This is a genomic window from Massilia niabensis, from assembly GCF_042655085.1.
Lineage (GTDB): Bacteria > Pseudomonadota > Gammaproteobacteria > Burkholderiales > Burkholderiaceae_D > Telluria > Telluria niabensis.
Map to the genome: position 1 here is coordinate 1 of NZ_JBHSMU010000018.1, position 115,343 is coordinate 115,343.

Sequence of the window (115,343 nt, forward strand, 5' to 3'; positions counted from 1 at the left end):
ATAGTGCTGCAACCAGTGTGAAAGTAGGTTATCGTCAGGCTAGTTATAAAGGAAAAACCCGTTCAGTGATCTGAGCGGGTTTTTTTTCGTCTGATGGTTTGTCTCCACGCGTTGTTGCCGTAGCGGACGGTGAGACCGCGTGCGCACGAGTGCGCTCCCTGCAGAACGAACACTGGGCCTGCGTGCGCGCTGCCTTGCTGCCTGCTAGCTTGTTCCAATCATCACCATGAGTGCACCAGCGCGTCTCCTGAAACTATACTGCACAGCATACTAATATATTAGCTGCCTGCAGAGCCTAGCCGGGCAGCCTCTCTTGAGGAGCGCCCGGCAATGACGTTTCATTCTCGACGACGGTTTCTTGGAGCCGCTGCCGCGGCCTCGGCCTTGCCCGCTTTCGTCGGCGAGGCGAGAGCCGAGACGGCCAACACCGGCCAACCGGCAGTAAGGTTGTCGCCCACGGTCTTGCGCTGGCTCGACGGCCAGCCGCCGGCACGGTTCGAAGGCGCCACGCTGGGCGTTCCATGGCCACGCGGCGCGATGAAGCCAGGTGCGAAGCCCGGCCAGGCGCTCCGCTTCGCCATTGCAGGGGAGGGCGGCCACCTCGCCGTCCAGTCCTGGCCGCTGGCTTACTGGCCGGATGGTTCGCTCAAGTGGACGGCGCATGCGGTCGCCGGCGGGCGCCCGGCCGGCTACATGACGCTACAGCCGGGTGCAACGCCTGCGGCCGGCACTGTCTCCGTCAAACAGGGCACGAGCCAGGTCACGGTCACCTCGCGCGACCTGGTGTGGACCATCCCGACCTCGGGCGCGCATCTCGTCACGACCGCCAGCCGCGGCGGCCGCGTCACCCTGCGCGACCTGCGCCTGGTCGCGTTGCGCCAGGATGGGCCCGAACCGGAGGGCGCCGGCACGGTTACGCGCCAGCCCTTTACCAGCCGCACCAGCCGCGTCACGGTCGAGCAGACCGGCCCGGTGCGCGCGGTGGTCAAGATCGACGGCACCCACACTGGCCACGGCCGGGACTGGCTGCCGTTTTCGGTGCGCCTGTACTTCTATGCCGGTTCCGACAGCGTGCGCATCGTCCACTCCTTCATCTACGACGGCGACCCCGCCAGGGACTTCATCGCCGGACTGGGCGTCACTGCCACCGTGCCGCTGAGCGACGCCAGCCATGACCGGCATGTACGCTTCTCCGGCGAGGGCATCGGCGTATGGGGCGAGGCAGTGCGCCCGGTAACGGGGTTGCGCCGCGATCCCGGCCAGGCCTGGCGCGAGGCGCAAATAGCCGGCCAGGCACTGCCGCCCCTCGCCGGCATGGCGAAAGCGGTGCAGGATGGCCTGCAATGGGTACCCGAATGGGGCGATTTTTCGCTGTCCCAGCCGACGCCCGATGGCTTCACCGTCCGCAAGCGCACTGGGTCGGGGCGTGCCTGGATCGACAGCAATGCCGGCACCCGCACCAACGGCCTGGCCTATGTCGGCGGCGCGTCAGGCGGCGTGGCCCTCGGCCTGAAGGATTTCTGGCAACGCGCCCCGACCCAGCTCGACGTGCGCCGGGCGGCGAGCGAGGCCGCCGAACTGACGGCCTGGTTGTACTCGCCCAACGCGCCGGCAATGGACATGCGTTCCTATCGCGGTCTCGACGGCATGGACACGCACGAAAAACAGATCGCGGGCCTGAACATCACCTATGAGGACTACGAGGCCGGTTGGGATTCCTCGGTCGGCGTCGCACGCACCTCGGAACTGCAGCTGTGGGTACTCGGCGGCACGCCCTCGCACGAGGCTTTTTCCGGCATGGCCGAGCAGGTTGCCAATCCAGCGCGCCTGGTCGTGGCGCCGCAACGCATCCACGAATGCGGCGTCTTCGGCGACTGGGACGTGGCGCGCGCCGACACTCCGGCCCGCAAGATGGTCGAGGACTGGCTGACCTTCCAGCTCGACCAGTATCTGGTCGAGCGTGAACAGCACCGCTGGTACGGCTTCTGGTCGTATGGCGACGTGATGCACGCCTACGACGGCGACCGCCACATGTGGCGCTACGATATCGGCGGCTACGCGTGGGACAACTCGGAACTGTCGACCGACCTCTGGCTCTGGTACAGCTTCCTGCGAACCGGCCGCGCCGACATCTTCAAGTTCGCCGAGGCGATGACGCGCCACACCGGCGAGGTCGACGTCTACCACCTGGGCCGCTTCAAGGGCTTCGGCACCCGCCACGGCGTGCAGCACTGGTCGGATTCCTCGAAGCAGCCGCGCGTCTCGAATGCCGCTTACCGCCGCATCTACTACTTCCTCACTGCCGACGAGCGCACCGGGGACCTGATGCGCGAACTGCTCGAGTCGGATGCCGATCTGCACAAGGTCGATATCTCGCGCAAGCTGCCGCCATCCGCAGCAAGGGAAACCCCGTCCGGCCTGGTGAATGCGGCCTTCGGCACGATGTGGGGTTCGCTGGTGGCGGCCTGGCTGGCCGAATGGGAGCGGACCAACGACCCACGCTGGCGCGACAAGATCGTGAATGGCATGGAGAGCATCGGCCGGCTCAAGCGCCGCTGGTTCGCGGCCTCCGCGCCGTACGACCCACGCACCGGCAAATTCAGCGGCCCCGGCGAGCATGTCGCGATCTCGCAGCTCAACGGCGTGTTCGGGGTGGTGGAGATGAGTTCCGAATTGCTGACCCTGGTCGATGTTCCCGCCTACCGGACGGCCTGGCTGGAGTACTGCCGCTACTACAACGCGCCGGTCAAGGAACTTGTCGGCCTGCTGGGCAAGGACCCGGGTGGACGCGCCCAGGAAGACTCGCACTCGCGCCTGACCGCCTACGCCGCCTGGCACGAGCGCGACCGCGCGCTGGCCCTGCGCGCCTGGCGCGAACTGCTTGGCAACGGCGGCTTCCTGACCCGCGAACGCACCCGCCGCGTCGATGGCCCGGCGGTACTGCGGCCCCTGGTCGAGCAGCCTGGCATCGGCACCAACGGCGCCGCCCAGCGCAGCCTGGCTGCCATCCAGAACCTGGCCCTGGTAGGCGGCAGCCTCGACGAAGCCATGCGCGCCGCAGGTATCCTGCGCTGAGCGCCTACATACTCTACTTGACCTGAGAAACCATGAATAAACTCGCCACCGTATTCTGGATCGTCGTCGGCGCGCTCGCCAGCCTCCCCACATGGGCCCAGGACCTGCGGCCCGCTTTCCTGCTGACCGGCGCCCACGCCCGCGACAGCCAGGACTTGTCCGGCCAGTGGACCTATTCGAAAGACCTGTACCGCACCGGCCTCACCGACATTAACGGCTGGGTCGCCAAGTCGCGCATGCAGCGCTACCGCGACATCGACGTGGCGGCCGTCGAGGCGAAGGGCGGGGCCGACTTCTTCGAGTTCGACCTCGACCGCGGGCCGCTAATGGCCATCCCCGGCGCCTGGAACGCCGCTACACCCGAGCTGCGCTATTACGATGGCCTGGTCTGGTTCCAGCGCAAGTTCGCGGCCAGCCCGCAGCCCGGCAAGCGCGCCTTCCTGCGCTTCGAGGCCGTCAACTACCGCGCCTACGTTTACCTGAACGGCAAGGAGATCGGTCGCCACGAGGGCGGTTTCACGCCCTTCGTGCTGGAAGTGACGCAGGCCCTGCGCGCGGGCGAGAACCGCCTCGTGGTGGGCGTCGACTCAACCCACGACGCGCAGTCGATCCCGACCACGATCACGGACTGGGACCTGTACGGCGGCATCACGCGCCCGGTGCGCCTGATCACCACGCCCGCTACCTTCATCGATGACGCGACGCTGGCCTTGCGCCCGAACGGCCGCATCAGTGGCGAAGTGCGGCTGCAGGGTCCGGATGCCGCGAATCAGCAGGTGAGCCTGGCGATCGGCACGGTGGCGTCGGTACGCGCCGTCACCGACGCCAGCGGGCGCGTCGTGTTCGACCTGCCTGCCCCGAAAGCGCTTGCGCGCTGGACGCCCGAGCAGCCGACCTTGTACGACGTGCGTTTCTCCGTCGCCGGTGACGTGCTGCGCGAGCGTATCGGTTTTCGCACGATCGAAGTGAAGGGCAGCCAGATCCTCCTGAACGGCAAGCCGCTCTACCTGCGCGGGATGTCGCTGCACGAGGAGGAGTTCGGCCCAAACCCGGCGCGCAACATCACGGAACAGGCCTCGCGCGCGCTGCTGCACGAGATCAAGCATGGTCTGAAGGGGAACTACGTGCGCCTGTCGCACTACCCGCATTCCGAAACCACGGTGCGCCTGGCCGACGAGATGGGCCTGCTGGTGTGGAGCGAAATCCCGGTCTACTGGACGGTGGACTGGGACAACCCGGCCGTGCTGCGCAAGGCGCTCGCGATGCAGGCCGAAACCATCTACCGCGACCGCAACCGCGCCTCCGTCATCCTCTGGAGCGTCGGTAACGAGACGCCCGTGTCCCCCTCGCGCACGCGCTTCCACGGCGCCATGGCCGACAACGTGCGCCAGCTGGACCCGACCCGCCTGGTCAGCGCCGCGCTGCTGGTCGAGCGCCAGGGCGATGTGCTGGCGATCCAGGATCCGCTGATCGACAAGCTCGACGTACTGGCCGTGAACACCTATGCCGGCTGGTACGGCGCCGACACGCTGGACGCGATCGCCAACCTGACATGGAAAGTGCCGTCGGACCGTCCGCTGATCCTGTCCGAGTTCGGTGCCGACGCTTTGGCCGGCTACCGCAATGACGGCAACAGGAAATTCACGGAGGAGTACCAAGCCGAGTACTACCGCAAGACGCTGGCGATGGCAGACCGGATCCCGACGCTGCGCGGCATGTCGCCCTGGATCCTGAAGGACTTCCGCTCGCCGCGCCGCGAGCACCCGGTATTCCAGAACGGCTGGAACCGCAAGGGCTTGCTGTCCGAGACGGGCGTGCGCAAGCAGGCCTTTGGTGTGCTGCGCGACTATTACCACACTAAATAAAGTCCGGCCCCGGCCTACCCCCATCACTGACACTTTGGAGTCACCCATGCATACCAACGTCACCAGCGCCCCTGTGGTCACCGCCATGCGCGTCGTCCCCGTCGCCGGCCAGGACAGCATGCTCATGAACCTCTCCGGCGCCCACGGCCCCTGGTTCACCCGCAACATCCTGATCCTCACCGACAGCGCCGGCAACACGGGCCTGGGCGAAGTGCCGGGCGGCGAAAAGATCCGCCAGACCCTGGAAGACGCGCGCCCGCTCGTCGTCGGCAAGACCATCGGCGACTACAACGCAGTGCTGAACGCCATGCGCACGGCCTTTGCCGACCGCGATGCCGGCGGGCGCGGCCTGCAAACCTTCGATTTGCGCACGACCATCCACGCCGTTACCGCGATGGAGTCGGCCCTGCTCGACCTGCTCGGCCAGTTCATGAACGTACCCGTGGCTTCCCTGCTGGGCGAAGGCATGCAGAGGAATAGCGTCGAGATGCTGGGCTACCTGTTCTACGTGGGCGACCGCAACAAGACTGATCTCGCCTACCGCGCCGAGCCCGACGCGAGCGACGCCTGGTTCCGCTTGCGCAACGAGGAAGCCCTGACCCCGGAAGGCGTGGTGCGCCTGGCCGAAGCGGCGCGCGAGCGCTATGGCTTCAACGACTTCAAGCTCAAGGGCGGCGTGCTGGCGGGCGAGGCCGAGATGGAGGCGATCGTCGCCCTGCACGAGCGTTTTCCTGATGCGCGCGTCACGCTCGACCCGAACGGCGCCTGGTCGCTCGACGAGGCGGTGCGCCTGTGCCGCGACAAGCACGGCATCCTGGCCTATGCCGAAGACCCGTGCGGCGCCGAGAACGGCTTTTCGGGCCGCGAAGTGATGGCCGAGTTCCGCCGCGCCACCGGCCTGCCGACTGCGACCAACATGATCGCCACCGACTGGCGCCAGATGGCGCACTCGATCTCCCTGCAGTCGGTCGACATTCCGCTGGCCGACCCGCATTTCTGGACCATGAGCGGCTCGGTGCGCGTGGCCCAGCTGTGCCAGATGTTCGGCCTGACCTGGGGCTCGCATTCGAACAACCACTTCGATATTTCGCTGGCGATGTTCACCCACGTCGGCGCCGCCGCGCCGGGCAAGGTGACGGCGATCGACACCCACTGGATCTGGCAGGATGGCCAGCGTTTGACGAAAGATCCGTTGAAGATCGAAGGCGGGATGATCCATGTGCCGGCTAAGCCGGGCCTGGGCATCGAGCTCGACGAGCTTGAATTGGAAAAGGCGCACCAGGCTTACCGCAACATGGGCCTCGGCGCGCGTGACGATGCGGTGGCGATGCAGTACCTGGTGCCGAACTGGCGCTACGATAACAAGCGGCCTTGCCTGGTGCGTTGATCAGGCGCGGCGGCTTATCGGCTGGTTGAACGCGTGCGCGGCGTTGACGCCGCGGGTTGTTCATGCAGTCGAGTGTAGCCGCACACGCGTTCAACCAGCCCCGAAAACCTCGCGTCGTGTCCCCGGTCCGTTGAACGCGTGCGCGGCTGCGCCGCTCAGTGCCGCGACCGCCCAATCCGCCGGTGCACCCGCCGCTGTGCCAGCCAGACGGCGCCGGCCACTAGCGGCACCAGTACGCCGAGCGCGATCTCCGGGTTGATCGGCAGGCCGGCCGCCTTGGCCGCCTTGCCCGCATAGCCGAGCAGGCCGACCAGGTAGTAGGAGATCGCAGCCACCGACAGGCCCTCGACCGCCAGCTGCAGCCGCAGCTGCTGCGCGGCGCGGGCGTTCATCGATTCCAGGATGCGGCGGTTCTGCATCTCCTGCACGATGCCGACCCGGGTGCGCAGCAGGTCGTTGGTGTCGGCCAGGCGCCGGCCCAGCGCATCCTGGCGCGCGCTGGTAGCGTCGCAGGTGTGCATCGCCGGCGCCAGGCGACGGTCCATGAATTCCTCGACCGTGGGCGTGCCCTCGATGCGCACTTCGCGCAGTTCCTCGATGCGGGCGTGCACGATGCTGAAATAGGCTTTCGAGGCGGAGAAGCGGTAGCCGTTGTCGAGGATGAGTTTTTCCAGCCGCGCGGCCAGGCGCGTGATCTGGCCCAGCAAGCGCTGCTCGCCGTCGGCCCCCTGGTCGGGCTGGGCCGTGTCCGTCGCCACCATGGCGCCGGCCAGCGCCGCCAGCTCCGCTTCGATGCGGTCCAGCTCCATGCCGACCGCGCGCGCAGCTGGCAGCCCGAGCAGGGCCATCATGCGGTAGGTTTCGATCTCCAGCACGCGCTGCACCAGCCGCCCGCCCTGCAGGTCGCGCATGGCGAGGTCGCGGATCACGAAGCGGCTGAAGCCGTCCGCCTGGATGGCGAAGTCGGTGCACAGCTCGGCGCCCTGCATGACGGAGGACCCGGCCAGCAGGTTGCGTTCGAACACGTTGGGGAGGCCGGACGCGTCGGCGTCGCCCGGGACCAGGGCCACGTGCGCAGCCGCCATCAGCCGGCCCTCGAGCTGGGCCAGCCAGGCCACCGGCAGGAAGGCCAGCGGCATGTGCCCGAACGCCTCGTGCAGCGCCAGGCCGGGAGGCAGGGGAGCGGCGACGGTATAGGTCGCGAACTCGGTATGGCATTCCCATTTCAGGCAGAAGCTGCCGAAATCGTGGAAGAAGTGGCTGCTGCCCGGCCCTGGGGCGCTCACCCCGAAATGCTCGCACAGCGCCGCCAGCAGGCGCTGCTGCACATGCGCCTGCGGCGGTCCGCCCTCGGCACTGTGGCAGATCGCCAGGTGGGTGATCGCTTCCGGGGCGTCGAGCCGCAGGAAGGGACGCGAATGCAGTTCGGCCGCCAGCGGCACGCGCGATGGATGGTTCAGCGAACCATTGAAGTCTCTCAAGCAGCCCTCCGGTGTGTGCACGTCAATACAACGCTACCATATCACGACGGATACTTCGGTCCCATGTTCAGGAAAGGGCCGCCCTGGTGCAGGGTCGTGAGGTCGTCCGCGGGCGGGTAGTCGCCGCCCGCCGGCAGCTTGTGCGCGAACTGCGCCGAGCTGTCCTTCGGACGGAAGCACAGGTGGCGCGCGTGGCGGTCGTCCCACCAGCGGCCCGGATTGTCCGACACGCCGAAGGTGACGGTATGGCCTACCCGTGGCGTCACCAGCGAGCGGTGCAGCAGTTCGACCAGGTCGTCGAGGCTGAGCCAGGTCACCATCTGGCGGTGCGTGGTCGGCTCGGGGAAGCAGTAGCCGATGCGGATGCACACCGTCTCGACCCCGAAGCGGTCCCAATAGAAGCGCGAGAGCGACTCGCCCCATACCTTCGACAGGCCGTAGTAGCCGTCCGGCCGCGGCGGCATGCTGGCGTCGACCAGTTCGGTGGTCTCGTACATGCCCATCGTGTGGTTACTGCTGGCGAACACGACGCGCCGGATGCCCAGCTTGTGCACCGCCTCGTACAGGTTCACCAGGCCCAGCAGGTTGGCCTGCATGATGGGCGCGAACTCGACTTCGGTGGACACGCCGCCGAAGTGCAGGATGGCGTCGACGCCCTCGCACATGCGCATCACCGACTCGCGGTCGGCCAGGTCGCATTGCACGACTTCTTCGCCCGGGCCGGCCGGGCCGATGTCGGCCACGTCGGCCAGGCGCACGATGTCGGAAAATGCGTTCAGGCGCTCGCGCAGGCGGCGGCCGAGGTTGCCGCCTGCGCCGGTAAGGAGGATGCGTTTGAATGGTTTGGTCATGGTTTTACGAGACGAGTGAAAGCGAAAGGAATGTGGGGAGCGCGCCGGCGGTCATGGCGCTGCCCCGGGCTTGGCGGGCTTGGGCGGCGCGGGCGCGGCGCTGTCCTCGAAGGCGCCGAGGTCCGGCGCAGCGCCAAGGTAGGGCAGGCCGACGTCGACGCCGCGGTCGACCAGGCCGCTCGCGGCGGCCAGGCGCAGGGACGGCAGCCGGGGCAGGGCGCCGCCGGGCAGGCGCGGCGCGTCCCAGCCATCGAGCGCGACCGCCTGGAAGTCGGCGGTCGAGGGCGGCACGGGCAGGTTCCAGCTGTTGTGCGCATGGTCGGCGCCATCGATGCTCGCCACCGGGGCGTCGCCATAGGCCAGGTTGTTGCGCAGGATGCCGAGGTTGAGGGGCGCGCCGGCCGCATCAATGCCGAGCATGTTGAAGCCGGCGCGGTTTCCGGCCGCCGTGTTGTTGTAAAAGTAGCTCGCCACCGGATGGTGGTTGGCATAGAAGCCCCAGGACTTGTTGGCGAAGGCGACGTTGTTGCGCGTGATGTGGCGCGGCGCGCCGGCTACATGGCGCCGCGCGAAGCCGCCGATCTTGAAGCCGTTGCCGTTGCCGGCCGCGAGCGGCGTGGCCGTGCCCGGGATATAGCCGTGTCCCCAGGACCAGGAGTCCTCGATCACGACGACCGACTCCGAATGGATGGTGTCGTAGCCGTCGTCGGTATTGGCCCAGGCGCGGCAGCCGCGGATCACGTTGCCAGGCTGGTCGCCGCGCACGTGCACGCCGAAGCCGTCGGCATTCTGGCCGGGGCCGCTCTTGCTGTAGGGGTCGTAATTGTGGTGCGAATCGCTGTTGAGCACCAGGTTATGGCTGCCGTGGGCGATGAACAGGCCAGGCCCCATGTGGTGATGGGTGTCGATCTGCTCGAAGGTATTGTGGCTGCCGCTGTTCAAGATGCCCCAGGACTCGTTGTTGAGCCGGTTGCCCGGCTGTTGCGGCGCACCTGTCACTTCCAGGCCTTTCAGGTGCAGGTGGCTGGCCGTTACGTTGAAGGCCTTGACGCGGCAGTTATCCCGCATCCGCGAGAAGTCGAACACCGGCCGCTCGCCTGGGTAGGCCCAGTAACGGATCGGCTGCCCGGGCTTGCCGCTCTTGCCGAGGGTGATCGCGTTGACGGTGCCGGTCATGCTCGCGCAGGCGTCCAGCGCGGCCGTGTAGATATAGGCGCCGCCGCGGAAATACACGGTGTCGCCCGGCAGGGCGCCGGCCTCGGCCCGTGCGACGCTCTTCCAGGGCGCGGCCAAGGTGCCGGGGCCGGCGTCGTTGCCGCCCGGTGCCACGTAATAGGTCGCAGCGCCCGCCATGCCGCAGGCCGCGAAGGCGCCCGGCACGAGAGCGAGCATGAGCGCGCGCAGGATCGGACACTGCTGTCTGTGTTGCATCCTCATCCTGCTTCCGTCATGGGTGTTGTGTTGGTGGCGCCTGCCGCCCATCATTACCGGCTGATTCGCCGCGCCAGTCAATGAACCGATCACGATTGCTCACCATGTTGAGTAATTGGCGGCGGGCGCGCGCAGGCGGATCCGGATGCGCAACAATGGCCAGGCTAAACAACTAATATATCAGCGCTATCACCATCGGGTCCCATGACAAATCGCCCTGTTTTCCCACACCGCCTGGCTCATGCCCTGGCGCTGGCCGGCCTGCTGTGCGCGAGCGCGCTGCCGGCCCATGCCGCGCGCGCCCAGTACGACTTCAATCCCGGCTGGAAGCTGCACGTTGGCGACCCCCGGGATGCGGCCGAGGCATCGTTCGACGACAGCGCCTGGAAAGCGGTGACGCTGCCGCGCGCCTGGAACGAGGATGACGCCTATGGCAAGGACATCGTTGACCATTCCACGGGTGTGGCCTGGTACAGAAAACACTTCCAGCTCCAGAACCACCAGCCCGGCCAGAAGGTGTTCCTCGAATTCGAGGGCGCGCGCCAGGCGGCCGAGGTCTATGTCAACGGCAAGCGCATCGGCCTGCACGAAAACGGCATCAACGCCTTCGGTTTCGACATCAGCGCCGCGCTGCTGCCGGGCGATAACGTGGTGGCGGTGCGCACCGATAACAGCTGGGACTACCGCGAAAAGGCCACCAATCAGCGCTACCAGTGGGCCGACAAGAATTTCAACGCCAATTACGGCGGCTTGCCGAAAAACGTGCGCTTGCACGTCACCGAACCCCTGTACCAGACCCTGCCTTTGTTCTCGACCCTGGGCACGACCGGCGTCTATGTCTACGCGCGCGACTTCGACATCAAGAAGCGCAGCGCCACCATCTGGGCCGAGTCCGAGGTGCGCAACGATGCGCCGCAGGCGCGCACGTTTATCTATGAAATCGAGCTGCGTGACAAGGACGGCAAACGGGTCGCGCGCTTTGCCGCCCCGTCGCAAACGGTGGCGCCGGGCGCCACCACGACCGTGAAAGCGAGCGCGCTGGTAAAGAATCTGCACTTCTGGAGCTGGGGTTATGGGTACCTGTATGACGTGGTCACTACCCTGAAGGTGAACGGCAAGCCGCTCGACACCGTCACCACGCGCACGGGTTTCCGCAAGACCGAGTTCGGCCAGGGCGTCGTCAAGCTGAACGACCGCGTGCTGCAGATGAAGGGCTATGCCCAGCGCACCTCGAACGAGTGGCCGGCGGTCGGGATGTCGGTGCCGGCCTGGCTCTCCGACTACGGCAACGGCATGGCGCTGGCCAGCAATGCGAACCTGGTGCGCTGGATGCACATCGCGCCGTGGAAGCAGGACGTCGAATCGCTGGACCGCATCGGCCTGATGCAGGCCATGCCGGCGGGCGACTCCGAGAGGGACGTCGACGGCCGGCGCTGGGAGCAGCGCGTGGAAGCCATGGTTGATGCCATCGTCTACAACCGCAACAGCCCGAGCATCCTGTTCTACGAGTCCGGCAACAAGGGCGTGAGCGCGGAGCACATGCGCGAGATGAAGACCCTGCGCGACAAGTACGATCCCTACGGCGGCCGGGCCGCAGGCAGCCGCGAGATGCTCAGCAGCGAGCTGCAGCAGGTGTCCGAATACGGCGGCGAGATGTTATACATTAATAAGAGCGCGCGCATGCCGATGTGGGCGATGGAGTACAACCGCGACGAGGGCGCCCGCAAATTCTGGGATGACTTCACGCCGCCTTTCCACAAGGACGGAGACGGCCCGCTGCATAAAGGTGAGTCGGCTGCCGCCTACAACCGCAACCAGGACAGCTTCGCGCTGCAGAACGTCTCCACATGGTACGACTACTGGCGCGAGCGCCCGGGCACCGGCACCCGCGTGTCGAGCGGCGGTGTGAACATCATTTTCTCGGACAGTAACACCCACCACCGCGGCGCCGAGAACTACCGCCGCAGCGGCGAAGTCGACGCCATGCGCATCCCGAAGGACGGCTTTTTCGCCCACCAGGTGATGTGGGACGGCTGGGTGGACGTGGAAAAGCCGCGCGCCCATATCGTCGGCCACTGGAACTACACACCCGGAACAAAAAAGCCGGTGCACGTGATCTCGAGCGCCGACTCCGTCAAGCTGCTCCTGAACGGCAAGGAGGTCGGCGCCGCGAAACAGAGCAAGCGCTTCGTGTTCACGTTTGATGACGTGGCCTGGCAGGAAGGCGAGTTGAAGGCGGTCGGTTACGACGCACGCGGCAAGAAGATTTGCGAGGCGATGCTCGCCACGGCGGGCAAGCCCGCGGCGCTGCGCCTGACGACGATCGCATCGCCGCACGGCCTGCGCGCCGACGGCGCCGACCTGGCGCTGGTGCAGGTGGAAGTGGTGGACGCGAAGGGACGGCGCAACCCGGTCGCCCTCGACACCGTGCACTTCGACCTGCAAGGCCCGGCCGAATGGCGCGGCGGGATCGCGCAGGGAAAGGACAATTACATCCTGGCGCGTTCGCTGCCGGTGGAAGGGGGCGTGAATCGCGTGCTGGTGCGCAGCACGCCGCAGGCCGGCAGGATCGTCGTGCGGGCCCGGGCCGAGGGCCTGGCGCCGGCGCAAGTCGCGTTTGCCTCGGCGCCGGTCCGGGTCGCGGCCGGGCTGGCCCCGCTGCCGCAGGCGCAGCCGCTGTTCCTCGGGCGCGGCCCGACCCCGGACACGCCCTCGTTCAAGGTCAGCCGCGTGGCGGTGCCGGTGGCGTCGAGCACGGCGCCGAGCAATGGCGCGAGCACCGCGCTCAGCTATGACGATGACGAAACCACGACCTGGGCCAGCAAGGGCGGAGAAGCGGCGGAAATCACCTACACGCTGGCACGCCCGGCGCGCCTGTCCGAGCTGGCGCTGAAACTGACCGGCTGGCGCGAGCGCAGCTACCCGCTGCGCATCAGCGTCGACGGCGAGGAGGTGTATGCTGGCACGACGCCGAAGAACCTTGGCTACGTGACGCTGCCGCTCAAGCCCAGGCTCGGCAGCACGGTACGCATCGCGCTCGACGGCAAGGTGGACGAAGCGGGCGCCATCAAGCTGACGGAAGTGGCGAACCAGGCCAACGTCGACACCGGCGGCAAGGCGCTCTCGACAAGCGCGCTGTCGATCGTCGAGGCGGAATTCTACGAACTGCCCTGAACTTACCCGCAGGAGGACGCGATGCCCTTGTTTGACGCCACCTTTCGCCTCGACCGCTCGCGCAATGCGACGGTCCAGGTGTTCGAGCACCTGCGCGAGCTGATCGTCAGCCTGGCCATCGCGCCGGGCACGGTGCTCGCCCGCCCGCAGCTGTGCGCTTACTTCGGCCTGTCGCAGGCGCCGATCCGCGAGGCCCTGCTGCGCCTCGAGGAAGAGCGCCTGGTCGACATCTACCCGCAGCACCAGACGCGGGTGCGCGCCATCGACCTGGCCTCGGCGCGCCAGGCGCATTTCCTGCGCCTGTCGGTCGAACTCGAAATGGCGCACCTGATGGCCCAGGATCCGAACCCGGCGCTCGAGCGCACCCTGCTCGAGCTGGTGGCGCGCCAGCAGGCCTGCCTTGCCGCCGGCGACCTCGCCACGTTCACCCGCCTCGACATGGAATTTCACCGCGCCCTGTACGAGGCGGCGGCCTTGCCCGACCTGTGGTCGATGATGCGCAGCTGCAGCGGCAATCTCGACCGGCTGCGGCGGATGCACCTGCCGCTGCACCGCAAGGCCGAGTCGATCCTCGAGCAGCATGCCCGCATTGCGCGCTGCATCGGCGCGGGTGACGCCGCCGGCGCACAAGGCCTCGTGCGCGAGCATTTGTCGGGCACGCTCAATGCGCTCGATGCGCTGCGCGAGCGGTATCCGGATCTGATGCTGCCGGCGGACTTTGCGCCGCCTTCGATGGCGGCGTGAGTTCGGGGCAGGGCGTAGGTACCGGAGGTTCAACCGGCCCGTGCGCATCACGCACGCCCATTCAATCACCGCATTGATCATTCCGTGACCCGCGAGCGACGCATATCGCTCAAGCCGGTGATTGATTCTCGCGCACGCCTCCCAAGGCCCGGTTTCCGACCCTACACTAACGCTCAGATCGCATCAACCAAAGCGCGGCGCCCGGCGGGCAGCGGCGCGACGAGAACAGGCCCCCAAGGGCCATCATGGAGACGACAATGCATGACATCCAACCGGGGCTGCGCCCCCATCGCCTGAGCGTGGCCGTTTCACTCGCGCTCGCTTCCCTGGTCACCGCGAATGCCGCCATGGCGCAGGCACAAACGCCGCAGACGCCGCAGGAACCGACTGCCAGCACGGCCGCCAACAGCAGCGTCGCCACCGGCGAGGGCCAGATCGCCACCGTCACCGTCTCGACCCGCCGCTCGCAGCAGTCGAGCATCCAGCGCAAGAAGAACGCCGCCACGTCGATGGACTCGATCGTCGCCGAAGACGTCGGCTCGCTGCCGGACCGGAACATCGGCGAAGCGATCTCGCGCATGTCGGGCATCGCGCTCGACCGCGGCGACTTCGGCGAAGGCGTCAGCGTCGCCGTGCGCGGCAACGGCCCCGACCTGACCCGCGTCGAGATCGACGGCCAGGGCGTGCAATCGGCCGGCGGCACCGACATGAACGGCGGCGGCAGCGGGCGCGGCACCGAGTTCCGCCAGCTCTCGGCCGACCTGATCAAGAGCGTCGACGTGGTCAAGGGCTCGACCGCCGACATGACCGAAGGGGCGCTGGGCGGCGGGATCATCATCAAGACCCGCACCGGCCTGGACTTCAAGGAGCCCTTCGTCTCGGTGCGCGCGGCGGGTACCCAGAACAGCCTGAACGAGAAGTGGTCGCCGGACGCAAACGTGATCCTGGCCCGCAAATTCATGGACGGGCGCCTGGGCGTCATGCTCAATGCGTCGGCCTCGAAGCACCAGAACGAATCGCACTCGATCCAGGTGGCCACCAGCGCCAACCAGGGTTATGCCCGCCTGCTCGACTTCGACAATTCGCCGCAGAAGACCTTCACCTTCAATCCCTCGACGCTGAACATGCTGGACCCGGCATCGACCCAGCCGACGGCAAGCTATCCGTACACGACCAGCGGCAGCTTCAATGGCGCCACCCCGCTCGAAATCCTGACCCGCTCGGCGGCCGCGCAGTCCAAGGCCGACTGCTACGCCGCCTTCCCGGTCCTGTCGGCGACCTCGCCGGTGCTCGCGAACATGGGGGCGACCAACCGCACCAATTCGATCAACATGCGCAGCAACGAGTTGATCACCTGCCTGAACCAGTGGAACGACTACACGCCTTCGCTGGTGCGCAACATCCTCAAGCGCGAAGTCGACAAGCGCCAGAACCTCGACCTGCGCTTCGATTTCAAGGTCAACAACGACCTGACCGTGTATGCCAAGGGCAGCTACAACAAGCGCGAGGTCGATAACGACTTCCTGACCTATGGTCTGGGCGGCATGGCGGTCAACACGGGCGGCACCTTTGTGGACACCAACGGCCGGCGCGCCGTGGCGCCGGGCGCGGCTGGGGCCGGATACTTCCTGTACCCGGGCACCACCAGCTATGTCAGCGGCCAGCCGCTGGTGACGGGCGCGGTGGCCAACGTCAATCCGGCCTCGGTCGTGGTCGACGCCAATCACCACGTGACGAAGTTCGGGATCAGCAACGGCAACGCGGGCACCGACCAGATCCGTGCCGAGATGGGCACCACCTCGAAATACGTCCAGCTGGGCGGCACCTTCAAGCGCGACGGCTTGACGGCGGAATTCTTTGTCGGCGACGCCAGGTCCGAATTCTATCGCGGCGACAAGCGCACCACCTTCTCCTACGATTACGGTCCGGCCACTATGAGCGTGCTGCCGAACGGCCTCTGGGCCTACGAGCTGCCGGCCAACTTCGACCAGTCCAACCCGGCCAACTACGTCCAGCTCAATCCAGTGCTGGCCAGCGGCGCGGTGGCGGCCAGCGGGACCAACATCAACTCGATCCCGGCCTATACCGCCGCCCAGCAGCCACGGCTGACGGCGGCGCCGCAGCTGACCTGGACGCCACGCATCATCGAGAGCGAAGAGCGCACCGCCAAGCTCGACATCGCGTATTCGCTGCCTGAAAGCATCCCGTTCTTCAAGCGCTTCAAGACCGGTTTCAACCTGCGCGACACGGCCAGGGACAACTTCAACGGCAACGGCGTGACCATTCGCGCCGCGCAAGGCACCACGCCGGGCATCGTCGTGCCGCAGGGCTTCATCCGCAGTTCCTTCGTCGGCTGCGAAAACACGCCTGGCTCGCTCGCTGCCGGCGGCAACGCCTGTAAATACGGGTTCGTGCCGAACAACACCTACGCGGCGGCGAACAGCGGCCAGGTCGTCATGACGCCGGCCGACTTCCAGAACGTCATTGCCCAGTCGCTCGTCGGCAAGGCCACGGAGACCTCGTTCTTCAACGGCGCCAAGGATGCCCCTGCAGGCCTGGTCAACAACTGGACCCAGATCGACGTCGACAAGGTGTTTGCCCTGTCTGGCGTGCCGAACATCAACTACGACTGCGTCAAGGAGTGCAAGGGCAGCGACGGCCAGGTCTACCAGCAGCCGCTGGCGAAGGTCAAGGAACGCAGCCAGGCTGCCTACGTGATGGCTGATTTCGGGCTGACGAACATCCCGTTCACCGACCGGGCGCTGCCCTTCGGCTGGGAAATCGACGGCAACCTCGGCTACCGCATCGTCCGCACCAAGGTCGACGGTACCGGCGTGATGACCTTCCGCTCGATCACCAAGACCGGCTCCTACGACCGCGCCAACCCGAATGCGGCATCCGGCATCGTCACGACCGAGGTGTCGCAGAATACGGCGATCAGCGCCAAGACCACCGACTTCCTGCCGATCTACAACCTGGCGCTGTGGGTCGTGCCGGACCAGCTGGTCCTGCGCTACAACCGTGCCCGTACCGTGGCCCGCCCACCGGTCGAGCGCCTGCTGCCTGCCGGCGTCTGCATCAACGACGAACGCCTCAGCGACAACGGCGAAGAAGACCAGCGCTGCACCAGCACCGTCGGCAATGCCAAGCTGGCGGCGCAGCGCAACCTGAACCAGGACCTGAGCGCCGAGTACTACCCGAGCAAGGACACCATGTTCTCGCTGTCCTACTTCAAGCAGAAGGGGCTCGTTGGTCCGTCGATCACCCAGGGCGTGAATTCGGTGCCGCTGTTCGCCGGCTCGAGCGTCATCGACCCGGGCACCGGCCGTCCGCTGAGCGACCTGAACTTCGACTACACGACCTGGATCAATGGCGTCCCCACCACCCGCAAGGGCTGGGAATTCGGTACCAAGACCGCCTTCACCTTCCTGCCGTCGATCCTGCGCTACACCGGCTTCGATGCGAACTACACCAAGCTCGCATCGGTCAGCTCGACCCAGAACGTGGTCGACCTGATTACCGGCGACATGATGCCGCCGCTGCGCGAGGCGAAAAACTCGTACAACTGGGCCTTGTGGTACGACGACGGCCGCCTCTCGGCGCGCGTCGCGGTGCAGGCGGTGGACCGCACTTTCACCTGTATCGCAGCCTGCTCGGCAAACAGCGTGAACAACTACCCGAACGCCTTTGGCAACGGCCGTCCGCTGCCATGGAACCCCGGTTCGCCGAACTTCCGCGACGCGACCCGCTACGTCGACGCCAAGCTGGGCTACAAATGGTCGCCGAACGTCGAGATCTTCGTCGAGGGCCGCAACCTCGGCAACGCCACCACCTCGAACAGCCAGGGCCAGTACAGCCCGTTCGCGGACGGCATCCCGAACCTGCTCGACTATGCCTACTCGGGCCGCCGCATCATGGTGGGCCTGAACTTCCGCACCGGCGGTTGATTGCCCGGGCCGCTCCAGGTTCGATGGCAACGGAGCCGCCCTGACGGGCGGCTTTTTTCAATGCACAGCATGGAATGGGAATTGCGATGAACAGATTCATATTGAGCCAGCGCCTGGCCTTGGGCGCAGCAACACTCGGCTTGTTTGCAGTATCGGCAGCGGCGGCAACCGCGGCGCCGCGCTGGATGGAAGCGCTGGACCGGGGCGCGGTGGCGGTGCCCGCCAGGGACGGCGGCAACCTGGTCAGCTGGCGCCTGCTGGCGAGCGACGCGCCGAACACCGAATTCGACGTCTACCGTGACGGTAGGAAGATCACCGCCCGCCCATTAAACGGCGGCACCAACCTGGTCGACAAGGACGGGACACCCGCATCGACCTATGTGGTCAAGACCCGCGCCCGCCGCAAGGACATCGAGAGCAGCAGGCCGGCCGCCGTCTGGAGCGAGGGGTATCTGAACATACCGATCCAGCAGCCGCCGGGCGGCGTCACGCCGGCGGGCGACAGTTATACCTACGTGGCCACCGAGGCGAGCGTCGCCGACCTCGATGGCGACGGCCGCTACGAGATCATCCAAAAATGGGATCCGTCGAATGCCAAGGACAATGCGTTTTCCGGCTACACGGGCGAGGTCTATCTCGACGCCTATACCCTTGAAGGCAAGCGCCTGTGGCGGATCAACCTGGGACGCAACATCCGCGCCGGGAACCACTACACCCAGTTCCAGGTGTTCGACTACGACGGCGACGGCCGCGCGGAACTGGCCGTGCGCACCAGCGACGGCACGATCGACGGCGCTGGCCGCGTGCTCGGCGACTCGAATGCCGACTGGCGCGAAACGGGCGGCGAAACACCGACGGGCGACCGCACCGGCAGCACGCAGAAGGCCGACGGCAGCATGGTCGCCACCTTGCAGGGGCGGATCCTGAAGGGCCCCGAGTTCCTGACGATTTTCGATGGCGTGAGCGGCAAGGCGCTGGCCAGCGAGCCCTACTGGCCGGCACGCGATCCGCGCACCGATGCGCCGAGCGCCGCGCAAATGAAGGAAACCTGGGGCGACAGCTCCGCCAACCGCTCCGACCGCTTCCTGGCGGGCACCGCTTACCTCGACGGTCAGCGCCCCAGCATCGTCATGGCCCGCGGCTACTATGCGCGCACCACCGTGGCTGCCTGGGACTGGCGCGACGGCAAACTGACGAAACGCTGGGTGTTCGACAGCGCGGCGCCCGGCATGGAAGCCTGGGGCGGCCAAGGCAACCACCAGCTGGGCGTGGCCGACGTCGACGAGGACGGCAAGGACGAAATCGTCTACGGCGCGATGGCCCTCGACGACAACGGCAAGCCCTTGTGGAATTCCGACCTGCGCCACGGCGACGCCATGCACCTGGGCGACCTCGACCCGACGCGGCCCGGCCTCGAGAAGTTCGGCGCCCATGAAGACGTGCGCCGCAATGGCGGCATCGGCGCCGCCATGCTCGACGCGCGCACCGGCAAGGTCTTGTGGAGCACGCCGGCGGACAAGGACACGGGACGGGGCGTGGCGGCCGACATTGATCCACGCTGGGCCGGGGCGGAAGCCTGGGCGAGCAACGGCGCGGCCTTGTACACGGCACAGGGCAAGCCGATCGAGGGTGTGCGCCATCCGCGCGAAGCCAGCTTCCTCGTCTGGTGGGACGGCGACGACCTGCGCGAGCTGTTCGACGGGAACCGCATCACCAAATGGGACTGGATGGCCGGCCGCTCGAACAACCTGCTCGAGGCCAGCGGCGCGACTCACTCGAACGGGACGAAGAACGTGCCGGTGGTGTCGGCCGACCTGTTCGGCGACTGGCGCGAGGAAGTCGTGTGGCACACGCTGGACCAGAAATCCCTGCGCATCTACACGACGCCGTATCCCACCCCCCGCCGTCTGGTGACGCTGATGCACGACGCGCAGTACCGCGTGGCGATCGCCTGGCAAAACACCGCGTACAACCAGCCGCCGCACCCGAGCTTTTACCTGGGCGACGGCATGAAGGCGCCGGCGGCGCCGAACATCGTCGTGCGCAAAGCGCCTGCGGTCAGCGCCGACAAAAGGTGATCGGGATGCAGGTGGGCCGGGCGCCAGCCCGGCTGGCGGCCATCCTCAGCGCGACAGCGGGTTCGACGGAATCGGGTGTTCCGAGCGGAAGGGCAGGGCGGGCAGGCCGGCCCGGTTGACCAGGTTTGGCACCGCCGCCTCGTGCCAGCCGAAGCGCACCGAGCGCGGCGCGGGCACGGCCGGGCTGCTGACCACGACCTGGTCGCCGTCGACCCTGGCGCTGGCCTGGTGGAAGCGTCCGTCGGCGCCGGCGATCTCGAACCAGCTCAGGGCCGCGTTTTTGTCACCATCGCGCGCGCCCAGGCCTTGCGCATGGTCGAAGCTGACGATGGCGCGCCTGCCCTGGATGCGCAGCGAGCGGAAGGTCGGGCCGAAGGGCTCGATGCCGGCGCGGCCATAGGTTTTGGCGAGCGCCAGGTTGGCCAGGCGCAGGCCGATCGACCCCTTGTCGCGCGGATGAATGTCGCGCAGGTCGTCGGCGAGGTCGGTCGTGACGATCATCGCCGTGTTCGGGATGCGCAGCGCATCGGCCTGGGCTTCGCGCAGGCGCGGCAGCGACTCCGTGCCATGCTGCACCTGGTCGGCGCGCAGCACCGAATACAGGTGCGGCGCCAGCTGCACATAATAGAATGGTAGCTCCGCCCCGAAGGCCTGGCGCCAGCCCGCGACCAGCGCCTCCATCTTCGGCGTATAGGCCGGTCCGTCGTCGGTGCCGATGATGTTCGATTCGCCCTGGTACCAGAGCGCGCCGCGCAGGCCGTAGGGCGCCAGGCCGGCGACCATCCCGTTGTAGAGGGTCGATGGCCGGTCCTTGCTGTCGACGGGCCCCGCTGCAACCAGGCCCGGCGGAGTCCAGGATTTGATGCGCGTGCCGCCCCAGGTCGCGTCGATCAGGCCGACCGCCGTGCCAAGCTCCTGCTTCAGGCGCCGTCCGAAGTAATACGCTGCGGCCGAGAACTGGCTCGCCTCGATCGCGGCGGGGGAGGTGCGCACCCAGCTGCCAGTGACGTCGCCGGCCGGCTGGTTGGCCTTGACCTTCGCCACCTTGAAGAGGCGGATGTCCGGATGGTCGGCGCCGGCGATCGCCGCGGCCGCGTCGAAGGTCGGGCGCTGGCCGCGTTTCTCGCCGAGCGGCTTTTCCATGTTGGACTGGCCCGAAGCCAGCCACACTTCGCCGACCAGCACGTCGTTCACCACGATGGCGTTGTGCTCGCCGCGCACGGCCAGCACGCCGGGCGCCTGGCCTGGGCCGGTCTGGGCGCCACTCAGGTCCAGGTCCACGCGCCAGCGGCCGTCCGCGCCCGCGCGCGTGGCCCGCGTCTGGCCGGCGAACTCCACCGAGACCGCTTCATTCGGCGCAGCCCAGCCCCAGACCGGCACCGCGGCGCCGCGCTGCAGCACCATGTGGTCGGAGAGGATGGCGGGGAGGCGGACCTCGGCATGGGCCGGAGCGGTCAGCAGGGCCATGGCCAGCAGGGCGGCGCCGGGGAACAGGGCGGGGGGAATGCGCATTCGTGGCCGCGCGCGGAAAGGTAGCGTCGTCATCGCCCGAGTATTCATTCCCGGCTTCGATGGTGTCAACAGGCGGGGGGACGGTTGTTCTATTCAATCAGCCCCATGAGCGCATCATGGCGAGGACGGCCGAAGTCCGGGTCATCCGCGCTGCCGGTGAAAGAGCAGGGCGCGATCATGAAAAAATGTCGCCCCGATGTCGAACTTCCCGCATCCTGTTCGTCGTACAGTCAGAGGGTCGTCCTCTTCAACGTTCAGAACAAGGAGTGATCATGACTACCAATACCGTCGAGCTTCACCGCGTCTTCAAAGCCAGCGCCGAGCGCGTGTATCGCGCCTTCGTCACGCCGGGCGCCTGGGCAAAATGGCTACCGCCGCATGGCTTCATCGGCACCGTGCACGAGATGGACGGCCGGGTGGGCGGCCGCTACCGCATGTCGTTTACCAATTTCACCACCGGCCACAGCCATGCGTTTGGCGGCGAATACCTGGAACTGGAACCGGGCAAGCGCCTGCGCTACACGGCCGCCTTCGACGATCCGGGCCTGCCCGGGCAGATGCAGACCACGGTGCAGCTGCGCGACGTGTTCTGCGGCGTCGAGGTGCGTATCGTGCAGGAGGGGATTCCCGCAGCCATTCCGGCCGAGGCCTGCTATCTCGGCTGGCAGGAGTCGCTCGAGCTGCTGGGGAAACTGGTCGAGGCGGAAATCAGGGACTAGGCAAGGTGCATGCGTGCATAATGGTGTCGAGAAGCAAACTATCCGCTGCTGCAACCACACCATGCGCGAACAATGAAAACCAAAGCACTGCAGTACAAGTACCTTCCCTGGGCCGCCGCTGCCGCACTCCTCGGAGTCGCGGCCTTCGCCATTGCCCAGGCCGGGGTAGCGGACGACGGCGCCTGCGGCCTCGGCTTGCCGCCGGGTCACCCAGGCTTTGCCCAGCAGGAAGCGCAGCAAGCGGCCGAGGTGGAGCAGAACGGATTTTTGCGGGCCTGCAAGGCAAACCTTGAGCGCTATTCGGTGACATTCTTCCCGCTAGCCCTGGCAGGAACGGGGCTGGCCTTCGAGCCGGTCGACCTGGCCGGCACGCCGTTTGCGCGCCTGAACAGCCTTGGCGGCAGGTCCGAAAGGATGAGCGGTACGCCGTCGCGCTTCTACCGCGGATTCCGCACCGTGGAGGGCCATACGCTGACACTGTTCGAGCACGATATGTCCGCGGACGGCTCGAGCATGCACCGCGACCCGAAGCTCGAGCTCGAGCGCGTCAACGGTTTGCCCGCCAGGCTGGTGGTCTTGCAGGCCGGCGCAGGCGAGGCGGTGTCGGTGCTCTCCTGGTTGCAGGGGCGGCGGTATTACGAACTCTGGCTCGAGGCGAATGCCGCGCGCGACCCCTTGCGCCGGCAATTGTTCGCGCTGGCCGAGTCGCTGCCGCCGTCGATTCCGGGCTGCCCCAAGGAGATACCGCCCAAGCGCGTCTCGTTGGGCGCTGACGGCTTTCCGGATATACCGATGCCACTTGTGCTGACCCAGGAGCAGGTGGACGCGATGGACGCGCCGCGCCCCTGCAGGTGAGCGACGCTAGGCGCCCCTGATCACCAAAGTCCGCCATAGATTGCCGACAGCAGCACGCAGATGACCGCCGAACCGAGCGCAAAGGCGCCATCCACGCGGAACAGCTTGCGGTCGACGTGGAAGCTGCGCACCCGGTCACGCGCACCGAAGGTGCTGATCAGGAACATGCCGGCAATGACCAGCCAGAACACGATGAAGGTGCGGTCCAGGAACGGAATCTCATAGGTGCCCGTACCGTTGTCGACCGCAAAGCCGATCGGCGCCAGGAAGGACAGGTCCATCATCCCCGGCAGGAACTTCAGGAAGATCGAGAACACCAGGCCGCCGATGGTGGCGAACATGGCCGCCGGCGCGGTCGTCTTCTTCCAGAAGAAGCCGAGCAGGAACATGGCCAGGATGCCCGGCGAGACGAAGCCCGTGTATTCCTGGATGTACTGGAAGCCGCCCTTCTTGTCGATGCCCAGCAGCGGGGCGATCAGCACGGCGATCGCCATGGCGACCACGGTCGTCACGCGGCCGACCCAGACCATGCGCGCTTCGCTGGCCTCGGGGTTGAACTTCGGCTTGTAGATGTCGAGCGTGAAGATGGTGGCGATGCTGTTGGCCTTGCCGGCCAGGGAAGCCACGATGGCCGCCGTCAGCGCGGCAAAGGCGACGCCCTTCAGGCCCGACGGCAGCATGGCCAGCAGGGTTGGATAGGCGCGGTCGGGATTGAGTTCGCCACCGACGCGCATGGCGTCGCCCAGGGTGCCGGAGCGGTCCAGCGCAAACGCCGCGATACCCGGCAGCACGACGATGATCGGCATCAGGAGTTTCAGGAACGCCGCGAACAGCAGGCCCTTGCGTGCGGTGGTCAGGTCCGCGCCGAGCGCGCGCTGGGTGATGTACTGGTTGCAGCCCCAGTAGCTCAGGTTGACGATCCACAGGCCGCCGATCAGGGTCGACAGGCCGGGCAGGTCCATGTAGTTCGGGTTGTCGCGCGACAGGACCATGTCGAAGTGGCCGCGGGTGCTGGCGAACAGTTCGCTCACGCCGTGCATGGCGCCTTGTCCGCCCGAGAGGCGGGCGACGAGGTCGAGCGCGATCCAGGTGGTCACCAGGCCGCCGATGATCAGGCACAGCACCTGGATCACGTCGGTGTAGCCGATCACCTTCATGCCGCCCAGGGTGATGATGGTGGCGAAGATCGCCAGGAACAGCATGCAGGGCAGCATGCCGATCGGGGCGATACTGTTGATCGCCAGCGCACCCAGATACAGGATCGCGGTCAGGTTGACGACGATGTACAGGGCCAGCCAGAACACGGCCATCGTGGTGGCCACCGCCTTGCCGTAGCGCTGCTCGAGGAACTGCGGCATCGTGTAGATGCGGTTCTTCAGGTAGACCGGCATGAAGAACACGGCGACGATGACGAGGGTGGCGGCGGCCATCAGTTCGTACACGGCGATCGCCATGCCGATCTTGAAGCCGGCACCGCTCATGCCGATGAACTGCTCGGCCGAGATGTTCGAGGCGATCAGGGAGGCGCCGATGGCCCACCAGGTGAGCGAGCCTTCGGCGAGAAAATAGTCGTGCGAGGCCTTGCCGGAGGTGGCGCGTTTCTTTCGGTAGACCCACAGGCCGTAGCCGGCGACGATCAGGAAATAGACAAGGAAGACGAAGGAATCGAGGGCGGAAAAGAGGGTCATGAAACGGCGCCGTAGGTAGGTGCGCGGTGGTCTCGCGCAGTGTCTCGTAATGGAACGGTGCGTGTCAGCCCGTCCGCTTTATGTTCGTGGTGCTCTCAAACATCCACGTGGACGAAATCTTTGCACAGTTGAGGGCCGCTGACTGATGTCAGGGTGAAACGCTCAATTAGTTGATCATTTGCATCGAATTCCGCGCACAGCCCCGTGCAACAATCCTCGGCACAAGAATATGCGGCTGACACGTGCCGCCAGCCGGGGACACCAATTGAATACAACGATCCGCTTCACCCTGCCTGCGCTCGTAGCAGCAGCCTTCCTGATCATCACGCCCGCGCGTGCCGCCGAGGTACTCGACCTGTCCGGCACCTGGCGCTTCGCGCTCGACCGCACGGACGTGGGCGTGGCCCAGGGCTGGCCGCAGCGGACCCTGGCCGGCAGCATCCGCCTGCCCGGCATCCTCAACGCCCAGGGCCATGGCGACCCGATCAGCGCCAGCACGCCCTGGGTGTTGTCGCTCTACGACAGGCAGTGGCACCAGCGCGACGACTACAAGGCCTACACGAAAGACGGACAGGTGAAGGTGCCCTTCCTGAGCCAGCCGCCGCGCCACTACCTGGGCGCCGCCTGGTACGCGCGCGACGTGGTCGTGCCGCCGAAGTGGCAGGGCAAGCGCATCACGCTCTTCATGGAACGCCCGCGCTGGGGTTCGACGGTGTGGGTCGACGGGCGCGAAGTGGGCGCCAGCCGCAGCCTGGTGGCCGAGCATGTGATGGACCTCGGCATGCTCGCGCCCGGCAAGCACCACATCGCCGTGCGCGTGGACAGCCGCAACCTGTTGGCGTACCGGCCGGACTCGCACAGCGTGTCGGACTCGCTCGGCATGAGCTGGAACGGCATCGTCGGCAAGATCGAATTGCGCGCCACCAGCCCGGTGTACATCGACGACGCCCAGGTCTATCCGAACGTGGAGGAACGCAGCGCCCGCGTGGCGCTACGCATCGGCAACGCCAGCGGCCGGGCGGGCAGCGGCGTGGTCACGGCAAACGGACAGCGCATCCCGGTCAGCTGGAAGGATGACGGCGGCAGCGTCGAGTTCACCGTGCAGTATCCGAAGAACGCGCAGCTGTGGGACGAGTTCAACCCGGCGCTGCAAAAGCTCAAGCTCGCACTGACCGGGGAGGGCGCCTCGCGCGGTGCCCTTGATGCGCGCCAGCTCTCCTTTGGTTTTGTGCAGATCCGCGCCCAAGGCAGCGACATGCTGGTCAATGGCCGGCCGGTCTTCATGCGCGGCACCCACCACGGCGGCGATTTTCCATTGACCGGTTATCCGCCGACCGATGTCGCCTACTGGAAGAAGATCTTCAGGATCAACAAGGCCTGGGGCATCAACCACGTGCGCTTCCACTCCTTCAATCCGCCCGAGGCGGCCTTTCAGGCAGCCGACGAGGTGGGCATCTACCTGCAGCCGGAACCGGGCATGTGGAACAACGTCTCCCCGGGCACGCCGATGGAGGCCATGCTGTACGAGGAAACCGACCGCATGATCCGCGCCTATGGCAACCACCCGTCCTTCCTGCTGCTCAGTCCCAGCAACGAGCCCTCGGGGCGCTGGAAGCTGGCCTTCGACAAATGGATCGCCCACTACAAGGCGCGCGATCCGCGCCGCCTGTACACCAATGGCACCGGCCACACCGAGCCCTCGGTGCCGGAAGTGGACAAGGGCACCGACTACCTGGCGATCCAGCGCATCGGGCCGAAACCGCTGAGGAACAAGACCGGCTGGTTCGGGCGCGACTATGCGGCTTCCCTGGAAGGCATCAATGTGCCGGTGCTGGCGCACGAGACCGGCCAGTGGGTGGCCTATCCCGACTTTTCCATCATCGACAAGTTCACCGGCTACCTCAAGCCAGGCAATTACGAGATCTTCCGCGATTCGGCCAAAGCCCACGGGGTGCTGGAGAAGAACCGCGCGTTCGCCCTGGCGTCGGGCAAGTGGCAGCTGGCCAGCTACAAGGAAGAGATCGAAGCGGTCCTGCGCACGCGCGGCATGAGCGGCTTCCAGCTGCTCGACCTGCACGACTACCTCGGCCAGGGCACGGCCCTCGTCGGCGTGCTCGACACCTTCTGGGAGCCGAAGGGCTATGCCACGGCCGAGGAGTTCCGCCGCTTCAATGGCGAAACCGTGCCGCTGGCACGCGTCACCAAGCTGGTGCTGACCACGAAGGACCGCTTCCAGGTGCCGGTCGAGATCGCGCACTACGGGCAGAACCCGATCGCGGGCGCCCGGCCATGGTGGCGCATCGAGGACGCGCGTGGCAAGACCGTGCTCGAGGGGCGCTTCGATACGCTGGCGGTCCCGATCGGGAAGAACACGCCGCTCGGCCGCATCGACGCCAGCCTTGCGAATCTGCCGGCCCCCGGCCAGTACAAGCTGGTGGTCGGTTTGAGCGACACCCGCGTGGCCAACGACTGGAAGTTCTGGCTGTATCCCGAAGAGAATGCTGCCGCCGCGCCGCCGGCGGTGCTGGTGACGAATTCGTGGAACGAGGCCGAAGCGCGCCTGGCTGCCGGTGGCAATGTGCTCTACATGCCGAGAAAAGCGGACCTCGACTGGACCTCGCCGCCGCTGGCCGACGTGCCGGTGTTCTGGAACCGGCTGATGAACCCGGGCTGGGGGCGCATGCTGGGCCTGTTGGTCGATCCGAAGCACGCGGCGTTGGCCGGCTTCCCGACGATGGAACACTTCGACTGGCAGTGGAGCGAACTGGTGAGCGGCGCGCGCGCCATGAACCTGGACCGCCTGCCGCGCGGCTTGCAGCCGATCGTGCAGCCGATCGACGACTGGAACCGCAACTACAAGCTCGGCACCCTGTTCGAAGCGCGCGTCGGCAGCGGGCGCCTGGTGGTCTCGACCTTCGACCTCGCCAGCCGCCTGGAGTCGCGCCCGGTGGCGCGCCAGCTGCGCCGCTCGGTGCTCGATTACATGACCGGCCCGGCGTTCGCGCCGAAGACAGCGGTGGCGCCGGCAGCCCTGCGCGCGACCCTGTTCGACACCAGCGTGATGAAGAAGCTCGGCGCCACGGCCAGCGGCTGGCCCGATGCCGCCAACACCATCGACGGCGACCCGAACACCTATGCGCTGGTCGCGGTGCGCGGCGACGTGCCGCGTCCGCAGCCGGCCCTGACGGTCAGCTTCGCCGCCCCGGTGCCCTTCACCGGCCTGGTGCTGATGCCGCGCCAGAACCACCGCGAGCACGAAGGCGACGTGCGCGAGTGGCTGATCGAAGCCAGCGACGACGGCAAGGCCTGGCGCGAAATCAAACGCGCCACGCTCGGTTCGACTTTCGATCCGCAGACCGTCAGCTTCGACGCAGCTGTGACGGCGCGCCACCTGAAGCTTACTTCGCTGTCCGGCTTCGGCACCGACCGCGCCAGCGCGCTGGCCGACGTCGCCGTGGTCTACGCAGGGCCGGCGCTTCCCGAGGATGAGAACGACCTGGAATACAAGCGGTCGCGGGCGGCGTCCACCGATATCGATGAATCCGGGATGGAAGAGCGCAAGCCGAAGCGCTAGGGTGGTTCCGCTTTGCCGGGCGGTCGCTCATGGCGGTCGCACCGCCTTCCAATCACCACCGCGCACCATTCCCGTGCATCCGGTCGGTTTCAATCACCTCCGTGATTCTTTCCGCGCACCATAAAAATGCGCCACCCATCGCACATAGAATGTTTCGAAGGCAGGGCACGACACCACCGACAGCTGCCACAGGAGACGATGTGATGACCAAACGATTTATACGAACTACCGTGATCAACCGCACCCGCTGCGCCAGCGCGGTAGCTGCCGTCGTGGCCATGCTGGCCGCGCAAGGCGCGCTCGCGCAGCAGGCGGCACCTGCACCCGCCAATGAGGCGCCAGCCCAGGCCACGCCCGCGGCCCAGGCCAACGGCACCGCCACCAGCACCGCCACCAGCGACAGCCAGGCCGCGCCGGCCGTCGTCTACGTGGCCGGCACGCGCCGCTCGGTGGCCTCCGCCATCGACCGCAAGCTGCGCGCCGGTACCGTGTCGGACTCGATCGTGGCCGAAGACATCGGCCAGTTCCCGGACAAGAACGTTGGCGAAGCCCTGTCGCGCGTGACCGGCGTGCAGCTCTCGCGCGACTTCGGCGAAGGCTCGCAAGTATCGATCCGCGGCGTCGAGCCGGACCTGAACCGCATCGAGATCAACGGCATGTCGGTGCTCGGCACGAGCGGCAACGCCGGCCGCGGCGCCGAACTGCGCGAACTGGCCTCCGAGCTGATCGGCTCGATCGACGTCTACAAAGGCATCACCGCCGACATGACCGAAGGCGGCGTCGGCGGCACCGTCAGCATCAAGACCCGCAAACCGCTCGACTTCAAGAAGCCGACCATCGCCACCACCGTCTCGGCCGAGCAGTCCTCGTCGCGCGGCGGCGTGCAGCCGCGCGGGAACCTGGTCCTGGCCGACAAATACCTCGACGGCAAGCTGGGCGTGATGGCCAATATCGTCTACGACAAGGTCCACACCCGCAACGATTACGCGCGCAACACCTCGTGGCGCTTCCTGCAGGACTGGGACGGCTCGCCCGAAAAAACCGTCAACAGCATCGATCCGGCCGTGGGCGCGGTGACCAGCGCCGCGGGCTGCTCGACCGCGGGCCTGACTGCCGCCCAGCAGACCGCCTGCCGCACCCAGTGGTTCGACTATTCGCCCGGCATTGCGCGCTACGGCATCTGGACGCGCGACCACAAGCGCTCGTCGGGCGAACTCACCGCCCAGTACCAGTTCAGCAAGAACTTCAGCGCCTGGGCCAGCTATCAGGCCAACACCCAGCGCCAGCGCCTGAACGACCGCAATTTCGGCACCGACTTCGGCAACGCCAACCGCCTCGCCGACACGGGCCGGGCGCCGGTCTACAGCGCCACCGGCGTGCCGTCGGGCGGGACATGCACCACGCCGGCCACGACGCCGTCGTCGATGGTCGTGCAGAACCATTACGTCACCTCGTACACGGTCGGGCAGTGCCTGAACGTGGCCGGGCAGGGCGGCCAGGGCGCCTTCAGCACCTCCGCACGCGACTTCCAGCTCGACATCGATTCGCGCTATGCCTCCACCGGCTTCAACTTCAAGCAGGACCGCCTGGAAGTCGAAGGCCTGCTCGGCACCTCGAAGTCGGACTACAACAGCGACAGCAACAGCATCGTGCTGACCCAGAACGCGCCTGGCCTGAAGGTTACGCTCGATTCGAAGGGCCTGCCGCACTTCGACTTCCCGGCCGCCTACAATCCGGACAACGCCAGCTCCTACACGCAGGCGCAGCTGCAATACCGCCCGAGCGAAACCAAGAACGAGGAAAGCCAGGCCAAGATCGATTTCAAATACCGCCTCAGCACCCCGTTCTTCACCAAGCTCTGGTTCGGCGCGCAGGCGCGCGACGCCTCGTCCAGCCAGTACGGGGCCGGCGGTTACCTGTTGCGGGACGGTGTCAACGTAACCGGCGCCAACGTCAACCAGACCGCCGTCTATGATCCGCTCTACACCGGTACGGCCCAGCGTGCGAACGACGCCCAGAGCTTCATCAACCGCAACTTCTCCACCCGCTACGTGAACGCGGGGCAGATGGCCAGCATCGTGAACGCGGTGGCGGGACGTTCGCCAGGCACCTTCTTCAACGGCTACGACAAGGTGTCGGGCCTGCCAGGCAGCTGGATGTCGCCGGTGTACGCCAACGCGGTGCCGTTCTTCGATACCTCGAACTTCAACCACGGCAACCTGTACTCCGCACTGGGCAGCGACGGCAAGACCTACCCGCAGATCCCGGTCTTCGCCGCCGAGGAGAAAATCGCCGCGACCTACCTTCGCCTGGACTACGGCACCCAGGTGCTCGGCTACGAGGTCGATGGCAATATCGGCGTGCGCTATACCCGCACCCGCAACGAAGTGTCGGGCCTGGCCCGCTTCCAGCAGCGCGTCGCCAGCACGGCGGCTGCGGGTTACACCGACAACATCGTCAGCAACGAGATCGCCACCTTCGACAACACTTACAACGACGTGCTGCCGAGCTTTAACGGCACGGTCTGGTTCATCGACAACAAGCTGCTGGCCCGTGTCGGCTGGGCGAAAGCGATGGCGCGCCCGCGCATCGACCTGCTGGCGCCGAACGCCACCTGCACCCGTGGCAGCGGCAGCGCGCAGTTTGGCGGCGATGGTATCGACGATTGCACGGCCGGTAATCCGAACCTCAAACCCTACCGCTCGACCAACACCGACCTCAGCTTCGAGTACTACCCGACCCGCGACAGCCAGCTCTCCCTGGCCCTGTTCAAGAAGGATATTTCGAGCTATGTGATGGAGCGGGTGCTCGTCAGGAACGTCGACGTGTTCCGCAACGGCGAACTGTTCGACGTGACCATGCCGGTCAACGGCCAGGGCGCGACCACCAAGGGCATCGAGCTGGCCGGGCGTACCGCCTTGACCTTCCTGCCGGGCTGGCTGAGCGGCTTCGGCGTCGATGCCAACTACACGCGCATGGACTACAAGTATGCGAAGGGGACCGAACGCCTGAACATCCTGGACGGCAGCGTGCTGTCCTACCCGGGCATGTCGAAGAACGCGTACAACCTGTCGCTCTGGTACGACCAGGGGCCGCTCAATGCGCGCCTGGCCTACAACGCCCGCGACCGCTTCTTCACGGGCTCGAACGACGTCTCGGGCAACCCGGTCTACCAGGAAAAGACGGGCTTCCTCGATGCGAAGATCCAGTGGCGCTTCAACGACAACGTCAGCATCGCGCTGGAAGGCAAGAACCTGACCGACCAGGCCCAGATCACCGACGCCGGCGACCTGTTCCGCATCAACGAGCTGGCCTGGTCGGGACGGCGCTATTACCTGAGCCTCTCGATCAAGAACTGATTTCATCCACCGTGTCTCCTGCGCCAGTCGAGTTGTCTTAGACTGGCGTTTTTTTGTCTGGAGGAATAATGCTCCGTATGACTGTTGCGGCCGCCTTGCTGGCCGGCCTGTTTTCCAGCGTTCCCGTCATGGCCGACGCCACGTCGTTCGCCAACCCGCTGGTGCGCCAGCGTGCCGACCCGCACGTGACCCTGCATTCCGACGGCTGGTATTACTTCACCGCGACCGTCCCCGAATACGACCGCATCGAACTGCGCCGGGCGCGCTCGCTCGATGCGCTGGGCCGCGCCGAGGCGCAGGTGGTCTGGCGCAAGCACGCCACGGGCGAGATGGGCGCGCACATCTGGGCGCCGGAGCTGCACCACATCGACGGCAAGTGGTACCTCTACTTCACCGCCGGCCGCGCCGACAAGATCTGGGAAATCCGCCTGTATGTGCTCGAGAACGCGTCGCCCAATCCGATGCAGGGCCAGTGGATCGAGCGCGGGCAGCTGAAAACCGGGTGGGAATCGTTTGCGCTCGATGCGACCACCTTCGCGCACCGCGGCCAGCGTTACCTCTCGTGGACGCAGCGCGCGCCGGACGGCAGCCCGGGCACCAACATCTATCTCGCGAAGATGAACACGCCGCTGTCGATCACGGGGCCGGCCGTGCTGCTGACCCGCCCGGAATACGGGTGGGAGAAGATGAAGTACGAGGTGAACGAGGCGCCCGCCGTGCTGGTGAAGAACGGGAAGGTGTTCATGACCTACTCGGCCAGTGCGACCGACGCCAACTATGCAATGGGTCTCCTGACCGCATCGGCCGACGCCAACCTGCTCGACCCGAAGGCCTGGACCAAGTCGCCCGAACCGGTGTTCAAGAGCAGTGCGGCGAATGGGCAGTGGGGGCCGGGGCACAACGGGTTCACGACCACGCCGGACGGCAAGACCGACATCCTGGTCTACCATGCGCGCAATTACCGGGACATCGTCGGCGACTCGCTGCGCGACCCGAACCGGCATACGCGGGCGCAGGCGATTCGCTGGCGCGCCGATGGCACGCCGGAGTTCGGCGGGCCGGTTGCGGATGCGGTGCAGGGTGGTGCCGGGCGCTGAACCACATGGAACGGATGTCGTTCTGCCGGCGTGGTCATGCCGGCGCGAAGGGGCGAGCGGGCGGCGTCGCCAGCGTGACGACATTGCCGTCGGGATCGCGCAGCTGCGCTAGCGTCGAATAGTCGCCCGGAATGTCGTCCCCGAGCGCGATCCCCAGGCCCTGCAGCCGGCGGCGCTCGGCGGCGAGATCGTCGACGTAAAGGAACAGCACACCCTTGCCGGCTATTTCGTCGCTACTTGAAAGCATCAACCCAGCATGGTCGAAGAGCTCCCAGTGCACCAGCGTGGCCATCGGCCGGTGATCAGGTCCGCGACCGAGCAGTTTGGTGTACCAGGCTTCGGCCGAAGCAAGGTCTGCGGTGAGCAATGCGGCATAGATCTTCTGCGGATTCATTGATTCTCCTCCACGCGAACGCTGTGTGGCCGATGCCGGCAATGACCACGAAGGCGCCCATTCTATGCCCAACGTGCAAAGGCGCCTGACTCCGCATTCAACAGGACAGCGCATGCCTTGATGCAGGACAGTGAGCCGTCGTGCACGGCGCTTCGACTGACCGTGAACAGCACTAGGAGCGCCTGACAAGACTTCCTGCTTGTCCACGGGGTAACAAGTTCGTACACTGTGCCGTTCTGAATGTCCATTGTCGAAGCGATACCGACCATTAAAGGGCTGGCAGACCGCGCTCGCAAACGGCTTGGCCGCTGGCGTTGGATCGTCGAACGAACCCTTGGGTGGCTCCATCGAATCCCCAGATTGCGAATCCAGGACTAGCGCCACGCGAACATTCATCAAGCTGTTCTCTTGCCGGCCCGCTCGCTCATCTGCCGGAGATACGTTGACTCGTCGTCAGCATCAGCCCGCCCCAGCCATACTCCTATCATTAGCATTTATTATTGCTATCAAATGGAAGTCATTGTGCTATCCTCGACTAACTTCTCTACCTCATTGATGAAGTAATCGTTTCCTGTATACCCAATTAACATCGAAACTTGCGCGCCACAATCAGAGGAAAAAATGAAAAACAAATGGATTGTCATACCGTCTTTGCTGGTGCTGACCATGACCAGCGCAGTTGCCGCACCACCTTCGCAGCGGCTTCCTGGTGACGAAAACCGGTCCGAATCAAGGTTGGTGGTCGATCGCGCGACGCAGCTGGAGGTGATCGACACGCTGGTAAAAAAATTGAATGACCACTATATTTTTCCCGACAAGGCCAGGCAAATCGAAACGGCGCTGCGCCAGCGCCAGCGGGAAGGCAAGTACGACGCCATGTCGGACGGCAAACAGTTTGCAATACAGCTCACGGACGACATCCGCGCCGTTGTCCGTGACCTGCATATGTCGGTATTTTTCAGCCCCAGACCGGTCCCGGCCGACGATGCAGCCGGACCGCCACCCGCGTCGCAAGCGGAGTGGGAGCAACGCGTCCCCGCCGACAAGCGCCAGGTCATGCGCCAGATGGCAAACCGCAGCGTGGAACAGGTCGAACACTTGACGCCCAGGATCGGTTACCTGAAGGTGTCCGGCTTCCCGCCGTCTTTCCTCATGGCCGAAAGGTACGCCGCGGCGATGAACGAACTCGCCGATACCGACGGCCTCATCGTGGACCTGCGCAACAACGGCGGCGGCGCGCCGGACGCGGTCGCCTTACTGGTCAGCTATTTCGTCGACCAGCGCACGCGCCTCAACGACATCTGGGATCGCGATACCGGCATCTCCACGCAGTATTGGACGCAAGACAAGCTCGACGGCAAACGCTATGGCGGCAAGAAGCCGGTCATCATCCTGGCCGGCGCCGGCACGAAGTCCGCCGGGGAAGACTTCGCCTACACGATGCAGGCCATGAAACGCGCCACGGTGGTGGGCGAGCGGACCTGGGGCGGCGCCCACCCCGCGCGCCCTTATCGCCTTAGCGAAAATTTCCTTGCCGTGATACCCGGCCGGCGCACGATCAGTCCGATTACTCAGACCAACTGGGAGGGCGTGGGCGTCGTTCCGGACGTCGCGGCGAAACCCGACGATGCGCTTGCGGTGGCCAGGGACCTACTGCAGCGCCGGCTTCACGGCAGCACCCCGCCCGCCGCCGCGGGACAGTGATGCTGGGGACGAACCTCCCTGCGCCGGGCGGTGCGTCTGGCGCAGTCCGAGCGGAGCGGACAGAGGTCTAACTCGACCGCGCAGCCGCCTGCGACCGGTGCCCACTGACCGGCCGCAGGCGGCCAGAAGCGGTCCTCTGACAACCCACCAACCCGATCAGCTTGGAAACTTAAAGATCCTTAGATGAAACTTTCCCGGAACGAGCGCGAGACCTTAATCGGAGCAGCGGTGGTAGGTATCGTAATGGGCATCTTCTTCGGGGTTTGCACCGTCGCTTTCAGCAGCGAGTACGAGCCAGCCGCTTTGTCTGACTGGTCGACCATAGGCGAGGCGATGCCGAGCTTTTTCGCTGGCCTTCTACTGGCGTTTGTCCCGTTCGGTTTGGCACGAGTTCTGATCGGACGTTTCAAGTCCAGTGCTGGAAGTAAGAGCCGCTGACGGCAGACTGAAAGCGAAAACGGTCCGAGCCATAGGTCTGCTTTGCGTCGGTTGCGGCCGTTCCTAACAATCTGTGATTTTCCGTACTTCGGACCTGCTATGCTGAGATCAACAGCCGGGTTCGGCCATAAGCGGCCTTTTCAGAACTCGTCTCATTGATCGATGAGCGCAAGCTACATGAAAAACATTTTCTTACACCTTTTTGTAGCGATGATGGCAGCGTTGATCTCTAGCCTGGTGCCGCGCGAGGTCGTCGCGCTGATACCAGGAAGCGAGGACTGCGTTCAGGGTTGCACCTTTGTGGCCGGCGGTTGGCCTGTCGCATACCTAGTGGACCATCACGGAATCTCTCCTGTTGGCTCGGTATCGTTAATCATGGGATTTGTCGGCGCGGATCACATCCGAACGCCAGAATTTCTACTGACATTCATGTTCTGGCTAATGGTCTCCGTGGTGCTATGGAATGGATTGAAGCGTCTGCAACTACATAAATGATCTGGATACAAGGTCCGCAATCGGTCTATTGCGCACGTACCTAACCAACAGTCGGAGCATTAAGATCATGGCCGTGTTTGCAGCCTGACTAATGCCATGGCCGAAGCGCTTCTTCCCGAAGACCTCTGGTGGCTTATCGCCGCTCATTTACCGGCTTACGGTCGATCGCCACGAGCGTCGAGCCGACATTCCCCAAGCCATCCTCTCGCTGGCCTACATACTCATCTGTTGGAGGTACGTGGAAAGGTTCTGTTAGACGCTCCATAAGTCCAGGCGTTGGAACGATTGCAGATTGATCGGGGACGGGACCGCGAATGAAATTGGACACGGATCTGCGCGCCGGCACAGCACCCTCGTAATGTGAAATATTATTACCGAGCCGCGGCCCTGATGAAATATCCTTTCATCAGGGCCGCTTTTCCTCGTCAGAACTTGTAATTTGCCCCCAGCACGAACGAGCGTCCCGAATGCACATACAGCAGCGTGTCGTTGCGCTGCGTATCGCGGCCATAACGCAGCGGGGTGTCGTTCAGGTTCTGCCCCTCGAGGCTCAGGCGCAGGTTCGGCGTCAGGTTGTACGACAGGCTGAAGTCGACATTGGTGGCGCCGTCCACGACCGTGAAGTCGTGCCCGTTCACATCGCCCAGCACGGCCAGCAGGTAGCTTGAGCGGCGCGCGGCCGAGACGCGGGCGCTGAATTTCGCGTCCTCGTAATACAGGGTCAGGTTGTGCGCGCGCGGCGACAGGCCGGTGAAATTCGCCTTCTGGGTCAGCAGCTCGTTGGCGGGCGTGTTTGGATTATCCACGCGCGTGATGTAGGTGATCTTCGATTTGACGTGCGTGTAGTTCGCCAGCAGGCCGAAGTTGCTCCACATGCCGGGCAGGAAGCTGAACGGCGCCTGCAGGTTGAACTCCAGGCCGCGCAGGGGTCCGCCCGGCGTGTTCACCTTGCGGCTCACGACCACGGTGGTGTCGGGCAGCACCGGGCAGACCGGGGTGCCGGTCAGCGAGCAGCCGCCGAATTCCAGCAGCGCATTCGGCAGGCCGAGCGAGGAGTAGGGCGCGCGCTCGGAGACGGTCTGGATGAAGCTGTTGATGTCCTTGTGGAAGTACCCGAGCGAGATCATGGCGCTCTTCGCGTAATACCACTCGGCCTGCACATCGTAGGTCCGGGCGCGGATCGGGTCGAGGTCGGGGTTGCCGATCGAGACCGACTGGGTGGTGTGCGCGACGGTGGCCGATGGCGCCAGGTCGAGATACTCCGGGCGCGACAGCGTCTTGCCGGCCGAGAAGCGCAGGAACACGTCCTTCGGCAATTGCGCCGTCAGGTTCAATGCCGGCAGCCAGTCGCGGTATTTCTTCACGCCGGTATTGGGCTGCAGGCTGCCGTTCACGTTGATCAGGGCGGTCGAGGTGGCCGTGGTTTCCACGCCGCGCACGCCGACGTTGCCGCGCCAGCCGATGCCGAGCAGGTCGTAATTAAAGTCGAGCATGCCGAAGACGGCGTCGATCTTTTCTTCCACGCCGCGGTTGGCCTGGTTCAGCACCGCGTATTCCGATCCCGGCACCCTGGCGCAGTGGCATTCGATGTCGTACACGGCGCGGAACTTGTCGAGGTCCACCGCCGCCCACGAAGTCGGCACGCCGCTCCCGCCCAGGCCGCGGCCGAAGCCGCTGATCTGGCGCGAGATGTCGGCCATCGTCACCCCGCCTGGTAAGGCCAGGCCATTGCCGCCCGAGCCGATCTCCACGCTGCGCCAGTCGTTCTTGCGCGCCGAATAGCCCGAGCGCAGGGTCAGGCGGTCGTTCAATTCCCAGCTGACGTTTGCCTCGGTGGTTTTCAGCTTGTTGCGGGTGTCGAGGTAGCGGCCGACGAACTGGCCGTGCACCGTGCCGTCCGCCTCCTGTGGGCCGAAGCTGAAGCTGTTCGGGTTGCTGACATCGATACCGAAGTTCATCGTCGGCACGTTGCGGTTGTCGCGGAAGTCCCACGAGAAGCCGTTCACGTTCGGCGCGTCGAACTGCACCGTGGCGCGCATCGGCTCGTTCAGGTTCGAGTCCGAGGTACCGTGCAGGAAGTTGAGCTTGACCGTGTCGCTGAACTTGTGGCTGCCCGAGAGCACGTGCTGGCGGAACTTGGTCGTGTAGACGTCGAGCAGGCCTTCGGTGCGCACGTCGACGCCGTTGAAGCGGCCATAGTCCCAGCTGCCGTTGCCATTGAAGTTCGATTCCAGGATCGAGGTCTGCGGCTTGCCGTTGGCCTGGGCCATGGTGCGGCCGAACGAGATCGCGCTGATGTAGTTGTCGTAGCGCTCGTTCGCGAACTTGCCGTACATCAGGTCGAGGTTGAGCTCGGTGCCACTCTTCGGGCGCCACTGGAAGGCGCTGGTCAGGCCGGTGCGCTCGTAATCGGTCTGCGAGCGGCGAAAACGCGGGATGCGCGGGTGGAAGGCCCCGGAGCCGGCAGCGGGCGTCGCCACCGTACCGCCGAAGTTATCGGTACGGCCAAGGACGGCGTTGTAGGCCGCCGGATTCGAGGTGCGCGGCACGCCGAAGCCGCAGGCGGCCGGGGTGATGCCCTTGACGGCATTGTTGGCCGGATTCTGGGGCGTGGCGCCGAGCGGAGAGCAGAAGCCGCCGTCGTCGCTGGCGCTGAGGATCGCCACCGCCTCGTAGCCTTCCTCGGTGGCGCGGCGCTTGGAAAAGGCGCCCGAGATGAGTGCGCCGAACTTGCCGTAGTCGGTGTCCCAGCGGTCCGACAGCAGGGCGGTCACGCGCGGCTGGGTCTTGCGCGACAGTTCATTGTAGAAGGCCTGGCCGCCGATGCTGGCGGTGCGGCCCTTGTAGTCGAAGGGGCGCGCGGTGCGCAGGTCGACGGTGGCGCCGAGCGAACCTTCTTCGATCGCCGCTTCCGAGGTCTTGCGCACCTCCAGGCTGTTGAACAGCTCCGAGGCGAACACCGAAAAGTCGAAGCCGCGGCCGCGATTGGTGCTGCCGTTGATGTCCGAGGCGCCGGTGGCGGCCACGCCCTCGATGCCGTTGATGCGCACGCGCGTGAAACCGGCGTTCAGCCCGCGCACGGTGATCTGCTTGCCCTCGCCGCCGTCGCCGCGCGCCAGCGCCACGCCAGGCACGCGCTGCAGCGATTCGGCCAGGTTCGCATCCGGGAACTTGGCGATGTCCTCGGCCTTGATGACGTCGACGATGCCGTCCGAGTTCTTCTTGGTGGTCAGGGCGCTGTTCAGGCTCGCGCGGAAACCGGTGACGACGACGATGTTTTCTGGCGCGGCGGCCGGGTCTTGCGTAACCGGCTGCTCTGTGGCGGCGGGCGCTGCATCTTGCACCTGCGCCTGGGCCTGCACCGTGGCCAGCATCGCCAGCACGCCCAGGCTGATCAGGCGGCGCCGGCAGCCTGCGGTCGTGCGGGAAGGGTGGAATTGCGCGTCAAGGCGTGTCATCGATCTCGTCTCCATGATGGTCGTGTATGCCCGCAGTCTTGGCGCTGCAGGGCTGTCGTATTGACGCGTCGATGGTAGCGCCGCCAGACCGGCGTAATGACGGGTTACGCATGGCTTCCCGGTAATAATCATGTTGTTGAGTGCTTGCATGGCGATCCGGCAACATGTGCGCAGGACGGGCACAATACGCGCACATATGCTCCCGTGTGGGAGGGCCACGGGAGAGCGGGTCCGCTTCCCTTACTGATCAGAACACGATGTCGAATTTACCTTTATTGGCAGCGGGCGAGCGCCCGGCAACCCCTCCCGCATCACGCGCCTCCAGTCGCTTCGTACGCAGGGCCATCATTGCCGCCGTCGGCGCGGCGCTGGCGGCGCTGGCAGCAAGCGGCATCGCCCAGGAGCTCGGCATTCCGCAGGCATCGGACGCGGGCAGCCGCGCCGCCGAGGCGACTGCCGCCGCGAAGAACGGCCCGGTGTTCCTGATGCCGGCCCTGACCAGCGGCGCGCCGGACACACTGAGCCTGCTCGCCTCGAACGACGGCGTCACCTTCACCTCGCTCGCGTCCGAAGTATGGACGCCGCCGGCCGGGGCCTTGCGCGATCCCTCCATCGCGCGCCATGCCGACGGCTGGTACTACCTCGTGTACGCCAACGGCGGCACGGGCTTTGGCTTGGCGCGCTCGAAAAACCTGCGGCGCTGGGAGTTCGTGCGCAACGTCGTTATTGGCAACAGCGCCGGCACCGCCGCGGCCCAGGCGCCCGAATGGCTGCGCGACCGCGACGGCGCACTGAAGGTGGTCGTGACCCTGCCGAAGACCGGTGCCCACGTCGTCACGCCTGCTGCGGACCTGGGCCAGTGGTCGGCGCCGCTGCCGCTGCGCGGCATCGGGGAGGGCTACGCCGATACCTTCGTCGCCTTCGACGGCAGCGGCTACGCCGCCGTAGCGCGCAACACGCGCACCGGCGCGATCGAACTGGCGCGCGCCGCGACGCTGGCAGGTCCCTGGACCTTCGAGCAGCCCGGCGACTGGGCCGCAGCGGGCGGGACTGGGGGCGGCAGGGCCGGCGCGCCGGCGCTGGCGCGGCTGGCTGACGGCCGCTGGCGCCTGTATGTCGGCAATACCGGCAATGCCGGGAACACGCGCGGCTGGTACGCCGACAGCCTCGATGGCTGGCGCACCTGGACGGCGAAGCAGCCGCTCGCCGGCGCGGCCGCCATGGCCAGCGGCGTCAGCGTCGCACTCGACGACCAGAAGGCGTTTGCCGCCGCGACGGCGCCGGCGGGCCGTCCGAAAACGGTCAGCTGGGACGAGCACTCGCTGAAAATCGACGGCAAACGCATCGTCGTCTGGTCGGGCGAGATGCACCCGTTCCGCCTGCCGAACCCCGCACTCTGGCGCGACGTGATCCAGAAGATGAAGGCGCTCGGCTTCAACGGCATCGCCTATTACTTCGACTGGGGCTACCACTCCCCGGCGCCCGGCGTCTACGATTTCTCGGGCATCCGCAACGTCGAGCGCGCCATCCAGATGGCAGAGGAAGAGGGCATGTACATCATTGCCCGCACCGGTCCCTACATCAACTCCGAACTGTCGGGCGGCGGCTACCCCGGCTGGATGTTCCGCAGCCGCGCCGAAGCGCGCACCGACGACCCGGTGTACCTGGCGGCGGTGGACGAGTGGATGACCCAGGTGAACGCCATCATCGCGCGCCACCAGGTCACGACGGGCGGCGGCAACGTCATCGCCTACCAGATCGAAAACGAGCTGATGAAGGTCGAGCCGAAGCACGCGCGCCAGATGGAACACCTGGCGAAGAAGGCGCGCGCGGACGGCATCAGCGTCCCGTTCTTCCACAACGCCGCCGGGCGCCTGCCCGACTGGACGCCGAAAAATTCCACTGCGCCCTGGGCCAATCCCGGCCCGACCGACCTGTACGCGTTCGATGGCTACCCCGGCGGCAGCTGCGACGTGCACGCCAGCGCGGCGGGCCCGAACAAGGCGCCGGACTGGGGCATCTACGGCAGCGGCGGCCCGAAGACCGGTGCCCTCAGTTCGCCCGGCACCCCTGGCTTTGCCGCGGAACTGGGCGGCGGCTGGTTCGACTACTGGGGCTCGAACGGCACCTATAATTGCACGGCCGAGCGCCAGGGCAAGGGCTACCAGCGCGTCTTCTATGGCACCAACCTGATCAACCGCCTGACGATCCACAACGTCTACATGGTCTTCGGCGGCACCTCCTGGGGCTGGCTGCCGGGACCGGTCGTGTACACCTCCTACGACTACGGCGCGGCCATCTCCGAAGACCGCGGCCTGCGCGAAAAAGCCTATGCATTGAAGCAGCAGGGCATGTTCGTGGGCGCGGCCGAAGCTGTGTTAGCGGAGATGGACAAGGCACCTGCTTTGAAGCCGTCCTCCGACAAGGTCAAGGTCTACCACAACATCAACAAGCGCCTCGGCACCCATGTGCTGTTCGCCTCGCACAACCCGTCGGATGGCCTGGGCGACGACCGCTTCAGCTTCGACCTGCAGACGCGCGACGGCGCCTATTCCATCCCGCTGCGCCTGAAGGGCCAGGACGCGAAGATGCTGCTGGCCTCCTACGCCATGGAGCGTCAGCACCTGGTGTATTCGACGTCGGAACTGCAGACCCATTTCCAGAACGGCGAGCGCGACATCGTTCTGCTGCACGGCCGTAGTGGCGAAGACGGCGAAACGCTGCTGCGCTATGCGTCGGCGCCGAAAGTCGAGGTGCTGGCGGGGCAGGTGACATCAAGCTGGGATGCCGCTAGAGGTGACCTGAAACTGCGCTACGTGCACGATGGCCTGGCGCGGGTGCGCATCTCGGGCGGCGGGCGCGCCCCGGTGCTCCTGCTGCTGGCAGACGAGGCCCACAGCCTGCGCTTCTGGACCCAGGACACGGCCGCCGGCAAGGTGCTGCAACTGAGCCCGGCGCTGGTGCGATCGAGCACGCTCACTGGCGGCAAGCTGGCGATGCTGGGCGATACGCATGAATCGAGCGAGCTCCAGGTCTGGGGCCCGGCCTTCACGTCGGCCAGCTTCAATGGCGAAGCTTTGGCCTTGACGCCGCAGCTAGATGGCAGCGTGCGCACGAATGCCGTCAAGGGACCGGACGCCGTCAAGCTGCCCGACCTGGCGGCACTGGCCTGGACCCGGCGCATGGACAGCCTGGAAGCGCAGCCCGGCTTCGACGACGCGCAGTGGATCAAGGCCGACAGGCGCGCCTCGGCGGCCCAGACCTGGACCATGCCAGAGCGCGGCCAGCCGACGCTGGCGATGAGCGACTACGGCTTCCACCACGGCGACGTCTGGTACCGTGGCCGCATCGACATCAAGGACGGTAAAAGCAATCAGCTTGAGCTGTTCTATGGCGCGGGCGGCGCCGGCATGATCCAGGTGTGGATCGACGGGCGCTACGTCGGCCAGCACGAACTCGACGTCGGCCGCTCGTTCCCGGAAACGACCGACAGCGTGAAGTTCGCCCTCGGTGCGCTCAAGCCGGGCAAGCACGTGATCGCGGTCATGGTGCGCAACAACTCGCACAACTGGAACCTGATGGCCGACGACTTCCATCGTGAAGCGCGCGGGCTGATCTCGGCATCCCTGACCTCGCGCGGCGGCGCGCGCTTTGCCGTGCCGATCGAATGGCGCATCCAGGGCCGCCAGGGCGGCGAGGCGATCGTCGACCACGTGCGCGGGCCGGTGAACAACGGCGGCCTGTTCGGCGAGCGCGCCGGCTGGCACCTGCCGGGCGGGGCCAACGCGGGCTGGACGGCTGCGAAGACGGGTTCGGCGCCTCCGGCGCCGGGCACCTACTGGCTGCGCACCCGCTTCAATCTCGACCTGCCGCGCGGGCACGACGTCCAGCTCGGCCTGGCCTTTGGCGACACCAGCAAGCCACGCTCGGATCGCGAGAACCGCGCGCTGATCTTCGTGAACGGCTGGAACATGGGCCAGTTCATCGCCCACATCGGCCCGCAGCGCACTTTCGTGATCCCGCCGGGGATCCTGAACCCGAACGGCGAGAACACGGTCGCGCTGGCGGTGACGACCGATGGCAAGGCAGAGAATGCACTGGAACCGGTCAAGCTCGTGACCCTGCGCGCCGTCCGCGGTGGCGTGCCGCTGGAGCTGATGACGGCCGCCGGGAACGACCAGGCCGTTTCCGCACCTGCTGACTGATTGCCGTGGCGGCGCCGCCCGGCGCCGCCTGCCGTACCGCTATCGCGCCTGCGATAGCGGGCGGCGACACCGATAATCGAAAACTTCGATTATACCTCTGCAAACTATCCGTTTTTCAATGCCGTTTTTGCCACGCATAATGGCTCCATCGTGACAAACACGAAGCAGGGTCAGCGTAGCAAGCGACAGTTTCCAGCATCAACGCCTTCGATGATCCCCGCGATACCGTCATTCCACCCGCCGCCGATCGCGGCCAACCTGACAGGGAGCACACCATGAACAACCCGAAACTCGAAGTCCTGACGCCGCATAACTCGCAGTTGATCATCATCGACCACCAGCCGCAGATGGCCTTCGGCGTGCAGTCGATCGACCGGCAGACCCTGAAGAACAACGTGGTCGGCCTGGCCAAGGCGGCCAAGGCCTTCGGCATCCCGACCGTGATCACCACCGTCGAGACCGAGTCCTTCTCCGGCAAGACCTACCCGGAAATCCTGGACGTGTTCCCCGGCCAGCCGATCCTCGAGCGCACCTCGATGAACTCCTGGGACGACCAGAAAGTGCGCGACGCGCTGGCCGCCAACGGCCGCAAGAAGATCATCGTCGCCGGCCTGTGGACCGAAGTCTGCAACACCACCTTCGCCCTGTGCGCCATGCTGGAAGGCGACTACGAGGTCTACATGGTGGCCGACGCCTCGGGCGGCACCACGAAAGAAGCCCACGACTTCGCCATGCAGCGCATGGTGCAGGCCGGCGTCGTGCCCGTCACCTGGCAGCAGGTGCTGCTCGAGTGGCAGCGCGACTGGAAGAACCGCGATACCTATGATGCCGTGATGAAGATCGTCACCGAGCACTCGGGCGCCTACGGCATGGGCGTGGACTACGCCTACACGATGCTGCACAAGGCGCCTCCCCGCAACCAGGGTAGCAACGAGGTGCTGGCCCCGGTTCCGGCACCGGTCCGCTAAGGGAGGAGCCACGACCATGCATGCACAGTCCACCCAGGCTTCGGCAGCGCCGCTCATCCTCATCAACGGGCGCTTCGCCACCCTCGACCAAGACCGGCCGCAGGCCAGCGCGGTCGCCATCCGCGACGGCCGCTTCCTCGCCGTCGGCGATCTTGAGCACGTGATGCGCTTCCGGGAATCGGGCAGCCAGGTCATCGACCTGAACGGCCGTACCGCGATCCCGGGCCTGAACGATTCGCACCTGCACCTGATCCGCGGTGGACTGAACTACAACCTCGAGCTGCGCCGGGAAGGCGTGCCCTCGCTTGCCGATGCGCTGCGCATGCTCAAGGAGCAGGCCGATCGCACCCCGAACCCGCAGTGGGTGCGCGTGGTCGGCGGTTGGAACGAATTCCAGTTCGCCGAGCGCCGCATGCCGACGCTGGACGAGATCAACGCCGCCGCGCCCGATACCCCGGTGTTCATCCTGCACCTGTACGACCGCGCGCTGCTCAACCGCGCCGCGCTGCGCGCCGTCGGCTACACCAAGGACACGCCGAACCCGCCGGGCGGCGAGATCGTACGCGACGGCGCCGGCAACCCGACCGGCATGCTGGTCGCCCGGCCGAACGCAATGATCCTGTACGCTACCCTGGCTAAGGGCCCGGCGCTGCCCTTTGACCTGCAGGTCAATTCCACCCGCCAGTTCATGCGCGAGCTGAACCGCTTGGGCGTCACCAGCGCCATCGACGCCGGCGGCGGCTTCCAGAACTATCCCGACGACTACGCGGTCGTCGAGGAACTCGACCGCAACAAGCAGCTCACCATCCGCATCGCCTACAACCTGTTCACCCAGAACAAGGGCGCTGAGCTGGAAGACTTCCGGCGCTGGAGCGGCATGGTGACGCCGGGGCAGGGCAGCGACTATTACCGCCACAACGGCGCCGGCGAAATGCTGGTGTTCTCGGCGGCCGACTTCGAGGACTTCCTCGAGCCGCGCCCGGAGCTGGCCGCCGGCATGGAAGACGAGCTGGAACAGGTGGTGCGCCACCTGGTGGCGAACCGCTGGCCTTTCCGCCTGCATGCCACCTACGACGAATCGATCTCGCGCATGCTCGACGTGTTCGAGAAGGTCAACCGCGAGATCTCCTTTAACGGCCTGCACTGGATGTTCGACCATTGCGAGACCATCAGCGAGCGCAACATCGAGCGCGTGCGGCAGCTCGGCGGCGGTATCGCCATCCAGCACCGCATGGCCTTCCAGGGCGAGTACTTCGTGGACCGCTATGGCGCGCAAGCGGCCAGCGCCACGCCGCCGGTGAAGCAGATGCTTGCGAGCGGCGTGCCGGTCGGCGCCGGCACCGACGCCACCCGCGTGGCCAGCTACAACCCGTGGACTGCGCTGTACTGGCTGGTCACCGGGCGCACCGTCGGCGGCCTGCCGCTGTACGGCGACGACGGCCACCTGCCGCGCAGCGTCGCGCTCGAGCTGTGGACGGCGGGCAGCGCCTGGTTCTCGAACGAGCAGGGCCGCAAGGGCAGGATCCAGGAAGGCATGCTGGCCGACCTGGCGGTGCTTTCGCAGGACTTCTTCAGCGTCGACGAGGAAGCCATCAAATCGATCGAGTCGGTGCTGACCATGGTCGGCGGCGACCTCGTGTACGGCGCGGCGGAGTTCACCAGCCTGGGACCGCCGCCGATCCCGGTGCTGCCCGAATGGTCGCCGGTGAGCAAGGTGCCGGGCCACTGGCGCAAGGCGGGGTTGCAGGCACAGCAACAGCCACAGGCGCAGGTGGCCTTGCCCCACCAGTGCGGCGGCCCCTGCGGCGTGCACGCCCACCAGCACGACCGGGCCCGCAAGTCAACCGTGCCGGTGCGCGACTTCGGCAGCTTCTGGGGTGCCTTCGGCTGCAGCTGCTTCGCGTTCTGACCAGGAGACCCCATGACGACGCCACAATTCCAGCGCCTGCAAGGCGCCAGCATGGGCTTCCTGGCCGGCTATGTCGACACCCTCGGCTTCATCGCCCTGTTCGGCCTGTTCACGGCCCACGTCACCGGCAACTTCGTACTGATCGCGGTGTCGCTGGCCGACCCGGTGCAGACGCCCTCGCTGCTCAAGCTGCTGGCCTTTCCGGCCTTTATCCTGGGCGTGGCGGCTGCCCGGCTGCTGGTGGCCCGCTGCGAGCGGCGCGGCACGCCGGCCGTCAAACCCTCCTACCTGCTGCAGCTGGTGCTGCTGCTGGGCTTCATGGCCTGCGGCATGCTGGCCGAGCCGGTGGGCGCGTCGCCCGGCGGCGCTGTCGGCGCGCTGGCGATGCTGGCGGGCTTGCTGGGCGCCGCCGCCATGGGGGCGCACAGTGCGGCCAGCAAGCTGTTGCTGGCCAACCTGGCGCCGACCTCGATGATGACCGGGAACGTGACCCAGCTCGTGATCGACACGGTTGACCGCCTGCGCGGCGCCGCCGACCCCGCCACCCGTGCCCGCTGCGCCAAGTTCTTCTGGCCGGTGCTGGCCTTTGCGCTGGGCTGCGCCGCCGCAGCCTTCGCCTTCCTTGCCGTCGGCTTCGTGGCGCTGCTGGTGCCTGCAGCGATCCTGGCCGCGCACCTGTGCCTGCCCGAGCCGGATGCGGCATGAGCATGCAGAAGAACCGCCTGGAGGCCTTCAGCGACGGCGTGATCGCGATCATCATCACGATCATGGTGCTGGAACTGAAACCGCCGCATTCCACGACGGCCGCCGGCCTCGCGGACGTGCTGCCGGGCTGGCTGCGGTACGCGCTCAGCTTCGTCTACGTCGGCATCTACTGGGTCAACCACCATGCGCTGCTTGACCGGGTGGCGAAGGTGGACGGCGCCGGTCTCTGGGCCAACCTGCACCTGCTGTTCTGGATGTCGCTGATTCCCTACGTGACGGCCTGGGCCGGCGAGTATCCGATGGCGCCGGTGCCGGTGGCGCTGTATGGTGTGGTGTTGCTGCTGTGTTCGATTTCCTTCATGCTGCTCGCGTGGCGCCTCGATAGCGGGGCGGGCGGGCACGCGATGGCCTGGGGCAGCCGCAAGAACCGGCTGTCGATCGCGCTGTATGCGTTGGCGATCGGGCTGTCGCTGTGGTACGCGCCGCTGGGCGCGCTGATCCATGTCCTGCTGGCGCTGTTCTGGCTGATGCCGGAAGCGCCCAGGGCGCGGGGCTGAGCGCCTCGTCTATCCAATTATTGAATCAATCGCGTCAAGCATTGGTTTGGTGGTGCTCCATTACACACCTATGATTGTTTTCAATCAGGACAACAAGCCGGCATGCGACCGGTACGAATGCCATTTTTACTATAAAACCAATCGCTTACATGATCAGGAGACGCGAAATGATTGCAAAGAAATTGCTGTTGGGTGTGCTGTCGAGCATGATGTTGATGACGGGCGCGCAGGCAGCGTATCCGGAGAAGACCATCACGGCCATCGTACCGTTCCCGCCGGGCGGCTCGACGGACGCGATTGCCCGCGCCGTCGGCGCGAAAGTCTCCGCGCGTTTTGGCCAGCCCTGGATCGTCGACAACCGTCCCGGCGCCACCGGCGCCATCGGCGCCAACCTGGTCAGGCGTTCGCCGGCCGATGGTTACACCCTGATGGTCGCCTCGATCGGCGTCTACGCCGTCAACCCGTTCCTGCAAAAGGGCATCACCTATAGCCCGCAGCGCGATTTCGACCTGCTGACCGTCGCCGTGCGCGCCCCGAACGTCCTGGTTACCCGGCCCACCATGCCAGCCAATACGATGCAGGAACTGGTCGCCCACCTGAAGAAGAACCCGGGCAAGGTCAGCTTTGCCTCCTCGGGCAACGGCAGCTCCGACCACCTGACTGCCGAACTGTTCTGGCAGAAGAGCGGCACGAGCGGCCTGCACGTGCCCTACAAGGGCGGCGCGCCGGCCATTACCGACCTGCTCGGCGGGCAGACCGACGTCTCCTTCGTCAACATCAATACCGCGCTCCCGTATATCAAGAGCGGCAGGCTCAAGGCCCTGGCCGTCACCGGCGACGCCCGCGCCGCCGTTCTGCCGAAGCTGCCGACCCTGGCGGAATCGGGCATCCCCGGCGTCGAGGTGTATTCCTGGCAGGCCTTCGCCGCACCGAAGGGCCTGCCGAAGGATGTCAAGGCCAAGCTGCACGGCGCGATCGTCGCGGCGCTGAACGAGCCCGATTTGAAGTCCAAGCTGGTGGAGCAGGGCTTCGAAATGGTGGCCAATACCCCTGAGCAGTTCGCGCAGTTCCTGGCGGCCGAGCAGGCGCGCTGGAAGAACGTGATTGAAGTGGGCAAGATTACCAACGACTGAGGTGCTGGTAAGCTAAAAACCACCGGTTCCCGGTGGTTTTTAGCTGACGCCGTACGCAACGCAGGCGGCGCTACGCAGACGCTTCACTTTCCTTCGAGAAGAACGCGGCCTCTACGGATCCAGGAATAAGCCCGTGTATGGAGCTCCCGCCTTCTCGCGGGATCAGCAATCGGTCGCGCGAACGGCCTTCTGCAAACCCGAGAATTGGCACAAGATAGTCATCGCCTGTTGGCATATAACATGACCCATCGAGTATCGCCCCTACCGAAAAAGCGATCGCCTCTGTCGCTGCCTTTGATGTCTCATCCGGAATATTCGCTGAAGACAGAGCAGCTTTGACTGCGGAGACAATTTCGTCGGCTATCCGTAGCTGCCGTTGTTCGTATAGTCGGGAATCGTGCAACTTCCTCATCCATTACTCCCCAAATTCCCGATTGCTTGTCGCGTGGTCACTCACGTCCGCGCTTGGCCGAGGCTGTGTAAAAACGCCAGATCCGAATGTGTTCAGGGATCTCTTTACCATTCCAGACCTTGAGAAAGCGCCGTAGCGACTGTTGTGAGAGGTCGAGTGTTGCGAGCGTGCCGTTCGTTTCGCGTTTTTACACAGCCTGGGCCGGTTGTTGCCGTTCGGTGTAGGACAGCCGACCGCTACCGCCGTTGATTTCTAACGGCCCCTGATCTCACTCCCAAGTTCAGGAGAACCGGGCCCTTAGCCCGGTTTTTTTGTTCAGCCATTCAACGTTATACTAGTGCATATGTAAATCTGCACATAAACAGCTTTCCGTGCAGTCCTGTAGGCCTAAACAACTGAGCCTCCCCGCTCACGCATATAAATGCCGACCGCTTTGCCGTATATCTCAGTTTCCGCTTCATAAGTCAGGCCAAGGCGTTTGGCAACGCGCAGCGATGATTCATTGGCTGAAGCGATGACAGCCCGAACTTTTGGTTCGCGTCGGATCTCGAGCGCATGGTTCAAGGCTGCCGCCGCCGCTTCGTTCGCGAATCCCTGGCCCCAAAAGGCACGATAGGTATTCCAACCAAGCTCCATCACAGTGGATTCCTCGCGAAAGAACGCGCCAACATTCCCGACGAGTTGACCAGTCTCCTTTTCCTCGACAGCCCACCATCCGGCGCCATGTATGAGCCATAGTCCTGCCTGTGAACAGAAGATTCGCCATGCAGCATGGTGGTCAGCCGGAACCAGGTGGGCCGAGCTTACAGGGTCGGCTAAATGCGCTGCGAATAAGTCAAAGTCCTGCTGTCGATATTCACGAAGCACGAGTCGTGCCGTGTGAAGGTATGGAACAGAAGTGATAAATTCGCTATTCATGAGCTAGATTCCATGTGCTGGTGCCAGTTAAGCCGTCCATTGTCGGCTACAAGGTACGGTTTGCGCCAATGGTCTCCTATCACCCGATTCGACTCGGTAGCGGTACGAGTCATTGCGAGAAAATAGTCAGTTTGTTGGCCCGTTTTTGCGAAGGTCCGTTTCTGGCCGATTGTGGTGAAAAACTCGGCTAAGTTGAACGCTGGATAGAAACCTGGGCAGGCTCGACTGATCAGAACAGGCGCTATCGAACGATCTTGAAGGTGTTGGACCTCCGGGGCGTGCTAAAACGTTTGCCCTTTTACTTTTTCACCATAAAAATAGGCCGATGGCGGACGGTCGTCATTGCTCAGTGTACGAGCTTCTTGCCATCAGAGCAAGTAACAGGTTTTGTTCGACGCTTTTAAAGCGCCTGACGAAACCTCTTGCCTGCTCTAAAAGCAACCATCTCGTACACTGAACCATTCTGACCGTCCGGTATCGACCAGATGCAGGCTTGACTTTAAAGTGACACCGCAATATCCATTCATTCTCAGCCGGACGCACTCTGCCCTAACTTTTCAATAGTTTCTCACTTAGCCATAGCATTGGGGTAGAAAAACGGTTATATTTCGGCAACCTCATAACCTCATAACCTCATAACCCAATAATCGAATGCACATCGGCTTTCTTCTCATCGCCCTAACCATTGCCAGCAGTGTTCAAGCCGCCGATACAACTCCTATTGGGCACCGAGTCGCGCTCAGTGAGAACTCTATCAAACGTTACATGTTTTCGACAGAGACTCTTGCGGACATTAAGACCGAATTCGACAAGCGGAAATTGACAGTCACCGATGAGCAGAAAGCGCCTCTAACGGGGCTCCCGATCCGCATCACCGCAATAGGAAGAAGTGGGTACGCCACGCCCTATTTTATTGAGCGTGCTGATGGTCGTTTTCACGTTTACGCCGAACGACGCCGTCCGCAACACCCAACCGCGCCGCTGCCTTATGTCTCGCAGGAGGTCGTGTTCGATACGCCCAATCCCGAGGTTTCGCCCGTTGGCACGCTGAGCTACCCAAGATCAGGCGGCCCTTTTCCAGGTGTCGTGCTCGTTGCCGGAACTGGACCGCACAACCGTGATGGCGTCATGGACCTTCACAAGATGTTGGCAGTCCTGGCCGATCACCTGACCCGGCAAGGCTTTGCGGTATTGCGCTACGACAAACGGGGCGTCGGCCTGACTGGGGGTGCGTTGTATCCTTTCTCTACCACCGACGACTACGCCGCCGACGCCCTGGCCGCGGTCCGGTTCCTCAAAATTCAGCCAAACATCGATTCCCAAAAGATTGGCATTTTGGGCCACAGTGAAGGCGGCATCATCGCATCAATGGCGGCTGCCGAAGCACCGGCGGACGTGCACTTCATCGTCATGCTGGGCGGCACCGGCCTACCTGGTATCAAGATCAAGAGCCTGCAGAATGCCGCTGCCTCGCGTGCCGACGGCATGGAAGAATCGCTCGTTCTTTTGAACCAAAGCCAGGAGGGCGAGCTGTATGAGATCGCAGCGAGCAAGCGGAGTCATTCCGATGCGCTCGCTGCAATGCGAGCGGCGACCCAAGCCTTGCCGGCGGCGACGAAGGCCAGGCTCGAGATCGGGCGGGAAGGTATCCCTGACGAAGCGTTTGAACGCAGTTTTCTGACACCGTGGTTGCGCCGGTTCCTGTCGCTCGACCCCCGCGACTACCTGAAAAGAGTGACTTGCCCGGCGCTCGCGCTCATTGGCGAGAAAGATCTGCAGGTAACATCGGCGGAAAACCTGCCGGAGATTGAGCGTGCGCTCAAGCACGCCGCGCCAACGACCGTGGTGCGCCAGCTCCCTGGCCTGAACCACCTCTTCCAAACCGCTAAAACCGGCAAGCAGACCGAATACCTCCTGATCGAGCAAACCATCGCTCCATCTGCACTGAACCTGGTGTCGACATGGATGAAGCAGGCGGTGAACAACAAGAGTCAATGAAGGTCGATGTGCCAAACGTAGTCCATCCAGTGCGTCTGCAACGGTCCAGACTGTGTAAAAACGTTGACTTGACGAAGTCGCTAGCAGGCTAGACCGTTGAAAACGGCCACTACTACGTTTTGTCGGGGGAGAGAATAGCGAAGTGGCTCCTGGCGGTAAGCAGCCGCCGCGACCGATTTCCGCATTCTGCGAGGTGACCGTTCCGAAATTACTTCGCCCGACGGGCAACGGGACCAACGTCCATTCCGTCGTACGACGTGAGTCCCCATTTTGTCGCGAACGATGCATGCTCATTGTTTCTCAAGTGCAGACTGTCGACCGAATGGTGCTCGATCCGCTCGACATGCAGCCACCACAGGTCCGGGTCGCTGGGCTTGTTTTTGTCGGATAAATAGATATTCACAACCCGATAACCGGACTTTGCTAGTTCCCTGGCCGCCAGCTCCAGTGGTTGGCGTTGGGCATTGGTGAAAAAATAACCCCAAAGCATTTCTTGAGACATGTCCCAGTTTGACTGCTCTGCGATCTGAGCGAACATTCGGTCCAAGCTTTCACGAGTGACTGGTGATTCCGCTAACACAGGTGCAGAGTGCGATAACATAAATGTCGTAGCGAGGGTTAATAACAGAAAATTCTTGCGAGTCTTTTTCTTCATAGGCAGCAGTTGGATTAGGTAAAAGGAAGGCTTCAAACTGCATGGTGCCAGAGCGAGCTCTCTGCAACTAGTTGTTTTTGGCTGGGCGCACCCGCCAGATTTCGCCGGTCACGTCGTCGACCACCAGCAGTGAGCCATCATCCTGCACTTCCACCCAGGACGGCCGTCCCCATACTTCCTTGTCGCTCACGACGAAACCGGTCATGAAGTCCTGGTACTTCCCCGTGGGGACGCCGTTCTTCATGAACACCCGCACGACCTTGGAACCGGTGCGCGTCGTCCGGTTCCATGAGCCGTGCAGCGCCAGGAACATGTCGCCATCGTAGGCAGCCGGGAAGGCAGCGGGTGCAGCGGCGCGTCGCTGGTAGGCGACCATGCCGAGGGGCGCCGAATGTGCCGTCAGCAGCAGGTCCGGCGTCGTCACCTTGCCCTTCAGGTCAGGCCGGCGCCCCTTCAGGCGCGGCTCCTCGTTGCTGCCGATGTAGTACCAGGGCCAGCCATAAAAGCTGCCCTCCTTGACCCGGGTAAGGTAGTCCGGGGGAAGGTTGTCCCCCAAAAGGTCGCGTTCGTTGACGCTGCAGTACAGGTCTCCGCTGAGCGGGTGGCGATACATGCCGACGCAGTTGCGCAGTCCCGTGGCGAAGGTGCGCTTGCCGCTGCCATCCGGATTGAAGCCCAGGACCACGCCACGGTCCAGTTCCTCGCCCCAGGCAGCGCCCAGGCCGTGGCGGCTTTCCCATTCGGGAAGCGGAGCGGGTGGTCGCGGGCCGATCTGCTCGCCGATATTCGATGCCGAGCCGATCGAGACGTACATGGTCTTGCTGTCGGCCGAAAAGACCAGGGTGCGCGTGGTGTGCGCGCCCGGGGCCGCGACCAGGTGCGGCACCACGACTTCCGGTGCGGCAGTCGCCACCAGGTCACCGTTCTTGTATGGGAAGCGCACGATCGAATTCACATACGCGACGTACAGGTATTCGGGGTTCGGTCCCACCGGCCAGAAGGCAAAGCCGAACGGGCGGTTCATGTCGGAGGCAAAGGTAGTGACGGTGTCGGCCTTTTCGCCGGTCGATGAGCGCAGGACCTTGATGACCCGGCGCGACATCGAGCCCAGGAAAATGTCGCCGTTCGGTGCCTTGGCCATGATGCGTCCCCGGTCGGGATCGGTGGCCCACAGGTTGACGCTGAAGCCCGCCGGTACCGAGGGCAGCACGTTCGCCGGGCGTGGCACGGTAGCAGGGGGATTGCCGGCGCTCTCGGTGGCGAAGGGTTTGGCCAGGTCGCTGGCGCGTACCTCGTGGATGCGGCCAGGCTGATCGTCGCTCCAGTGTTCGCCCGAAGGCGCCGCGGTTTTCGCAGCGGCCTTGGGACGGGCAGCCGCGCCGCGGACTGTCGCCAGATATGCGATTACCGCCCGGCGGTTCGCTTCGTTCGCGACATTCACCGGCATTGTCGTGCCGGGTGCGTACGCGCCCGGATCTTTCAGGAACAGGTCCAGTTCGGCCGGGGTCCAGGTTTTGCCTCCGGCGCCGGCCGCAGCCAGCGCCTTTGAATAGCCGAATCGCGGCAGGCCGGCCACCGGACGGCCCAGCACATTGAACAGGCCCGGCCCCGACAGCGCGGCGGTGTCCGGCGAGACGGTATGGCACATTGCACAGTTCGAGACGAACAGCTTCTTTCCTGCAGCTGCGTCGGCGTCAGGAGCCGCGTGTACTCCGGTGGCAGAGAAGACGGAGATCAGTGCAAGTGCTCGGATAGGGTGCATGGTCGGTTCCTTGGAGTGTTCTACGGGTATCGCCCGTTTATTGGTCATAGCTGTGAAGGAAGGGCTTGAAGACATCCATCGTGCCTCCAGGCGCCCCGAACCAGCGCGTCAACGCCGCAGGCCAGGCGCCAGCGATGGGCGCCAGGGTAAAGGTCCCGGCGATGCGCACCGGCTTGTCCAGCGCGATGCTGGTTTCGGGCGAGGTGCCTTTGTTTCCCAGCCCGCCGATCAGTGCGTTATGGCTCAGCAAGGTACGACTGCCGTCGCGCTCCACCGCGACATCGGCCGCCGGCATGGCGAACGCAAAGCCGGCGCCGCCCGCGCTGGTGAGCAGGGCCAGTTCCGTGGCGCGCCGGTTGCCCTGGAAGCGCAGGTCATCGCGGTGCAGCCGGTGCAGGCCAAATTCGTTGAGCCTGTCCTTGCCGGGGTAGCCGGCATAGGGCCCCTGGCCGATCCAGCGCAAGTCTTGCGCGCCGTTCGGCGCCACGACCGACAGGCCCGCTTCGGACAAGCTGCCCTGCGCGTTGACCGGCACGAAATCGTAACTGACGGCAATGGTGCCCGCGGCGTCGATCTCCAAAACATACCCGCCCCGGAAGCCCTCACCGAGCGCGGCACCGGGCCGCGATTTGGCCGCGGCGCCCGCTCCTGTCATCAGGTCGTCGAATCCGGCCGTGCGCACCGCCACCTGCGGTGCGGCCGCCGCGATCGCGGCGTCGTCCTGCAGCCGGTAGTGGCCCGCAATCGCGATGCGCACCTTGTCGCCGGCACGCCGGACATCGATGGCCGGCTCATCGAGCCTGGTCAGGACGGACGACAGCCACAGGCCCGACTTGGCCGAACTCAGGGCCTCGGCCATCGTCGGCTTGCGTCCACTGTGCGGATGGATCCCGGCGACGAGCACCTTGCCTGCCAGGTCGCGGATCGTCACGTCGCCGGTCGTGCGCTGCACGGTCAGCACCCATTCGGGCAGCGCCACGGTGAATTGCGCCGCGCTCTCCGTCACTGCCGGCGCGGCCTTCGGTTCCTTCGCGTCACGGGCAAAGGCCTGCGCCGGTTCCATCCGGTCCGCGCCGTCGGGTTCCAGCCGCAGCACGCGTTCATTGACCTGCATGCCGTGTTCATCCACGGCGCGTACGGCGAGGGCCAGCACGTCGTCGTTTGCGTTCGCAGGGATGTCGACGGGAATCCGTAGCGTCTCGTTTCCCCGCGACAGGGCTTGCAAGGCCACCTTGCCTTGCTGGACACCCTTGCCGTTGCGCTGCAGGGACCACAGCAGCTTGAAACCCTCCAGCGAACGGAAGTCATGGCGGTTCTCCACCGTGAGCGCGATCGCTCCTGGTCCGGGCCGGACGACAGCCGTGCGCTGCGCGAATTGCACCGGCGCGTACACCTTACGCATCTGCCAGTAGTCCACCTGCGGCGTACGGTCGGCATAGGTCAGGCCATCGGCACCATCGAGGCCATTCGTATCGTAATAGCGATGCTGGTCGAGCCAGACGACCTGGGTGCGTTTTGCCGTATCCACGGGTTTCTCGCTGGTGCGCAAAATGCCCTGGTCGTGAAAATGCCAGATCGACCCGCCGGCGAAGGTGGGGCTCGCCTGGATCAGGTCCCATTGCTCCTGCATGCGGTCGGTCGCCAGTCCCAGCGCATGCGCATATTCGGTCAGGATGGCCGGGCGCTTGAGCTTCTGGGTGTATCCCCTGAGGGTGGCATTGCTGGGATAGTGCGGCGCATGGATGTCGGCGAAGGCGGGAATGCGCTCGTAATTGGCGGCGAAGTAGCTGCCAATCTTCGGATACGTGATGGGACGCGTGGGGTCGAGCTCCTTGGCCAGTCGGCCAGCCTCGAGTTCCGCGTCGTTGATCGGGTTCTCGTTGCCGATGCTCCAGATCAGTACCGAAGGCCGGTTCTTGTCGCGCATGATCGTCGGCTCCACGCGCGCCAGGATGTTTTCCCGGTAGTCAGGCTTGTCCAGGTTCTTCTCGCCATGGCCGATCGATACTTCGTCCATCACATAGATGCCCATTTCATCGCACAGTTCCAGCAGGCGCGGATGGGGTGGGTAGTGCGACGTGCGCAGGTAATTCACGTTGGCCCGCTTCATCAGCGCGAGGTCCTGGCGCATCTGTGCTTCGGTCACGGCGCGCCCGGTCTTCGGCTCGAGGTCGTGGTGGTTGACGCCGCGCAGCTTGATGGGACGGCCGTTGAGCAGCAGCACGCCGTCAGCAATGCTGACTTCGCGCAGGCCAATGCGCTCGTTAACGGTCTGCAGCGTCCTGCCTCCTTTGGAGAGGGTCAGCTGCAGCCGGTACAGGGAAGGCGTTTCGGCGCTCCACAGTTTCGGCGCGGCGACCCGGATCACGGCGCCATGCCGGGTAGCGGCGGTGCGCGGCAGTACCGTGTCGCCGACGGTGCGGCCATTCGGATCGATCAGCCTGGCGCGCACCGTGCCGTCTGCCGCGCTCAGCACCACGTCCAGCGACAGTTCCGCCTTGCCCTCGACCAGGCGGGTCGCGGCCGTGTAATCCTGCACATGGGTAGGCGGTACCGCGAACAGCGTCACGTCGCGGTAGATGCCCGACAACGACCAGTCGTCATTCAGGTCGAATTCCACGCCGTGCGGGCGGGTAGCGACGCGCACGGCCACCACGTTATCCGCCTCACGACCCGGCAACAGGAAATCGGTGACCTCGAAGGTGTGCCGGTTGAAGGCGCTCGCCGTCGACACGCCGGCCTGTTTGCCGTTGACCCAGAGTTCATAGCCATAGGCCACGCCCTCGAAACGCAAAAAGACCTTTTGTCCGCGCCAGGCGGGGGGAACGCGGAAGGTCCGCCGGTACAGGCCCTGGCCCTCCTTCAGGTGGTCGCCATAGACCGGCTCGGCGAAGCCGTGCAGCTCCCAGTTGGCTGGGACTGGAATGGTAGACCAGCCCGATCCCGTGAACTGCGCAGACGCGAACCCTGTATCGCTCCCGGGGGCTGACCCAGGCAGGTACTTGAACGACCAGTCGCCGTTCAGCGTGCGACGGTAGCCGGCTTCATGGGAGGGATAGACGGATGCGGCGCTTGCTGCGCTGGCGCTGAAGGCGCAGGCCAGCAAGGCTGCGGCAGAAACGGCTTTGAAACGAAACATGACTGGCCTTTTACCTGGAGGTTGAGGTTCGAGCGGCCGGCCCGACCTGCGCATGCCGCGTCGGTCCTCAGCCAGCCGCCAGCGCGGGTTCCTTCGTATCGGCACGAGCCAGCGATTCCTGCCAGGCCTGCCGGTACGCAGCCAGGCCGGGCAGGCTTGCTGCCGGCATGGCGCGGCTCGTCCCCGGCGGCACGCCTTCCGGATAACGCAGCAGCCAGCCGCCGCAGGTGGTGCCGCTGGCGTCGTCCGAATAACTGACCGCTTGCTGGGGACGCAGGGCGGCCAGCAGCGGTCCGAACCAGGGATTGGCGGTGAAGCTGCCCTCGACCGCGATCGGGCCGCGGGCATCGAGCGCATCGAGACAGTAATCGGTCATCAGCACGCAATACAGGGTCGCCAGGGCGAAGCGCTCGGACGCGTCCTGCGGCGCCGGCCCCTGGACCTGCCCGGCGCGCCCGGCGAACGGTCCCGCCTCGGCAAAGCAGGGCAGCGCCATCGTCCCGCGCGCGACCAGTGCTTCGATTTGTTCGAAGGTGCAGGACACCGGCTGCGTCCCGGCCAGCGCGGCGAATTCGCGCCCGCCCATGAAACGCATGCAGGCCACCGGCTGGCCCAGCGCATTCGTGTTGGCCAGCATGTCGGCCTCTTCACGCAGGCCTTCGAGCGGCACGCCGAAGGCGGCGGCAATCACCCAGGTGCCCGTCGAGAGCACGGTGCGTGGCGCAGCGCCGCCCTCGCGGTCCAGGTAGCGCACCAGCGAGGCGTTGCTGTCGTGGATGCCGCACAGGACCTGGCAGGATGCCGGCAGCCCGGTGCGGGCGGCCAGTTCCGGCTTCAGGGTGCCGAGCGCATCGCGGGGCTTCGCCAGCGGCGGCATCAGCGGCTGCCAGCCCATGCTGTCGACCAGTTGCGAGTAGCGTTGCTGCACCGGGTCCCACATGTCGGTATGGCAGCCGAGCGAGGTCGCTTCCGACGCGGCCGCGCCGCACAGGCGCCAGGCCCAGTACTGCGGATACATCAGGATGTGGCGGGTACGCGCAAATTCGGCCGGATAACGCTGCGCCAGCCACACCAGCTGGCGCCCGAGGTTCAGGCCGACCGGCAGGGAAGGCGAAAAGGTCTGGGCGTAGGGCGGGCGTACGGCATCGTAGTCAAGGCCGGGCAGGGCCGCTTCGTAGTCGAGCACCGGCAGCACCAGGCCGTCGTCATCCACCAGCGCCGCGGTGGCGCCGTGGGTGACCGGGACGATGGCCGAGACCTGCGCAAGCCCTGCGAAGGTGCGGCAGGTGGCCAGCATCCACTCCCAGATGCCGTCGGTGTCGTGGAGCGGATACGGACCGTCATGGACGATCGCGTTCGGGCGCCGTTCCTCGGCCAGCACAGCGCCGCCGGCATCGATCAGCGCCAGCTTGACATTGGTCTTGCCGATGTCGAGGACGATCAGGGCATCCTGCATGCTCATCGCTTTGCTCATTTCCTGCTCTTCTGTGCGCGCAGCAGGCGCGGCAGGGCGATAGTCACCAGCAGCAGCACGCCGATCACGATGGTCATGTAAATGCCCGGCACGTTGGCCAGGGCCATGCCATAGGTGACGGTGCCCATGGTCAGCACGGCCAGCAGCACGCCGCCGATGGTGCCGGCGCCGCCGGCAATGCTCACGCCCCCGAGGATCACCATGGTGATGATTTCGAGTTCCCAGCCGGTGGCGATGTTCGGGCGGGTGCTGCCGATGCGGCCGGTCAGGAGCCAGGCCGCCAGGCCGGCGATGGCGCCGGTCAGCATGAACAGCACCAGGCGGTAGCGGTCGACGGCGATGCCGGAGAAGCGCGCCGCTTCCGGGTTGTTGCCGATGGCGTAGATGCGGCGGCCCCAGGAGGTCGTGTGCAGCACGACGGCGAACAGCGCCGCGAACACCAGCAGCACCACGAATTCGCGCGGCACCATGCCGAAGAAGTAGCCCTGGCCCCAGTCGGCCATGACCTGCGGGTAGCCGGTGAAGGCCTTGTCGCCAAGGACCACGCTGGCCAGGCCCCGGTACAGCGAGACGGTGCCGATGGTGACCACGATTGACGGCAGGGCGAAGCGCGTGACGAGAAAGCCGTTCAGCCAGCCGCACACGGTGCCCGTGAGGATGGCGACCACCAGCAGCGTTTCCGGCGGGGCGCCGGCATTCATCGCCAGGCCCATTGCGACCGAACAGAGCGCCAGCGTGCCGGCTACCGAGATGTCGATCTCGCGGCAGATGATCAGCAAGGCCATCGGCAGCGCGATCAGCGCCTTTTCGCTGAAGTTCGAGGTGCCGTCGAGCAGGTTGTAGGGATCGAGGAAGTGCGGCAGGGCGGCGCCGCCGAACACGAACAGCACGACCAGCAGCATCGCCAGCAGGCTTTCCCAGCGCCCCAGCAGGTGGCGCAGGCCGACCTTCTGGCGGTCGAGGATGGTGTAGCGAGACGTTTTTTCCAAACCCGTCTCGAGCTTGTTCAACGTGGGCGCGTTCATGCGGCACTCTTCATGGTAGGGGTTGCAGTGGTGTGCAGCGGCAGGATCTGGCGGCTGCGGTTTTTCGCGCCGCGGGCGTTGACCAGCACCGCGACCAGGATCACGAGGCCGGTGAGGGCGCTCTGCCAGAACGGCGAGACCTGCAGCACCGGCAGCGCGTTGCCGATCACCGACAGGAACAGGGCGCCGAGCATGGCGCCGAGCACCGACCCGACGCCGCCGGCGATCGACACGCCGCCGATCACGCAGGCGGCGATCACGGTGAATTCGAAGCCGTAGGCGATCTCGGTATAGGCCACGGCATAGCGCGCCACCCACAGGTAGCCGCACAGTCCGGCGACCAGGCCCGACAGGCCATAGGTCCAGAGCAGGCGCTTTTTGGTCGGGATGCCGATGTAGCCGGCGCACTGCGGCGCATTGCCGATCGCGTACAGGTCGCGGCCGAAGCGGGTGTGGCGCGCGATGAAGGCCATCGCGAACAGCGCCGCGATCGCGATCCACACCAGGTGCGGCAAGCCGAGCACGCGGGTCAGGGGGAAGGCGACGAATTCGGCCGGCATCTGGTGCGCCGAGACCCAGGCGCCGCCGGAGAGTACGAACACCAGGCCGCGGTACACGCTCATGGTGCCGAGGGTGATCACGATCGGCGGCAGGGCCAGGTAGCCGATCAGCCACCCGTTGACCAGGCCCAGGGCCAGGCCGGTCAGCATGGCGGCCAGCACCACCAGCGGCAGCGGCAGGCCGGGATTGCCGGCGGCGAGCATGGCCGCGACCATGCCCGACAGGGCCAGGTTCGAGGCCACCGACAGGTCGATGCCGCGCGTGACGATCACCAGCATCTGGGTCAGCGCCAGCATCACCAGCAGCGTGCTGTCGGTGAGCAGGTTGGCGAGCGAGGCGCCGGTCAGGAACACCGGCGCGCGCAGGCCGACCAGGCCAATGAGCACCACGATCATCAGGGCCAGCAGCGGCTCGCGTTGTTTGAATAGTTGATTCAACAGATGAGTCATGCTGCCACCTCCTGGGTCAGGTCAAGGCCGGAGGCTGCCGCCACCACGGTTTCGGGTGTCGCCTCGCCGCGGGCAAACTCGCGCACCACATGGCCGTGGTGCATGACGACCACGCGGTCGGCCAGGCCCAGTACCTCGGGCAGTTCGGACGAAACCAGGATCACGGACAGCCCGCGCGTGACCAGTTCGCTGATGAAGCGGTGCACGGCGGCTTTCGAGCCGATGTCGATGCCCTTGGTCGGTTCGTCGAGGATGATCACTTTCGGATCGGTGGCGAGCCACTTGCCGAGCACGACCTTTTGCTGGTTGCCGCCCGACAGTTCGTCCACGTTCTGGGTCAGGTGGCTGGCCTTCAGTTCGAGCTGCTCGGCGAAGTGGCGGGCGATGCCTGCCTCTTTCGCGCCGCGCCCGCGCAGGAAGAAGCCGATGTTCGACAGGATCGGCAGCGTGATGTTGTGCATGATCGGCAGCGTCAGGTGGGCGCCGTGGTGCTGGCGGTCTTCCGGCACATAGGCCAGGCCCTGGGCAATCGCCGTGGCCGGGCAGTCGATGGCGACCTGCTTGCCATCGAGGCGGACCGTGCCGGCGACCTTGCTGGTCAGGCCGAACAGCGCCTGCATCACTTCCGAGCGGCCGGCGCCGACCAGGCCATAGAAGCCGAGGATCTCGCCGCGGCGCAATGTGAAGCTGACGTCCTTGAATTCGGTCGGATGGCAGAAGCCCTGCACCTCCAGCAACGGCGCGCCAATGGCGACCTCGGCTTTCGGGTAGGCCTGGTGCACGGCACGGCCGACCATCAGGGCCACGAGTTCGGGTTCGGTGATGTCCGCCAGCGCGCCTTCGGCGATGAATTGGCCGTCGCGGAGGACCGTGTAGCGGTCGGCGACCTCGAAGATTTCGTCGAACTTGTGCGAGATGAAGATGACGGCGGTGCCGGCCGCGCGCAGTTGCGCGATGATGCGGTACAGCTCGCGGATCTCGCGCTGCGAGAGGGCGGCCGTCGGCTCGTCCATGATGACGACGCGCGCGTCCTGCGACAGCGCGCGTGCGATCTCGACGAAATGGCGCTGGGCCACGGACAGGTCTTTCACCCGCGCCCGCACCGGCAGGGCCACTTCGAGGCGTGCAAACAGCGCTTCGGCCTGCGCCTCGATGCTCTTCCAGTCGACGCGCCCGAAGCGGCCGGTGGGCTGGCGCCCGACATAGATGTTCTCGGCGACCGACAGCTCGTCGAACATCACGGTTTCCTGGTGCACCGCGGTGATCCCGGCAGCCATTGCTTCCTGCGGGCTGCGGAAGGTAACCGCCTGCCCGTCGACCTCGATCGTGCCGGCATCGGGCTGGTAGATGCCGGTCAGTGTTTTCACCATGGTGGACTTGCCGGCGCCATTCTCGCCGATCAGGGCCATGACTTCGCCGGGACGGATGCTCAGGCACACGTTGTTCAGGGCATGCACGCCGTTGAAGCGCTTGCTGATGCCGCTCAGCTGCAGCACCGGGGCGCTATCGCCGGCCGGGCGCAGGGGAGGGCTTGACAGTTGGGTGACTGACATAGTTTGGGCGTAAAAAGGGTCAAACGCGCGGCCAGGAGCCGCGCGCGGGGGACAACAGCGCGTGTCGTATCGAACTACCGGCACAGGAGCGGCGGCCGCGGCTCCTGTGCCGGTCGCCTGCCTCTCAGAACAGCTTCGCGAACTGGTCGACGTTCTGGGCGTTGTAGGTGAACGGCGGCCCGAGGGCGGCTTCACCGGTGGCGTCGAGCGTCACCTTGCCCAGGCGGCCGACCGATACGCTGGCGCCCGGCTTGGCTTCCACCTTGCCCTTGACGAACTCGTTGGCGGCGAAGGTCGCGGCGTAGCCCAGGTCGATCGGGTTCCAGATCGCGAACTGCTTGACCGCGCCGCTCTTGACGTGACCGGCCATTTCGGACGGCAGGCCCAGGCCGGTGACGAACACCTTGCCCACCAGCTTCTCGTCGGCGACGGCCTTGCTGGCCGCGACGATGCCCACCGTGGTCGGTGCGATGATGGCTTTCAGGTTCGGGTGGCTGCGCAACAGGCCAATCGCCTCGCGGTAGCTCTTGTCGGACTGGTCGTCGCCGTAGACGGTGGCCACCAGCTTGACCTTGGCGTATTCGGGCTGCTCCAGCACCTTCTTCATGACCCCGATCCACATGTTCTGGTTGGTGGCCTGGGCCGACGCCGACAGGATCGCGATCTCGCCGGCGCCGCCGATTTCCTGGGCCGCCATCTGGATCTGCTTTTCGCCGATCAGCTGGGCGTTGGACGGGTTGAGCTGCATCTGGCGGCCTTCCTGCGCCAGGCCGCTGTCGAAGGAGATGACCTTGATCCCGCGCTGCATCGCCTTTTTCGTGATCGGCACCAGCGCGTTCGGGTCGTTCGCGGAAATGACGATCGCATCGACCTTCTGGCTGATCAGCGAATTGATGATCTCGATCTGGCCTTCAGCGCTTGGCGTGGTCGGGCCGGTGTAGATCACCTCGACGCCGCCGATCTGGCTGGCCGCTTCCTTGGCGCCTGTGTGGGCGGCATCAAAAAAGCCGTTGCCGAGGCTTTTCACGACCATGGCGATACGGGTCTGCTGGGGCTGGGCCTGTTCAGGCTTCTTGTCGCTGCATCCCGCGATGCCGGCCAGGATGCCGACGGCGGCTGCGGCCGCTAGGAGTTTTTTGATTTTCAATGCGATGTCTCCGTCTGGAACAGGGCTGCGGATTGCAGGTCGTACTGCGGGTTGAAATAGGAGGCGCTGGTGTCGGGGGCAATGTGGTCCGGTTCGACCGTGACCACCTTCACGCCGTACTGCTCGAGCAGCTGCACGGCCTTGTCGGAAGCGTCGGTGTCGGTGATCACGGTGGAGACACGATCCAGGCCACAGAGGATCAGGCCGGCCTTGCGGCAGAATTTCGAGCTGTCGGCCATGACGACGAGTTCCTCGGCCTGGCTGATCAGGCGCTTCTCGGCCTGGATCAGGAGCGGGTCCGCCTCCATCAGGCCCAGCAGCGACAGGCCATAGACGCTCATGAACATCTTGCTGGCGTAGTGGTGCTGGGTGATGTCGTTGTCGAAGGGCGACAGGATCACGTTCTGCTCGCGGTACACCTTGCCGCCCGGGACGATGATTTCGTTCTGGCTCGTGACCAGCAGGCGCTCGGCCATCAGGAACGAGTTGGTCAGGATCTTGAGCTGCTTCTCGGCCAGGAATTCGGCCATCATGAAGGTGGTCGTGCCGCCGTTGATGATGATCGTTTCGCCGTCCGTGCACATTGCCGCGGCATGGCGCGCAATGGCCCGTTTGCGGGCAGCGAAGCACTGGATATTGTTCTGGAACGTTTCGCTCGTGAGCGGGAACTGGCGCTTCTTCTGCACCAGGTTCTCGGCGCCGCCACGGGTGCGGGTGAGCAGGTTGCGCGCTGCGAGCCAGCTGATATCACGCCGGACCGTTGCCGGGGATGCGTTCAGCCATTCGACAAGCTGCTGGACCGTCGCCGTTTGATGCTCGGCGAGCAGCTTCAGCAAACGCTTGCGGCGTTTGTGATTAACCATGTTGTCTCCTCCATGAGCCGTCTGTTTTTTATGCGGCGTCACATCCGTCATGCCCAGATGGCTGCGGTGTGTACGAAAAGATTAGTTTCTTAGTGCAATGCCGTCAATCATTAAATGATCAACTAGATGATTGATTGGCTTCGCTGCAACGCACAAACGCTCAATCCGATCACGAGAGTGATTATTCACGCCTTGGTCACCAAGTTGACCATTTCTGCGTTGACACCTATCAGGCCCTTGATTTCTACTGTGTCGGGATGTCACGGCGGACTTCGCCAGGACCAGGAACACACACCAATCGCCATCCGAGCGATGGCACACAACGAATGGAGACTTCGATGGGCGCGATGAGCGAAACGAAACAGCAGCAACCGATCACGTCACAATGGGACGATGCATTGGCTGCGACCATGAGCGAACCGGAACTGCTGTTGTACCGTTCCAACCTGCTCGGGTCGGACCTGCGCATTACCAATTTCGGCGGCGGCAATACCTCGGCCAAGATCGACATGGTCGATCCGCTGTCGGGCGACACCGTTGAAGTCCTGTGGGTGAAGGGCTCGGGCGGCGACCTGGGCAGCATCAAGCTGGACGGCTTCTCGACCCTGTACATGGACAAGCTGCACGCGCTGAAGAACCGCTACCGCGGCCTCGAGCTGGAAGACGAGATGGTCGCCTACCTGCCGCACTGCACCTTCAACCTGAACCCGCGCGCGGCCAGCATCGACACCCCGCTGCACGCCTACATCGCGCACAAGCACGTCGACCACATGCACCCGGATTCGTGCATCGCGATCGCCGCCTGCAAGAACAGCAAGGAGCTCACCGCGAAGATCTTCGAGGGCGAGCTGGGCTGGCTGCCATGGCAGCGTCCAGGCTACGACCTGGGCCTGAAGCTCGAGCAGGTGTCGCAGGCCAACCCGGACCTGAAGGGCATCATCCTCGAAGGCCACGGCCTGTTCACCTGGGGCGACACCGCCAAATCGTGCTACGAGACGACGCTGGCGATCATCAAGCGCGCCGAAGACTGGCTCGCACAGAACATCGCCCAGCCGGTGTTCGGAGGCCAGGCCGTCGAGCCGCTGCCGGCGGCCGAGCGCGCCGCCATCGCCGCCAAGCTGATGCCCCTCCTGCGCGGCAAGATCAGCCAGCAAGAGTACAAGCTCGGCCACTTCGAAGACAGCGCCGCCGTGCTCGAATTCGTCTGCAGCGCGGAACTCGCGCCGCTGGCCGCGCTCGGCACCTCCTGCCCTGACCACTTCCTGCGCACGAAAATCCGCCCGCTGGTGCTGGACTTCGACCCGACCGCGCCGGACCTGGAGCGCCTGCTTGCGGGCCTCGACCAGGCCCTGGTCGACTACCGCGCCGACTACACCGCCTACCACGAGCGCTGCAAGCGCGCCAACAGCCCGAAGGTGCGCGACGCCAACCCGATCATCTACCTGATCCCGGGCGTCGGCATGCTGTCGTTCGCGAAAGACAAGGCCACCGCCCGCATCGCCGGCGAGTTCTACGTCAATGCGATCAACGTGATGCGCGGTGCGAACGGCGTCGACACCTATGTAGGCCTGCCGGAACAGGAAGCCTTCGACATCGAATACTGGCTTCTCGAAGAAGCCAAGCTGCAGCGCATGCCGAAACCGAAGTCGCTGGCCGGGCGCATCGCCCTGGTCACCGGCGGCGCCGGCGGCATCGGCCAGGCAGTCGCCCGCCAGCTGCTGCAGGAAGGCGCCTGCGTCATGCTGACCGATATCGATCAGGAAGCGCTGGAAGCGGCCCAGGCTGCGCTCGTGAAAGTGGCCGGCAAGGACGCCCTGGGCGTCGTGCAAGCCAACATCACCGACGAGAACGCGGTCAGCGGCATCCTGGAAGCGGCTGCGCTGCGCTTCGGCGGCGTCGACCTGCTGGTCTCGAATGCCGGCATCGCTTCGGCGGCGCCGCTGGATGAAACCACGCTGGAAATCTGGAAGCGCAACCAGGACATCCTGGTCACCGGCTACTTCCTGGTTGCGCGCCGCGCCTTCCAGATCATGAAGCAGCAGAAGCTCGGCGGCAGCATGGTCTTCGTGGGCAGCAAGAACGGCCTGGTCGCTTCGGCCGGCGCGTCGGCTTACTGCACCGCCAAGGCAGCCGAACTGCACCTGGCGCGCTGCATCGCCCTTGAAGGCGCCGAGCACGGCATCCGCGTGAATACTGTCAATCCGGACGCAGTCATCCGCGGTTCGCGCATCTGGGACGGCAAGTGGAAGGAAGAGCGCGCCGCATCGAACAAGATCGACGCCGACGACGTCGAGGAGTTCTACCGGAAGCGCAGCATGCTGAAGCTGAGCGTCTTCCCGGAAGACATCGCCGAGGCAGTGTATTTCTTCGCCAGCGAGAAGTCGGGCAAGAGCACCGGCAACATCCTGAACGTCGATGCGGGCAACGCGGGCGCATTTACGCGATAACCCCGCTAAGTTGAAGCCGGGCAAGTAATAGACGACAATAAAACAGGGCGCGCCGTCATTCGGCCGCTCTGTCGAACAATTTGGAGACAGCAATGACGAACATCATCGACGCCGGCCTGGTAGCGGACCAGAACGCCAAGCTGGAAGCGGGCCTGCAGGCCGATTACGAAGCGCTGGGCGGCATGCTCGCGCGCCGCGGCCTGGACATCGAGGAACTGACCGCGCTCGCGCAGACCTTTGACGTTGCCGTGCCGAGCTGGGGCGCCGGCACCGGCGGCACCCGTTTTGCCCGCTTCGCCGGCCGCGGCGAGCCGCGCAACGTGTTCGAGAAACTCGAAGACTGCAGCGTGATCAACCAGCTGACCCGCGCCACCTCGGGCGTGTCGCCGCACTTCCCATGGGACAAGCCGAGCGATGCGAGCGAACTGCGCCAGGCGGCCGACTCGCTGGGCCTGGTGTTCGACGCCGTCAACTCGAATACCTTCCAGGACCAGCTGGGCCAGGAACAGACCTACAAATTCGGCAGCCTGACCGCGCAAAGCAAGGAAGTGCGCGCCCAGGCCATTGCCCACAATATCGAATGCATCGAACTGGGCCGCGCGCTCGGCTCGAACGCGCTGACCGTCTGGGTCGGCGACGGCGCCAACTTCCCGGGGCAGAACAACCTGCGCGGCTCGCTCGAGCGCTACCTCGACAGCATGCGCGAAATCTATGCCGCGCTGCCGGACGACTGGAACGTCTTCATCGAGCACAAGCTGTTCGAGCCGGCGTTCTACGCCACCGTGATCGCGGACTGGGGCACCAGCTTCGCCTGCGCCACCGAACTCGGACCAAAGGCCAAGTGCCTGGTCGACCTCGGCCACCATGCGCCGAACACGAACATCGAAATGATCGTCGCGCGCCTGGCCCAGTTCGGCAAGCTCGGCGGCTTCCACTTCAACGACAGCAAGTACGGCGACGACGACCTGGATTCCGGTTCGATCAACCCGTTCCAGCTGTTCCTGGTCTTTAACGAGCTGGCCGACGCCTCCCTGCGCGGCGGTTCATCCTTCAAGCCGGCCTACATGCTGGACCAGTCGCACAACGTGACCGATCCGATCGAGAGCCTGATGAGCAGCGCGGTCGAGGTCCAGCGCGCCTTCGTGCAGTCGGCCATGGTCGACCGCGCGGAACTGGCTGGCCTGCAGGGGGCAAACGACGTGCTGAACTCGGCCCAGCTCCTGAAGCGCGCCTTCCGCACCGACGTGAGCCCGATCCTGGCAATGGCGCGCGTGCGCGCCGGCGGCGCCGCCGACCCGGTCGCAGCCTACCGCGCCAGCGGCTACCGCGACCGCGTGGCCGGCCTGCGCCCGGCCAAGGCTGGTGCGAGCAGCAGCGGCATCGTCTAAAGAAGCAATGCCTGCGCCTGTGCTGGCACGTCGCCTTTTTGGCGCCGGGCCATCGCAGGCGTACGTGCGTCTCGTTTTCCCGCATACCAGGAGTCCCGTATGAGCAAGCGCTCCATGCGCGTGCCCGCTGCCGCGCCGCGTGCGCTGGCCGTGGCCTGCGCCGTCGCCATGCTGGCCATGTCCAGCGCCCGCGCTGACAGCCCCGCGCCGGTCGTTTCCAACAAAATCAATGACGTTGCCGCGCGCCTGGCCTCGCCCCCGGCGGACGCCCGTCCCCTGACGCGCTGGTGGTGGTTCGGTCCCGCCGTCGCCAAGCCCGAACTCGAACGCGAAATCAAGGCGATGAAGCAGGGCGGTTTCGGCGGCTTCGAGATCCAGCCCGTGTACCCGATGGAACACGACGACACCGCGCGCGGCATCAAGAACGTTCCCTACCTGTCGAACGAATTCCTCGACGCAGTCAGCTTCGCCAACCGCACCGGGCGCGCCAACGGCCTGCGCGTGGACATGACGCTGGCCAGCGGCTGGCCGTATGGCGGGCCGCATATCGGCATCAATCACGCCGCGGCGCGCCTGCGCGTGGCCACCGTCGAGGTGCCGGCGGGCGCCGCCAGCTATGCGCTGCCGGTCGTGATGAACGGTGAAAGGCTGATTGCCGCCTTTGCAGGCCCGGGCAACGCCAAGCAGTACGACAGCACCGCACTGGCGCTGGTCACGCCGAAGGCGCTGCCCGCGGGCCGGGCATCGATCGCGGCCGCGGGCGCGCCGCGCGTGATGGTGTTCTATATCGCCACCCGCACCGGCCAGCAAGTGAAACGCGCCGCGCTCGGCGCCGAAGGCTTCGTGCTCGATCACCTGAGCCGCGGAGCGGTCGACCATCACCTGCGCACCGTGGCTGAGCCATTGCTGAAGGCTTTCGGCAAGCAGCCGCCGTATGCCGTGTTCTCGGACAGCCTGGAAGTCTACGGTACCGACTGGACCGAAGACTTCCTGCAGGAGTTCAAAAAGCGCCGCGGCTACGACCTCGTGCCCCATCTCCCGAGCCTCTTCAGCGGCAAGGGCGAAGCGATTGGAAACACAGCAGGGGGCGTGCGGCGCGACTGGGCCCTGACCCAGACCGAACTCGTCAACGAGCGCTACCTGATCCCGATGAACGACTGGGCGAAGGCGCGCAAGACGCAGTTCCGCTCGCAGACCTATGGCGAACCGGCCGTGTCAATGTCGAGCAACCGCCTGGTGGCGCTGCCAGAAGGCGAAGGCCCGCAGCACCGCAGCTTCTCGTTCACGCGCCTGGCGACCTCCGCCGGGCACCTGTACGGGCGTCCGGTGATCTCGGCCGAGACCTGGACCTGGCTCAATTCGCCTGCTTTTTCCGCGACCCCGCTCGACATGAAAGCCGAAGCGGACCGCATGCTGCTCTCGGGCGTGAACCTGTTCGTCGCCCACGGCTGGCCGTACACGCCGCCGGGCACGATCGAGCCGGGTTACGCCTTTTATGCGGCCGCCGTGTTCAACGACCACAACCCCTGGTGGAACGTCATGCCGGACGTGAACGGCTATCTCACGCGCATGAGCTACCTGATGCGCCAGGGCGAGCCGGCGAACCAGGTCGCCGTGTTCCTCCCGAACGACGACGTGTATGCCTCGCTGGTGCCGGGCAAGGTGTCGCTCTCGGCCGAGATGCACAAGCACGTGACGCCGCAACTGACCGAGCAGATCCTGGACGCCGGCCACAACCTCGACTACGTGGACGCCGAATCGGTCCTCGCGCTGGGCGTGAAGCACCCTGTGCTGGTGATGCCGCACGTGACGCGCCTCGCCCCCGAGGTGATCGACAAGCTGGCGGCCTATGTGCGCGGCGGCGGCAAGATCATTGCAGTCGGCAGCACGCCGTCGCTGGCGCCGGGCTTCGTCGATGCGCAGCGCATCTCCGCGCGCGTAGTGGTGGCCTCGAAGGCGCTGTTCGCGCAGGGGCCGAACGTGCAGGTCGTCGCGAACGACGCGGCTGTGGGCGCCGCGCTCGGCGCGGCGCTGGCGCCGGACCTGAAACTCTCCAGCCATGTCTCGGAAGTGGGTTTCGTGCGCCGCAAGCTGCTCGATGCCGACATCTACTTCATCGCCAACACGGGAAACACCGAGGTGAAGGCGAATGCGGCGGTGGCCGTCAAGCGCGCGCACGCGGCCTGGATGGACCCGGACAGCGGCAAGCTCACGCGCGCGGCCAGCACCGGCGAACACGCGCTGCACCTGGCGCCCTACGAATCGCGCGTGCTGGTGCTGAGCGACGCGCCGCTGGCCGCTGCCGAGGCCCCGCGCTACGGCGCGCCGGCGGTGCTGGCGGACCTCGGCCGCGACTGGAAGGTCAGCTTCCCGGCCGCGGCCGGGCAGGGCGCCGCTGGGGTGGCAACTGAGCATAACTTCGCCGAGCTGCGTTCGTGGACCGACAATGAGGCGACCCGCCACTTCTCGGGTGTTGCGGTCTACACCAAGGAAATCACGGTCAACGCGGGCCAGACCGCCGGCCAGCGCGTGATGCTCGACTTCGGCCCCGGCACGCCGCTGGCTGCCACGCCGAAGGTGCCGGCCGGGATGCGCGCCATGTACGAGAGCCCGATTCGCGAGGCGGCCCAGGTGGTTGTCAACGGCAAGCGCGCCGGCGCCGTCTGGCATCCGCCGTACCGGGTCGACGTGACGAGCCTGCTGGCGCCGGGCAGCAACCGCATCGAGGTGCGGGTGGCGAACCTGGCCGTCAACACGCTCGCCGGCCACGCCTTGCCGGACTACCGGCTGCTGTCGGTGCGCTACGGCCAGCGCTTCGTGCCGCAGGATACCGAACTGATCGCGCCGCGGCCGGCAGGCATGCTCGGCCCCGTCAAGCTGGTCGGAGAGAAAATCCTATGATCGCTGTACAAGAAGCTTTTCGGAGAACAGGACAAAACATGATGACCATGACTTTGCGCCGCAGCGCCGCGGCCTTCGCGGGTGCGTTCGCCCTGCTGGCCGCCTTGCCGGCGGCGGCCCAGAACTATCCGCTGCCGACGCCTGCCATGCAGGCGATCATCGACAAGGACACCGGCCGCCACTTCGGCGATGCCCCGGCCAATGCCGGCCCCTACGCCACCGACTTATCAAGCGCGCTGGAACCGGCGGCCGTCGACAAGGCCTTGCGGAAGGTGGCCGACTGGCAGCTGGCCCGTTCCCAGCCGCACTGGGACCGCATCTGGACCTCGAGCGTGATGTATGTCGGCTTCCTGGCCGCCTCGCGCGCGACCGGCGACCCGAAATACCGCAAGGCGATGCAGGACATGGCCAGGCACTTCGACTACCAGACGCGCGACCGCCTGCCGAACGCCGACGACATATCGATCGGCCAGGTCTACGTCGACCTGTACCTGGAAGAGAAGCGCCCGTCGATGATCAACCTGACGCGCGCCGAGATGGACGACCTGCTGCCCCTGAACACGGTGAAGCCGAAGGACGCGCGCATCCCCTGGTGGTGGTGCGACGCCCTGTTCATGGCGCCGCCGGTGTGGGTGAAGATGTACAAGGCGACGGGCGAGCGCAAATACCTCGACTACGTGCACCTGAACTGGAAGCGTACCTTCGACCTCCTGTACGACAAGGAAGAGCACCTGTACGCGCGCGACGCCAGCTACATCAACAAACGCGAGCCGAACGGCAAGAAGCAGTTCTGGTCGCGCGGCGAAGGCTGGGTGATGGGCGGCCTGGCGCTGATCCTCGACGACATCCCGCAGGACGACCCGCAGCGCGGCTTCTACGTGCAGCAGCTGCGCGAGATGTCGGCGAAGATCGCCAGCATCCAGAACGCGGACGGCATGTGGCATGCCGGCCTGCTCGATCCAAAGACCTATCCGCTGCCGGAAGTGTCGGGCTCGGCGCTGTTCGTGTACGCGATGGCCTACGGCGTGAACCGCGGCATCCTCGACGAGAAGACCTACCGCCCGGTGATCGCCAAGGCCTGGGCCGGCATCCTGAAGAACGTGTATGCCGACGGGCGCCTGGGGAACATCCAGCAGACCGGGGCCGAGCCGGCCTTCTACCGGCCGAGTTCGAGCTTCAATTACGGCGTCGGCGCCTTTATGCTGGCGGCGTCGGAAGTCAAGGCCCTGGCGGCAAAGGGGGCGAAATGAACTCCCGCGCTTTTCGCATGAAGCTGAAACCGGGTACGGTGCACGAGTACCGGGTGCGGCACGATGAGATCTGGCCGGAACTCTCCAGCCTCTTGAGCGGCTCCGGGATTTATGATTATTCGATCTTCCTGGATGAGGCCACGATGGACCTGTTCGCCGTCATGAAGCTGCGCGACGGCGCCGACCTCAGTGCGCTGCCTGATCATCCGGTGATGCGCAAGTGGTGGGACTACATGGCGGAGCTGATGGAAGTCGAGCCGGGGAACCGGCCGAAGGAGTGGCCGCTGACCCAGGTGTTTCACATGGCGTGACCGGGGCGTGACCGGTAGACGGTCTGTTCGATCAGACCCGTATGGGGTCATTGAGGCCAATGGCCTCAATGACGGGTTTACCGGGCGGCTCCGCCGCTCACGCGTTCAACCAGTGCATGCGTTTCGGCAGCGCTTGGGCCGGTTGAACGCGTGAGCGGGGAACCCGCCCACCCTACCGGTATGTGACCAACGCTAACGCTAGTTCGAAATGGCCAGCAACCCGCGCCCACGCAGCCATTCCTCCGCCCGCCGCGGCCACTCCGACGCCGTCCCCAGCCCCGCCCGCATCCCCATTCCATGCGACCCATGCTCGAACAGATACATCTCCGCCGGCACTTTGGCCCGAACCAGCGCCTGGTAGAACAGGATGCTGTTCTCGACCGGCACCGCCGTATCGGCCTGGGTGTGGATCAGCAGCGTTGGCGGCGTTGCCGCCGTCACCTGGCGCTCGACCGACATCAAGGCCACCGTCTCGGCGCTCGGTGCAGAACCGAGCAGCGCCTTGCGCGAGCCCGCATGCACGGCCGGCCCCTCCATTGCAATCACCGGATACATCAGCACGGAGAAGTCGGGGCGCGCGCTGACCCTGTCGAGCTCCGCGCCGGTCCGCCCCAACGGATGGTCGAACAGGGTGGAGGCGCTGGCTGCCAGGTGGCCGCCGGCCGAACTGCCCATCACGCCGATGCGGTCTGCCTTGATGCGGAAACGCGCGGCCTGCGAGCGCACCAGGCGCACCGCGCGCAGCACGTCCTGCAGCGGCGCCGGGTGGCCGAACTCCGCCATGCGGTACTTCAGCACGAAACTCGTGATGCCCAGGGTGCTCAGCCAGGCTGCGTACTGCTCGCCCTCGCGCTGGGTCGACAGGCGCACATAGCCGCCGCCCGGGCAGATGATGACGGCGGCGCCGTTCGGCCGGTCGACGGCCGGGGCAAACACGGTCAGCGTCGGTTCGCTGACGTTGCTGAGGCGGCCGTCGTCGACCCGTTCCGGGCCCAGCCCGTTCTTTGCGCCAGGCACGCCTTCCGGCCACAAGCGCAGCACCAATGGGCCGGTGGCCGCCGCGCCGAATACGGGCATGGCAGGCAAGGCCGCGCCGAGCAAGCCGGCGCCAAGCTGCGTCATCGTACGTCTCCTGTTTTCATTCATCACACCTCCTGATATGCCAAAACATTCTCATCTTATCTGTATTCTTTTCAGTACTGTCCTGTTGGCCGGCTGCGCCACGCCCGGCAGGCAACCGTTCGACACCACCGACGCGCTTGAACTCGTCGCGACGCCGCCGGCCGACCTGGCAGGCGCGTGGTCGCGCCGGGCGGACGGGGTCATCGCCGTCGCCAGCAAGCCTGCGGGCTATATCGCCACCCGCGCCAGCTACACCAACTACCGGCTGCACGTGGAGTGGCGCTGGCCGGGCAAGCCGGGCAACGCCGGCGTGCTCATGCACGTTGCGTCGGGACCGAAGGACGGCGCCTGGCCGCTCAGCGTCCAGGTCCAGACCAAGCACGGCTTCGCGGGCGACGTGCTGCCGATGGCCGGCGCCGCTTTCGCCGAGCCGCTGACCAGCGCGCCGGGTGCCTATCCCGCCATCAAGGGACATACCGCTGCCGATAGCGAGCGGCCCGCCGGCGAATGGAACAGCGCGGACATTGTCAGCCGCGACGGCGTGATCGAGGTCAGCGTCAACGGCGTGCCGCAGAACCGCATCAGCGCGGCAAACCCGCGCGCGGGCCGGATCGGCTTCCAGCTCGAGGGCGTGCCCTACGAGCTGCGCAACCTGCGGATCACGCCCTTGGACTGACGCTTACGGAGCGCGCTTCAGCCACGCTTCCGGCACCGGCACGATGGCGATGTTCATCGTGCGCCCGTCTTCCGACAGCATGGCCGACTGGATCTGGATCCGGGTGCCGTCGGCATTGAAGGTCGGGTGCGGATGGTCGGCGGCCGTGGTCTTGTGGCCGGTGGTGAGCATCATCATCTCCTTGGTGCGGCGGTCGATCAGGAACAGGCTGCGCGAGAAATCGTCGCCGACCGCAAAACGGCCGTCGCTCGAGCCGTGCACGTGCCACAGGCCGCTGCCCGAGGGCGTCTGGCCGGCGATGTGCATCTGGCGCGTGCGCAGGTTGACGATGGCCAGACCGGTCGGCTTTTCGCGGGTGCCCGTCGGGCCCCAGCCGTCGTCCTGGCCTGGATTGGCGCCGCCGACGTCGGTGGCCGGCCCTGCCACCGATGCGGCGGCTCCCGGTATCGCGCGGTGGCCCATGATCGCCATCGCCACTTCGTCCTTCGAGATCACCGCCTCGTGCGTGACCCATTCGTAGGGCGCTTCCGGGTACAGTGGGCGCAGGCCGCTGCCGTCGGCCAGCACGGTCCAGGTGCGCTGGGGCGACTTGCCGCCGGTCTCCCAGCAGAACACGAGCTCGCCCGGATTCCACAGATTGGCCTGGATGTGGCCGACCTGGAACGGAACCGAGACCACGTGTTTGACTTCGCCGGTGCGCAGGTTCAGGCGCGCGATGCCCTCGGGTCCGGCGCCCATCTTGCGCGGTCCGAACGCCGGTTCGATCTTCGTGCCCGGCTTGATGTGGCGCGCCGCTTCGTCCTTGCCGACCTTGAAATACGCCCATTCCTCGTCGGCGTCGAGCGCCAGGTCGCCGCCCGCCTGCAGCGAGGCGGGCAGGGTGGCGGCGACGCGCTGGTAAGTGCTTGGCGCCGCCATCCGCCCGGCGGCGCTGTCGGCCAGCACACGCGCCAGGTCGACCTCGACCACCTTCAAGCCGGCCTCAGCTTTGCGCATGAAGACCAGCTTCATCGATTTGCGCGCCAGGTTCAGCATGCCGATGTAGCCGCCCTCGGTCACCTGCACGATGTCGCCCGTCTGTTCGTTGACGGCCAGCGCTTCGTCGCCGGCCAGGCGCGAGCGGAACACGAGCCATTTGCCGTCGGAGGTCCACTGCGGATGGGTCGGATAGATTTTCGAGTCGCCGTGCGGTTTACTGGTCAGGAAGGTGAGGACCGTGCCGGTGACGGGATCCTTCACCAGCTTGCGCTCCGACGGGAAGCGTTTGCCGATCTGGGCGGACGCGTCCGCGCATGGCAGCGAGCACAGCAGCGCCGCGCACAGGGTCAGGATCACAGGGGAGCGCAGTTGCATGGTGGTTTCTCCAGGGTGGAATGCGCCATTGTCACAGGAGGTATTGCTCGAAACTAATCATTTTCTTGATTCTTTCTGAGCAGAATTCGCTCTGCCGAGCCGCGCCGCATAAAATCTGGAAAAACAAGCACAACCGGAGACCATCCATGCCCCCATTCACAGCTTACTTACGTGCATATTTGCGTGCCTTCCTGGTGCTGATGCTCGCTTGCGTGGGCCTGGCCGGCTGCGCTCAAAAGCCCGCTCAAAAGCCGATCCTGGCTCCCGCGGTGAACACCGACCCGGCACGCGCGCAGGTGACTCTGCCCGAGCCGGCCAATCCTGCGCTGCCTTCGATTATCCTGATCGGCGACTCGACGGTGCGCAATGGCCGCGACGACGGCCAGGGCAAGGGCTCGGCGGGCCAGTGGGGCTGGGGTAATCCATTGGCTGCCTATATCGATCCGGCCAAGGCCAACCTGGTCAACCGCGCTGTCGGCGGGCTGTCGAGCCGCACGTATGTCACCAGCGGCCACTGGGAGCGCACCCTGGCCTTCGTCAAGCCGGGCGACGTGGTCCTGATGCAGTTCGGCCACAACGATTCCTCGGCCCTGAACGACGACAAGCGCGCGCGCGGCACCATCCGCGGCGTCGGTGACGAATCCCAGGACATCGACAACCTGTTGACGGGCAAGCGCGAGACCGTGCACAGCTACGGCTGGTACCTGCGCAAGTTCATCAGCGAGATCCGCGCCAAAGGTGCGACGCCGGTCGTCGTCTCGCTCATCCCGCGCAAGGCCTGGGACGACGCGGGCCGGGCGCGGCGCGACAAGGAGAGCTATGCCGGCTGGGCCGAGGCGGTGGCGCGCCGGGAAGGCGCTGGCTTCATCGACCTGAACGACATGGCCGCGCGCCGCTACGACGAACTCGGGCGCGAGGAAGTCATGAAGCTGTTCCCGATGACGTCGCCCGACGAGCGCGTGCACACCAACTGGGCGGGCGCCGAGCTGAACGCGCAGTTCGTGGCAAGCGGCCTGAAAGCACTGGGCGACAAGCGCGTTGCTGGATGGCTGAAACCGCGCGAAGATGTGCGCCCGATCGTCGACGCGCGCACCGTGCGCGACGAAGCGCCGCGTGACCCGTCGCTGCCGACCCTGTTCCTGGTCGGCGACTCGACCGTCAAGAGCGGCGGCCAGAACGGCGCGATCGGCTGGGGCGAACGCATCACGCCGTATTTCGACACCCGGAAGATCAACGTCGTGAACGCCGCGATCGGCGGGCGCAGTAGCCGCACCTTCTTCACCGAAGGCCGCTGGGAGCGCGTGCTCGGCCAGCTCAAGCGCGGCGATGTCGTGATCATCCAGTTCGGCCACAACGACGGCGGGCGCATCGGCGACCCGGGTAACAAAAACCGCGCTTCCGCACCCGGCATCGGCCCGGAGACGGTGGAAGACACCCGCCCCGACGGAAAGAAAGAGCAGGTACACAGCTTCGGCTGGTACACGGCCCGTTACGTGGCGGACGCCAAAGCGAAAGGCGCCACCGTGATCATCGCCTCGCCGATCCCGCACCGCGACCGCTGGCAGGGCGAACGCGATTTCGCCAACTTCGCCGACTGGGGCCGCCAGGTGGCCGCTGCGAACGGGGCCCTGTTCATGGACCTGACCATGCTGGTGTCCGATGGCTACCGCACGATTGGCGCGGCGAAGGTCGATACCTTCTTTTCCGACGCGCGCACGCACACGAACGCAGCTGGCGCCGAATTCAACGCTGCGCGCGTGGTCGCCGGCCTGAAGGCATTGCCGGGCAATCCGCTCGGCGCGTACTTTGCCGCCAATCCCGTGGTGGCTGCGCAATGATGAAAGCCGCAGTGTCCTCCCTGGGGCTGGCACTGGCCCTGGCGGCTGGCGGTCCGGCCCGGGCGGCCGAGGCGGCGCCTGCCTGCACCCAATGGGGTGAACGCGGCGTATTGCTGCACCAGGACGATTTTCACGGCCCGCTCACCGGCTACGTGGCCGAGTACGAGCGCAAACCGGGCAACGCCATCGCCAGCCGCGATGGACGCCTGCTGATCGACGTCGATTCCGGCGCCACGGTGTGGCTGGACAAGCCGCTGTCCGGCAACCTCCTGATCAGCTACACCCGGCGCGTGGTGGTCGACGGCGGCAAGAACGACCGCCTGTCCGACTTCAACCACTTCTGGATGGCGCGCGATCCACAGAATGCGAACCTGTTCACCCGCAGCGGCAAGTTCGAGGACTACGACAAGCTCGACCTCTACTACGTCGGTGTTGGCGGCAATACGAATACGACCACGCGGTTCCGGCGCTATGGCGACGGCAAGCGCGTCCTGCTCGCCGAGCATCTGGACCCGGCGCAGCTGCTCGAGCCGAACCGCGACTACCAGGTCGAGATCGCGGTCTACGCGGGCTGCACACGCATGCGCATCGACGGCAAACCACTCTTTTCCTTCCGCGATCCGCAGCCGCTCACGCGCGGCTACTTCGGCTTTCGCACGACCTGGTCGCGCCAGACGATCGACAACCTCACGATTCATCAGCTCAAATAACTAAAAGGAGACATCCCTTGGACCATTCCCCGATTCCGCGCCGTACCCTGATCGGCCTGCTCGTCGCCGCAACCCTTGTCACTGGCCTGACCTCGCTGGCCGTCTCGGCCCAGGAAGCGCCGGTCGCCCAGGAAAAAGGCCCGGCCCCGGCCGACGCCATGCTGCACGCGCTCGACGTCAAGTACCCGACCCAGTACCGCCCGATGGAAGCGGCGCAAACCAAGGCCGTGCTCGACCGCGTGCTCGTCTACCTCGAGCGCACCACGCCGGCCGAGCTGGTCGACAAGACGACCGGCGCAGCCATTACCGACATCTCGCGCGCCAATCCGCAGGCGGTCCTCAAACCCGGCGACTTCCGCCTGACCAGCTATGAATGGGGCGTGACCTATCTCGGCATGCTGGCCGCGGGTGCCGCCACCGGCGACAAGCGCTACACCGACTACGTCACGAAGCGCCACCAGCTGCTGGCCGACCTGACCAAGGCCTATTACCCGGTGGTGAAAGCCGACACCGCCAATTCGGCGGCGCCGATCAAGAGCTTCCTCAACCCGCACGCGCTGGACGACGCCGGCGCGCTGTGCCACAGCTTCATGAAGGCGAAGCTGTCCGCTTCCCCGGTCGACTATGGCCAGATGATCGGCATCTGCGGCGACTTCGTCACCAAGAAGGAATACCGCCTGAAGGACGGCACGCTCGCGCGCGGCGGCCCGGACGGCAATGGCGGCCGCAAGATGCGCCCGCTGCCCGACACCCTCTGGCTGGACGACATGTTCATGGGCGTGCCGACCATGGCCTACCTGGGCAAGACCACGGGCAAGCGCGAGCACTATGACGACGCCGTGCGACAGGTGCTGCAGTTCTCGAAGCGCATGTTCAACCCGCAGCTGGGCATCTACATGCACGGCTATGTGGAAGGCATGCGCGACCATCCCGAATTCCACTGGGCGCGCGCCAATGGCTGGGCCGTGATGGCAATGGTCGAGGTGCTGGAAGTGCTGCCGAAGGACCACAAGGGCTATAACCAGGTGCTGGCGCAGCTGCGCGCCCACATCAAGGGCCTGGCCTCGTACCAGACCAAGGACGGCTTCTGGCACCAGCTGATCGACCGCAACGACACCTACCAGGAAACCTCGGCCACGGCGATCTATGCCTACGCCATCGCGCGCGCCGTGAATCGCGGCTATGTCGAGCCGCAGATGTACGGCCCGATGGCCAACTTCGCCTGGAATGCGGTGGCCAGCAAGGTGCTGGCGAACGGCCAGATCGAAGGTATCTGCGTTGGCACCGGCATGGCTTTCGATCCGGCCTTTTACGCCTACCGCCCGACCAGCGTCAAGGCCGCCCACGGCTACGGCCCGGCACTGCTGGCTGGCGCCGAAGTCATCGAGATGAACAAGAAGTACAAGTTCGGGCTGAACGACAGCGGCCTGATGTTCCAGGGCGCGCGCTAAGTTGGAATGAACGCGGCCGCTGCGGCGGCCACGTTCTCAATCCGCGCCGGAGCTGGCCTCCGGCACGCGTCCGGTCAAACGTTTTGTCATCAGCGCGACCTCATCGCCACAGGAGTGCGTACGACGCACCAGGGCCCAGCCGGAGCGTCCGTAGAAATGCTCCACGTCCGGCTCACACGACAGGTACAGTGAGGCATATCCGAGCCGCGCGGCCGCCGCTTCTGCCGCGGCCAGCAAGGCCTGTCCCAGTCCTTTGCCGCGCCAGGAATCATCGACAAGCAGGCCGCCAATCCAGGGAGACAGGTTCTCGGCGGTGGTGGGTTCGTCCTCTTTGAGGCTGACTGTGCCGACCAGCTCGTCTCCGGCCAGTGCAATCAGGGTCAGGGGAACCCGATGGGTCACAGCCCGGCTGCGGATCACCTCGGTAAAATCGGAGGCGGACATGCCGGTATCTGCGTGAATCAGGCGCCCCCACAAGCGGTAGATACGTTCAGCCACGCCGGCGGCGTGTGCAGGATGGTCAGCCAGGGAGGTAATGTGGTATTCCATTCAGGGTTCCAATATTTTCACGAGCTCGTGCGCAGTCGGCCAATTGCGGCGCTGCGAATCGCAGTCCAGGTCATCGGGGCTTTGTCCATCATTTCAAATTGATCGTCAACACCGCATTCGCAGATCCAATATACAACCTGTCATCCGGCCCAATCGCCAGCACCGCTCCAGCAATCATCGCCGGCAGCGGACCTTCGTGCACCTCGTATCGCCCCACCGTCCCGACGAGTGTCGACACCGCTCCGGCCGGCGTGATCATGCGCACCGTATAGTTGCCCCCGTCCGCGACGTACAGGTTGCCCGCGCTGTCGATCGCCAGGCTGCCGGGTGAGGAAAACTCCGCCGCGGCGCCCTGGCCGTCGGCGCTGCCGGAACGCGAGGAGTTCGCCACCATGTTGCCTGCGAGCGTGCTCATGATGCCGTCGGGCGACAGCTTGCGAATGTTACGGTTGCTCGAATCGCTGAAATACAGGTTGCCGGCGCGGTCGAGGACCATGCCGTTGACATTGCAGAACTCGCCCTGCGGGCCGTCACGATAGCCGCAGCCGGAGCGGGCAACAGTCGAGACGCTGCCGTCGGGCGAGATCTTGCGGAAGGTATAGGAGTCCTTGACGAAGACGTTGCCCTTGTCGTCGACCGCGATGGCGCTCAGCATCGAGAAGCGCGCCGTGGCGCCGGCGGCGTCGACGTAACCGCTGTCCACAAACGAGCCTGCCAGGATGGTCACGCTGCCGTCCGGCGCGATCTTGCGCACGCACGAGCGGTCGATGACGTAAAGGTTGCCGGCGCGGTCGATCGCGATGCCGTTCGGGTTGACTACCTGGTCCGGTGCCGGTCCGGCCTCGATCTTGATAGTGCGATTGGCGCGGCCGGCGAAGGTCGTGACGAGGCCGGCCTGGGTGACCTTGCGGATCGCGTGGTTGTTCTCGTCGGCCACGAAGATATTGCCCGACGCATCGACTGCGAGACCGAGGATGTTACTGAAGTAGGCGGCCCTTCCCACGCCGTCGATCTGGTCGCCGATCAAGGGCTTGCCGGCGAAGGTCGATACCTGGCCGGAGGCCAGCTTGCGGATCACGTGCGTGTCTTCGGCGATGAAGACTTGCCCGCCGGCGCCCAGCACAATGCCGGTCGGATTGCGGAAGCGTGCGTTGGCCGCGTCGCCGTCGATATAGCCTTCGCCGAGCCCGGCGGCGGCCGTGACGTCGCCATTCGGGCCGATCCGGCGCAGCCGGCCGTTGTAGTAATCCGCCAGCAGCACGCTGCCGGACGGTTCGACGACAATGCCCGGCAGCGGCAAGCGGGCATCGTAGAAGAAATGCGGGAAACCGAAGGTGGCGGTGGCGCCCGGGCCGTCGCGGCCGCCTGCCTGGCCCGGCACGCCGGCCAGGGTCGTCACCGCGCCCTGGGGCGAAACTTTGCGCACGAGCTGGTTGTCGACATCGATCACGATCAGGTTGCCGCTCGCATCGAGCGCGATGCCGGTCGGCCCACAGAATGTCGCGGCGCCCGCCGCGCCGTCGGCGTGTCCGCACACGTTGTGACGCCCGGTCAGCGTCGTCACCGTGCCGTCCGGCGCACGCTTGCGAATCACGTTGTTGCCGCTGTTGGCCACGTACAGGTTGCCGGCCGCGTCGCGCACGATACCGGCCAGGAGGTGCCAACTGGTGTCCGTGGCCGGAACGTCGGGCGCACCGGTCATCGTCGGCTTGTCAGCCAGCGTGCTGACCATGCCTGCCGGCGTGATCTTGCGCAGTTTGTTGAACCAGGCGTCCGTGACATACAGGTTATCGTCGGGATCGATGGCCAGCCCCAACGGGCTGCCGAAACGTGCCGCGTTGCCCGCGCCGTCGACGCTGGCGAACTGCCCGGTGCTGCCGACGAAGGTGCTGACGACGCCCGCTGGCGTGATCTTGCGGATGACACTATTGTCGCGGTCGGCCACGAACAGATTGCCTGCGCTGTCGAGGACCACGCCCATCGGCCGCGTGAAGCGCGCATTGGTGCCGGCGCCGTTCGCACTGCCGGGGCCGCCGCCATTACCGGCCAGCAGCACAAGCTGGGCCGACTGGCAGTTGACCGTGACCGGGGTCGTTGCCTCGGTGGCGATGCCGGCGCTGCCGGTCACCTTGCACCACTGGCCAGCGGGCTGGCGCGCCACCGACAGGGAGTAGGGCGCTCCCTGGAGATTACTGAAGCTGAAGCTGCCGCTCGTGTTGTAGGCGACGGGGGTGCCGCCATTGTTCACCAGGCTGAGCGTGGCACCCGCTTCCAGTCCGGCGATGCTGCCGCCGATCGTCGCCAGCGTGACGACCGGCGGCGTCGTTTCGCAAGTGATCGCCACGTTGCCGACATTCGCCGCGAGCGTGCCGCTGCCGCTGCCGCCGGCGATGGTGCAGGTCTGCCCCGCAGGCTGGGCGGCGATCGTCACCGCGTACGTCGTGCCGGAAGCAAGGGAGTTGGGGAAGCTGAAAGCGCCGGATTGGCCCAGGACCAGCGGCAGGCCGCCATTGAGCGCGACTTTCAGTTCGCTGCCGGCGGCCAGGCCGCCCAGGCTCCCCCCCACGCCGTAACTGGCTCCCGGTGCCGGCGCTGGTGCGACGGGGGGGATGGCCGCGCCCTGGGGCGGGCTGCTGTCACCGCCGCCACCGCCACAGGCGGCAAGAAGCATGACAGGAGCGACGAAGACAGCGGCAAGGCGGCGCGGAAGGAGGGGAGAAATGGCGAACATGGCGACCGATAGTTACTCACATAACAAGGCGGTCGAGTGTAGCGATGAATTTAATGATCAGCAACTTTAATTATTACTGCGTCAGTAATCCGCTTGCGCTGGCTGCCTGCTGTAACGACGATCGGGCATCGGGTAGCGTCCGACGCAGTCGTCTCGCCAAGGACAGACGACTGGCCGACTGCGTATTCAATCGGACGACGCCACACATTCATGAAATCGTTGCGCGCGTGTTTCGTAGTCCATTGTTTTCCTCGGCCGCCCTTAACCCGCCTTCGGTACCGCCTTGCGCAGGTTCTCGAGCAGGCTTGCCGGCACACTGAACGCCGTCCCATGCCGCATGCGCTGCGGCGTGCCTTCGTCCGGGAAGTGCATCTGCTTCGTCACGTTTTCCCAGTTCACCATGTCGCGCGAGCGCAGGGCGCCGTAGTGCTTGGTGGTGTAGGCGTCGTAATACAGGATCACCTCGTCGCCGATCTGCAGCACCGTCGGGCCTTCGGTCCATAATCCCGGCGGCGTGATCGGCGCGGCCAGGGGGCCGAAGCGCAGGCCGCGCAGGTCCAGGACGGGCGCCAGCTGCAGGTGCTTCTTCGGCGGGTAGCGCGTTTCGTCCTTCACCAGCAGCCAGTCGCGTCCCTTCGCATGCACGATGCTGGCGTCGATCACGGAAAAGCCGGGATCATAGAACAGGCTTGTGGCCGTGAAGCTGGCGAAGTCCTTAGTGGTGGTGGCGTAGATGCGGTGGTTGTACTTCTCTTCGCTGGCGCCGTCGGTCTGCGGGAAGCGCCCCGGAATGGTCGAGGACCAGAAGATCAGGAAGTGACCCGCGGCCGCGTCGTAGACGATTTCCGGCGCCCAGGCGTTGAGCACGCCCGGCTCGTGGGCCATCACAGGCAGTTCGCGCTGAGCCGACCAGTTCACCAGGTCGGTCGAGGAGGCGTAGCCGATGCCGTTCTCGTTCCAGCCGCTGGTCCAGACCATGTGGTACGTCCCGTCCGGGCCGCGCACGATGCACGGGTCGCGCATCAGCTTTGCCTTGCCGACGACCGGCCTGAGGAAGCTCGCGCCGCCGCCGAGCTTTTCCCAGCGGTAGCCATCCTGGCTGGCCGCGAAGTGCAGGCCGTCCTCGCCGTTCTTGATGAAGTAGGCGAACAGGTAGGCCTGCGCTTCGCTCTTGCGGCCCGGGAGCCCCAGGCCCGCGCAGCCGCTCACCAGGGCGCCGGCCAGCAGCGACAGTGCCGCGCGCCGCTTCATTGCGCTGTCCCGGTCTGCACCACCTTGTTGCCCTCGTCGCCGAGCGGACGCGCCGTCGCGCGGCTCGGGCTTGGCGGCACCGCGAAGCCGGCCACCGGATCCGGGCGCGCCGGGTCGAACCGGAAATCGGGGAGCAACTGCGCCGCCACCGGCACGCCGGCCTGGCGCAAGCCGAGCCCGATGGCCTTGGCCAGCAGGTAGCTGCCATAGCTGTTGTGATGGGTGTTGTCGAGCTTCCCCGGCGCCGGCGAGGCGAAGGCCGCCTTCGAGCCTTCCACGCCGAGCGCCGCGTACATCGTCTGGCTCATGGTGTTCAGGTCGATGAAGGGCACGCCAAGTTCCTTGGCCGTCTGGCGCGCGGCTTCGGCGTACTCGAGCAGCGAGGGCTTGACCTTGCCCGCCTCGTCGAACGCGCGGCGCTCGACCGGCGAGACGAGCACCGGTAGCCCGCCGCGTGCGCGCACCATGTCCACGTGGGTCTTGATCTCGGCCTTGTAGGTGGTGAACGGGCCGCTGCGGCCGTCCTTGATCTGCTTCTGGTCGTTGTGACCGAATTGCATGATGACGGTATCGCCCGGCTTCATGCTGCTGACGATCTTGTCGATGCGGCGGCGCGCGAGCGAGTCGCGGTAGGTTTCGCCGGACTGGGCATGGTTGGCCACCGCCACCCCGGGCTTGAAGAAGCGCGGCAGCATCTGGCCCCAGCTGTTATACGGCTCGCCGGGCTGGTCGCTGACCGTCGAGTCGCCCAGCAGGAACACGGTCGGCACATTGCTTGGGGCGATCTCCACGCGCCGCACCGCCTTTGGATCGCCGTTGAATTCGAGCGTCAGGCGCCCATCCCAGTTCCAGGCTTCCTGCTCGGTTTCACGCGGCGCCTTCAGCTTGACTTCGCCCGCAGGCACGCCAGGCACGGGTGCGATGCGGGCCGTGCGGACGTTGGCGACGAAGCTGCGCGTCACCGGCTGCCCGGCGGGCGCCTGCACGTTCTCCAGCATCAGGCGCCGCAGCTCGGACTTGACGGTCGTCGTCACCGGCGCCTTGTCGCCGGCCAGGGTGACGGTGACGGTGTAGTTCCCTTCCGGGAGGTCGACCGAGAAATAGCTGGCCCGGGCGCTGTCTTCCTGCGCCACCGGTTCGAAGCCGTACCCGCGCGCGGCGCTGTAGGCGGCGTCGGGCGCGACCTGGGTGAAGCCCGTGGGCGCTGCCGCCGGGCCGAAGGCAAAGCGCAATGGGGCCTGCGCCTGGGCCTGGGCCGCGAGCGTTGCCAGCAGGGCCGCTGCGGCGGCCTGGCGCAGGGCGCCGATGCTTGGATGGTGCATGAATGGGTTCCTCGACCGTTGTGTCATCACAGTGTGTTCAGGTGGCAGCTCATGTGGATGGCAGCGCATCGCCGACGAGCGCCAGGTTCTGGATCGCCGCCAGGCCCCATTGCGCCGTGTCGTTGGTGCTGACGTACGGTACTTCGGTGACCGGGTTCAGCGTCGCCGAACCGGCGACGCGTGCGGGGACGAATGGCGGATACGGCCGCTTGCCTTCGAATTCCTTCCAGGCGCGCTGGGCCAGCGCCGGGTCCTTGCGCTTCCAGGCCGCATAGGCCGTCATGCGCGAGTTGCCGAGGTAAAGTGCATCGGTGCCGCCGTGCGGCTTGCCCAGGCGGCGCCGCTGTTCCTCGACCGGTGCGTTGTACAGCTCGCAGTAGTCGAGCCAGGCGCGCTCGAAGGCCTTGTCGCCGGTCAGGGCGATCAGCTCGTCGAAGATCTCGATGGCGCCGAACACCGCATTCAGGTGCGAGGCGGCGGCGCCGGTGCCGATCATGTTGTGCAGGCGGCCCGTTTCGGGCTCGTAGCCCATGCGCTCGGCATTGAAGAAGCCGCGTGGCATGGCTGCGATGTCGCGCATGCCGGTCAGGATGCGGTCGCGGTAGCGCGTGCTGCCGGTGCGCTCCCACTCGGTCATCCAGTTCGCTACCAGCGAGGCCCAGTCGGTGCCGAAGCTGGCCAGTACCGGATAGGGCCCCTTGGGCGGCTGGTTCGCGAGTTTGCGCACCGGGTCCACCAGGTCGAGCTTGCGGTCGGCGTCGAGCACCTCGCGCATCACGTCGCCGATGCGCTCGTCCGCCGTCAGGTAATAGTACATGCGGCGGTAGACCGCGGTGCTGATGCGCACCTGCTTGGCGCTGCAGCCCCAGTGCTGGACGTTGTGGCGCGTGCCGAGGCCCGCGAAACGGCCCAGGTGGTAGGTGTCGACTTCGCTCGTGTGGCGCACCATGGCTTCGCCGGTGCGGAAGATGTCGGCGCGGCCGGTACGCAGGAAGGCGTACCACAGCCAGAGGTCGGGCGAGAGCTCGGAGTTGGCCCAGGCGTAGCCGCCGACGTCGTAGCGCCACTCGTGGCGGTCGGCGTCATAGGCATGGCGGAAGTCGCCGTAATCCCAGAAACCGTACCAGCGCCGCTGCTCGACCTCGTTGCGGTAGAAGTCGAAATGCGCGTCGAGGCGGTCCTCGATGCGCGCGCGCGCGTGGGTCGAGCGGTCGGGCAGCGACCACATGTTGCCGAACACGCGCGTGGCGAGGATGTGGGCGGGCGCCGGCACCAGCTGGGGCGGCGTCTGCACGGCGGCTGCCATCTGCACCAGCCGTTCCCGTGGCGGGGTCGCGCCCAGGGCCCAGAGCGTCAGCTCGCTGCTGCGCGCAACGCCGACCGGCGTGCCGAAGCCCTTTTCGTAGTCCTCGTAGGTAATGTCCAGGCCCTGCAGCTCTTCGGCGTGGGTGTCCATGCCCATGCCGTCGTGGTAGAAGCGCATGTCCATCGCCGGCGCGTCGGGCGACCACATCCAGAGCGTGACCTGGGCCGCGTCCGTATGGGCGTTGCGGATGTCGAGCTGGGTAGGGTGGCGCTGCCAGAAGTCGCGCAGGCCGAAGGCAAGGCCGCCGGCGGTGCCGCCGATATAGCCGAGGCCTGGCGCGCGCCGGCCCCAGGCCGCGTCGATCCAGCCGTGGCCGGCCTTGGTACGCTTGCGGATGCGGAAGCTGTCGGCGGATAACTGCGACAGGCTGTAGTCGCCCCAGGCCGGGACCAGGTGCAGCGACTTGTCCACCCGCTCCGCAATCGGCGGCAGCGGCAGCCCGGCCAGCTGCGCCTTGCGCACCGCCTCGCCGGGATCGCGGCGCAGGCCGGTCAGGTTGCGCACGCCTTCGGCCCACAGGCCGCCGTTCTCGCCGCCAAAGCGCACATGGCGCTCGTGCGGGGCGTCCGCCAGCGGCACGTCGAAGCGCAGGCCGAGGCCGCGCAGGAAGTCCTTCTGCTCGTCGCCGTCGAAGACGAAGGTGTGCATGATGCGCACCGATTCGGCGCCGGCGTAGAAATACAGGCGCACCGTGAACGGCAGCCAGGAACGGCTGCCTCCGCTGTCGCCGCCAACCGTGCGGTGGGTGCCTTCGATCTTGACCACGCTGCGCACCGGGCCGCGCTGCTCGAGCGTCACGCGGGCGAGCCGGCTGTCATAGCTTGTTTGACGCGTGCTGCCGGCGCTGCCGTCCGGCTGGTCGTCGGCGAGGGCGACCAGCTTGCCGCTGCGCGCGATCTCGCGCCCGCCACGGCGGATGCTGCTTACGATCTCGCCGCCCTGGCGCGGGATGATGCATTCGATGACGCCGGTGTTGACGACGATGACGTCTGGGCGCTCGCTGACCGTCATTGCCTGGCCGGCCGGCGCATTGGCCACTGAGCGGGCGGCGCCGGGGCGCAGCCGGAGCTTGTCCGCCAGGCCGGCCTGCGCCGGCAGCGCGTGGGCCGTCCACTTCAGGGAGCCGTCCGGCCAGTACGCGATTGGCCAGCTTTGGATCGCCGTGGCGCCCCCGAGCGTGAACGCCTGGTCCTTGCGCAGGGCGCCGCGCGGCCAGGGAACGCCGAAGGTGGTGCCGGTCATCAGGGCCGGCGCGCCTTCGAGCCAGGAGAGGTCGGCGGCCAGGGGCGCGGCGGCACCTGCGGTTGCGGCGGTGGCCGGCGCCGCGCGCACGCCGAGCGGCAACGCGGCAGCCAGGGCGCCGGTCTTGAAGAACGAGCGTCGGGACAGTGGCGCCATCGGTCAGCGGCCCGCGGCGATCTTGAGCTGCACCGGCGCGCGCAGGCGGGCCGCTTCCTCGGCCACGTGTTTCTGCCAGTCGCGCTGGGTGGCGAACGGGCTGCCCTTGGTCCAGGCCGCGCCGACGTGGTAGCGCAGCGGCTGGCCGGAAGTGACGGGCGCCGTCACCAGGCCGTTGCGCTCGTCGCTGGCAAAGGCGGTACTGCCGGCCTGCGGCACGATCACGGCCACGCCGAAGTCGCCGAAACTGCGCTGGGTGATCCATTGCACGAGCGTGCCGTCGGCCTGGTTCTCGCTGAAATCGACCTTCACTTCCTGCCCCTTGTCGCTCGGGCGCTTGTTCAGGCCGACGGCTGCCGTCAGGCTCGCCGGGCCGGTGAAGGTGAAGGTGCTGTCGATGCGGTCGAAATAGCGGCCGGCATCGGTCGTGAAGCGCTTGACCTCGGATACCTTGGTGCCGGCGGCGTCCCAGCTGTCGTAATGCAGCTCGAACACCGTGCGCACTGGCCCGTTGGCCAGGATTTTCCACCCCTTGAAGTTGGCGCCGACGTGCAGCTTGCTGCCGTCCCAGATACCGGTGCCGCCTGCGCCCCGGGTCGGGCCGACGTTGTACATGTCGATGCCTTCGCCTTCGTCCACGTGGTAGTGGTCGTGGCCGATGTTGTACCAGCGGTCGACGATCGGGTAGGGCACCCGCTTGAACCAGATATCGAGGCCGCTCGTGACCAGCACTTCCTTGTCGCTGCCGGCCGTACCGGGGGCAGATGCGGGCGCGCCCAGGGCCGGGCCATAGGTGCGGTGGGCCAGCTTGTCGTTTTCCCAGGCGAAGTCGTCGAGGCGCTCCTGCACGAAGCGCGCATAGGTTTTCGGCTGGAAGGGCGGCACGGTGGCCTTGGCCTTTTCGATGGTGAAGGTGGCGGTCTTTTCGCCCGGCGCGAAGTCGTGCTGGAACAGCAGCTCGCCATAGGCGGCGCCGTTCATCTGCGGGTCTTTCGCCATCGGCGCCAGGTTCGTGACCTGGTAGGGCAGCGTGCGGCCCTTGCGGTCCTTGATCACCAGTTGCTGGTTCAGGGCGCGCGGCAGCGCCGCTGCCACCTGGGTCCAGGCAATGGCGATGATTTCGCCCGGGCGGGCGATCTCGAGGGGATGGGTGGCGGTGACGGTCAGGCGTTCGGCGGCGCCGGCGGCGCCGGACAGGAGCAGGGCGGCGGCGAAGGCCGGCAGGGACAGGCGGAGAGTCATGTTGGTTGTGCTATTCAAGGTTGAACGGATGCCTGCTGGACGGGCGCGGGCGGCATGCCTTCGCCGAGGAAGAAGCCCGGATGCGGCGGCTGGTTGTAGCCGGCGTTCTGGGCTGCCACCTGCACCCGGTACTGCGGGTCGTGCATCAGGGTCGGGAGTCGGTGGCGGGTCGGCGCCGTGGTGCTGAATACGAGCAGGGCGTCCGAGCTGCTGCTCCTCCAGACGACTTCGTCGCGCCAGTCGCCGAACAGGTCGGCCGACAGCACCGGGTTGGCTTTGGTGCCGTTGTTCGAGGCGGCGCGGTACTGGGCCCCGTCGAGCAGCGGGTCGAGGCGCAGCGCCTGCGTATTCCATTTTTCGATGCGCGTGCCGTCCAGCGATTCGCGCAGCAGGTCGCCGTCCCACCAGAGGCCGAAGTTCAGGGAGCGCGGGCGCGCCGGCGAAATCTGCACCCCCGCCGCGCTCATCAAACCGCCGACGCTGGCCCAGCACTCGGCGCCCGGGTGGGCCGGGTCGATGTCCATGCAGGCGCCGCGGCCGACGTCGCTGCCGTTGCCGTCCACGCGCCACAGCACGCGGCCGGTGGCCGCATCGTGCATCTCGGCGCCGTGGCCGCGGTAGCAGGAGGGCGACTCATGCACCATGAATACCTGCAGGCCGGTCCGGCTCGGGTCGTGCTTGCTCACGTGGAGGGCGTCGCCGTGGCACAGGCCCGTGCTGTACAAGAGCCGGCCGTCGCTGCGGATGGTGGCGGCGCCGTAGACGATATCGTCGCGGCCGTCGCTGTCGGCATCGGCCACGGCCATCCAGTGCGCACCCTGGCCGGCCGCGGCGCCGTTGCCTTCGGTATTACTGTCGAACACCCAGCGCTGGGTGAGCTTGCCGTCGCGCCAGTCCCAGGCCGCGAGCACGGCGCGGGTATAGTAGCCTCGCGCGAACACCGCGCTCGGGCGCGCGCCGTCGAGGTAGGCGACGCCGCCGAGGAAGCGGTCGACCCGGTTGCCGTAGCCATCACCCCAGGCCGCGACCTCGCCGCGCGCAGGCAGGTAGCCGGTGCTGGCCAGGGCCGCGCCGGTGCGGCCGTCGAACACGGTCACGTATTCGGGCCCGGCCAGGACATAGCCGTCCTTGTTGCGGTGGTCCAGCCCGGCCTTGCCGATGACCTTGCCCTGGCCGTCGACGCTGCCGTCGGCCGTCTTCATCATGACTTCGCCGCGGCCGTCGCCATCGAAGTCGTAGGCGAGAAACGTGGTGTAGTGGGCGCCGGCGCGGATGTTCGGGCCGAGGTCGATGCGCCACATGAAGCTGCCGTCCAGGCGATAGGCGTCGACCAGGGTGGCGCCGGTATGGCCGCGATGCGAATTGTCTTTCGCATTGGTCGGCTGCCATTTCACCAGCAGCTCGTAGCGGCCGTCGCCATCGAGATCGGCGGTCGAGCCGTCGTTCACCACATAGCTGTAAGGCTGGCCGTCCGGCGTGACGCCGTCCGCCGGTTTGCGCAAGGGGATGCGCAGGTAGGGCTGCTCCCACGTTTTCACGGTGCTCGCCGCGTCGGCGGACTCGACGCCCTGGCGCACGCTGCGCACGGCATAGCTCGCCCCGGGCGCGGCGCCGGTGTCGACGAAGTTGGTCGCCGTGAGCGGCTTGTCGTTGAGCCGTTTGCCGTCCCGGTACAGGTTGAACGCCGTGGAGGAGGCAGGCTCCTGGCCGAGGGCGCGCCAGCTGAGAAAATTGCCGCTGTCGGTGCGGATCGCAACGACACCGCGGTCGAGCTGCTCGAGCTGCCTGGACTCGGCCGCGCCGGCGCGGCCGGCCGTGGCAAGGACCAATGCCGAGGCTAAAGCGGCGGCCAGGGCCGCAGGGCCGCGGGCGGTACGGTAGGGGTCAGTCATCGGTGTGCACGTCCTGATGGGAGATTTTCCTTGCCGAGTATTCATTTTCCGGCCTGATGGTGTCAACATGAGTGCTGTGTGCCGGTCCATATAATCAGTCCCGTGAGCGATACCAGATCGCCGTCAATACGCACGCTGCAATCAGGCGGGTGATTATTCACGGGGCAAAGGCGATATTGGCCGCCTTGACGTTGACACCCCTTGCCGGGCTGTTTTCTACTCAACATTCATCGAACCACGCGCCATTCCATGATCATTTCGTCCGCCACTGACTTTCGCGAAGCCGCCAGGCGCAAGCTGCCGCCATTCCTGTTCCACTACCTTGACGGCGGCGCCGGCGCCGAGCAGACGCTGCGCAGCAATGTCGACGACCTGCAAGCTGTCCGGCTGCGCCAGCGGGTGCTGCGCGGGTCGGAACAGCTCGACCTGGGCGTCGAGCTGTTCGGGGAACCCTACGGGATGCCGATCGCGCTGGCACCGGTCGGCCTGACCGGCATGTACGCGCGCCGCGGCGAGGTGCAGGCGGTGCGCGCCGCCTGCCACCGCAACATCCCCTTCATCCAGTCGACGGTGTCCGTGTGCCCGCTGGCGGAAGTGGCGGCGCAGGCTTCGCACCCGATCTGGTTCCAGCTGTATGTGCTCAAGGACCGCGCCTTCATGCGCGACGTGATGCGGCGCGCCTGGGAGCTGGGCTCGACGACCCTCGTGTTCACCGTCGACATGCCGGTGCCCGGCGCCCGCTACCGCGACGCCCATGCCGGCATGAGCGGCCCGAACGCGCCCATGCGGCGCATGATCCAGGCCATGCTGCACCCGCGCTGGGCCTGGGACGTCGGCCTGTTCGGGCGGCCCCACGACCTCGGCAACATCACCGCCTACCGCGGCAGCGCCACGGGCCTGGCCGACTACATCGGCTGGCTGGGCGAGAACTTCGATCCCGGCATCGCCTGGCCGGACCTGCAATGGATCCGCGACGAGTGGAAGGGCAAGCTGGTCATCAAGGGCATCCTCGATGCCGACGACGCCAGGGACGCGCTGTCCTTCGGCGCGGACGGCATCGTCGTCTCCAACCACGGCGGGCGCCAGCTCGACGGCGCCCTGTCCAGCGCGCAGGCGCTCCCGCTGATCGCCGACGCGGTGAAAGGCAAGATGACGATCTTCGCCGACGGCGGCGTGCGCACCGGGACCGACGTCTTCCGCATGCTGGCGCTCGGGGCCGACTCGGTGCTGATCGGGCGCGCCTTCGTGTACGCGCTGGCCACCGCAGGGCAGGCCGGCGTCGAGCGCCTGCTGGCGATCATGGAGAAGGATATCCGGACCAATATGGTGCTCACCGGCGTGAAGTCGGTGCGGGAGATCGGGCCGCATTTGCTGGCCGGGTGACTGCCGGCATGGCGCCAGGCTCGCTTCGGGCAAATGCGATAATGGATGCCGGTGCCGTCTCGCATGGAGAATGAAATGATGGAGTTTCGCCAGGGGGCCCTCAGCGAGGCCTGCCACGGGCTCGCACGGTGCGTCTATCCGGGTTCGATGCAAGTGTCGTCCGATATCGCGGAAACGCTTGCCCACCAATTCGAGAAAATCGCGCTGCGGCACGTCGACTTCGTTGTCGGCCAGGGCAGAGACCCCAACCTCATCACCCGCGCCGTCCACTATCTTGCCGAGGCCCATGGCCTCCAGCACCGCGGCAGCGATCCGACCTGGTTCGGGCAGATGCTGGCCTGCCTGATCGAGCTCGCGGTGCCGACGTCGATGTACGGCGGGGACGCGCTGGACTTTCTCAGCGATATCCAGCAGGGAACTGAGTTGTCGATCGGGGACGCACGCGCGTCAAGGTAGTTCACCCGCCGCTCGGCTCCCTGGCCCGGCCTCAGCGATTGTCATCCCGCTCATCCACCTCGCGCTGCCCATCCGCATGCTCCGGCGTGCGCGCCCGCGGCAGATGCCAGTCGTAGCGTACGGCAGCCATGCGCAGGCCGAAGCAAAGCGCGGCGCCGGCGACGGCCGTCGCGGTGGTCGGCAGCTGCAGTGCGTCGCCGACCACCACCACGGAGGCGCCGGCGAGGGCGGCGACGGCGTAGATATCGGAGCGGAACACGGCGGGCACGTTCGACAGCAGCACGTCGCGTGCGATGCCGCCGCCGATCCCGGTCAGCATGCCGAGCAGCGCCGCCATCACCGGCTCCAGGCCGAACACCAGCGACTTCTGCGCGCCCGCCACGCAGAACAGCGCCAGTCCGACGCTGTCGAAAAACAGCACCGGGCTTTTCAGGCGGTTGATCAGCGGGTACCAGAAGAAGATGACGACGCCGGCCAGCAGCGACACGGCCAGGTAGCGCCAGTCGCTGATTGCGGCGGGCGGCGTGGCGCCGATCAGGAGGTCGCGCACGATGCCGCCGGAGTTGGCGGCCACGAAGGAGAGCACCAGCACCCCGAAGATATCGAGGCGGCGGCGCGCGCCGGCGGTGGCGCCGCTGAGGGCGAAGACGAAGGTGCCGACCAGGTCGAGCGTGAGCACGAGGGTCTTCATGGCGGCCCCCATGTCGAGGGAGAGAACGGCAAACACGTTAGGACTTTCTGGAAGCGCCCGGCGCGGACTGGACCTCGGCGGCCCGAATGGACATCGGCCTGGCGACGGGCAGTGGCAGCGCTGCCGTGACAATGGATCAGGTCGAATGGTAGCGCATTTGGCGCGGGCGCGTGCTGTCAGCCTCAGTCCGAGGAGGATGCGCCTGGCGCGGCGCCGAGGCCGTCGGGCGTGAAGGGCGCCAGGTGCACTGCGTGCGCTTCGACCCGGTTGCGGCCGTTGCGCTTGGCCCGGTGCAGGGCGCGATCGGCGCGTACCAGTGCCTCGCCCACGGTCTCGGCGTCAAGCAATTGGGCCACGCCGATGCTCACGGTCATGGAATAGCTGCGGTCAGTGACGCCGCCAGCCGCTGCGGCAGCGGTATGGCGCAGCCGTTCGGCGGTGTCCATCGCCTCCAGGATGGCAGTGCCGGGCAGGAGCACCGCGAATTCCTCGCCGCCGAGGCGTCCCATCAGGTCGTGCGCGCGCAAGGTCTGTCCGGTTGCTTCGACGAACATGCGCAGTGCCTGGTCACCCAGGGCGTGGCCGTGGCGGTCATTAAATTGTTTGAAATGGTCGATATCGACCACCATCAGCGCCAGCGGCCGGCCCGAGCGCTTTGCCTGCGCGCGGGCGCGCTCGGCTTCCTGCATGAAGGCGTGGCGGTTGATGAGGCCCGTCAGGCTGTCGGTCGTGGCCAGGGCGTGCAGCTGGCGTTCGTCCTTTTGCTTGGACAGCAGCAGGAAGCCGAGGCCGTTCACGATGAGCAGCAAATACCCCCCGAGGTAGACCATCGTCTGCGTCGGGCTGGGGGTGAATACGGTCAGCGTGCCGCCGTTTGCGCCGACCCAGGCGCGTGCCAGGAAAGCCACGGAAATCAGGAGGTTCGGAATGCCGATGACGCAGCGCAGGAGCACAAGCTTGCTCCAGTCGCGCAGGAGAATGAAGGCAGCCAGTCCGCACAGCACCGCGATGATCAGCGACATCAATACCGCCAACTGGGGCAGCGACACTTGCATCATCACGGCGCCGGCGAGCAGCAGTTCAGCCACCACCGCCAGGACGATTAGCCAGGGCCGCCAGCGGTATCCCAGGGCCATGCAGTACGAGATTGTTTGCCCGACGGCGGCAGCGATCAGGAGCCCGTTTGGGATGAGCAGGGCGAAGGTGGGCGAAAGCTCCGGGCGCAGCCAGAAGGCGAAGTAGGCGACGCCCTCGACAGCCTTGGCCCAGGTCCAGACCCGGATCGACGCATCGGCCGTACCGGTGTGCAGGTAGCCTGCCATCAGGATCGCGTAGATGATGTTGCCAACGGCAAGCATCAACATAATTACCTTGATTTCATTCACGCGACACTTTCCCTAGCGGCTTTGCCGCTCTTTCAATACGCCCTGCAGGGGCACCGCGCGTACCGCATGAGCGCGCCGGTTGTTCATGATCGAAAGGCAAATTATCACACAGAAACTTATGAAATTTGGGAATTTCCTTGCGTGGTCTCCTGGCACGCAGTCGGGACAGGGTGGCAGCGGGCAATAAAAAAGCAGGCCAGTGGCCTGCTTTTGGGTGTCAGGAAACCTTACGCTTCCTTACTCCTCTTCGTGGAACGCCTCGTCGCGCTTCTTCCGCAGCGACGGCAGCAGCACCACCACCATGGCGGCCACGGCCAGGCCCAGCATCGTGGCGCTGATCGGACGCTCGACGAACACCATCGGGTCGCTGCGCGAAAGCAGCAGGGCGCGCCGCAGATACTCTTCCATCATCGGACCGATGATGAAACCCAGCAGCATCGGCGCCGGTTCCGCGCCCAGTTTCGCGCAGATGTAGCCGAACAGGCCGAACAGGGCCATCAGCCAGACGTCGAATTCGCTGTTGTTCAGGCTGAACACGCCGATCGAGCAGAACATGAGGATGGCCGGATACAGGCGGTGGTAGGGGACCGAAATCATCTTGACCCACAGCCCGATCATCGGCAGGTTCAGCAGCACCAGGAAGAAGTTACCGAACCACATCGACACGATCAGGCCCCAGAACAGCGCCGGCTGCTCGGTCATCACCGCCGGGCCCGGCTGTATGCCCTGGATGATCATTGCGCCGATCATCAGCGCCATCACCGGGTTCGACGGGATGCCGAGCGTGAGCATCGGGATGAATGAGGTCTGGGCGCCGGCATTGTTGGCCGCTTCCGGGGCGGCGACGCCTTCGATGGCGCCCTTGCCGAAGTTGGCCGAGTTCTTCGAGATCTTCTTCTCGATCGAATACGAGGCGAACGAGGCCAGCATGGCGCCGCCGCCTGGCAGGATGCCGAGGGCCGAACCGAGGGTGGTGCCGCGCAGGACCGGGGCGATGATGCGCTTGAGGTCGGACATGCTGAGCATCAGCCCGGACACTTTCTTCATCATCAGCTGGCGCGTCTCGTCATGCTCGAGGTTGCGGATGATTTCGCCGATGCCGAACATGCCCATGGCGACGATGACGAAGTTGATGCCGTCGGCGATCTGCGGGAAGTCGAAGGTGTAGCGCGCCTGGCCCGAGTTGACGTCGGTGCCCACCAGGCCCAGCAGCAGGCCCAGGATCACCATGCCGATCGCGTTGAGCAGCGAGCCGCTGGCCAGCACCACCGAGGCTACCAGGCCCAGCACCATCAGCGAGAAGTACTCGGCCGGGCCGAACTGCAGCGCCATTTCCGCCAGCGGCGGGGCGAACAGGGCCAGCAGCACGGTAGCGACGGTGCCGGCGAAGAAGGACGCGAGCGCGGCCGTGGCCAGCGCCTTGCCGGCCTGGCCGTTGCGCGCCATGACGTGGCCGTCGATGGCGGTGACCACCGAGGATGACTCGCCCGGCAGGTTGACCAGGATCGCCGTGGTCGAGCCGCCATATTGTGCGCCGTAGTAAATACCCGACAGCATGATGAGCGAAGCGACCGGCGGCAGGCCGAAGGTGGCCGGCAGCAGCATGGCGATGGTGGCGATCGGCCCCAGGCCCGGCAGCACGCCGACGGCGGTGCCGACGAACACGCCGATCAGGCAGTACATCAGGTTGGTGAGGGTGAAGGCCGTTTCGAGGCCCAGTCCGAGATTAGCGAAGATTTCCATGTTTTTATTTACTCAAAGCCGAACCAGGGACCGAAGATCGCAATCGGCAAGCCCAGCAGCTTGACGAAGAGGACGACGGCGAAGAGCGACAGGCCGACGGCCAGCAGCAGCGTGGCGCCCCAGGTGAACTTGGGGCTCGCGTAGGCACTCATGACGATCAGGACGATGGCGGCAGGCACCAGTCCGGCGCCGCGCATCAGGAAGCCGAACAGCAGCACGGCGACCAGGATCAGCAACAGGTTCTTGATGTGGAACTTGCCGATCGCCTCGCCGGGGCGCAGGAAGGAGCGAATCACGCCGATGAGGCCGACGATCGAGAGCAGGGCGCCGAGAACGGTGGGGAAGTAAGCCGGGCCCATGCGGCCCGCCGTGCCCATCGAGTAGTCGCGGCCGATGAGGACGGCGGCGAGTCCGAAAAACAGGAAGATGATGCCGATCCAGAAGTCTTTCGGATGGCGGATGAATGATGGCACAGCGGTCCCCTTTGTGGCGGATGTTCTTGTTGAGTCCGCGCGCCCCCAAGCGGAGCGGGCGGCGGAACCTGTAGAGCGAGATTAGCAGAAGAATGGGGCGACGCAGCGCGCCGTTCGCCCCGTTTGGCCGGTCAGTCGGCGTAGACGCCGGCCTTCTGGATGATCGGCGCCCAGCGCGCGATTTCCGTGTCGACGTGCGCCTTCAGCGCAGCCGGCGTGGCGCGGTTTTCGGCGACCGGTTCGGTGCCGAGGTCGGCGAAGCGTTTCTTCACGGTCGGGTCTTTCAGCGCCGTCTGCAGTGCGCTGGCGAGCGTGTCGATCACGGGCTTCGGCGTGCCTTTCGGCGCGTACATGCCGTGCCAGACCGCCACTTCGAAGCCCGGCAGGCCCGATTCGGCCAGGGTTGGCAGGTTCGGCATCGACGACAGGCGGTTCTTGGTGGTCACCGCATAGGCCTTGATCTTGCCGCTCTTGATCTGGCTGGTGGTGTTGGTGGTCTGGTCGCACATGAAGTCCACCTGGCCGCCGAGCAGGTCGTTCATGGCCGGGCCGGTGCCCTTGTACGGGACGGTGGTCAGATCGGTGCCGATGGCGGTCATGAACAGCATGCCGCACAGGTGGGAAGCGGAACCGACGCCGGCGTTGGCGTAGGTAACTTTATCCTTGTTGGCCTTCACATAGGTCAGCAGTTCCTTGATGTCCTTGGCCGGGAAATTCCCGCGCGCCACGATCGTCATCGGCACATCGGTGATCAGGCCGATCGGCTCGAAGGCTTCCTTGGTGTTGTAGGTCAGCTTCCGGTACAGCGACGGCGCCGTGGCGTGGCCGATGTGGTGCAGGAACAGCGTGTAGCCGTCCGGCGCCGCCTTGGCGACGCGCGCCGCACCGATGGTGCCGCCGGCGCCGCCGACGTTCTCGATGATGATCTGCTGCTTGAGTTTGGTGCCCATCGATTGCGCCACGAGGCGGGCGACGGTATCGGTCGGGCCGCCGGCGGCGAAGGGCACGATCATGGTGATCGTCTTGGTGGGATAGGACTGGGCGTGGGCCGTTGCGCTGCCGAACAAGGCGAGGCACGCGGCCGCGCACGTGAGGGTGAATTTCATCGGTGTCTCCTGTAGCTTCTGGTTTTTAAGTATGAGCGAACCGTGCTATCGGATGAGCCCGCCCGGGTGCTCGCAGCCGGGCTGTCTGGGTAGGGTCGATCCGATATGTACGCAAGATGGGTTGTACCAGTAAATAGTACGATTTGCAACTAAGGGAAAACCACGATTGTCGACGCGTTGTTCCCGTGCTGTTCTCCTGTTTCAGGCAGCTCGGGGCGGGGAAATTTGTTAGGATGCGCGTTTTCAACGCCGAACTTCGGGGGGCAGCATCGACACCACTCACCAGACCACATTCCTCCTGACACTCGGCGACATCGACGTCGGGATCAAGCTGGTCGATGCGCTGGCGCGCCACGCCGCGACCAAGGGCGGCGCGCCGATCGGCTACGCCGACCTGCTCACGCTGACCCGCCTGTTGCATCCGAAAGACGCGGCGGTCGACCGCGCGGTGCCGGTCGGACTGGGCATGAAGCTGCGTTTCGTGGAGGATTTTTGCCGGGCGAATGAGTTTCCCAACCTGGCTTGCCTGGCGGTGAACCCGGCGACCATGCGTCCAAGGGAGGGCTACCAGGGCGACCGGGAGGCCGACCTGCGCGCCGTCGCCGCCTTCGACTGGGCAGGCGCCGGCGTCGAGACGCGCCTGGCGGCGTTTGCCAACGAGGCCCGCGCCGCCGTGCCGAAGCGCCTCAAGCCGCGCAAGGAGCGGCCGGCCGACGTGTCCTGGTATGCCTGGTTTTGCGGCCACCGCGAGGCCTGCAAGGAGGTCACGGGCGACGACAAGAAAGAGATCATCAACCTGATGATGTCGGGCCTCGACCCGGAAACCGCGCTGCGCCGGGTGCTGGCGGCGAAAGCGGAATTCGCCGGCGCGGCCTGAGGCCCCGGCGGTTTATTTTCCGAGCAAGCGCAGGCTCTGCTCCCACGCGTCCAGCCACGGGTGCAGGAAATCGTGCGCCGTGAACGCCTTTTTCAGGCGCGGAACCGGCACCCGGTAGACGTCGTTCAGGCCCAGGGCCAGCGTCACCGGGTTCCACAGGGCCTGCTTCTTCGACTTGCGGGCGCTGCCCTTGACCCGTGCGCCGTCGTCGCCGAACATGCCGCCGGCGCCCTCCAGCGCCGCTTCCAGGTCGATCTTCACCATGGCGCCGAAGGCGGCGAGCACCTGCTGGCGGTCGATCCCGCGCTTCGATTCGGTGGCGGGCGCCAGTTCCGGAGGCGGCTCGGCCTCGCGCGCCAGTTTGGCCGGCAGGCGCTCGACTTCCTTCTTCAGGAAGCGCAGCTCGTGCAGGGCGCGCCGGAAGCCCGGCGCCGGCAGCGTCGCCGGCAGCCGGTACACATCCTTCGTGATCGTGATGAGGACGTCCTCGCTGCCGGCGGCGAGGCGCGCCATGTCGCCCTCGAAAAAGATCGGCGCCGCATAGCCGCCATTGGCGTCGCCGAACAGGTCCGCGTGCGCCGCGTCGTAATCCAGCCAGACATACGGGGTCAGGCCGGCTTCGAGCAGGCGCGCCAGGGTCCAGGGCGTGCCCGTTTGCGCAGCCAGCCAGTCGCAGGCCTGCCCGGTCGTGGCGCGGAAGGGGAGCTCGGGGAGGTCCATCGCCGTCATGTTCGTTCCTGTCATGTTCGTTCTTTCAGCCGGCGTAGTTGCGCGGCCTGGTAAGCGCCAAATGCATCGTTGAAGAGGCAGCGGATCAGCGGGTCGTCGACCAGGTCGGCCGATTGCAAATCGTGCTCGGTCCCGGCATCGAAGACCGTGTCGTTGATGCGCATGTACATCGAGGTGAGCGATTCGCCCAGTGCCAGCGCCCCGTACAGCTTGGCGACCGGCACCTCGGTGGTCCAGGACACGGGGCCGCTGTCGCCAGGGGCCAGGGCGATCGCGTCGCCCTCGATGCGGTAACGCTGCCGGGTACCGGCGCCAGTGTGGTCGTACACGGTCAACTGCCAGACCCGCGGCTTCTCGAAAAAGCTGTCTTCAGGCAGTTCCATGTCGCGGTACTTGTCCTGCAAGCCGCCAGCCAGGTAGTCGCGTACCTGCGCCGCCTGTGCTTCGTCCAGCGCCGGAAAACGCTGCGCAATATCGGCGGTGGCGGGCGGCGCCGCATGCGGGACGTAGCGGTAGTCGACGTCCTGCTCGCCGACGGGCAGCACCCAGGGCAGCGGCGCGGCCGGGCGCAAGCCCTCGCGGTCGAGCACGACCGAGACTCCCGGATTCAGGCGCACCACTTCCACCCCCGGCAGCGCCGCTTCGACCTGCTGCCCGAACTGGCGGTAGCTGATCGGGAAGAAGGCCTGGTTGTACCAGGACCACGGCTCCTGCAGGAACTGGCAGGAGCTCGGCACGACATAGCGCGGCCGCAGCACCGCGAGCTGTTCGATCCAGTCGGCAGGCAGCGCATCCGGTGCGGGCATGGCGCGCGACGGCGACAGCACCTCGATTTCGCGCATCGTCTGGAACGGCCACAGCACCATGTCCCAGGGCGCATGCCGGGCCAGCGTGCCGAGTCCTTCCGGGTCGATCCACGAATCGACCACGTTGAGTACGTTCAGGCCCTCGGCGGCGACCTGGAACATGGAGTCCACTTCGGCGTCGAGCGCCGCGCGCGGCGTGACCACGAACGGCCCCACATGCACGGGCCGGTCGACTGCCAAAGGCTGGACGTTCACGAAGCCCAGCTCGCGCACCATGTCGAACAGTTCCTCGAACAGGCAGTAGATGTGGATCGGCGTGTGGCGGTCAAGCAGGTCGAGGCTCTCGAGCGAGCAATGGTCGTCGTGGAAGTGCGAGATGAAGACGGCGTCGAAGCGCAGCTTCCGGATCTGGCCGTGGTCGAACCGCACCTCGGGGAAGGCGTGGCAGTTGCGGCTGAACGGGTTCTCGACGATCGGGTCGAAGGCGATGCGCGTGTCGTCGCACTCGAAGACGTAACCGGCGTGGAGTATCCGGGAGATTTTCAGGGTCATGTGGCGGGCAGTGGGTGCAAGGCGCGATTATCCCATACCGACCCCCATAGCGGCGGCGAGCCAATATACTCCCGGGATCACCTTCTCCAATGGACCAACGATGAAACCGGAAATCCTCGTACTAGGCACCCTGTGGACGCCTGAGACCCGCGCGCAGCTATGCGAGCTGTTCGACTGCCACTTCCTGGCGCAACTGCAGGAGGGCGAACGCGCGGACTTGCTGGCATCAGCCGGGCCTCGGATACGGGGCGTGCTGACGACTGGTGTGATCGGCATCGACGGCACCACGCTGGTGGCCTTGCCGGCCCTCGAAATCGTCGCCGTGCACGGCGTCGGGGTCGATGCGGTGCCGCGCGAGCTGGTCGCCGCGCGCGGTGTGCGGGTGACGAATACCCCGGACGTGCTGACCGAGGACGTGGCGGACCTCGCGGTCGGCCTGCTGCTGGCATGCGTGCGCCGGCTGCCGATGCTCGACCGCTACGTGCGCTCGGGGCAATGGGAGGCGAGGGTGCCGCTGGCGCATGCACGCAGCCTGCGCGGCAAGGTGGCCGGCATCGTCGGCTTCGGGCGCATCGGCCAGGCGGTGGCGCAGCGCCTCACGCCCTTCGGGCTCGAGATCCGCTATTTCCAGCGCAGCGAGGGTCCCGAGCCGCAGCGGCGCAGCAGCTCGCTGCTGGCGCTGGCAAGGGAAAGCGACATGCTCATCGTCTGCACGCCGGGAGGCGCGGCGACCCAGCGCCTGATCGACGCCGAGGTACTGGACACACTGGGGCCGGAAGGCACGCTGGTCAACATTGCGCGCGGTTCGGTGGTGGACGAAGCGGCCCTGGTGGCCGCATTGGCGAGCGGCCGCCTGGGCGCCGCCGCGCTCGACGTGTTCGAGAACGAACCGCAGGTGCCCCAGGCCTTATTCGAGCACGACAACGTGGTGCTGACGCCCCACGTCGGCAGCAATACCGTCGAGTCGAGGCGGGCGATGGCTGGGCTGGCGGTGGCGAACCTGGTGGCGCATTTCAGGGGCGAGCCGCTGCCGACGCCGGTTGTTTTTTAACGCACCAGGCAAGGCCGCTTGTTATCGAAACGCCAGTTCGGCACCAGGAACTGCATCGCGACCGCATCGTCGCGCGCTCCGAGGCCCATGTTGCGGTAAGCCTGGTGCGCCTTTTCCAATTCAAGCTCGTCGAGCTCGATACCCAGGCCCGGCTTAGCCGGCACATGGATCATCCCGCCTTCGATCTTCAATGGATCCTTGGTCAGGCGCTGGCCGTCCTGCCAGATCCAGTGGGTGTCGATCGCCGTCACCTTGCCCGGCGCCGCGGCACCAACGTGGGTGAACATCGCCAGCGAAATATCGAAGTGGTTGTTCGAATGCGAGCCCCAGGTCAGGCCGAACATCTGGCACAGCTGGGCCACGCGCACCGAGCCCTGCATTGTCCAGAAATGAGGGTCGGCCAGCGGAATGTCGACCGACTGCAGGGAGATCGAGTGCGCCATCTGGCGCCAGTCGGTGGCGATCATGTTGGTCGCGGTCGGCAGGCCGGTGGCGCGGCGGAACTCGGCCATCACTTCGCGGCCCGAAAAGCCGTTCTCGGCGCCGCACGGGTCTTCCGCATAGGCCAGGATGCCGTGCTTGTCGCGGCACAGGCGCACCGCCTCGTCGAGCGACCAGGCGCCGTTCGGGTCGAGCGTGACGCGCGCATCAGGAAAACGCTCGTGCAGGGCGATGATCGCCTCCATCTCGGCCTCGCCCGCCAGCACGCCGCCCTTGAGCTTGAAGTCGTTGAAGCCGTAGCGCTCGCGCGCCGCTTCGGCCAGGCGCACCACGCCTTCCGGGGTCAGGGCTTCCTCGTTGCGCAAGCGGAACCAGGCGTCGCTCGCGTCGGGCTCGGCGCGGTAGGCGAGATCGGTCTTGTTGCGGTCGCCGACGTAGAACAGGTAGCCCAGCATCTCGACGGCCTGGCGCTGGATGCCTTCGCCGAGCAGGGAAGCCACGGGTACGTTCATGAACTGGCCGAGCAGGTCGAGCAGGGCCGACTCCATCGCGGTAACGGCGTGGATGGTCGTGCGCAAATCGAAGGTTTGCAGGCCGCGCCCGCCGGCATCGCGGTCGGCAAAGGCGGTGCGCATGGCGTTCAGGACCGCGTTGTAGTCGCCGATGGTCTTGCCGACGACGAGCGGGCGCGCATCTTCCAGGGTCTGGCGGATCTTTTCGCCGCCCGGCACTTCGCCCAGGCCGGTATTGCCGGCGCTGTCGGTGAGGATCAGGATGTTGCGGGTGAACCAGGGGCCGTGGGCGCCAGAGAGGTTCATGAGCATGCTGTCCTGGCCGGCAACGGGGACGACGCGCATGGCGGTGACGACAGGGGCGCTGTTAACAATCGTATGCATAATGGACTCGACGGTAAAAGGTATTGGTCAGAAGGTGTGGCGCACGCCCAGGTTGTAGCCGGTGTGGCCGGTGCCGGCTTCGGTGTTGTTGGCAACCGTGTAACCGGCGCCGTTACGGTTGTTGATATGGGCGTAGGCCGCATACAGCCCGGTGCGCTTCGAGAGCGCGTGCAGGTAGCCGACGCCCCACGAGCTTGCGTCCTGATCGAAGGCGGTGCGGTCGTCCTTGTGCATGACCGAGAACAGCAGCGTCCCGGCGCCGACCGGCGCGCTGAAGCCGAGCAGCAGCTCGCGCCCGTCCAGCGACGGAGTCGGACGCACGCCGCCATACGGATTGTTGGGGTTGCCCAGCGGCGCGCTGCCCACGCCCTTGTCGGCGCCATAGCCGGCATGGACTTTCACCGGCCCGAAATTGTAGTTGGCACCCAGCAGGATGTTGCGCCCGGTCGCGTTGGCGCCGGCCACGGTCGTGTTCTTGTTGTTGTAGGCCAGGCGCAGCGCCAGCGGGCCCATGGCATAGCCGACCGCGCTGCCGAACTGGCGCCCGGCCGAGCTGCTCGTCTGTTCGCCGGCGCTGTAGGCCAGTTCCATGTCAATGCCCGATACCGTCGGCGAGGCCCAGGTGATCGTGTTGCTGGTGCGGATGTTGCTGCCGAAGTGGGGGAACAGGTTCTTCGCCGTGCCGGCATAACCGGTGCTGAACGGATCGATCACCTTGACCAGGGTGTTGTGGTAGGGCGTGTACTGGCGTCCGAGGGCGACCGCGCCGAAGCTGCCCTTCAGGCCGACGAGGGCCTGGCGGTTGAAAATGGTGCCGGCGGCATCGATCTCGCCGGTGTCGATCTTCGTCCCGGCTTCCAGGGTGAAGAAGGCCGACAGGCCATTGCCGATCGTTTCGGTTCCGCGAAAACCGATGCGCGAGGCGGCGGAGGCGCCGCTGGTGAGCTTGGTGACCTTGCCGCCACTGCCGCCGCGTTCGCCGACGATGGCGGCATCCACCAGGCCGTAGATGGCAACGTTTGTCTGGGCCTGCGCGGTGCCGGCGGCGCCGGCCAGGATGAGGGCTGCGCCGGCGAGGGCGGTGCGGCAAACATTGCCGGCCTGCGTGGTGGTTGCTGTGGTCATGTCGTCTCCAAGGTGATCGATCCCGCCGTCGGTGCGGCAAGGCTTTGTTTGAACCAATCATAGGAGGTGATTGATTCACGATCAAACCAAAGACTGATGCGACTGATCCACGAATTGAATCAGTGCCAAAAGGCGGCTTAGCTACCGGGGAAGGTCGGCAGGATCTCGCGCCGGAACAGGTCGAGGACCGGATTGTCGTTGTCGCGGCGGAAGGCGCAAATCATCTCCACCGGGTCGGTCGCCATCTTGCGCATGACGATGCCGTCGAACTGCAGGCGCGAGGCGCCTTCGGCGATCAGGGCGGCGCCCATGCCGGCCCGCACCAGCGCGAGCATGGTATGCACCTGGCCGACGTGTTCGATCACGTCCGGCACGACGCCGGCGCGCGCGAAGCGTTCGGTGAGCATCAGGTAGAAGGGGCGCGCCTCGTAGGGCGAATACATCACGAAGGGCTTGCCGTGCAGACTCTGCAGCGTCGGCTCGAGGGGCCAGAGGTGGGCCTCGCCCTGCGGAATGGCCAGCATCAGCGACTCGGTGGCGATCAGGACGCTGTCGAGTTCACCGTTCATCGGGTGCGGGCGCATCAGGCCGAGGTCGAGTTCGCCCGCGTTGAGGCCTTCGACCTGGGCCGTGCTGACGAGTTCCTTGAGCGCCAGGGTCACTCCCGGCAGGCGTGCGCGCAGGCGCCGCACCACTTCCGGCAACAGGCTGTAGCCGGACGCCGACGTGAAGCCGATGGCAAGGTTGCCCTGTTCGCCCCGCGCGACCCGGCGCGCCGCGAAAACCGCTTCCTCGGCGATGCGCAGGATGCGCGCCGCTTCCGGAAAGAAGGCCTTGCCGGCCGCGGTCAGGCGCACGCTACGGCTGCTGCGTTCGAGCAGCGGGACGCCGACCTGGTGCTCGAGCAGCCTGATCTGGCGGCTGAGCGGCGGCTGCGTCATGTTCAGCCGCTCGGCGGCCCGGCTGAAATGCAGCTCCTCGGCGACCGCTACGAAGCAGCGAATCTGGCTCAGTTCGAACATCCGTGCTCCCCCCAGTGATTGAGCCGGCTATTTTATACGGGGAGCAAGGAAACTAGCCGAGCATGCTGTCGTCGCCGCCGCTGTCGAACGAATCGCCGCCGAAGCTGTCGCCGCCGCTGTCGCTTGAAAAATCATGTTCGCTGGCGCTGCTGTCGGCCAGGCTGCTCGACGTGTCGCTGGCACCGGAACTGTCGCCCAGGTTGTTGGCACCGAGGTTGTCGAGCGGCGAGGTCAGCGAGGAGAAGGCGTTGTCGTTGCCGAGGAAGCCGTTGCCATCGTTGTTGTTGCCGTCGAACAGGTTGCCGAGCCCCTGGAACAGGAAGGCGCCGGCCGCCACCCCGGCCGCGGTCGAGGCGATGCTGCCGAGGGCGCCGCCCATGCCGCCCATCCGTCCGCCGAAAAAGCCGCTGCGGGACGGCTGCTGGTAGGCAGGAGGGTAGTGCTGGGAAGACATTTGCTGCTGCGGGGCGCCGTGCGACAAGGCGGGCGAGCGCTGGCCGCCATGGCCCCAGGCGTTCGGGTCGAGGAATTCCGGTGCCGAACGTGGGGCGCCGCGCATCTGCTGCTGCAGGGCGGCGATCTCGGCCTGCGCATTGTTCAGCGCCTGCTGCTGCAGCAGGGCGCGTTGTACCAGCAGGTAGGCGGCATCGGGCTGCTGCGCCACGGCGCGGGCGATCAAGGACTCGGCGTCGGGGTCTTTCGGCACGCCGCGGACCTGGACGAGCTGGTTCAGGAAATCCTGCAACAGCATGGAATCTTGCGGACTCATGGACGTCTCCAAATGGTTGTTCAAAAGGTCATATTGCACCTTTTGCGCCGGCTTCACCGCACGATCGGGATGTGGCAGCGGAATGGCAGCAGCAGCGCGGCCCCGGCTCAATGCACCATCTGCCGCTCCAGGGCGGCTTCGAAGGCCTCGCGCGTCATGGCGGCCGAGCAATAGTAGCCCTGGATGTAGTCGCAGCCGAAGGCGGCCAGCATGTCGCGCTGGGCGGCGCTCTCGACGCCCTCGGCGATGGCTTCGATGCCGAGGCGGTGGGCCAGGTCGATGATGCCTTCCGTGAGGGCCTTGTCGGCGCCGTTGTCGGTCAGGTTGTTGATGAAGGACTTGTCGATCTTCAGGTAGTCGACCTCGAAATCCTTCAGGTAGGACAGCGAGGAAAAGCCGGTGCCGAAGTCGTCGATCGAGACCCGGGCCCCAGCGCGATGCAGCCGGTCGAGGCAGCGCTTGACCTGCTGGGCATCGCTCACCAGCAGGCCTTCGGTGATTTCGATGGTGAGGCTGTTGGGCGGCAGGCCGGAATTGACCACGCGCTCGAGCCAGGGCAGGCCGCTGCGCTTGTCGAACTGGACCGGCGAGACGTTCACGCTCAGTTCCACCACATACCCATAGGCGCGGCGCCAGCGCTCGATGCTGGCAATCGCCTCGATCACCACCCACTCGCCGATCTCGTCGATCAGGCCCGCTTCCTCGGCCAGCGGAATGAAGGTCGCCGGACTGATCATGCCGCGTTCGGGATGCTCCCAGCGCAGCAGCACCTCGGCCTTGCGGATCGGCCCGCCGGAGAGGTCGACGATCGGCTGGTAGTGCGCCTGCAGCTGGCCGCGCGCCAAGGCGGCGCGCAGGTCGTTGGTGAGCGTGAGCTTGCTGCGCGCGCGCTTTTGCAGCGTCGGCGTGAAATACTGGAAGCGCCCGCGCCCCTCGCTTTTCGCCAGGTAGACGGCGGCTTCGGCATTGCGCACCAGGTCGGTGGCGTTCGTGCCGTCGTCCGGATAGACGCTGATGCCGACGCTGGCCGAGACGTGGGTAGCGTCGCCGGTCCCGAGGGCGAGCGGAGCGGCGATGGCCCCGATCAACGCCTCGGCCGTCGTCTCCAGGTGGGTACGCCCGTCGAATTCGCTGACGATCAGGGCAAACATGTTGCTGCCCAGGCGCCCGACGGTCGTGCCCTCGGGCGCGCAGCGTTCAATGCGCCGGGTCAGTTCGACCAGGGCGGCGTCACCCTTGGCGTGACCGAAGCTGTCGTTCACTTCCTTGAAACGGTCGAGGTCGAGCAGCAGCACGCCTAGGCCCTGGCCACTCTCGGCGCCGTGCGCCTTCTTGAGTTCCTGTTCCAGCCGGTCGACGAACAGGCGCCGGTTCGGCAGGCCGGTGAGGGCGTCGAAATTCGTCTGGCGCCAGATCAGCTCGTCCTTTTCCTTTTGCTCGCTGATGTCGCGGAACTGGATCACGTGGCGGTAGATGCGTCCGTCCGGATGCCGGATCGCGCGCATGTTGACGTACTTGGCGGTGAACGAGCCGTCGCTGTTGCGGTCGAGGATCTCGCCTTCCCAATGGTCGTTCGCCTCCAGTTCCTGCCAGAGGCGCTGGTAGAAACAATCGTCGTGCATGCGCGAGGCGAACAGGGCCGGCCGGGTGCCGAGCACCTCGGGCAGTGCGTAACCGGTCTGCGTGGTGAAGGCCGGGTTGGCGTCGACGATCTGGTTCGCTTCGTCGGTGACGACGATCGCTTCCAGGCTGGTCTGGTAAATCAGGTTGGCCATGCGCATCGATTCCTCGAGGTCGCGGCGCTGGGTGACGTCCTGCATCGTGCCGCACAGCTTGACCACCCTCCCATCCTCCAGCTCCGCCCTGCAGAGCGAGCGCACCCACTTGCGGCGCCCGCCGCCGTTGACCATTTCCAGCTCGATGTCGAAGGGCTCGGCGCGCAGCCGGGCGGCCTCGAGGCTGCGCTCGATCAGGGCGCGGTCATCCGGGGCATAACATTGCGTGCAGGCCTCCGGGGTGAGCGGCTGGCCCGGCGGGAGCTCGTAGATGCGCGCCAGTTCCGCCGTCCAGTGGAAGACGCCCGTGGCGAGGTCGATTTCCCAGGCGCCGACGTGGGCCAGCGTGCTCATTTCCGCCAGCAGGCGTTCCTGCTCGCGGATGGTCTGTTCCTGCAGGCGTCGCTCGGTGATGTCGCGCGCCACGCCGAGCACGCCGATCACGCTGCCGTCGGCCTGGGTAACGGGCGTCTTGATCGTTTCGAACACCCGGGTGCCGGCGGCGCCGGGCAGGGCCTCGATTTCCTCGAAGGTCACCGCGCGCCCTGCGCGCAGGGCTGCCGCGTCGTCCAGCTGGTAGCGCAGCGCCATGGTCGGCTCGAACAGGTCTTCGTCGCGCCGGCCGACGATCTCGGCGGGCGGCTTGCCGAACAGACTGGCCGCCTTCGCGTTGCAGGCCTGGTAGACCCCGTGCCGGTCCTTCAGCCAGACCAGGTCGGGACTGTTTTGCACCAGCGTCCTCAGTTGCGCCTGCTCGCGATCGAGTTCGGCGGTGCGCTTGCTCACCGCCCGCCGTACCGTGACCAGCCAAACGCCCAGCAGCAGCACCAGGCAGGCGAGGACCACGAGCGCCTGCACCAGCCGCTCGGCGTAGCGCGTGAACACCAGCGGACGCCCCATCCAGCGCTCATGCAGGGCATCGCGCTCGGCCTGCCTGATCTGCGCCATGCCGCGCTCGACCAGGGTCAGCGTGGCCACGTCGCCTTTCCGTACGCCGCGGCGCAACTGGTCGCGGGCGACCTCGAAGGCCTTCACGTAGCTGCGCTGCAGGCCGAGTCGGTACAGGTGGTAATCGGCCGAGTATTCGTCCATGCACAGCAGTTTGATGCTCTGGCTGGCCGCCGCCGCGACTAGGGCGTCGTGGCTGGGGAACACCCGCACCTTGCGCACGCCGGCCAGGCGCAGTTGTTCGGCGCAGGCGTCGTCCGCCTGGACCGCGACCTCGAAGCCCTTCAGGCTGGCCATTTCGTGGATGGCGCCGAGCGACGCGTCGGCATAGATGGCGGTGGCGACGGTCGCGTAGGGCTCGGAAAAGTCGATGCGGGCCGCACGATCGGCCGTGCGGAAAATGGGATCAATGACGTCCGCGTCCCGGCGCTGCAACATGGGCTGGACCTCGCCCCAGTTGGCGGAAATCATCTCGACCGCGACACCCGTCTTCTGCTGCCACAAGCGCCACAGGTCGACCGTGTAGCCTTCGAGCTTGCCGTCGGCGTTACGGTGCGCGAAAGGCGGGTAGTTCGCGTCCATGACGACGCGCAGCGGCGCGGCCGGCGCGGCCGGCGCCGCCGGTGCGGGAAGCGCCGGCGCGGGCAGGAGCAGGCTTGCAAGCAGCAGCAACCGCAGTCGCGGGACAGGTAAGGCCATCAAACTCCCCAATCGCTGGCACGCACGCGTCATGGGGCGCCGGCAGCCCGGCCGCGCGCGCAGCCTGCATGTTTTCAGGAACGATACCATGAAGTCCGCATGCCTTCGGCCAGGTGCCCTTGCAGAGCACATGCATATATCTAATTTGCAACAAAGTATAAACATCGCATAACTACTGCTTGACGCACGTGATTCGACCGGGCAGGGTCGGCGAGCGCGTCGGGACGCACCGGGTGCTGACAGCGTCCGGTACGGGTGAGGTGAAACTGGGGCGTGGGCCAGCGTGGGCCGACGTGTGATCCGGGAGCTGCACAAGAGGAGCAGGCTCAGCCGGCGATCGGCGCCGCTCCAGCCTGCTTACGGCTTTTCAGGCCTTGACCGCCTTCTTCTGCGCCTCGGTAATGGTCCAGTAATAAATCGTCCTGCCATCGACCGTTTCCGTTTTCTCGGGCGGCCACTCCGGTCCCATGTCGAAGGCGTGCGATACCACGCGCGAGCCGACCTTGAGTTGCTGCCACAGGCGCGGACGCAGTTTCGTGTTGATCGTCGGCAGCAGGTAGAGCGTCACCACCGACGCCGTTGACAGGTCGGTCTCGAAGAGGTTCGCCACCCGGAAGGTCACCTTGTCGGTAACGCCGGCCTTTTTCGCATTTTCCTTCGCTTCGGCGATACGCTCGGGGTCGATGTCGATGCCGGTGCAGCGGGCCCCGTGGTTCTTCGCGGCCGTGACGACGATGCGTCCGTCGCCGCAGCCGAGGTCGAACAGGATGTCATTCTTGTTGACCTTGGCCAGTTGCAGCATGCGGTCGACCACGTCCTGGGGCGTGGGCACATACGGGACATCGAGCGCCGGGGCGGCGGCTGCCGGCTGGGCGAGCAGCCGCGGGGCGGGAAGCAGGGCCAGGCCGGTCGCGGCAGCGCCGAGTCCGAGTAGCGTACGGCGGGATTGGGAAGTCATCGATACTCTCCTTCGGTTGGGTGGGACGGCGAAGATGATTATTCAACAACGGCTGGCTTTTAAAGCAGCTTATTTTCCGCCCTGTTGGCCCGGTCCCGCACGCATCAGCGGAATCAGCAGCACGCCCGCGGCAAGCACGGCGACACCGATCCAGGCGGCGTTGAGGCCGCCGAGCGACTGGCTGTACACGTACGACAGGCTGGACCAGAGCATCCAGCAGCAGGTCGCGCAAAAGACCAGGGGCAGCAGGGGGAACAGGGGTACCTTGAAGGGGCGCGGCAGGTCCGGCTCGCGCCGGCGCAGCACGAACAGCGACAGGCCGGCGAGCAGGAAGAACAGCCAGAACACCGGCGCCGTGAACTCCACCATCGACTTGAAGCCGCTGCCGAATGCCGCGCCCAGCCCGACCAGCAGGAGCGCGGCGATGCCCTGCACCAGCATGGCGATTGCCGGCGAGCCGCGCTGCCCGTCCCACTGGCCGAGCCGTTCGAGGCGGGGCCAGTCGCAGCCCATGGCGTAGCCGGTGCGCGCGCCCACGATCATGGTGGCATTGATCGAGGTGAGCGCCGACACGGCGACGAGGATCGAAATAACGGTCTCGCCGACCGGGCCGAGGGTCGCGCGCATGACGTCGGCCACCAGCGCCTCCGAACCCGCCATCCCGGCCAGGCCGAGCGTCTTCCAGCAGGCCCAGGTCACCAGCAGGTACAAGGTGGTAATGAGCAGGATCGACAGGGTCAGGGCGCGGACCATGTTGCGCCGCCCGTCGCGCACTTCGGCGCTGATGTAGGCGGCCTCGTTCCAGCCGCCATAGGTGAGCAGCACGAAGACCATCGCCATGCCGTAGGAAGCCGGCCCGGCGCTTGCCGCGGCAGGCGCCGGTGGAGGCGTGCCGGCGAAAAACGTTGCGGCGGCCGCGATCAGCAGCAGGCCGCCCACTTCCAGCAGCGTCAGCCAGGTCTGCGTGAGGGCGCCGGCGCGGATGCCGCGCAGGTTGAGCAGGGTGAGCACGATGACGACGGCGAATGCGTACACGGTCGATCCGGCCGCGCCCGCCATACCGGGCAGCGGGAGGACCTGCTGCATGTAGTCGCCGAAGACGAAGCCGAGCAGGGCAATGGAGCCGGTGGTGATCACGGCGAAGCGCGCCCAGCCGAACAGGAAGGCGACCGGCCGGCCATAGGCGCGGCGCAGGAAATGGTAGTCGCCGCCGGCATGGGCGCAGGAGGTGGTGAGCTCGGCGTAGCACAGGGCGCCGATCAGGGACACCAGGCCGCCCAGGATCCAGAGTCCGAACATGGCGGCGGCGCTGCCGCTCAGCCCGGCCACGATCGAGGGCGCCTTGAAGATGCCGGCCCCGATGACGACGCCGACGATGACGGCGACCGCTTCGCGCAGCCCGAGCGTGGGCTGCGGCGCAGTCCCGCGCACTGAGGCTGCAATTCGTTCCGCTTCGGTGGCATCCATGACGGCAGCTGAAGTAGTCCAGGTCCGGATTCGACGCTGCGGAGCCCGGATTGGTTCCCGCGCTGAACAGGAAGAGGATAGCGCCAAGCAAAAAACGCCCGGTATCAACCGGGCGTCTTTTTGCTACATTTTTTCTACATGGATGACGGACATGTCTGTCAGGGAATCAACCCTTGACCAGCTCACCATCCTTGATGCGGTGCAGGCCCAGCGGATTGGCATCCTGCAGCGCTTCCGGCAGCAGCCAGCTCGGCAGGTCCTGGTAGCTGACCGGACGCAGGAAGCGGTCGATCGCACCGGCGCCGACCGAGGTGCTGCGGCTGTCGGAGGTGGCCGGGAACGGGCCGCCGTGCACCATGGCGTGCGCCACTTCGACGCCGGTCGGGTAACCGTTGATCAGCACGCGGCCGGCCTTGCGCTCGAGCGTCGGCAGCAGCGCCAGGGCGGCGTCGCGGTCGCTTTCGTTGAGGAACATGGCGGCCGTCAGCTGGCCGTCCAGGTGTTCGGCGACATCGCGGAACTGTTCCACGCTATTGCAACGCACGATCAGCGACGAGGCGCCGAAGATTTCGTCTTCCAGGGCCGGGTTGGCGAGGAAGTTGGCGGCATCGGTCTCGAACAGCGCGGCCTGGCCGGCGCAGACGGTGGTGCCGCACTGGCCGCGGGCAACCAGCGTTACGCCTTCTTCCTTGCCGAGCTTTTCCACGCCGCTGTTGAAGGCCTTGTGGATGCCTGGGCTCAGCATGGTGCTGCCGACTTGCGCCTGAAGCGCGGTGGCGGCTGCGTCGCGGAACTGGTCCAGCTGCGCGCCTTCGAGTGCGACCACCAGGCCCGGGTTGGTGCAGAACTGGCCCGAACCCATCACCAGCGAACCGATGAAGCCGGTGCCGATCTGCGCGGCACGTTCAGCCATGGCGCCCGGCAGCAGGAACAGCGGGTTGATGCTGCTCATTTCAGCGTAGACAGGAATCGGCTCTTCGCGTCCGGCTGCGGCGCGTACCAGCGCCAGGCCGCCCTGGCGCGAACCGGTGAAGCCGACCGCCTTGATGGCCGGGTGGGTAACCAAGGCCTGGCCGATGGTGCGGCCGTCGCCGTGCAACATCGAAAACACGCCTTCCGGCAGGCCGGCTGCTTTCACGGCCGCTTGTACTGCCTTCCCGACCAGTTCCGAGGTGCCGGGGTGGGCGCCGTGCGCCTTGACCACGACCGGGCAGCCGGCAGCGAGCGCCGAGGCGGTATCGCCGCCGGCGACCGAGAAGGCCAGCGGGAAGTTGCTGGCGCCGAAGACGGCGACCGGACCGAGGCCGATCTTGCGCAGGCGCAGGTCAGGACGTGGCGGGGTGCGTTCCGGCAGGGCCGAGTCCAGCGCCGTGGCCAGGAAGCGGCCGTCGCGCACGACTTTGGCGAACAGGCGCAGCTGGTTCACGGTGCGGCCGCGCTCGCCTTCGAGGCGGGCTTGCGGCAGGCCGGATTCCTGCATGGCGCGCTCGATCAGGGCTGGGCCGAGATCGAGGATGTTCTGGGCCGCCAGTTCGAGGAAAGCGGCGCGGCTTTCCAGCGAGGTGTTGCGGAAGGTGTCGAAGGCGTCCTGGGCGAGGACGCAGGCCTGTTCCACGTCTTCCACGGTGCCGGCGCCGAAGGACGGCTCGATCTGTTCGCCGGTGGCCGGGTTGACGGCGCGGAACGACGATGCGCTGCCTTTTTTGATGGTGCTGCCGATCAGCAGTTCGCCGTTGATGGTGATGGTCAAAATAGTTCTCCTCTTAGATGCGGGAAAGCGCGCCCGGGCTTGTGCAGCCGTGGCGCGCCATATTTAGTGCTTTACTTTAGTGCTTACTGTGGGCCGAGCTTGGCCATCAGGGCAGCCAGCTGCTCGACTTCCTGCGGGTTCAGGTCGACCAGCGGCGCGCGCACTGGACCGGCGCTGTAGCCGGCGATGGTCGCACCGGCCTTGACGATGCTCACTGCATAACCGGCCTTCTTGTTGCGGATGTCCAGGTAAGGCAGGAAGAAGTCGTCGATCAGGCGGCCCTG

Annotated in this window: 77 protein-coding genes (1 of these 77 running past the window's edge); 35 read left to right on the top strand and 42 right to left on the bottom strand. The window is 66.1% G+C overall.

Annotated features, from left to right (window positions below):
- Positions 1-330: 330 nt before the first annotated feature.
- The 3 genes from ACFPN5_RS22660 to gudD (ACFPN5_RS22670) are packed head-to-tail and all read left to right on the top strand — an operon-like array spanning position 331 to position 6,327.
- A complete protein-coding gene (locus ACFPN5_RS22660; RefSeq protein ID WP_379786110.1) occupies positions 331-3,075 on the top strand; it encodes an exo-rhamnogalacturonan lyase family protein in 2,745 nt (914 codons plus the stop codon).
- Between the two features lie 32 nt (positions 3,076-3,107).
- On the top strand, positions 3,108-4,940 hold the full coding sequence (locus ACFPN5_RS22665) for a glycoside hydrolase family 2 protein (RefSeq protein WP_379786111.1): 1,833 nt from the start codon (positions 3,108-3,110) through the stop codon (positions 4,938-4,940).
- 46 nt (positions 4,941-4,986) lie between these two features.
- On the top strand, positions 4,987-6,327 hold the full coding sequence (gene gudD / locus ACFPN5_RS22670; protein WP_379786112.1) for a glucarate dehydratase: 1,341 nt from the start codon (positions 4,987-4,989) through the stop codon (positions 6,325-6,327).
- Positions 6,328-6,482: 155 nt separating this feature from the next.
- Here the strand turns inward: gudD (ACFPN5_RS22670) and ACFPN5_RS22675 are convergent, their stop codons facing one another.
- The 3 genes from ACFPN5_RS22675 to ACFPN5_RS22685 are packed head-to-tail and all read right to left on the bottom strand — an operon-like array spanning position 6,483 to position 10,090.
- Positions 6,483-7,808 carry a DUF3422 family protein gene (locus ACFPN5_RS22675; protein WP_379786113.1) on the bottom strand — a complete coding sequence of 442 codons (1,326 nt, stop codon included), beginning with the start codon at positions 7,806-7,808 and terminating at the stop codon, positions 6,483-6,485.
- 41 nt (positions 7,809-7,849) lie between these two features.
- Positions 7,850-8,659, bottom strand: coding sequence for an NAD-dependent epimerase/dehydratase family protein (locus ACFPN5_RS22680; protein WP_379786114.1), 810 nt, complete (start codon positions 8,657-8,659; stop codon positions 7,850-7,852).
- A 51-nt stretch (positions 8,660-8,710) separates the two neighbouring features.
- Positions 8,711-10,090 (bottom strand): right-handed parallel beta-helix repeat-containing protein, encoded by a 1,380-nt coding sequence (locus ACFPN5_RS22685; RefSeq protein WP_379786115.1) that lies wholly within the window; start codon positions 10,088-10,090, stop codon positions 8,711-8,713.
- Between the two features lie 204 nt (positions 10,091-10,294).
- Here ACFPN5_RS22685 and ACFPN5_RS22690 point away from each other — a divergent pair, with 204 nt between their 5' ends.
- The 4 genes from ACFPN5_RS22690 to ACFPN5_RS22705 all read left to right on the top strand — a co-directional run bounded on the left by ACFPN5_RS22690 (position 10,295) and on the right by ACFPN5_RS22705 (position 20,033).
- On the top strand, positions 10,295-13,264 hold the full coding sequence (locus tag ACFPN5_RS22690) for a glycoside hydrolase family 2 protein (RefSeq protein WP_379786116.1): 2,970 nt from the start codon (positions 10,295-10,297) through the stop codon (positions 13,262-13,264).
- 21 nt (positions 13,265-13,285) lie between these two features.
- Positions 13,286-14,008, top strand: coding sequence for a GntR family transcriptional regulator (locus ACFPN5_RS22695; protein WP_379786117.1), 723 nt, complete (start codon positions 13,286-13,288; stop codon positions 14,006-14,008).
- A gap of 257 nt (positions 14,009-14,265) precedes the next feature.
- On the top strand, positions 14,266-17,955 hold the full coding sequence (locus ACFPN5_RS22700; protein ID WP_379786118.1) for a TonB-dependent receptor: 3,690 nt from the start codon (positions 14,266-14,268) through the stop codon (positions 17,953-17,955).
- An 86-nt stretch (positions 17,956-18,041) separates the two neighbouring features.
- Positions 18,042-20,033: a rhamnogalacturonan lyase gene (locus ACFPN5_RS22705; protein WP_379786119.1), complete on the top strand. Its 1,992-nt coding sequence runs from the start codon at positions 18,042-18,044 to the stop codon at positions 20,031-20,033.
- Between the two features lie 45 nt (positions 20,034-20,078).
- Here ACFPN5_RS22705 and ACFPN5_RS22710 read toward each other — a convergent pair whose 3' ends face one another.
- Positions 20,079-21,545 carry a sialate O-acetylesterase gene (locus ACFPN5_RS22710; protein WP_379786120.1) on the bottom strand — a complete coding sequence of 489 codons (1,467 nt, stop codon included), beginning with the start codon at positions 21,543-21,545 and terminating at the stop codon, positions 20,079-20,081.
- Between the two features lie 272 nt (positions 21,546-21,817).
- On the opposite strand from ACFPN5_RS22710, the gene ACFPN5_RS22715 reads away from it, so the two are divergent.
- Positions 21,818-22,264, top strand: coding sequence for an SRPBCC family protein (locus ACFPN5_RS22715; protein ID WP_379786121.1), 447 nt, complete (start codon positions 21,818-21,820; stop codon positions 22,262-22,264).
- A gap of 72 nt (positions 22,265-22,336) precedes the next feature.
- A complete protein-coding gene (locus ACFPN5_RS22720) occupies positions 22,337-23,119 on the top strand; it encodes a hypothetical protein (RefSeq protein WP_379786122.1) in 783 nt (260 codons plus the stop codon).
- A 20-nt stretch (positions 23,120-23,139) separates the two neighbouring features.
- On the opposite strand, the gene ACFPN5_RS22725 is transcribed toward ACFPN5_RS22720, so the two are convergent.
- Complete coding sequence (locus tag ACFPN5_RS22725) at positions 23,140-24,807, bottom strand: sodium:solute symporter family transporter (RefSeq protein ID WP_379786123.1); 1,668 nt, start codon at positions 24,805-24,807, stop codon at positions 23,140-23,142.
- 265 nt (positions 24,808-25,072) lie between these two features.
- Here ACFPN5_RS22725 and ACFPN5_RS22730 point away from each other — a divergent pair, with 265 nt between their 5' ends.
- The 3 genes from ACFPN5_RS22730 (at position 25,073) to ACFPN5_RS22740 (ending at position 32,837) form a co-directional block, all read left to right on the top strand.
- Positions 25,073-28,381 (top strand): discoidin domain-containing protein, encoded by a 3,309-nt coding sequence (locus tag ACFPN5_RS22730; protein ID WP_379786124.1) that lies wholly within the window; start codon positions 25,073-25,075, stop codon positions 28,379-28,381.
- Between the two features lie 203 nt (positions 28,382-28,584).
- Positions 28,585-31,740, top strand: a complete 3,156-nt coding sequence (locus ACFPN5_RS22735; protein WP_379786125.1) for a TonB-dependent receptor — start codon at positions 28,585-28,587, stop codon at positions 31,738-31,740.
- A gap of 68 nt (positions 31,741-31,808) precedes the next feature.
- Positions 31,809-32,837: a glycoside hydrolase family 43 protein gene (locus ACFPN5_RS22740; protein ID WP_379786126.1), complete on the top strand. Its 1,029-nt coding sequence runs from the start codon at positions 31,809-31,811 to the stop codon at positions 32,835-32,837.
- Between the two features lie 34 nt (positions 32,838-32,871).
- Here the strand turns inward: ACFPN5_RS22740 and ACFPN5_RS22745 are convergent, their stop codons facing one another.
- On the bottom strand, positions 32,872-33,231 hold the full coding sequence (locus ACFPN5_RS22745) for a VOC family protein (RefSeq protein WP_379786127.1): 360 nt from the start codon (positions 33,229-33,231) through the stop codon (positions 32,872-32,874).
- A gap of 621 nt (positions 33,232-33,852) precedes the next feature.
- On the opposite strand from ACFPN5_RS22745, the gene ACFPN5_RS22750 reads away from it, so the two are divergent.
- From ACFPN5_RS22750 to ACFPN5_RS22760, 3 genes are all read left to right on the top strand, one after another.
- Positions 33,853-34,935 (top strand): S41 family peptidase, encoded by a 1,083-nt coding sequence (locus ACFPN5_RS22750; RefSeq protein ID WP_379786128.1) that lies wholly within the window; start codon positions 33,853-33,855, stop codon positions 34,933-34,935.
- 183 nt (positions 34,936-35,118) lie between these two features.
- On the top strand, positions 35,119-35,373 hold the full coding sequence (locus ACFPN5_RS22755) for a hypothetical protein (protein WP_379786129.1): 255 nt from the start codon (positions 35,119-35,121) through the stop codon (positions 35,371-35,373).
- Positions 35,374-35,550: 177 nt separating this feature from the next.
- The gene (locus ACFPN5_RS22760) at positions 35,551-35,868 is read left to right on the top strand and encodes a hypothetical protein (protein WP_379786130.1); all 318 of its coding nucleotides are present in this window, start codon (positions 35,551-35,553) and stop codon (positions 35,866-35,868) included.
- Between the two features lie 425 nt (positions 35,869-36,293).
- Here ACFPN5_RS22760 and ACFPN5_RS22765 read toward each other — a convergent pair whose 3' ends face one another.
- Positions 36,294-39,326: a TonB-dependent receptor gene (locus tag ACFPN5_RS22765; protein ID WP_379786131.1), complete on the bottom strand. Its 3,033-nt coding sequence runs from the start codon at positions 39,324-39,326 to the stop codon at positions 36,294-36,296.
- A gap of 257 nt (positions 39,327-39,583) precedes the next feature.
- Here ACFPN5_RS22765 and ACFPN5_RS22770 point away from each other — a divergent pair, with 257 nt between their 5' ends.
- The 6 genes from ACFPN5_RS22770 (at position 39,584) to ACFPN5_RS22795 (ending at position 48,803) form a co-directional block, all read left to right on the top strand.
- Positions 39,584-43,531 (top strand): beta-galactosidase, encoded by a 3,948-nt coding sequence (locus ACFPN5_RS22770; protein WP_379786132.1) that lies wholly within the window; start codon positions 39,584-39,586, stop codon positions 43,529-43,531.
- Between the two features lie 275 nt (positions 43,532-43,806).
- Positions 43,807-44,499 (top strand): hydrolase, encoded by a 693-nt coding sequence (locus tag ACFPN5_RS22775; RefSeq protein WP_379786133.1) that lies wholly within the window; start codon positions 43,807-43,809, stop codon positions 44,497-44,499.
- A 16-nt stretch (positions 44,500-44,515) separates the two neighbouring features.
- A complete protein-coding gene (locus ACFPN5_RS22780) occupies positions 44,516-46,408 on the top strand; it encodes an amidohydrolase (RefSeq protein ID WP_379786134.1) in 1,893 nt (630 codons plus the stop codon).
- 12 nt (positions 46,409-46,420) lie between these two features.
- Complete coding sequence (locus ACFPN5_RS22785; RefSeq protein ID WP_379786135.1) at positions 46,421-47,113, top strand: YoaK family protein; 693 nt, start codon at positions 46,421-46,423, stop codon at positions 47,111-47,113.
- A 2-nt stretch (positions 47,114-47,115) separates the two neighbouring features.
- Positions 47,116-47,670, top strand: a complete 555-nt coding sequence (locus tag ACFPN5_RS22790; protein WP_379786243.1) for a TMEM175 family protein — start codon at positions 47,116-47,118, stop codon at positions 47,668-47,670.
- 167 nt (positions 47,671-47,837) lie between these two features.
- Entirely contained in the window at positions 47,838-48,803 is a 966-nt protein-coding gene (locus tag ACFPN5_RS22795) for a Bug family tripartite tricarboxylate transporter substrate binding protein (protein WP_379786136.1), read from the top strand.
- A 799-nt stretch (positions 48,804-49,602) separates the two neighbouring features.
- On the opposite strand, the gene ACFPN5_RS22800 is transcribed toward ACFPN5_RS22795, so the two are convergent.
- Positions 49,603-50,133: a GNAT family N-acetyltransferase gene (locus tag ACFPN5_RS22800; RefSeq protein ID WP_379786137.1), complete on the bottom strand. Its 531-nt coding sequence runs from the start codon at positions 50,131-50,133 to the stop codon at positions 49,603-49,605.
- A gap of 651 nt (positions 50,134-50,784) precedes the next feature.
- On the opposite strand from ACFPN5_RS22800, the gene ACFPN5_RS22805 reads away from it, so the two are divergent.
- Positions 50,785-52,131, top strand: a complete 1,347-nt coding sequence (locus ACFPN5_RS22805; RefSeq protein WP_379786138.1) for an alpha/beta hydrolase family protein — start codon at positions 50,785-50,787, stop codon at positions 52,129-52,131.
- A 208-nt stretch (positions 52,132-52,339) separates the two neighbouring features.
- Here ACFPN5_RS22805 and ACFPN5_RS22810 read toward each other — a convergent pair whose 3' ends face one another.
- The 9 genes from ACFPN5_RS22810 to ACFPN5_RS22850 all read right to left on the bottom strand — a co-directional run bounded on the left by ACFPN5_RS22810 (position 52,340) and on the right by ACFPN5_RS22850 (position 64,759).
- Positions 52,340-52,669, bottom strand: coding sequence for a ribonuclease E inhibitor RraB (locus ACFPN5_RS22810; protein ID WP_379786139.1), 330 nt, complete (start codon positions 52,667-52,669; stop codon positions 52,340-52,342).
- A 184-nt stretch (positions 52,670-52,853) separates the two neighbouring features.
- Positions 52,854-54,548 carry a PQQ-dependent sugar dehydrogenase gene (locus ACFPN5_RS22815; RefSeq protein WP_379786140.1) on the bottom strand — a complete coding sequence of 565 codons (1,695 nt, stop codon included), beginning with the start codon at positions 54,546-54,548 and terminating at the stop codon, positions 52,854-52,856.
- 37 nt (positions 54,549-54,585) lie between these two features.
- Positions 54,586-57,687, bottom strand: a complete 3,102-nt coding sequence (locus ACFPN5_RS22820) for a glycoside hydrolase family 2 TIM barrel-domain containing protein (RefSeq protein WP_379786141.1) — start codon at positions 57,685-57,687, stop codon at positions 54,586-54,588.
- A 67-nt stretch (positions 57,688-57,754) separates the two neighbouring features.
- Positions 57,755-59,161 carry an FGGY-family carbohydrate kinase gene (locus ACFPN5_RS22825; protein WP_379786142.1) on the bottom strand — a complete coding sequence of 469 codons (1,407 nt, stop codon included), beginning with the start codon at positions 59,159-59,161 and terminating at the stop codon, positions 57,755-57,757.
- Complete coding sequence (locus ACFPN5_RS22830) at positions 59,158-60,186, bottom strand: ABC transporter permease (protein WP_379786143.1); 1,029 nt, start codon at positions 60,184-60,186, stop codon at positions 59,158-59,160. The genes ACFPN5_RS22825 and ACFPN5_RS22830 overlap by 4 nt, the downstream gene beginning before the upstream one ends.
- Entirely contained in the window at positions 60,183-61,196 is a 1,014-nt protein-coding gene (locus ACFPN5_RS22835; RefSeq protein WP_379786144.1) for an ABC transporter permease, read from the bottom strand. The genes ACFPN5_RS22830 and ACFPN5_RS22835 overlap by 4 nt, the downstream gene beginning before the upstream one ends.
- Positions 61,193-62,749, bottom strand: a complete 1,557-nt coding sequence (locus ACFPN5_RS22840) for a sugar ABC transporter ATP-binding protein (RefSeq protein ID WP_379786145.1) — start codon at positions 62,747-62,749, stop codon at positions 61,193-61,195. Before ACFPN5_RS22840 ends, ACFPN5_RS22835 begins: the two co-directional genes overlap by 4 nt.
- Positions 62,750-62,873: 124 nt before the next feature.
- Positions 62,874-63,896 carry a rhamnose ABC transporter substrate-binding protein gene (rhaS, locus tag ACFPN5_RS22845; protein ID WP_379786146.1) on the bottom strand — a complete coding sequence of 341 codons (1,023 nt, stop codon included), beginning with the start codon at positions 63,894-63,896 and terminating at the stop codon, positions 62,874-62,876.
- On the bottom strand, positions 63,893-64,759 hold the full coding sequence (locus tag ACFPN5_RS22850) for a DeoR/GlpR family DNA-binding transcription regulator (protein ID WP_379786147.1): 867 nt from the start codon (positions 64,757-64,759) through the stop codon (positions 63,893-63,895). The genes rhaS and ACFPN5_RS22850 overlap by 4 nt, the downstream gene beginning before the upstream one ends.
- Before the next feature lie 338 nt (positions 64,760-65,097).
- Between ACFPN5_RS22850 and ACFPN5_RS22855 the strand changes: the two genes are divergently transcribed.
- The 5 genes from ACFPN5_RS22855 to ACFPN5_RS22875 all read left to right on the top strand — a co-directional run bounded on the left by ACFPN5_RS22855 (position 65,098) and on the right by ACFPN5_RS22875 (position 73,056).
- Complete coding sequence (locus ACFPN5_RS22855; RefSeq protein ID WP_379786244.1) at positions 65,098-67,206, top strand: bifunctional rhamnulose-1-phosphate aldolase/short-chain dehydrogenase; 2,109 nt, start codon at positions 65,098-65,100, stop codon at positions 67,204-67,206.
- Between the two features lie 92 nt (positions 67,207-67,298).
- Positions 67,299-68,594, top strand: a complete 1,296-nt coding sequence (rhaI, locus tag ACFPN5_RS22860) for an L-rhamnose catabolism isomerase (protein ID WP_379786148.1) — start codon at positions 67,299-67,301, stop codon at positions 68,592-68,594.
- Positions 68,595-68,693: 99 nt separating this feature from the next.
- Positions 68,694-71,495: a glycosyl hydrolase gene (locus ACFPN5_RS22865; RefSeq protein ID WP_379786149.1), complete on the top strand. Its 2,802-nt coding sequence runs from the start codon at positions 68,694-68,696 to the stop codon at positions 71,493-71,495.
- Between the two features lie 38 nt (positions 71,496-71,533).
- Positions 71,534-72,745, top strand: coding sequence for a glycoside hydrolase family 88/105 protein (locus ACFPN5_RS22870; RefSeq protein WP_379786150.1), 1,212 nt, complete (start codon positions 71,534-71,536; stop codon positions 72,743-72,745).
- Positions 72,742-73,056 (top strand): L-rhamnose mutarotase, encoded by a 315-nt coding sequence (locus ACFPN5_RS22875; protein WP_379786151.1) that lies wholly within the window; start codon positions 72,742-72,744, stop codon positions 73,054-73,056. Before ACFPN5_RS22870 ends, ACFPN5_RS22875 begins: the two co-directional genes overlap by 4 nt.
- A 198-nt stretch (positions 73,057-73,254) precedes the next feature.
- Here the strand turns inward: ACFPN5_RS22875 and ACFPN5_RS22880 are convergent, their stop codons facing one another.
- Positions 73,255-74,178: an alpha/beta hydrolase gene (locus tag ACFPN5_RS22880; protein WP_379786152.1), complete on the bottom strand. Its 924-nt coding sequence runs from the start codon at positions 74,176-74,178 to the stop codon at positions 73,255-73,257.
- 37 nt (positions 74,179-74,215) lie between these two features.
- On the opposite strand from ACFPN5_RS22880, the gene ACFPN5_RS22885 reads away from it, so the two are divergent.
- Positions 74,216-74,854, top strand: coding sequence for a 3-keto-disaccharide hydrolase (locus ACFPN5_RS22885; protein ID WP_379786153.1), 639 nt, complete (start codon positions 74,216-74,218; stop codon positions 74,852-74,854).
- Between the two features lie 3 nt (positions 74,855-74,857).
- On the opposite strand, the gene ACFPN5_RS22890 is transcribed toward ACFPN5_RS22885, so the two are convergent.
- Positions 74,858-76,207, bottom strand: coding sequence for a TolB-like translocation protein (locus tag ACFPN5_RS22890; RefSeq protein ID WP_379786154.1), 1,350 nt, complete (start codon positions 76,205-76,207; stop codon positions 74,858-74,860).
- A gap of 146 nt (positions 76,208-76,353) precedes the next feature.
- On the opposite strand from ACFPN5_RS22890, the gene ACFPN5_RS22895 reads away from it, so the two are divergent.
- The 3 genes from ACFPN5_RS22895 to ACFPN5_RS22905 are packed head-to-tail and all read left to right on the top strand — an operon-like array spanning position 76,354 to position 80,206.
- Positions 76,354-78,045 (top strand): rhamnogalacturonan acetylesterase, encoded by a 1,692-nt coding sequence (locus ACFPN5_RS22895; protein WP_379786155.1) that lies wholly within the window; start codon positions 76,354-76,356, stop codon positions 78,043-78,045.
- Positions 78,042-78,755, top strand: coding sequence for a DUF6250 domain-containing protein (locus tag ACFPN5_RS22900; RefSeq protein WP_379786156.1), 714 nt, complete (start codon positions 78,042-78,044; stop codon positions 78,753-78,755). Before ACFPN5_RS22895 ends, ACFPN5_RS22900 begins: the two co-directional genes overlap by 4 nt.
- A gap of 17 nt (positions 78,756-78,772) precedes the next feature.
- Complete coding sequence (locus tag ACFPN5_RS22905; RefSeq protein ID WP_379786157.1) at positions 78,773-80,206, top strand: glycoside hydrolase family 88/105 protein; 1,434 nt, start codon at positions 78,773-78,775, stop codon at positions 80,204-80,206.
- 36 nt (positions 80,207-80,242) lie between these two features.
- Here ACFPN5_RS22905 and ACFPN5_RS22910 read toward each other — a convergent pair whose 3' ends face one another.
- The 7 genes from ACFPN5_RS22910 to ACFPN5_RS22940 form a co-directional block, all read right to left on the bottom strand.
- Complete coding sequence (locus ACFPN5_RS22910) at positions 80,243-80,755, bottom strand: GNAT family N-acetyltransferase (RefSeq protein ID WP_379786158.1); 513 nt, start codon at positions 80,753-80,755, stop codon at positions 80,243-80,245.
- A gap of 88 nt (positions 80,756-80,843) precedes the next feature.
- The gene (locus tag ACFPN5_RS22915) at positions 80,844-83,426 is read right to left on the bottom strand and encodes an NHL domain-containing protein (RefSeq protein ID WP_379786159.1); all 2,583 of its coding nucleotides are present in this window, start codon (positions 83,424-83,426) and stop codon (positions 80,844-80,846) included.
- A 321-nt stretch (positions 83,427-83,747) separates the two neighbouring features.
- Positions 83,748-84,737: a glycoside hydrolase family 43 protein gene (locus ACFPN5_RS22920; RefSeq protein ID WP_379786160.1), complete on the bottom strand. Its 990-nt coding sequence runs from the start codon at positions 84,735-84,737 to the stop codon at positions 83,748-83,750.
- Positions 84,734-86,059: a rhamnogalacturonan acetylesterase gene (locus ACFPN5_RS22925; protein WP_379786161.1), complete on the bottom strand. Its 1,326-nt coding sequence runs from the start codon at positions 86,057-86,059 to the stop codon at positions 84,734-84,736. The genes ACFPN5_RS22920 and ACFPN5_RS22925 overlap by 4 nt, the downstream gene beginning before the upstream one ends.
- 49 nt (positions 86,060-86,108) lie before the next feature.
- Positions 86,109-88,823: an exo-rhamnogalacturonan lyase family protein gene (locus ACFPN5_RS22930; protein ID WP_379786162.1), complete on the bottom strand. Its 2,715-nt coding sequence runs from the start codon at positions 88,821-88,823 to the stop codon at positions 86,109-86,111.
- Positions 88,824-88,826: 3 nt separating this feature from the next.
- Complete coding sequence (locus ACFPN5_RS22935) at positions 88,827-90,065, bottom strand: DUF4861 family protein (protein WP_379786163.1); 1,239 nt, start codon at positions 90,063-90,065, stop codon at positions 88,827-88,829.
- Between the two features lie 14 nt (positions 90,066-90,079).
- Positions 90,080-91,957, bottom strand: a complete 1,878-nt coding sequence (locus ACFPN5_RS22940; protein ID WP_379786164.1) for a rhamnogalacturonan lyase — start codon at positions 91,955-91,957, stop codon at positions 90,080-90,082.
- Positions 91,958-92,206: 249 nt separating this feature from the next.
- On the opposite strand from ACFPN5_RS22940, the gene lldD reads away from it, so the two are divergent.
- Together lldD and ACFPN5_RS22950 are read left to right on the top strand one after the other, a co-directional pair.
- Positions 92,207-93,340, top strand: coding sequence for an FMN-dependent L-lactate dehydrogenase LldD (gene lldD, locus ACFPN5_RS22945; RefSeq protein WP_379786165.1), 1,134 nt, complete (start codon positions 92,207-92,209; stop codon positions 93,338-93,340).
- A gap of 75 nt (positions 93,341-93,415) precedes the next feature.
- Entirely contained in the window at positions 93,416-93,796 is a 381-nt protein-coding gene (locus tag ACFPN5_RS22950; protein WP_379786166.1) for a hypothetical protein, read from the top strand.
- Between the two features lie 31 nt (positions 93,797-93,827).
- Here the strand turns inward: ACFPN5_RS22950 and ACFPN5_RS22955 are convergent, their stop codons facing one another.
- The 5 genes from ACFPN5_RS22955 to ACFPN5_RS22975 form a co-directional block, all read right to left on the bottom strand.
- A complete protein-coding gene (locus ACFPN5_RS22955; RefSeq protein WP_379786167.1) occupies positions 93,828-94,523 on the bottom strand; it encodes a trimeric intracellular cation channel family protein in 696 nt (231 codons plus the stop codon).
- A gap of 146 nt (positions 94,524-94,669) precedes the next feature.
- Complete coding sequence (locus ACFPN5_RS22960) at positions 94,670-95,845, bottom strand: GGDEF domain-containing protein (RefSeq protein WP_379786168.1); 1,176 nt, start codon at positions 95,843-95,845, stop codon at positions 94,670-94,672.
- 264 nt (positions 95,846-96,109) lie between these two features.
- Positions 96,110-97,615: a tripartite tricarboxylate transporter permease gene (locus ACFPN5_RS22965; protein ID WP_379786169.1), complete on the bottom strand. Its 1,506-nt coding sequence runs from the start codon at positions 97,613-97,615 to the stop codon at positions 96,110-96,112.
- Positions 97,616-97,623: 8 nt separating this feature from the next.
- Positions 97,624-98,088, bottom strand: a complete 465-nt coding sequence (locus tag ACFPN5_RS22970; protein ID WP_379786170.1) for a tripartite tricarboxylate transporter TctB family protein — start codon at positions 98,086-98,088, stop codon at positions 97,624-97,626.
- 131 nt (positions 98,089-98,219) lie between these two features.
- Complete coding sequence (locus ACFPN5_RS22975) at positions 98,220-99,194, bottom strand: tripartite tricarboxylate transporter substrate binding protein BugD (RefSeq protein WP_379786171.1); 975 nt, start codon at positions 99,192-99,194, stop codon at positions 98,220-98,222.
- Positions 99,195-99,609: 415 nt separating this feature from the next.
- Here ACFPN5_RS22975 and ACFPN5_RS22980 point away from each other — a divergent pair, with 415 nt between their 5' ends.
- Entirely contained in the window at positions 99,610-100,071 is a 462-nt protein-coding gene (locus ACFPN5_RS22980) for a hypothetical protein (protein WP_379786172.1), read from the top strand.
- A gap of 12 nt (positions 100,072-100,083) precedes the next feature.
- Here ACFPN5_RS22980 and ACFPN5_RS22985 read toward each other — a convergent pair whose 3' ends face one another.
- Both ACFPN5_RS22985 and ACFPN5_RS22990 read right to left on the bottom strand, forming a co-directional pair.
- On the bottom strand, positions 100,084-100,815 hold the full coding sequence (locus ACFPN5_RS22985) for a hypothetical protein (RefSeq protein ID WP_379786173.1): 732 nt from the start codon (positions 100,813-100,815) through the stop codon (positions 100,084-100,086).
- A complete protein-coding gene (locus ACFPN5_RS22990) occupies positions 100,812-102,158 on the bottom strand; it encodes an MBL fold metallo-hydrolase (protein ID WP_379786174.1) in 1,347 nt (448 codons plus the stop codon). The genes ACFPN5_RS22985 and ACFPN5_RS22990 overlap by 4 nt, the downstream gene beginning before the upstream one ends.
- Before the next feature lie 100 nt (positions 102,159-102,258).
- Here ACFPN5_RS22990 and ACFPN5_RS22995 point away from each other — a divergent pair, with 100 nt between their 5' ends.
- Positions 102,259-103,209, top strand: a complete 951-nt coding sequence (locus tag ACFPN5_RS22995; RefSeq protein ID WP_379786175.1) for a 2-hydroxyacid dehydrogenase — start codon at positions 102,259-102,261, stop codon at positions 103,207-103,209.
- On the opposite strand, the gene gudD (ACFPN5_RS23000) is transcribed toward ACFPN5_RS22995, so the two are convergent.
- From gudD (ACFPN5_RS23000) to kdgD, 9 genes are all read right to left on the bottom strand, one after another.
- On the bottom strand, positions 103,206-104,546 hold the full coding sequence (gene gudD, locus ACFPN5_RS23000) for a glucarate dehydratase (RefSeq protein WP_379786176.1): 1,341 nt from the start codon (positions 104,544-104,546) through the stop codon (positions 103,206-103,208). The two genes, ACFPN5_RS22995 and gudD (ACFPN5_RS23000), sit on opposite strands and share 4 nt — an antisense overlap.
- A 27-nt stretch (positions 104,547-104,573) precedes the next feature.
- Complete coding sequence (locus ACFPN5_RS23005) at positions 104,574-105,671, bottom strand: porin (protein ID WP_379786177.1); 1,098 nt, start codon at positions 105,669-105,671, stop codon at positions 104,574-104,576.
- A gap of 137 nt (positions 105,672-105,808) precedes the next feature.
- On the bottom strand, positions 105,809-106,693 hold the full coding sequence (locus ACFPN5_RS23010; RefSeq protein ID WP_379786178.1) for a LysR substrate-binding domain-containing protein: 885 nt from the start codon (positions 106,691-106,693) through the stop codon (positions 105,809-105,811).
- 52 nt (positions 106,694-106,745) lie between these two features.
- A complete protein-coding gene (locus ACFPN5_RS23015) occupies positions 106,746-107,462 on the bottom strand; it encodes a DUF2076 domain-containing protein (protein ID WP_379786179.1) in 717 nt (238 codons plus the stop codon).
- A gap of 107 nt (positions 107,463-107,569) precedes the next feature.
- A complete protein-coding gene (locus tag ACFPN5_RS23020) occupies positions 107,570-110,884 on the bottom strand; it encodes an EAL domain-containing protein (protein ID WP_379786180.1) in 3,315 nt (1,104 codons plus the stop codon).
- 367 nt (positions 110,885-111,251) lie between these two features.
- Positions 111,252-111,842 (bottom strand): SAM-dependent methyltransferase, encoded by a 591-nt coding sequence (locus ACFPN5_RS23025; RefSeq protein WP_379786181.1) that lies wholly within the window; start codon positions 111,840-111,842, stop codon positions 111,252-111,254.
- A 69-nt stretch (positions 111,843-111,911) separates the two neighbouring features.
- Positions 111,912-113,309 (bottom strand): APC family permease, encoded by a 1,398-nt coding sequence (locus ACFPN5_RS23030; protein WP_379786182.1) that lies wholly within the window; start codon positions 113,307-113,309, stop codon positions 111,912-111,914.
- A gap of 166 nt (positions 113,310-113,475) precedes the next feature.
- Entirely contained in the window at positions 113,476-115,053 is a 1,578-nt protein-coding gene (locus tag ACFPN5_RS23035; RefSeq protein ID WP_379786245.1) for an aldehyde dehydrogenase (NADP(+)), read from the bottom strand.
- A gap of 89 nt (positions 115,054-115,142) precedes the next feature.
- Positions 115,143-115,343 carry the 3' end of a 5-dehydro-4-deoxyglucarate dehydratase gene (gene kdgD / locus ACFPN5_RS23040; protein WP_379786183.1) on the bottom strand. 714 nt of this gene lie beyond the right edge of the window, so 201 of the gene's 915 nt are visible here — the last part of the coding sequence; the start codon falls outside the window, past its right edge; it ends in the stop codon at positions 115,143-115,145.

Bases quoted from the DNA above. Each gene is read 5' to 3' on its own strand.
- ACFPN5_RS22870 (WP_379786150.1), top strand. From the start codon at position 71,534: ATGATGACCATGACTTTGCGCCGCAGCGCCGCGGCCTTCGCGGGTGCG.
- ACFPN5_RS22930 (WP_379786162.1), bottom strand. From the start codon at position 88,823: ATGGCGCCACTGTCCCGACGCTCGTTCTTCAAGACCGGCGCCCTGGCT.
- ACFPN5_RS22750 (WP_379786128.1), top strand. From the start codon at position 33,853: ATGAAAAACAAATGGATTGTCATACCGTCTTTGCTGGTGCTGACCATG.
- ACFPN5_RS22715 (WP_379786121.1), top strand. From the start codon at position 21,818: ATGACTACCAATACCGTCGAGCTTCACCGCGTCTTCAAAGCCAGCGCC.
- ACFPN5_RS22720 (WP_379786122.1), top strand. From the start codon at position 22,337: ATGAAAACCAAAGCACTGCAGTACAAGTACCTTCCCTGGGCCGCCGCT.
- ACFPN5_RS22705 (WP_379786119.1), top strand. From the start codon at position 18,042: ATGAACAGATTCATATTGAGCCAGCGCCTGGCCTTGGGCGCAGCAACA.
- ACFPN5_RS22985 (WP_379786173.1), bottom strand. From the start codon at position 100,815: ATGACAGGAACGAACATGACGGCGATGGACCTCCCCGAGCTCCCCTTC.
- ACFPN5_RS22965 (WP_379786169.1), bottom strand. From the start codon at position 97,615: ATGGAAATCTTCGCTAATCTCGGACTGGGCCTCGAAACGGCCTTCACC.
- ACFPN5_RS22935 (WP_379786163.1), bottom strand. From the start codon at position 90,065: ATGACTCTCCGCCTGTCCCTGCCGGCCTTCGCCGCCGCCCTGCTCCTG.
- ACFPN5_RS23010 (WP_379786178.1), bottom strand. From the start codon at position 106,693: ATGTTCGAACTGAGCCAGATTCGCTGCTTCGTAGCGGTCGCCGAGGAG.
- ACFPN5_RS22770 (WP_379786132.1), top strand. From the start codon at position 39,584: ATGTCGAATTTACCTTTATTGGCAGCGGGCGAGCGCCCGGCAACCCCT.
- ACFPN5_RS22680 (WP_379786114.1), bottom strand. From the start codon at position 8,659: ATGACCAAACCATTCAAACGCATCCTCCTTACCGGCGCAGGCGGCAAC.
- ACFPN5_RS22910 (WP_379786158.1), bottom strand. From the start codon at position 80,755: ATGGAATACCACATTACCTCCCTGGCTGACCATCCTGCACACGCCGCC.
- rhaI (WP_379786148.1), top strand. From the start codon at position 67,299: ATGACGAACATCATCGACGCCGGCCTGGTAGCGGACCAGAACGCCAAG.
- ACFPN5_RS22835 (WP_379786144.1), bottom strand. From the start codon at position 61,196: ATGACTCATCTGTTGAATCAACTATTCAAACAACGCGAGCCGCTGCTG.
- ACFPN5_RS22840 (WP_379786145.1), bottom strand. From the start codon at position 62,749: ATGTCAGTCACCCAACTGTCAAGCCCTCCCCTGCGCCCGGCCGGCGAT.
- ACFPN5_RS22790 (WP_379786243.1), top strand. From the start codon at position 47,116: ATGCAGAAGAACCGCCTGGAGGCCTTCAGCGACGGCGTGATCGCGATC.
- ACFPN5_RS22975 (WP_379786171.1), bottom strand. From the start codon at position 99,194: ATGAAATTCACCCTCACGTGCGCGGCCGCGTGCCTCGCCTTGTTCGGC.
- ACFPN5_RS22885 (WP_379786153.1), top strand. From the start codon at position 74,216: ATGCCAAAACATTCTCATCTTATCTGTATTCTTTTCAGTACTGTCCTG.
- ACFPN5_RS22775 (WP_379786133.1), top strand. From the start codon at position 43,807: ATGAACAACCCGAAACTCGAAGTCCTGACGCCGCATAACTCGCAGTTG.
- ACFPN5_RS22880 (WP_379786152.1), bottom strand. From the start codon at position 74,178: ATGACGCAGCTTGGCGCCGGCTTGCTCGGCGCGGCCTTGCCTGCCATG.
- ACFPN5_RS22940 (WP_379786164.1), bottom strand. From the start codon at position 91,957: ATGACTGACCCCTACCGTACCGCCCGCGGCCCTGCGGCCCTGGCCGCC.
- ACFPN5_RS22690 (WP_379786116.1), top strand. From the start codon at position 10,295: ATGACAAATCGCCCTGTTTTCCCACACCGCCTGGCTCATGCCCTGGCG.
- ACFPN5_RS22755 (WP_379786129.1), top strand. From the start codon at position 35,119: ATGAAACTTTCCCGGAACGAGCGCGAGACCTTAATCGGAGCAGCGGTG.
- ACFPN5_RS22855 (WP_379786244.1), top strand. From the start codon at position 65,098: ATGGGCGCGATGAGCGAAACGAAACAGCAGCAACCGATCACGTCACAA.
- gudD (WP_379786176.1), bottom strand. From the start codon at position 104,546: ATGCATACGATTGTTAACAGCGCCCCTGTCGTCACCGCCATGCGCGTC.
- ACFPN5_RS22820 (WP_379786141.1), bottom strand. From the start codon at position 57,687: ATGTTTCGTTTCAAAGCCGTTTCTGCCGCAGCCTTGCTGGCCTGCGCC.
- ACFPN5_RS22960 (WP_379786168.1), bottom strand. From the start codon at position 95,845: ATGCTTGCCGTTGGCAACATCATCTACGCGATCCTGATGGCAGGCTAC.
- ACFPN5_RS22785 (WP_379786135.1), top strand. From the start codon at position 46,421: ATGACGACGCCACAATTCCAGCGCCTGCAAGGCGCCAGCATGGGCTTC.
- gudD (WP_379786112.1), top strand. From the start codon at position 4,987: ATGCATACCAACGTCACCAGCGCCCCTGTGGTCACCGCCATGCGCGTC.
- ACFPN5_RS22915 (WP_379786159.1), bottom strand. From the start codon at position 83,426: ATGCTTCTTGCCGCCTGTGGCGGTGGCGGCGGTGACAGCAGCCCGCCC.
- ACFPN5_RS22795 (WP_379786136.1), top strand. From the start codon at position 47,838: ATGATTGCAAAGAAATTGCTGTTGGGTGTGCTGTCGAGCATGATGTTG.
- ACFPN5_RS22865 (WP_379786149.1), top strand. From the start codon at position 68,694: ATGAGCAAGCGCTCCATGCGCGTGCCCGCTGCCGCGCCGCGTGCGCTG.
- ACFPN5_RS22735 (WP_379786125.1), top strand. From the start codon at position 28,585: ATGACCAAACGATTTATACGAACTACCGTGATCAACCGCACCCGCTGC.
- ACFPN5_RS22765 (WP_379786131.1), bottom strand. From the start codon at position 39,326: ATGACACGCCTTGACGCGCAATTCCACCCTTCCCGCACGACCGCAGGC.
- ACFPN5_RS22745 (WP_379786127.1), bottom strand. From the start codon at position 33,231: ATGAATCCGCAGAAGATCTATGCCGCATTGCTCACCGCAGACCTTGCT.
- ACFPN5_RS22920 (WP_379786160.1), bottom strand. From the start codon at position 84,737: ATGAAGCGGCGCGCGGCACTGTCGCTGCTGGCCGGCGCCCTGGTGAGC.
- ACFPN5_RS22760 (WP_379786130.1), top strand. From the start codon at position 35,551: ATGAAAAACATTTTCTTACACCTTTTTGTAGCGATGATGGCAGCGTTG.
- ACFPN5_RS22725 (WP_379786123.1), bottom strand. From the start codon at position 24,807: ATGACCCTCTTTTCCGCCCTCGATTCCTTCGTCTTCCTTGTCTATTTC.
- ACFPN5_RS22815 (WP_379786140.1), bottom strand. From the start codon at position 54,548: ATGCACCCTATCCGAGCACTTGCACTGATCTCCGTCTTCTCTGCCACC.
- ACFPN5_RS22660 (WP_379786110.1), top strand. From the start codon at position 331: ATGACGTTTCATTCTCGACGACGGTTTCTTGGAGCCGCTGCCGCGGCC.
- ACFPN5_RS22685 (WP_379786115.1), bottom strand. From the start codon at position 10,090: ATGCAACACAGACAGCAGTGTCCGATCCTGCGCGCGCTCATGCTCGCT.
- ACFPN5_RS22665 (WP_379786111.1), top strand. From the start codon at position 3,108: ATGAATAAACTCGCCACCGTATTCTGGATCGTCGTCGGCGCGCTCGCC.
- ACFPN5_RS23005 (WP_379786177.1), bottom strand. From the start codon at position 105,671: ATGACCACAGCAACCACCACGCAGGCCGGCAATGTTTGCCGCACCGCC.
- ACFPN5_RS22710 (WP_379786120.1), bottom strand. From the start codon at position 21,545: ATGCGCATTCCCCCCGCCCTGTTCCCCGGCGCCGCCCTGCTGGCCATG.
- ACFPN5_RS22875 (WP_379786151.1), top strand. From the start codon at position 72,742: ATGAACTCCCGCGCTTTTCGCATGAAGCTGAAACCGGGTACGGTGCAC.
- ACFPN5_RS22895 (WP_379786155.1), top strand. From the start codon at position 76,354: ATGCCCCCATTCACAGCTTACTTACGTGCATATTTGCGTGCCTTCCTG.
- ACFPN5_RS22810 (WP_379786139.1), bottom strand. From the start codon at position 52,669: ATGTTCGCTCAGATCGCAGAGCAGTCAAACTGGGACATGTCTCAAGAA.
- ACFPN5_RS22830 (WP_379786143.1), bottom strand. From the start codon at position 60,186: ATGAACGCGCCCACGTTGAACAAGCTCGAGACGGGTTTGGAAAAAACG.
- ACFPN5_RS22700 (WP_379786118.1), top strand. From the start codon at position 14,266: ATGCATGACATCCAACCGGGGCTGCGCCCCCATCGCCTGAGCGTGGCC.
- ACFPN5_RS23020 (WP_379786180.1), bottom strand. From the start codon at position 110,884: ATGGCCTTACCTGTCCCGCGACTGCGGTTGCTGCTGCTTGCAAGCCTG.
- ACFPN5_RS22825 (WP_379786142.1), bottom strand. From the start codon at position 59,161: ATGAGCAAAGCGATGAGCATGCAGGATGCCCTGATCGTCCTCGACATC.
- ACFPN5_RS23025 (WP_379786181.1), bottom strand. From the start codon at position 111,842: ATGACTTCCCAATCCCGCCGTACGCTACTCGGACTCGGCGCTGCCGCG.
- ACFPN5_RS22995 (WP_379786175.1), top strand. From the start codon at position 102,259: ATGAAACCGGAAATCCTCGTACTAGGCACCCTGTGGACGCCTGAGACC.
- ACFPN5_RS22805 (WP_379786138.1), top strand. From the start codon at position 50,785: ATGCACATCGGCTTTCTTCTCATCGCCCTAACCATTGCCAGCAGTGTT.
- ACFPN5_RS22850 (WP_379786147.1), bottom strand. From the start codon at position 64,759: ATGGTTAATCACAAACGCCGCAAGCGTTTGCTGAAGCTGCTCGCCGAG.
- ACFPN5_RS22990 (WP_379786174.1), bottom strand. From the start codon at position 102,158: ATGACCCTGAAAATCTCCCGGATACTCCACGCCGGTTACGTCTTCGAG.
- ACFPN5_RS22890 (WP_379786154.1), bottom strand. From the start codon at position 76,207: ATGCAACTGCGCTCCCCTGTGATCCTGACCCTGTGCGCGGCGCTGCTG.
- ACFPN5_RS23030 (WP_379786182.1), bottom strand. From the start codon at position 113,309: ATGGATGCCACCGAAGCGGAACGAATTGCAGCCTCAGTGCGCGGGACT.
- ACFPN5_RS22925 (WP_379786161.1), bottom strand. From the start codon at position 86,059: ATGCACCATCCAAGCATCGGCGCCCTGCGCCAGGCCGCCGCAGCGGCC.
- ACFPN5_RS22800 (WP_379786137.1), bottom strand. From the start codon at position 50,133: ATGAATAGCGAATTTATCACTTCTGTTCCATACCTTCACACGGCACGA.
- ACFPN5_RS23015 (WP_379786179.1), bottom strand. From the start codon at position 107,462: ATGAGTCCGCAAGATTCCATGCTGTTGCAGGATTTCCTGAACCAGCTC.
- ACFPN5_RS22780 (WP_379786134.1), top strand. From the start codon at position 44,516: ATGCATGCACAGTCCACCCAGGCTTCGGCAGCGCCGCTCATCCTCATC.
- ACFPN5_RS22695 (WP_379786117.1), top strand. From the start codon at position 13,286: ATGCCCTTGTTTGACGCCACCTTTCGCCTCGACCGCTCGCGCAATGCG.
- lldD (WP_379786165.1), top strand. From the start codon at position 92,207: ATGATCATTTCGTCCGCCACTGACTTTCGCGAAGCCGCCAGGCGCAAG.
- ACFPN5_RS22740 (WP_379786126.1), top strand. From the start codon at position 31,809: ATGCTCCGTATGACTGTTGCGGCCGCCTTGCTGGCCGGCCTGTTTTCC.
- ACFPN5_RS22900 (WP_379786156.1), top strand. From the start codon at position 78,042: ATGATGAAAGCCGCAGTGTCCTCCCTGGGGCTGGCACTGGCCCTGGCG.
- ACFPN5_RS22950 (WP_379786166.1), top strand. From the start codon at position 93,416: ATGATGGAGTTTCGCCAGGGGGCCCTCAGCGAGGCCTGCCACGGGCTC.